Source organism: Micromonospora phaseoli (genome assembly GCF_900109115.1).
Lineage (GTDB): Bacteria > Actinomycetota > Actinomycetes > Mycobacteriales > Micromonosporaceae > Micromonospora > Micromonospora phaseoli.
In genome coordinates this window covers 174,615-289,957 of sequence record NZ_FNYV01000005.1, presented here as the reverse complement: position 1 = coordinate 289,957, position 115,343 = coordinate 174,615, and the positions used below count along the sequence as shown (strand labels likewise).

General features: G+C 71.5%; 103 protein-coding genes and 1 pseudogene (2 of these 104 cut by a window edge). 46 read left to right on the top strand and 58 right to left on the bottom strand.

The annotated features are described in order from the left end of the window. Positions 1–2,527 carry the 5' portion of a transcription-repair coupling factor gene (gene mfd / locus BMY89_RS15555; RefSeq protein ID WP_092380845.1) on the bottom strand. The gene continues 1,121 nt to the left of window position 1, outside the view, so the window shows 2,527 of its 3,648 coding nt (coding positions 1–2,527); its start codon is at positions 2,525–2,527; its stop codon lies beyond the left edge, outside the window. Positions 2,528–2,756: 229 nt separating this feature from the next. On the opposite strand from mfd, the gene BMY89_RS15550 reads away from it, so the two are divergent. After that, positions 2,757–3,707 carry a cyclase family protein gene (locus BMY89_RS15550; RefSeq protein WP_092380681.1) on the top strand — a complete coding sequence of 317 codons (951 nt, stop codon included), beginning with the start codon at positions 2,757–2,759 and terminating at the stop codon, positions 3,705–3,707. 100 nt (positions 3,708–3,807) lie between these two features. On the opposite strand, the gene BMY89_RS15545 is transcribed toward BMY89_RS15550, so the two are convergent. Next, positions 3,808–4,848 (bottom strand): S66 family peptidase, encoded by a 1,041-nt coding sequence (locus BMY89_RS15545; protein ID WP_092380680.1) that lies wholly within the window; start codon positions 4,846–4,848, stop codon positions 3,808–3,810. Between the two features lie 145 nt (positions 4,849–4,993). Here BMY89_RS15545 and ppc point away from each other — a divergent pair, with 145 nt between their 5' ends. Continuing rightward, entirely contained in the window at positions 4,994–7,780 is a 2,787-nt protein-coding gene (ppc, locus tag BMY89_RS15540) for a phosphoenolpyruvate carboxylase (protein WP_092380844.1), read from the top strand. Between the two features lie 116 nt (positions 7,781–7,896). On the opposite strand, the gene BMY89_RS15535 is transcribed toward ppc, so the two are convergent. Next, positions 7,897–8,637, bottom strand: coding sequence for a hypothetical protein (locus tag BMY89_RS15535; RefSeq protein WP_092380843.1), 741 nt, complete (start codon positions 8,635–8,637; stop codon positions 7,897–7,899). A gap of 218 nt (positions 8,638–8,855) precedes the next feature. Here BMY89_RS15535 and BMY89_RS15530 point away from each other — a divergent pair, with 218 nt between their 5' ends. Then, on the top strand, positions 8,856–10,025 hold the full coding sequence (locus tag BMY89_RS15530; RefSeq protein ID WP_092380679.1) for a DNA recombination protein RmuC: 1,170 nt from the start codon (positions 8,856–8,858) through the stop codon (positions 10,023–10,025). A gap of 158 nt (positions 10,026–10,183) precedes the next feature. Further along, on the top strand, positions 10,184–13,450 hold the full coding sequence (locus BMY89_RS15525; protein WP_092380678.1) for a S8 family serine peptidase: 3,267 nt from the start codon (positions 10,184–10,186) through the stop codon (positions 13,448–13,450). 78 nt (positions 13,451–13,528) lie between these two features. Here the strand turns inward: BMY89_RS15525 and BMY89_RS15520 are convergent, their stop codons facing one another. From BMY89_RS15520 to BMY89_RS15510, 3 genes are all read right to left on the bottom strand, one after another. Next, positions 13,529–14,380, bottom strand: coding sequence for a hypothetical protein (locus BMY89_RS15520; RefSeq protein WP_092380677.1), 852 nt, complete (start codon positions 14,378–14,380; stop codon positions 13,529–13,531). 71 nt (positions 14,381–14,451) lie between these two features. Then, complete coding sequence (locus BMY89_RS15515; RefSeq protein WP_092380676.1) at positions 14,452–14,898, bottom strand: hypothetical protein; 447 nt, start codon at positions 14,896–14,898, stop codon at positions 14,452–14,454. 46 nt (positions 14,899–14,944) lie between these two features. Beyond that, positions 14,945–15,934 carry a 4-hydroxy-3-methylbut-2-enyl diphosphate reductase gene (locus BMY89_RS15510; RefSeq protein WP_092380675.1) on the bottom strand — a complete coding sequence of 330 codons (990 nt, stop codon included), beginning with the start codon at positions 15,932–15,934 and terminating at the stop codon, positions 14,945–14,947. A 163-nt stretch (positions 15,935–16,097) separates the two neighbouring features. Here BMY89_RS15510 and xseA point away from each other — a divergent pair, with 163 nt between their 5' ends. Beyond that, entirely contained in the window at positions 16,098–17,375 is a 1,278-nt protein-coding gene (gene xseA / locus BMY89_RS15505) for an exodeoxyribonuclease VII large subunit (RefSeq protein WP_092380674.1), read from the top strand. 78 nt (positions 17,376–17,453) lie between these two features. Next, entirely contained in the window at positions 17,454–17,684 is a 231-nt protein-coding gene (locus BMY89_RS15500; protein ID WP_170147693.1) for an exodeoxyribonuclease VII small subunit, read from the top strand. A gap of 11 nt (positions 17,685–17,695) precedes the next feature. Here the strand turns inward: BMY89_RS15500 and BMY89_RS15495 are convergent, their stop codons facing one another. From BMY89_RS15495 to BMY89_RS15475, 5 genes are all read right to left on the bottom strand, one after another. Then, a complete protein-coding gene (locus BMY89_RS15495) occupies positions 17,696–17,947 on the bottom strand; it encodes a hypothetical protein (protein WP_092380673.1) in 252 nt (83 codons plus the stop codon). After that, complete coding sequence (locus BMY89_RS15490; protein ID WP_092380672.1) at positions 17,944–19,110, bottom strand: acyltransferase family protein; 1,167 nt, start codon at positions 19,108–19,110, stop codon at positions 17,944–17,946. Before BMY89_RS15490 ends, BMY89_RS15495 begins: the two co-directional genes overlap by 4 nt. Positions 19,111–19,216: 106 nt before the next feature. Further along, on the bottom strand, positions 19,217–20,032 hold the full coding sequence (locus tag BMY89_RS15485; RefSeq protein WP_232521359.1) for a hypothetical protein: 816 nt from the start codon (positions 20,030–20,032) through the stop codon (positions 19,217–19,219). Positions 20,033–20,230: 198 nt separating this feature from the next. Further along, the gene (locus BMY89_RS15480) at positions 20,231–21,034 is read right to left on the bottom strand and encodes a hypothetical protein (RefSeq protein WP_232521358.1); all 804 of its coding nucleotides are present in this window, start codon (positions 21,032–21,034) and stop codon (positions 20,231–20,233) included. Positions 21,035–21,138: 104 nt separating this feature from the next. After that, the gene (locus tag BMY89_RS15475; RefSeq protein WP_092380669.1) at positions 21,139–21,807 is read right to left on the bottom strand and encodes a DUF4245 domain-containing protein; all 669 of its coding nucleotides are present in this window, start codon (positions 21,805–21,807) and stop codon (positions 21,139–21,141) included. 143 nt (positions 21,808–21,950) lie between these two features. Here BMY89_RS15475 and glpX point away from each other — a divergent pair, with 143 nt between their 5' ends. Both glpX and BMY89_RS15465 read left to right on the top strand, forming a co-directional pair. Further along, a complete protein-coding gene (gene glpX / locus BMY89_RS15470; protein WP_092380668.1) occupies positions 21,951–22,982 on the top strand; it encodes a class II fructose-bisphosphatase in 1,032 nt (343 codons plus the stop codon). Positions 22,983–23,049: 67 nt separating this feature from the next. Then, entirely contained in the window at positions 23,050–24,048 is a 999-nt protein-coding gene (locus tag BMY89_RS15465; protein WP_232521357.1) for a DMT family transporter, read from the top strand. Here the strand turns inward: BMY89_RS15465 and BMY89_RS15460 are convergent. The 5 genes from BMY89_RS15460 to BMY89_RS15440 form a co-directional block, all read right to left on the bottom strand. Next, positions 23,978–24,634 carry a rhomboid family intramembrane serine protease gene (locus BMY89_RS15460; RefSeq protein WP_092380666.1) on the bottom strand — a complete coding sequence of 219 codons (657 nt, stop codon included), beginning with the start codon at positions 24,632–24,634 and terminating at the stop codon, positions 23,978–23,980. The two genes, BMY89_RS15465 and BMY89_RS15460, sit on opposite strands and share 71 nt — an antisense overlap. Positions 24,635–24,777: 143 nt before the next feature. Continuing rightward, on the bottom strand, positions 24,778–25,446 hold the full coding sequence (locus tag BMY89_RS15455) for an aggregation-promoting factor C-terminal-like domain-containing protein (protein ID WP_092380665.1): 669 nt from the start codon (positions 25,444–25,446) through the stop codon (positions 24,778–24,780). Positions 25,447–25,733: 287 nt separating this feature from the next. Then, positions 25,734–27,149 carry an RNA 5'-3' helicase PhoH2 gene (locus BMY89_RS15450; RefSeq protein ID WP_092380664.1) on the bottom strand — a complete coding sequence of 472 codons (1,416 nt, stop codon included), beginning with the start codon at positions 27,147–27,149 and terminating at the stop codon, positions 25,734–25,736. 370 nt (positions 27,150–27,519) lie between these two features. Then, positions 27,520–27,861, bottom strand: coding sequence for a hypothetical protein (locus BMY89_RS15445; RefSeq protein WP_092380663.1), 342 nt, complete (start codon positions 27,859–27,861; stop codon positions 27,520–27,522). A gap of 28 nt (positions 27,862–27,889) precedes the next feature. Further along, entirely contained in the window at positions 27,890–28,234 is a 345-nt protein-coding gene (locus BMY89_RS15440; RefSeq protein ID WP_092380662.1) for a hypothetical protein, read from the bottom strand. 264 nt (positions 28,235–28,498) lie between these two features. On the opposite strand from BMY89_RS15440, the gene BMY89_RS15435 reads away from it, so the two are divergent. The 3 genes from BMY89_RS15435 to otsB all read left to right on the top strand — a co-directional run bounded on the left by BMY89_RS15435 (position 28,499) and on the right by otsB (position 30,345). Next, positions 28,499–28,939: a helix-turn-helix domain-containing protein gene (locus BMY89_RS15435; protein WP_092380661.1), complete on the top strand. Its 441-nt coding sequence runs from the start codon at positions 28,499–28,501 to the stop codon at positions 28,937–28,939. 160 nt (positions 28,940–29,099) lie between these two features. Continuing rightward, the gene (locus tag BMY89_RS15430; protein ID WP_092380660.1) at positions 29,100–29,453 is read left to right on the top strand and encodes a hypothetical protein; all 354 of its coding nucleotides are present in this window, start codon (positions 29,100–29,102) and stop codon (positions 29,451–29,453) included. A 67-nt stretch (positions 29,454–29,520) separates the two neighbouring features. Further along, positions 29,521–30,345, top strand: coding sequence for a trehalose-phosphatase (gene otsB, locus BMY89_RS15425; protein ID WP_092380659.1), 825 nt, complete (start codon positions 29,521–29,523; stop codon positions 30,343–30,345). Between the two features lie 79 nt (positions 30,346–30,424). On the opposite strand, the gene BMY89_RS15420 is transcribed toward otsB, so the two are convergent. The 4 genes from BMY89_RS15420 to BMY89_RS15405 form a co-directional block, all read right to left on the bottom strand. After that, positions 30,425–31,195 carry an isoprenyl transferase gene (locus tag BMY89_RS15420; RefSeq protein ID WP_092380658.1) on the bottom strand — a complete coding sequence of 257 codons (771 nt, stop codon included), beginning with the start codon at positions 31,193–31,195 and terminating at the stop codon, positions 30,425–30,427. 31 nt (positions 31,196–31,226) lie between these two features. Then, positions 31,227–32,396, bottom strand: coding sequence for a geranylgeranyl reductase family protein (locus tag BMY89_RS15415; protein WP_092380657.1), 1,170 nt, complete (start codon positions 32,394–32,396; stop codon positions 31,227–31,229). 229 nt (positions 32,397–32,625) lie between these two features. After that, positions 32,626–33,474, bottom strand: a complete 849-nt coding sequence (locus BMY89_RS15410) for a hypothetical protein (RefSeq protein ID WP_092380656.1) — start codon at positions 33,472–33,474, stop codon at positions 32,626–32,628. Between the two features lie 31 nt (positions 33,475–33,505). Continuing rightward, the gene (locus BMY89_RS15405; protein ID WP_092380655.1) at positions 33,506–35,356 is read right to left on the bottom strand and encodes a phosphoenolpyruvate carboxykinase (GTP); all 1,851 of its coding nucleotides are present in this window, start codon (positions 35,354–35,356) and stop codon (positions 33,506–33,508) included. Between the two features lie 138 nt (positions 35,357–35,494). On the opposite strand from BMY89_RS15405, the pseudogene BMY89_RS31540 reads away from it, so the two are divergent. From BMY89_RS31540 to BMY89_RS15395, 3 genes and pseudogenes are all read left to right on the top strand, one after another. Further along, a pseudogene (locus BMY89_RS31540) lies at positions 35,495–35,591 on the top strand (GtrA family protein); the annotation flags it as partial. 182 nt (positions 35,592–35,773) lie between these two features. Further along, positions 35,774–36,301, top strand: coding sequence for a GtrA family protein (locus BMY89_RS15400; protein ID WP_092380841.1), 528 nt, complete (start codon positions 35,774–35,776; stop codon positions 36,299–36,301). A 63-nt stretch (positions 36,302–36,364) separates the two neighbouring features. Next, positions 36,365–37,063: a GtrA family protein gene (locus tag BMY89_RS15395; protein ID WP_092380654.1), complete on the top strand. Its 699-nt coding sequence runs from the start codon at positions 36,365–36,367 to the stop codon at positions 37,061–37,063. On the opposite strand, the gene BMY89_RS15390 is transcribed toward BMY89_RS15395, so the two are convergent. Both BMY89_RS15390 and BMY89_RS15385 read right to left on the bottom strand, forming a co-directional pair. Then, positions 37,060–37,617, bottom strand: coding sequence for a PH domain-containing protein (locus BMY89_RS15390; protein ID WP_092380653.1), 558 nt, complete (start codon positions 37,615–37,617; stop codon positions 37,060–37,062). The two genes, BMY89_RS15395 and BMY89_RS15390, sit on opposite strands and share 4 nt — an antisense overlap. Positions 37,618–37,697: 80 nt before the next feature. Then, entirely contained in the window at positions 37,698–38,573 is an 876-nt protein-coding gene (locus BMY89_RS15385) for a biotin--[acetyl-CoA-carboxylase] ligase (RefSeq protein WP_092380652.1), read from the bottom strand. Between the two features lie 75 nt (positions 38,574–38,648). Here BMY89_RS15385 and BMY89_RS15380 point away from each other — a divergent pair, with 75 nt between their 5' ends. Continuing rightward, positions 38,649–40,232, top strand: coding sequence for an acyl-CoA carboxylase subunit beta (locus BMY89_RS15380; protein ID WP_092380651.1), 1,584 nt, complete (start codon positions 38,649–38,651; stop codon positions 40,230–40,232). Between the two features lie 101 nt (positions 40,233–40,333). Here BMY89_RS15380 and BMY89_RS15375 read toward each other — a convergent pair whose 3' ends face one another. The 3 genes from BMY89_RS15375 to BMY89_RS15365 all read right to left on the bottom strand — a co-directional run bounded on the left by BMY89_RS15375 (position 40,334) and on the right by BMY89_RS15365 (position 42,519). Next, on the bottom strand, positions 40,334–41,215 hold the full coding sequence (locus BMY89_RS15375) for a hypothetical protein (protein ID WP_092380650.1): 882 nt from the start codon (positions 41,213–41,215) through the stop codon (positions 40,334–40,336). Beyond that, positions 41,208–41,708, bottom strand: coding sequence for an RNA polymerase sigma factor (locus BMY89_RS15370; protein ID WP_092380649.1), 501 nt, complete (start codon positions 41,706–41,708; stop codon positions 41,208–41,210). Before BMY89_RS15370 ends, BMY89_RS15375 begins: the two co-directional genes overlap by 8 nt. Before the next feature lie 64 nt (positions 41,709–41,772). Beyond that, on the bottom strand, positions 41,773–42,519 hold the full coding sequence (locus tag BMY89_RS15365; protein WP_092380648.1) for a M50 family metallopeptidase: 747 nt from the start codon (positions 42,517–42,519) through the stop codon (positions 41,773–41,775). A gap of 191 nt (positions 42,520–42,710) precedes the next feature. Here BMY89_RS15365 and BMY89_RS15360 point away from each other — a divergent pair, with 191 nt between their 5' ends. Then, positions 42,711–43,463, top strand: a complete 753-nt coding sequence (locus BMY89_RS15360; RefSeq protein ID WP_092380647.1) for a GH25 family lysozyme — start codon at positions 42,711–42,713, stop codon at positions 43,461–43,463. 20 nt (positions 43,464–43,483) lie between these two features. Here BMY89_RS15360 and BMY89_RS15355 read toward each other — a convergent pair whose 3' ends face one another. Together BMY89_RS15355 and BMY89_RS15350 are read right to left on the bottom strand one after the other, a co-directional pair. Then, entirely contained in the window at positions 43,484–43,720 is a 237-nt protein-coding gene (locus tag BMY89_RS15355) for a hypothetical protein (RefSeq protein ID WP_139217953.1), read from the bottom strand. A 64-nt stretch (positions 43,721–43,784) separates the two neighbouring features. Further along, on the bottom strand, positions 43,785–46,031 hold the full coding sequence (locus BMY89_RS15350) for a serine/threonine-protein kinase (protein ID WP_092380645.1): 2,247 nt from the start codon (positions 46,029–46,031) through the stop codon (positions 43,785–43,787). Positions 46,032–46,122: 91 nt separating this feature from the next. Between BMY89_RS15350 and BMY89_RS15345 the strand changes: the two genes are divergently transcribed. From BMY89_RS15345 to BMY89_RS15325, 5 genes are all read left to right on the top strand, one after another. Next, on the top strand, positions 46,123–46,335 hold the full coding sequence (locus BMY89_RS15345) for an acyl-CoA carboxylase subunit epsilon (protein WP_092380644.1): 213 nt from the start codon (positions 46,123–46,125) through the stop codon (positions 46,333–46,335). A 123-nt stretch (positions 46,336–46,458) separates the two neighbouring features. After that, entirely contained in the window at positions 46,459–46,920 is a 462-nt protein-coding gene (locus tag BMY89_RS15340) for a hypothetical protein (RefSeq protein ID WP_092380643.1), read from the top strand. A gap of 1,384 nt (positions 46,921–48,304) precedes the next feature. Then, a complete protein-coding gene (locus tag BMY89_RS15335; RefSeq protein ID WP_092380840.1) occupies positions 48,305–49,447 on the top strand; it encodes a S8 family serine peptidase in 1,143 nt (380 codons plus the stop codon). Positions 49,448–49,693: 246 nt separating this feature from the next. Further along, on the top strand, positions 49,694–50,350 hold the full coding sequence (locus BMY89_RS15330; protein WP_092380642.1) for a Maf family protein: 657 nt from the start codon (positions 49,694–49,696) through the stop codon (positions 50,348–50,350). 9 nt (positions 50,351–50,359) lie between these two features. Beyond that, positions 50,360–51,013, top strand: a complete 654-nt coding sequence (locus BMY89_RS15325; RefSeq protein WP_092380641.1) for an O-methyltransferase — start codon at positions 50,360–50,362, stop codon at positions 51,011–51,013. 63 nt (positions 51,014–51,076) lie between these two features. Here the strand turns inward: BMY89_RS15325 and BMY89_RS15320 are convergent, their stop codons facing one another. The 3 genes from BMY89_RS15320 to BMY89_RS15310 all read right to left on the bottom strand — a co-directional run bounded on the left by BMY89_RS15320 (position 51,077) and on the right by BMY89_RS15310 (position 54,103). After that, positions 51,077–52,288, bottom strand: coding sequence for an MFS transporter (locus BMY89_RS15320; protein ID WP_092380640.1), 1,212 nt, complete (start codon positions 52,286–52,288; stop codon positions 51,077–51,079). An 81-nt stretch (positions 52,289–52,369) separates the two neighbouring features. Then, on the bottom strand, positions 52,370–53,125 hold the full coding sequence (locus BMY89_RS15315) for an ABC transporter permease (RefSeq protein ID WP_092380639.1): 756 nt from the start codon (positions 53,123–53,125) through the stop codon (positions 52,370–52,372). 18 nt (positions 53,126–53,143) lie between these two features. Then, on the bottom strand, positions 53,144–54,103 hold the full coding sequence (locus tag BMY89_RS15310; RefSeq protein ID WP_092380638.1) for an ATP-binding cassette domain-containing protein: 960 nt from the start codon (positions 54,101–54,103) through the stop codon (positions 53,144–53,146). 220 nt (positions 54,104–54,323) lie between these two features. Here BMY89_RS15310 and BMY89_RS15305 point away from each other — a divergent pair, with 220 nt between their 5' ends. Beyond that, positions 54,324–56,075, top strand: coding sequence for an acetyl/propionyl/methylcrotonyl-CoA carboxylase subunit alpha (locus tag BMY89_RS15305; protein WP_092380637.1), 1,752 nt, complete (start codon positions 54,324–54,326; stop codon positions 56,073–56,075). A gap of 13 nt (positions 56,076–56,088) precedes the next feature. Here the strand turns inward: BMY89_RS15305 and BMY89_RS15300 are convergent, their stop codons facing one another. Then, complete coding sequence (locus tag BMY89_RS15300; RefSeq protein ID WP_092380636.1) at positions 56,089–56,985, bottom strand: LysR family transcriptional regulator ArgP; 897 nt, start codon at positions 56,983–56,985, stop codon at positions 56,089–56,091. 70 nt (positions 56,986–57,055) lie between these two features. Here BMY89_RS15300 and BMY89_RS15295 point away from each other — a divergent pair, with 70 nt between their 5' ends. Continuing rightward, complete coding sequence (locus tag BMY89_RS15295; RefSeq protein ID WP_092380635.1) at positions 57,056–57,652, top strand: LysE/ArgO family amino acid transporter; 597 nt, start codon at positions 57,056–57,058, stop codon at positions 57,650–57,652. A 14-nt stretch (positions 57,653–57,666) separates the two neighbouring features. Beyond that, on the top strand, positions 57,667–59,106 hold the full coding sequence (locus tag BMY89_RS15290; protein WP_092380634.1) for a GuaB1 family IMP dehydrogenase-related protein: 1,440 nt from the start codon (positions 57,667–57,669) through the stop codon (positions 59,104–59,106). Between the two features lie 122 nt (positions 59,107–59,228). Here the strand turns inward: BMY89_RS15290 and BMY89_RS15285 are convergent, their stop codons facing one another. Further along, on the bottom strand, positions 59,229–59,981 hold the full coding sequence (locus BMY89_RS15285) for a TetR/AcrR family transcriptional regulator (RefSeq protein ID WP_092380633.1): 753 nt from the start codon (positions 59,979–59,981) through the stop codon (positions 59,229–59,231). An 85-nt stretch (positions 59,982–60,066) separates the two neighbouring features. Here BMY89_RS15285 and BMY89_RS15280 point away from each other — a divergent pair, with 85 nt between their 5' ends. Further along, on the top strand, positions 60,067–60,510 hold the full coding sequence (locus tag BMY89_RS15280; protein WP_092380632.1) for a DoxX family protein: 444 nt from the start codon (positions 60,067–60,069) through the stop codon (positions 60,508–60,510). Positions 60,511–60,588: 78 nt separating this feature from the next. Here the strand turns inward: BMY89_RS15280 and thrS are convergent, their stop codons facing one another. Further along, positions 60,589–61,857 (bottom strand): threonine--tRNA ligase, encoded by a 1,269-nt coding sequence (thrS, locus tag BMY89_RS15275; RefSeq protein WP_307818715.1) that lies wholly within the window; start codon positions 61,855–61,857, stop codon positions 60,589–60,591. Between the two features lie 515 nt (positions 61,858–62,372). Here thrS and BMY89_RS15270 point away from each other — a divergent pair. Further along, a complete protein-coding gene (locus BMY89_RS15270; protein ID WP_092380838.1) occupies positions 62,373–62,987 on the top strand; it encodes a DedA family protein in 615 nt (204 codons plus the stop codon). Between the two features lie 128 nt (positions 62,988–63,115). Then, entirely contained in the window at positions 63,116–63,751 is a 636-nt protein-coding gene (locus BMY89_RS15265; RefSeq protein ID WP_092380631.1) for a DUF998 domain-containing protein, read from the top strand. Here the strand turns inward: BMY89_RS15265 and BMY89_RS15260 are convergent. Next, positions 63,685–65,088, bottom strand: coding sequence for an NAD(P)H-quinone dehydrogenase (locus tag BMY89_RS15260; protein ID WP_092380837.1), 1,404 nt, complete (start codon positions 65,086–65,088; stop codon positions 63,685–63,687). The genes BMY89_RS15265 and BMY89_RS15260 overlap by 67 nt on opposite strands. A gap of 106 nt (positions 65,089–65,194) precedes the next feature. Between BMY89_RS15260 and BMY89_RS15255 the strand changes: the two genes are divergently transcribed. Further along, entirely contained in the window at positions 65,195–65,650 is a 456-nt protein-coding gene (locus BMY89_RS15255) for a gamma-glutamylcyclotransferase (RefSeq protein ID WP_092380630.1), read from the top strand. A gap of 149 nt (positions 65,651–65,799) precedes the next feature. Here the strand turns inward: BMY89_RS15255 and BMY89_RS15250 are convergent, their stop codons facing one another. The 3 genes from BMY89_RS15250 to BMY89_RS15240 form a co-directional block, all read right to left on the bottom strand. Continuing rightward, positions 65,800–66,537: an SCO6745 family protein gene (locus BMY89_RS15250; protein WP_092380629.1), complete on the bottom strand. Its 738-nt coding sequence runs from the start codon at positions 66,535–66,537 to the stop codon at positions 65,800–65,802. A 101-nt stretch (positions 66,538–66,638) separates the two neighbouring features. Next, complete coding sequence (locus tag BMY89_RS15245; RefSeq protein WP_092380628.1) at positions 66,639–67,574, bottom strand: hypothetical protein; 936 nt, start codon at positions 67,572–67,574, stop codon at positions 66,639–66,641. A 4-nt stretch (positions 67,575–67,578) separates the two neighbouring features. Further along, positions 67,579–68,211, bottom strand: a complete 633-nt coding sequence (locus tag BMY89_RS15240; RefSeq protein ID WP_092380836.1) for an MBL fold metallo-hydrolase — start codon at positions 68,209–68,211, stop codon at positions 67,579–67,581. A gap of 113 nt (positions 68,212–68,324) precedes the next feature. Between BMY89_RS15240 and BMY89_RS15235 the strand changes: the two genes are divergently transcribed. Continuing rightward, positions 68,325–69,314: a DUF4349 domain-containing protein gene (locus BMY89_RS15235; protein ID WP_092380627.1), complete on the top strand. Its 990-nt coding sequence runs from the start codon at positions 68,325–68,327 to the stop codon at positions 69,312–69,314. Here BMY89_RS15235 and BMY89_RS15230 read toward each other — a convergent pair. Next, complete coding sequence (locus BMY89_RS15230; RefSeq protein ID WP_092380626.1) at positions 69,271–70,530, bottom strand: amidohydrolase; 1,260 nt, start codon at positions 70,528–70,530, stop codon at positions 69,271–69,273. The two genes, BMY89_RS15235 and BMY89_RS15230, sit on opposite strands and share 44 nt — an antisense overlap. Positions 70,531–71,004: 474 nt before the next feature. Further along, positions 71,005–72,585 (bottom strand): acyl-CoA mutase large subunit family protein, encoded by a 1,581-nt coding sequence (locus BMY89_RS15225; RefSeq protein ID WP_092380625.1) that lies wholly within the window; start codon positions 72,583–72,585, stop codon positions 71,005–71,007. A gap of 205 nt (positions 72,586–72,790) precedes the next feature. On the opposite strand from BMY89_RS15225, the gene BMY89_RS15220 reads away from it, so the two are divergent. Together BMY89_RS15220 and BMY89_RS15215 are read left to right on the top strand one after the other, a co-directional pair. Then, positions 72,791–74,884: a serine/threonine-protein kinase gene (locus BMY89_RS15220; RefSeq protein WP_092380624.1), complete on the top strand. Its 2,094-nt coding sequence runs from the start codon at positions 72,791–72,793 to the stop codon at positions 74,882–74,884. A gap of 48 nt (positions 74,885–74,932) precedes the next feature. Further along, positions 74,933–76,636, top strand: coding sequence for a phospho-sugar mutase (locus BMY89_RS15215; protein WP_092380623.1), 1,704 nt, complete (start codon positions 74,933–74,935; stop codon positions 76,634–76,636). A 218-nt stretch (positions 76,637–76,854) separates the two neighbouring features. On the opposite strand, the gene BMY89_RS15210 is transcribed toward BMY89_RS15215, so the two are convergent. Continuing rightward, the gene (locus BMY89_RS15210) at positions 76,855–77,529 is read right to left on the bottom strand and encodes a GOLPH3/VPS74 family protein (protein ID WP_092380622.1); all 675 of its coding nucleotides are present in this window, start codon (positions 77,527–77,529) and stop codon (positions 76,855–76,857) included. Positions 77,530–77,590: 61 nt separating this feature from the next. Further along, positions 77,591–78,223, bottom strand: coding sequence for a uracil phosphoribosyltransferase (upp, locus tag BMY89_RS15205; protein WP_092380621.1), 633 nt, complete (start codon positions 78,221–78,223; stop codon positions 77,591–77,593). A gap of 134 nt (positions 78,224–78,357) precedes the next feature. Here upp and deoC point away from each other — a divergent pair, with 134 nt between their 5' ends. From deoC to BMY89_RS15155, 10 genes are all read left to right on the top strand, one after another. Beyond that, positions 78,358–79,317 (top strand): deoxyribose-phosphate aldolase, encoded by a 960-nt coding sequence (deoC, locus tag BMY89_RS15200; protein ID WP_092380620.1) that lies wholly within the window; start codon positions 78,358–78,360, stop codon positions 79,315–79,317. A 5-nt stretch (positions 79,318–79,322) separates the two neighbouring features. Then, positions 79,323–80,753, top strand: a complete 1,431-nt coding sequence (locus tag BMY89_RS15195; protein WP_092380619.1) for an aldehyde dehydrogenase family protein — start codon at positions 79,323–79,325, stop codon at positions 80,751–80,753. Continuing rightward, a complete protein-coding gene (locus BMY89_RS15190; protein WP_092380618.1) occupies positions 80,746–81,570 on the top strand; it encodes an aldehyde dehydrogenase family protein in 825 nt (274 codons plus the stop codon). Before BMY89_RS15195 ends, BMY89_RS15190 begins: the two co-directional genes overlap by 8 nt. 31 nt (positions 81,571–81,601) lie before the next feature. After that, the gene (locus tag BMY89_RS15185; protein ID WP_092380617.1) at positions 81,602–82,048 is read left to right on the top strand and encodes a BlaI/MecI/CopY family transcriptional regulator; all 447 of its coding nucleotides are present in this window, start codon (positions 81,602–81,604) and stop codon (positions 82,046–82,048) included. Positions 82,049–82,058: 10 nt separating this feature from the next. Further along, complete coding sequence (locus tag BMY89_RS15180) at positions 82,059–82,964, top strand: M56 family metallopeptidase (protein WP_092380616.1); 906 nt, start codon at positions 82,059–82,061, stop codon at positions 82,962–82,964. Between the two features lie 122 nt (positions 82,965–83,086). Beyond that, positions 83,087–84,343, top strand: a complete 1,257-nt coding sequence (locus BMY89_RS15175; protein WP_092380615.1) for a cytochrome ubiquinol oxidase subunit I — start codon at positions 83,087–83,089, stop codon at positions 84,341–84,343. A 9-nt stretch (positions 84,344–84,352) separates the two neighbouring features. Continuing rightward, positions 84,353–85,360, top strand: coding sequence for a cytochrome d ubiquinol oxidase subunit II (locus tag BMY89_RS15170; RefSeq protein ID WP_092380835.1), 1,008 nt, complete (start codon positions 84,353–84,355; stop codon positions 85,358–85,360). Further along, on the top strand, positions 85,357–87,027 hold the full coding sequence (gene cydD, locus BMY89_RS15165) for a thiol reductant ABC exporter subunit CydD (RefSeq protein ID WP_092380614.1): 1,671 nt from the start codon (positions 85,357–85,359) through the stop codon (positions 87,025–87,027). The genes BMY89_RS15170 and cydD overlap by 4 nt, the downstream gene beginning before the upstream one ends. Next, positions 87,024–88,847 carry a thiol reductant ABC exporter subunit CydC gene (gene cydC, locus BMY89_RS15160; RefSeq protein ID WP_092380613.1) on the top strand — a complete coding sequence of 608 codons (1,824 nt, stop codon included), beginning with the start codon at positions 87,024–87,026 and terminating at the stop codon, positions 88,845–88,847. Before cydD ends, cydC begins: the two co-directional genes overlap by 4 nt. A 54-nt stretch (positions 88,848–88,901) precedes the next feature. Further along, the gene (locus BMY89_RS15155; RefSeq protein ID WP_092380612.1) at positions 88,902–89,573 is read left to right on the top strand and encodes a permease prefix domain 1-containing protein; all 672 of its coding nucleotides are present in this window, start codon (positions 88,902–88,904) and stop codon (positions 89,571–89,573) included. A gap of 1 nt (position 89,574) precedes the next feature. Here BMY89_RS15155 and BMY89_RS15150 read toward each other — a convergent pair whose 3' ends face one another. Continuing rightward, a complete protein-coding gene (locus BMY89_RS15150; RefSeq protein WP_092380611.1) occupies positions 89,575–89,916 on the bottom strand; it encodes a PadR family transcriptional regulator in 342 nt (113 codons plus the stop codon). A 114-nt stretch (positions 89,917–90,030) separates the two neighbouring features. Between BMY89_RS15150 and BMY89_RS15145 the strand changes: the two genes are divergently transcribed. The 3 genes from BMY89_RS15145 to BMY89_RS15135 all read left to right on the top strand — a co-directional run bounded on the left by BMY89_RS15145 (position 90,031) and on the right by BMY89_RS15135 (position 94,766). Next, positions 90,031–90,993, top strand: coding sequence for a DNA primase (locus BMY89_RS15145; protein ID WP_175510373.1), 963 nt, complete (start codon positions 90,031–90,033; stop codon positions 90,991–90,993). 40 nt (positions 90,994–91,033) lie between these two features. Beyond that, complete coding sequence (locus tag BMY89_RS15140; RefSeq protein WP_092380610.1) at positions 91,034–93,421, top strand: transposase; 2,388 nt, start codon at positions 91,034–91,036, stop codon at positions 93,419–93,421. 154 nt (positions 93,422–93,575) lie between these two features. Continuing rightward, a complete protein-coding gene (locus BMY89_RS15135) occupies positions 93,576–94,766 on the top strand; it encodes an ABC transporter substrate-binding protein (RefSeq protein WP_232521352.1) in 1,191 nt (396 codons plus the stop codon). A 108-nt stretch (positions 94,767–94,874) separates the two neighbouring features. On the opposite strand, the gene BMY89_RS15130 is transcribed toward BMY89_RS15135, so the two are convergent. The 4 genes from BMY89_RS15130 to BMY89_RS15115 form a co-directional block, all read right to left on the bottom strand. After that, positions 94,875–95,468 carry a GTP-binding protein gene (locus BMY89_RS15130; RefSeq protein ID WP_092380608.1) on the bottom strand — a complete coding sequence of 198 codons (594 nt, stop codon included), beginning with the start codon at positions 95,466–95,468 and terminating at the stop codon, positions 94,875–94,877. 1 nt (position 95,469) lies between these two features. Next, positions 95,470–95,847: a DUF742 domain-containing protein gene (locus tag BMY89_RS15125; protein ID WP_092380833.1), complete on the bottom strand. Its 378-nt coding sequence runs from the start codon at positions 95,845–95,847 to the stop codon at positions 95,470–95,472. A 99-nt stretch (positions 95,848–95,946) separates the two neighbouring features. After that, positions 95,947–96,351 carry a roadblock/LC7 domain-containing protein gene (locus tag BMY89_RS15120; protein WP_073839925.1) on the bottom strand — a complete coding sequence of 135 codons (405 nt, stop codon included), beginning with the start codon at positions 96,349–96,351 and terminating at the stop codon, positions 95,947–95,949. Beyond that, entirely contained in the window at positions 96,348–99,827 is a 3,480-nt protein-coding gene (locus BMY89_RS15115; protein WP_092380607.1) for a sensor histidine kinase, read from the bottom strand. Before BMY89_RS15115 ends, BMY89_RS15120 begins: the two co-directional genes overlap by 4 nt. A gap of 460 nt (positions 99,828–100,287) precedes the next feature. On the opposite strand from BMY89_RS15115, the gene BMY89_RS30930 reads away from it, so the two are divergent. Continuing rightward, positions 100,288–100,629, top strand: coding sequence for a hypothetical protein (locus BMY89_RS30930; RefSeq protein ID WP_232521348.1), 342 nt, complete (start codon positions 100,288–100,290; stop codon positions 100,627–100,629). 9 nt (positions 100,630–100,638) lie between these two features. Here BMY89_RS30930 and BMY89_RS15105 read toward each other — a convergent pair whose 3' ends face one another. Continuing rightward, the gene (locus tag BMY89_RS15105; protein ID WP_092380605.1) at positions 100,639–101,718 is read right to left on the bottom strand and encodes an adenosine deaminase; all 1,080 of its coding nucleotides are present in this window, start codon (positions 101,716–101,718) and stop codon (positions 100,639–100,641) included. 111 nt (positions 101,719–101,829) lie between these two features. Here BMY89_RS15105 and BMY89_RS15100 point away from each other — a divergent pair, with 111 nt between their 5' ends. Continuing rightward, positions 101,830–102,681, top strand: coding sequence for a putative RNA methyltransferase (locus BMY89_RS15100; protein ID WP_092380604.1), 852 nt, complete (start codon positions 101,830–101,832; stop codon positions 102,679–102,681). Positions 102,682–102,683: 2 nt separating this feature from the next. Here the strand turns inward: BMY89_RS15100 and BMY89_RS15095 are convergent, their stop codons facing one another. The 11 genes from BMY89_RS15095 to BMY89_RS15045 all read right to left on the bottom strand — a co-directional run. Continuing rightward, positions 102,684–103,364, bottom strand: coding sequence for a DUF4272 domain-containing protein (locus BMY89_RS15095; protein ID WP_092380603.1), 681 nt, complete (start codon positions 103,362–103,364; stop codon positions 102,684–102,686). Positions 103,365–103,470: 106 nt separating this feature from the next. Beyond that, positions 103,471–104,751 (bottom strand): thymidine phosphorylase, encoded by a 1,281-nt coding sequence (locus BMY89_RS15090; RefSeq protein ID WP_092380602.1) that lies wholly within the window; start codon positions 104,749–104,751, stop codon positions 103,471–103,473. A 213-nt stretch (positions 104,752–104,964) separates the two neighbouring features. Further along, positions 104,965–105,669, bottom strand: a complete 705-nt coding sequence (locus BMY89_RS15085) for a cytidine deaminase (protein WP_092380601.1) — start codon at positions 105,667–105,669, stop codon at positions 104,965–104,967. 15 nt (positions 105,670–105,684) lie between these two features. After that, on the bottom strand, positions 105,685–106,965 hold the full coding sequence (locus BMY89_RS15080) for an ABC transporter permease (protein ID WP_092380600.1): 1,281 nt from the start codon (positions 106,963–106,965) through the stop codon (positions 105,685–105,687). 3 nt (positions 106,966–106,968) lie between these two features. Then, positions 106,969–108,291 (bottom strand): ABC transporter permease, encoded by a 1,323-nt coding sequence (locus BMY89_RS15075; RefSeq protein ID WP_092380599.1) that lies wholly within the window; start codon positions 108,289–108,291, stop codon positions 106,969–106,971. Continuing rightward, on the bottom strand, positions 108,288–110,096 hold the full coding sequence (locus BMY89_RS15070; RefSeq protein ID WP_307818714.1) for an ABC transporter ATP-binding protein: 1,809 nt from the start codon (positions 110,094–110,096) through the stop codon (positions 108,288–108,290). Before BMY89_RS15070 ends, BMY89_RS15075 begins: the two co-directional genes overlap by 4 nt. 95 nt (positions 110,097–110,191) lie before the next feature. Beyond that, positions 110,192–111,256, bottom strand: coding sequence for a BMP family lipoprotein (locus tag BMY89_RS15065; RefSeq protein ID WP_092380598.1), 1,065 nt, complete (start codon positions 111,254–111,256; stop codon positions 110,192–110,194). Positions 111,257–111,532: 276 nt separating this feature from the next. Beyond that, positions 111,533–111,874, bottom strand: coding sequence for a hypothetical protein (locus tag BMY89_RS15060; RefSeq protein WP_092380597.1), 342 nt, complete (start codon positions 111,872–111,874; stop codon positions 111,533–111,535). A 135-nt stretch (positions 111,875–112,009) separates the two neighbouring features. Continuing rightward, on the bottom strand, positions 112,010–112,927 hold the full coding sequence (locus BMY89_RS15055; protein WP_092380596.1) for a sugar ABC transporter permease: 918 nt from the start codon (positions 112,925–112,927) through the stop codon (positions 112,010–112,012). Positions 112,928–112,929: 2 nt separating this feature from the next. After that, positions 112,930–113,943, bottom strand: a complete 1,014-nt coding sequence (locus tag BMY89_RS15050; RefSeq protein ID WP_092380595.1) for a carbohydrate ABC transporter permease — start codon at positions 113,941–113,943, stop codon at positions 112,930–112,932. 111 nt (positions 113,944–114,054) lie between these two features. Further along, on the bottom strand, positions 114,055–115,343 hold the 3' portion of the coding sequence (locus tag BMY89_RS15045) for an extracellular solute-binding protein (RefSeq protein ID WP_092380594.1). It continues 13 nt past the right edge of the window; the window shows 1,289 of its 1,302 coding nt (coding positions 14–1,302); the start codon falls outside the window, past its right edge; the stop codon is at positions 114,055–114,057.

The following is a 115,343-nucleotide window of genomic DNA, read 5'->3' as shown; positions in this document are numbered from 1 at the left end:
GCGGGGTGGCGATGGTGGACATCTCCCGGATCCCGGTGATCGCCATCTCCAGGGTGCGCGGGATCGGGGTGGCCGACATGCTCAGCACGTCGACCGCGGCCCGCATCGACTTGAGGTGCTCCTTGTGCTCGACGCCGAAGCGCTGCTCCTCGTCCACGATGACCAGACCCAGCGACTTGAACCGGGTCGCCGCCGCCAGCAGCCGGTGGGTGCCGATCACGATGTCGGCGGTGCCGTCGGCCACCGCCGCGAGCGTCTGCTCGGACTCCTTCGGCGTCTGGAACCGGGACAGCTGCCGGATGCTCACCGGGAACTGGCTCATCCGCTCGGCGAAGGTGTTGTAGTGCTGCTGCACCAGCAGCGTCGTCGGCACCAGCACGGCCACCTGCTTACCGTCCTGCACCGCCTTGAACGCCGCCCGTACCGCGATCTCGGTCTTGCCGTAGCCGACGTCGCCGCAGATCAGCCGGTCCATCGGGACGCCCTGCTCCATGTCCCGCTTGACCTCTTCGATGGCGGCGAGCTGATCGGGCGTCTCCTGCCAGGGGAAGGCGTCCTCCAGCTCCCGCTGCCACGGGGTGTCCGGGCCGAAGTTGTGGCCCTTGGACGCCTTGCGCGCGGCGTAGAGCTGGATCAGCTGGGCGGCGATCTCGCGGACCGCCTTGCGGGCCCGGGCCTTGGACTTCTGCCAGTCCGAGCCGCCCATCTTGTGCAGGGTGGGCTGCTCGCCGCCGACGTAGCGGCTCAGCTGGTCGAGCTGGTCGGTGGGGACGAAGAGACGGTCGCCCGGCTGGCCGCGCTTGCTCGGCGCGTACTCGATGACGAGGTACTCCCGGGAGGCGCCGTTCACGGTGCGCTGCACCAGCTCGACGTACCGGCCGATGCCGTGCTGCTCGTGCACCACGTGGTCACCGGCGCGCAGCTCCAGCGGGTCGATGGTGTTTCGCCGCCGGCTCGGCATCTTCCGCATGTCGCGGGTCGAGACGCCCCGGCCGCCGGTGACGTCGCTGCCGGTGAGCAGCACGAACCGGGCCGCCTCGTCGACGAAGCCGCCGGTCAGGCTGCCGCAGGTGACCAGCACCTCGCCCGGGGCGGGAGCGGCCGGCACCTCGTCGGTCATCCGGGCGCCCAGGCCGCCGTCGCGCAGCACCTCGACCGCCCGCTGGGCGGGACCGTGCCCCTCGAAGACCAGCGCGATCGACCAGCCCTCGCCCGTCCACCGCAACAGGTCGTCGACCACCCGGGCGGTCTCGCCGTGGTAGAGCGGTGCGGGCTGGGCGGCCAGGGCCACCGCGATCGCGTCGTCGGGGGTGACGTCGACCGCCTCCGGCTCGTCCTCCCACGGCTGCCGGGTGGCGGCGACGCCTGGCTCTGCCAGCCCGAACGGGGACAGCGTCCACCAGGGCTGACGCAGCGTGGCGGCGGTCGCGCGTACGTCGGCGAGGGTGCGGAAGGCGGCGGCGCCGAGGTCGATCGGGGCCTGGCCACCGACGGCGGCCGCGGCCCAGCTGGCCTGGAGGAACTCGTCCGAGGTACGCACCAGGTCGTGTGCCCGGGTGCGGATGCGTTCCGGGTCGCAGAGCAGCACGTGGGTGCCGGCCGGCATGCAGTCCAGCAGCAGCTCCATCGAGTCATCGCCGATCAGCGCCGGTGCGAGCGACTCCATCCCCTCCACCGGTACGCCGCCGGCCAGCTTGTCGAGGATCTCGGCCAACTCGGGATGCTTCTCGGCCAGCGCGGCGGCCTGTTCGCGGACCGCCGGGGTGAGCAGCAGCTCCCGGCAGGGCGGCGCCCAGAGCAGGGCGACCTGCTCGATGGTGCGCTGGTCGGCGACGGCGAAGGTGCGGATCTCCTCCACCTCGTCGCCCCAGAACTCGACCCGGGACGGGTGCTCGTCGGTGGGCGGGAAGACGTCGAGGATGCCGCCGCGCACGGCGAACTCCCCCCGCTTGGTGACCAGGTCGACCCGCGCGTACGCCATGTCGGTGAGCCGGCGCACGACCTGCTCCAGGTCGGCCTCGTCGCCGGCGGCGAGCCGCACCGGTTCGAGGTCGCCGAGCCCCTTGAGCTGGGGTTGCAGCACCGAGCGGACCGGCGCGACCACCACCCGCAGCGGGCCGGTGCGCCCGTGCGCGTCGGCCGAGTCCGGATGGGCCAGCCGGCGCAGCACGGCCAGCCGCCGACCTACCGTGTCCGAGCGGGGCGACAACCGCTCGTGCGGCAGCGTCTCCCAACTGGGGAAGACCGCCACCTGCTCGGGCGGCAGCAGGCTGCCCAGCGCGGCGACGAGATCCTCGGCCTCCCGGCTGGTGGCGGTCACCGCGAGCACCGGCCGGCCGGCGCCGCTGCCGCCATCCGGGCCGGTGGGATCTGCCGCGACGGCGGCGACCGCGAACGGGCGCAGCGCCGACGGGGCGGTCAGGTCGAGCCCGTCGACCTGGGCAGCGCCGGAGCGCGCCAGGTCACGGACGCGGGCGAGACCCGGGTCGGCCAGGGCAGCGGCGAACAGTCCGGTGAGCGCAGGCATGATCACTTCCGAGGTGGCGACACGACGATCACCCCGCGTCCGACCGGACGGGGGGTTATACCGGTCGACACTATCTCTCCGGACCGACGATCCACCGCCGCCCAGGGCCACCGCCGCCCAGGCGAGCACGGCGGCGGGCGATTACCGCGCCCGGGCGGGCCGAGCTGGATCCCTGACCGGGGGGCCGAACGAGATTGACGTCGGTGCGCGGCTGTGGTCGGCTGCCGAGATGAACGGGGAATATCGTGCGCAATTCGACGCCGAAGTTGTCTTCGCCAACGGCGGTGGCCTGAGCACCGACGGATTCCGGCTCGACATCTCCGGCAACGGGATCGACGACGCCGACCTGGCGGCGCTGTTCGTGCAGCATCTCGGACTGCTGATGGTGGCTGAGGTGCGGATCACGAACAAGACGATCGTCGAGGAGGCCCACAAGGGCGGACGTGCCGTCCCGGCGGCCAGCATCTCGGCTGCCGGCGTCCCGGCCGCCGGCCATCCGGCCCCCGGCAACGGTCGCCGGTTGGTGGAGCTGAGCCACGTGATCACCGACGGGATGAGCACGCTGCCCGGCTGGCCGGCACCCCGGATCACGCAGTGGTTGACCCGCGAGGCGTCCCGGGAGCACTACGCCGCGGGCACCGAGTTCGAGGTGGCCCGGATCGACATGATCGCCAACACCGGCACCTACCTGGACACCCCCGCCCACCGGTACGCCGACGGCGCTGACCTGGCCGGCACCGCGCTGGACCGCCTCGCCGACCTGCCCGGCCTCGTCGTACGGCTGCCCGCCGGCACCCGCGCGGTGGACCGCCTGCTGCTGGCGCCGTACGACGTGGCCGGAAAGGCCGTGCTGCTGCACACCGGTTGGGACGCGCACTTCGACACCGAGCGGTACGGCGCGCCCGAGGCGCCCTACCTGACCGGGGACGGCGCGGAGTGGCTGGTCGAGGCGGGTGCTGCCCTGGTCGGCATCGACTCGATCAACATTGACGACATGTCCCCGGCAGCGGCCGGTCAGCGCCCCGCGCACAGCGCCCTGCTGGCCGCGCGCATCCCGATCGTGGAGCACCTGACCGGGTTGGCCGGGTTGCCACCGGACGGCTTTCGGTTCACCGCCGCACCGCCGCGCGTGGCCGGCATGGGCACCTTCCCGGTCCGCGCCTTCGCCGTCGTCGGGTGAGCACGCGTGCATGGTCCACCCCGTATCGGCGGGCTGGCGGCTCCGTGCCCGCCGCAGCGCCGCCAGCCCGCCGGTACGCAGTCGACCAGACCGGCCGGCGTCAGTAGCGCACCGAGATCCGGCGGCTGACCGCGTCCACCCGCACCTCGCCGCCGTACGGGATGATCAGCTGCGGGTCGGTGTGGCCGAAGTCGACGTCGAAGACCAGGAGCGCGTCGGGGGCGTACTCGGCGAAGGCCCGGGTGACGGCGGCGCGCTGCTCCCCGGCGTACGCCGTCTTCTCCTGCGGGGTGAGCCGGCGGCTGAACTCCCACGCCTTGGCCCGGCCGACCAGCGCGGCGGGGAAGCCCGCGAGCAGGCCGCGCTCGCCCAGGTTGCGCAGCATCCGGTAGACCTCGACGGCCGGTGGCAACTCCTCCGAGGTCTCGATCAGGAAGATCGAACCGTGCAGCGACTCCGCCGGGGCCACCCGGTCGGCGGCGAGCAGCCAGTGCAGCACCTCCAGGTTGCCGCCCCAGGTGCGGCCGGTGACCACCGTGGCCGGCCCCTGCCAGTGCCAGCCCGCGCCGGGGAACATCACCGGCTCGACCGCCAGGGATCCGGGATCGTTCCAGTCGCCTGGCTCGTCGCCCCACTCGGCCGCCGGGGTCAGGTCGTACCAGTCGGAGCCGAACAGCGCGGCGCGCAGCGAGTCGGCGGTCAGCGGGTGCAGTGCGCCGGGCCGGCCGAGGTGCACCAGCACCGACCCGCCGTGGTAGCCGACGATCCCCAGCCGGTGCAGGTGGTTGAGCACGTTGGTGTTGTCGGAGTAGCCGAAGTAGGGCTTCGGGTTGGCCCGCAGCACCGCGTCGTCCAGGTGCGGGGTGACGGTGATCAGGTCGTCCCCGCCGACCGTCGCCAGCACGGCGGTGACCGTCGGGTCGGCGAAGGCGGCGGTCAGGTCCCGGGCCCGGTCGCGCGGGTCGGCCCCCATGATCCGGGTGGTCGGGTACTCCTCCGGCTCCAGGCGGTACTCCTCGCGCAGCCGGTGCAGCCCCAGCTCGTACACGTGGGGGAAGAGACCTGGCAGGCCGGCGGAGGGTGAGACGACCGCGACCCGATCACCGGGCCGGGGTTTCGGGGGGTAGCTCAGCGACGACATGTCCCGACGCTACCGACCGGGACCAGTGGTTTTCCCAGGCCGAGCCAGCCCGAATCGGGGGCCCCTCCTTACAACCCGGGTCCGCGCGGATACGATCGAGGAAGTCGGACAGCGCTGTCCTTCGTACTCACGTAAGGAGCGCATGGTGACCGACCAGCACGATCATGACGGCCCCGACGCCGCCCTGCGCGCCGACATCCGCCGCCTGGGCACGCTGCTCGGGCAGACCCTGGCCCGCCAGGAGGGGCGTCCCCTGCTCGACCTCGTCGAGGAGATCCGCGCCCAGGTCCGCACCGACGCCCCGGCCGCAGCCCGGCGGCTCGGCGGGCTCGATGTGACCACCGGCACCAAGCTGGCCCGTGCCTTCTCCACCTACTTCCACCTGGCCAACATCACCGAGCAGGTGCACCGGGCCCGTGACCTGCGTCGCCGTCGCGCGATCCAGGGCGGCTGGCTGGACCAGGCGGCCAAGATGATCGCCGAGCGTGGGGTGCCGGCCGAGGAGATCGCGTCGGTGGCCCGCCGGTTGGCGGTACGCCCGGTCTTCACCGCCCACCCGACCGAGGCGGCCCGCCGGTCGATCCTTTCCAAGCTGCGTGCGATCGCCGACGAGCTGGACGCCGAGACGGCCAACGCGATCCTCTACGGCGCCAGCGACGAGGGCCCGGCGAACCGGCGGCTGGCCGAGCTGCTCGACCTGATGTGGCAGACCGACGAGCTGCGGCTGGACCGGCCGGACCCGACCGACGAGGCCCGCAACGCCATCTACTACCTGCGCGACCTGTACGCCGAGGCCGCCCCGCAGGTGCTCGACGACCTCGCCGAGACGCTGCGTACCCTCGGCGTGGAGACCTCGCCGACCGCCCGGCCGCTGACCTTCGGCACCTGGATCGGCGGTGACCGGGACGGCAATCCGTTCGTCACCCCGACGGTGACCCGCGAGGTGCTGGCCATCCAGCACGAGCACGGGCTGACCGCCACCGAGGCGGCGATGGAAGAGCTGATCAACGAGGTGTCGGTGTCCCGCCGGCTGCGCGGCGTGTCGCTCGACCTCTCCGCCAGCCTCGCCGCCGACCTCGACGCGCTGCCCGAGGTGGCCCCCCGGTTCCGTCGGGTCAACGCCGAGGAGCCGTACCGGCTCAAGGCCCGCTGCGTACGCGCCAAGCTCGCGAACACCCGGGCCCGGCTGCGGCAGGACACCCCGCACGTGCCGGGGCGGGACTACCGCGGCTCGGCCGAGCTGATCGCCGACCTGGACCTGCTGCGCGCCTCGCTGGCCCGCAACTCCGGTCAGCTCACCGCCGTCGGCCGGCTCGCCTCGACCATCCGCACCGTCTCCGCGTTCGGCCTGCACCTGGCGACCATGGACGTCCGCGAGCACGCCGAGAAGCACCACGAGGTGCTCGCCCAGTTCTACCGGGCGGTGGGTGAGGTCGACGACTACCCCTCGTTGACCCGGCAGGAGCGCACCAAGCTGCTTGCCGACGAGCTGACCGGCCGCCGGCCGCTGTCGACGGCGGACACGCCGCTGACCGAGTCGGCCCGCAAGACGTTCGACGTGTTCAGCACCGTCCGCGAGGCGCAGGACCGGTTCGGCTCCGAGGTGATCGAGTCGTACATCATCTCGATGACCCTCGGCGTGGACGACGTGCTCGCCGCGGTGGTGCTCGCCCGCGAGGCCGGGCTGGTCGACGTGCACACCGGCCGGGCCCGGGTCGGCCTGGTGCCGCTGCTGGAGACGCCGGCCGAGCTGAAATCCGGTGGTGAGCTGCTCGACGAGCTGTTGTCGTTGCCGGCGTACCGGGCGCTGGTGGCGGCCCGGGGTGACGTGCAGGAGGTGATGCTCGGCTACTCCGATTCCAACAAGGAGGCCGGCATCACCACCAGCCAGTGGTCCATCCACCGCGCCCAGCGCGCGCTGCGGGACGTGGCCGCCCGGCACGGGGTGCACCTGCGGCTGTTCCACGGCCGGGGCGGCACGGTCGGGCGCGGCGGCGGCCCCACCCACGACGCGATCCTGGCCCAGCCGTACGGCACGCTGGACGGCGCGATCAAGGTGACCGAGCAGGGTGAGGTCATCTCCGACAAGTACACGCTGCCCGCGCTGGCCCGGGAGAACCTGGAGCTGAGCGTGGCCGCCGTGCTCCAGGCGACGCTGCTGCACACCGCGCCCCGGCAGCCCGCCGAGATGCTGGAGCGCTGGGACGCGACGATGGACGTGGTCTCCGAGTCGGCGTTCCGGTCGTACCGCTCGCTGGTGGAGGATCCGGACCTGCCGGCGTACTTCTGGGCGTCCACCCCGACGGAGCTGCTCGGCGCACTGAACATCGGCTCCCGGCCGGCTAAGCGGCCCGACACCGGGTCCGGGTTGTCCGGGCTGCGCGCCATCCCCTGGGTCTTCGGCTGGACCCAGACCCGGCAGATCGTGCCCGGTTGGTTCGGGGTGGGCGCCGGCCTGGCCGCCGCCCGGGAGGCCGGGCTGGCCGACGTGCTGGCCGAGATGCACCGCAATTGGCACTTCTTCCGCACGTTCCTGTCGAACGTGGAGATGATGCTGACCAAGACCGACCTCGGCATCGCCCGCCGGTACGTGGAGACCCTGGTGCCGAAGAAGCTGCACCCGATCTTCGACAAGATCGAGCAGGAGTACGAGCTGACCCGGCGGGAGGTCCTCGCGGTCACCGACTCGCCGGACCTGCTGGAGAACTCGCCGGTGCTGCAGCGCACCCTCGCGGTGCGCGACACCTACCTGGAGCCGCTGCACCACCTTCAGGTGGCGCTGCTGCGGCAGTACCGCGACTCCGGCGCCGCCGGCCGTGCGGTGGCGACCGCGCCCGGTGGCCGGCGCGCGCCCAGTGACGGCACCGCCCTGGAGCGCGCCCTGCTCACCACGGTCAACGGCATCGCCGCCGGCATGCGCAACACCGGCTGAGGGGCAGTAAGGAGGGGCCCCTTGTTAACGCCTCCGGTAGAGCAGGGGCCCCTTATTAACACCAGACCGTCAAGCGGCAGCCGGCGTCGCCAGACCCGGAACGGTCGGCGTTGGGGTCAGAAATCGCCGCCGCCGAAATCGCCACCGAAATCGCCGCCACCGAAATCGCCACCGAAATCGCCACCGGAGTCGGCCCCGACGTCGCCCGGGTCACCGACGCCCTGCGCAGCGGCACCGGCGTCGTAGCCCGGATCGCCGAAGGACGGCGAGAAGAGCGCGTCGGCGATCAGCAGGCCGCCCAGCACCCCGACACCGGCGCCCAGTGCCGTCTTCCACCAGGGGGTGGAGTACCAGCCGGCCGGCACCGGCCGGCCGCGCACCTGCCCGCCCGGGTAGTAGTAGGGCGTGTCCTGGCCGGGCTGCGGGCCGGCCTTGAAGGTCTGGCCCTGCACCTGCACCTGACGCGGCACGGTCAGCTGGCCGGCGCCGCTCGCCGCGGCCAGGGGCGGCAGGTCCGGCCCCGGGTCGATGCCGAGCGCGAGTCGGGCCGCCCGGATGTAGGTGAGCCCCTCCACCGCCGTCTCCCGGGCGAGCCGGTACTGAGTGACGGTCTGGGCCTGCTCCAGCTGCGAGCCGGCGGCGTGGTAGCGCTCGGCGGCGTCGGCCAGCGCCTGCCGCACCGCCGGATCCTCGCCACCGAGGTTCATCACCTGGCCACCGAGGCGCTCGTACCACCGTCGGGCGTCGGCGCGTACGTCGGCGAGGTCGCGGGCCTGGCGCGTGGCGCGCTCCCGCCGCCACCAGATCAGCGCACCGCCGAGCACCACCACGAGAAGTACGACCAGTAGAAGTTCCACCACTCCAACGTACCCACCTGCGGCCATCGGCCGACCTGTTGCCCGACCGGAGCGCGCGGCAGCCGGGCCGCGAGAGGACCGGAACGCGAGGCGACCGGGCAGGGCGACCGGAGCAAGCGGTCGGACCGGGACGGCCGGCGCGAGACGGCACCAACCGGTCGGCGAGGCGCGGGGACCCGTCGGGGCGCGAACGGCTCATCTTTGGCAAGCTCCTGAGGATGGAGCTCTCGACCCTCGCGGTTGTCGTCGTCTGCCTCGGTGCCGGCGGCGCGATCGGCTGGTTCGCCGCCCGGTCCCGCGCGGCGACCGAGATCGCCCGGTTGGACGCCACCCTGCGCGCCACCCGCGAGGGCGAGGGGCGGCTGGAGCAGTCGATGCGGGCGTTGAACTACGAGGCGACGGCCCAGTCCCAGGAGGCGGTCGCCCGGGCGGTGGCCCCGCTGCACGAGACGCTGCGCCGCTACGAGCAGCGGGTGTCCGAGCTGGAGCGTGACCGGGTCGACGCGTACGCCGAGCTGCGCGAGCAGGTGCGGTCGATGAGCGTGGTCTCCGGCGAGCTGCGTACCGAGACAAAGCAGCTGGTGGCGGCGCTACGCGCGCCGCAGGTGCGCGGCCGGTGGGGCGAGCACCAGCTGCGCCGCATCGTCGAGGCCGCCGGCATGCTGGAACACTGCGACTTCTCCGAGCAGGTCACCGCCACCATCGACGACCAGACGGTACGCCCCGACCTGGTGGTCCGGCTGCACGGCGGGCGCAGCGTGGTGGTCGACGCCAAGGCGCCGTTCGACGCGTACCTCACCGCGATGGAGGCGCGCGACGAGCGGGGCAGGGACGCCCAGCTCGACATGCACGCGAAGCACCTGCGGGCACACGTCGACGCGCTGGCCGCCAAGTCGTACTGGGCGGCGTTCGAGTCCACTCCCGAGTTCGTGGTGCTCTTCGTGCCGGCGGACACCTTCCTCGACGTCGCCCTGCAACGTGACCCGACGCTGCTGGAGCACGCGTTCGCCCGCAACGTGGTGCTGGCCACCCCGGCCACGCTGGTCGCGCTGCTGCGTACCGTCGCCTGGTCGTGGCGGCAGGAACACCTGGCCCGCAACGCGGTGGCGGTGCACTCGCTGGCCCGAGAGCTGTACGGGCGGCTGTCGACGCTCGGCGACCATGTCGGCAAGCTCGGCGCCTCGCTCGGTGGCGCGGTGACCGCGTACAACCGGGCGTTGGGGTCGCTGGAGGCGCGGGTGCTGGTGAGCGCCCGCAAGCTGGCTGAATTGGGGGTATCGGATCAGGAACTGACAACACCGGGGCAGGTGGAGCTGGCACCCCGGCAACCCCAAGCGCCAGAACTGCTGGCGGATTCCACTTCAGATGATCGAACTCGGTCGAACTGATTGGATCACTATCACCTTCGATGTGACAATGCGCGTCTCGCATATCACGAGATGGTCACAACGTACCTGCCGGTAGTGACATCGACGGTCGACACCACGAAGGATGCGCTCACGCGCGCCCTGCATCTGAGGGCCCTGTTCTCTGGAGGAAAGAGAACGTGAGTAAACCCCGAAACCTGAGCCGGCGTACCTCCGCCGCGCTCTTCGCCTCGGTCATGGCGGCCAGCGCCGTGACCGTGGCAGGCGGTGCCGCCACCGCGAGCGCCGCTCCTGCCGGATCCGACGCCGCGCAGGCCACCCCCGCCGAGGCGCTGGGCCAGCACGACGCCAAGCTGCTCGCCGAGGCGGAGGCGAAGAACGCCCCCACCGTCACGATGATCGTCGCCACCGACAAGGGGAAGGCGAAGGACGTCGCGGACGACCTCACCGACCTGGGCGCGGCGGTGACCGAACGCTACGACACCATCGGTTACGTGCTCGCCAAGGTGCCGACCAGCAAGGCGCTCAAGGCCGCCGCGCTGCCCGGTGTCGCCGTGATCGACCTGGACGAGAAGATCCAGCTGCCGGACCCGAAGCCCGAGGTCGTTCAGGGCGGCCAGAAGGGCGCCAAGCAGGGCAGCACGCTCAGCGGCCCGGGCGCCAAGACGGCCGCCGACAACCCCTACATGCCGACGGGCGAGACCGGTGCGGTCAAGTTCGTCCAGCAGAACAAGAAGTGGGACGGCCGCGGCGTCACCATCGGCATCATGGACTCCGGTGTGGACCTGGAGCACCCGGCGTTGCAGGAGACCACCACCGGCGAGCGCAAGATCGTCGACTGGGTCACCGCGACCGACCCGTTCGAGGACGCCACCTGGCGGCCGATGATCAACCAGGTGACCGGGCCGACGTTCACCCTGGCCGGTCGCACCTGGACCGCGCCCGCCGGCACCTACCGGTTCAACGTGTTCAGCGAGAACACCACCAACAACAGCGAGCCGGGCGGTGACGTCAACCGCGACGGTGACAACACCGACCAGTTCGGCATCCTCTTCGACCCGACGACGAACAACACCTGGGTCGACAGCGACCAGGACGGCGACTTCACCGACGAGGCCGTGATGCGGCCGTACAAGGAGAAGTTCGACGTCGGCTACTTCGGCACCGACAACCCGGCGACTCCGATCACCGAGCGGATGTCGTTCGTCGTCGAGTACCGCAAGAACGTCAACACCACTCCGGTCGGCGGCCCGGGCCTGGTCGACTACGTCAACATCGGCATCATCGAGGGCGCGCACGGCACGCACGTCGCCGGCATCACCGCCGCGAACGACATGCTGGGCAACAGCGCGTTCGACGGTGCGGCCCCCGGCGCCAAGATCGTTTCCTCCCGTGCCTGCTCCTGGGGCGGCGGCTGCACGGCCGCCGCGCTCACCACCGGCATGGCCGATCTGGTGATCAACCGTGGGGTCGACGTCATCAACATGTCGATCGGTGGCCTGCCGGCGCTCAACGACGGCAACAACGCCCGCGCCACCCTCTACAACAACCTGATCACCACCTACGGGGTGCAGATGTTCATCTCGGCCGGCAACTCCGGCCCGGGCGTGAACACCATCGGTGACCCGTCGGCGTCGACAAACGTGGTCAGCGTCGCCGCCAGCGTCAGCAAGGACACCTGGCTGGCCAACTACGGCTCGGTGGTCAAGAAGAAGAACGCGCTGTTCAACTTCTCCTCCCGCGGCCCGCGCGAGGACGGCGGCGCCAAGCCGAACATCGCCGCCCCCGGCTCGGCCATCTCCACCACCCCGGTCTGGCAGGCCGGCAGCCCGGTCGCCGAGGCCGGCTACGCGCTGCCGTCGGGTTACGGCATGTTCAACGGCACGTCGATGGCCTCACCGCAGGCCGCCGGCGCTGCCGCGCTGCTGCTCTCGGCCGCCAAGGCCACCGACAAGGGCATCACCCCGGAGATGCTGCGCCGGGCGATCTACACCTCGGCCAAGCCGATCGCCGACACCCCCACCCAGGGGCAGGGCTACGGCATGTTCAACGTGCCGGGTGCCTGGAAGCTGCTCAAGAAGGGTGTGCAGACCCGCTCGTACACCTCCGACGCCCCGGTCTGCACGGTGCTCTCCGACCAGTTGGCCACCCCCAACCGCGGTACCGGCGTCTACAACCGCTGCGGCTCCGCCGACGGTGGGCACAAGGTCAACCAGTCGAAGTCGTACCAGGTCAAGCTGGTCCGGACCAGCGGCCCGGCCGGCAACGTCAAGCACAACGTCGGCCTGCGCGGCAACAACGGCACCTTCTCGGCGCCGAAGACCGTCACGCTGCCGCTGAACAAGACCGTCACCATCACGGTCACCGCCAAGCCGAAGACCGCGGGCGCGCACGGCACGATCGTGACCGTCGACGACCCGGCCACCAACACGATCGACTTCGAGTTCTCCGCCGTGGTGGTGGCCTCGAACGACGTCAACAAGCCCAACTTCGCCTACTCGGCGCAGGGCTCGGTGGATCGGAACAGCACCACGTCGTACTTCGTGACGGTTCCCCCGGGCGCCGGTGCGCTGCAGGTGAACCTCTCCGGCATCGCCACCGGGTCGCAGACCCGGTTCATCGCGTTCAACCCGTGGGGCGTCCCGGTGGAGAGCACCTCCAGCCTGGCCTGCTTCACCAACCATGTCAGCACGGTCGTCTGCAACGCCTTCGAGCGTGACTACCAGAACCCGATGCCCGGTGTCTGGGAGATCGAGGTGGAGTCCCGGCGGACCTCACCGTCGCTGAACAACCCGTACCAGATCCAGGCACGGGTGCAGGGCGTTGCGGTCGAGCCGGCCGTGGTCGAGCTGCCGTCGGTCACCGCCGGCGTCGCGACCCCGGTCACCTGGACGCTGAAGAACACCTTCGGCCCGGTCTCGGTGACCGGCCAGGGCGGCCCGCTGTCCAGCACGCACTCGGAGCGGCCGACCATCGTCGAGTACGCGACGCAGGAGTTCACCGTGGATGTGCCGGCGGGCGCCACCAGCTTCACCGCCCGCATCGGTAACACCTCGAACGCCGGCGCCGACCTCGACCTGTTCGTCTACCGCGACGGCAGTCTGGTGGGCTACAACGCGGACGGCGACTCGGAGGAGTTCGTGACCCTGGCCAACCCGGTCGCGGGCACCTACACCGTCGTCGTCGAGGCGTACTCGGTCGACGGTGCCGGTGGCAGCACCGAGTACGACTACCGGGACTCGTTCTCGTCCCCGGCGTTCGGCACCCTCGCGGCGTCGGGCGGCACCCTCACCCTGGCGCACGGTGCCACCGGCACCATCTCGGGCACGGTGACCGCCCAGTCCGCCCCGGCCGCGGGCCGGGCGCTCTACGGTGAGCTGTCCGTGGTGACCACCGACGGTGCGGTCGTCGGCCGCGGTGCGGTCTCCGTCGGCGCGGTGAACTGACACCACCATCCGCACCACCAGGAAGCCCGTCTCCGGTTCTCCGGAGACGGGCTTCCGTCTGTCCATCCGCCCGGGTGGCTACTGGTGAGACCGGCTGCCCGGCTCGGCCCGTTCCGCGTGGCGGGCACACAGACCCACCACGAGCAGCAGTAACGCGGCCAACTCGACGGCAGTGACGGCGGCCGGTCCGGGTGCGGGCAGGAGCGCGGTGGCTTGGAAGGCGGCGGTGAACGGGGTGCCGCGTTCCGCGTACGGCAGCGGCAACGGCGCGAGGGCCGCGTCGAGGTGTGGCAGGGCAACCAGAGCCAGCAGGGCGGCGCCCCCGGCGGCGAACCGCCGCCCGCCGCCGGCCAGCAGAGCGGCCAGAACGATCGCGCCGAAGGCGAGCGCGAGGGGCGCCAGCACCGCCAAGCCGGCGGCGGCGATCGTCTCCATCCAGGACGGCCCGCCGGAGTCGGCCCCCGATGGTTCCCATGCGGCGAGGTGGACGTCGAGCAGGCGGGCGACGGCGTACCCGCTCACCAGCACCGCCGCCAGCACGGCCCCGCCGATGACCCGCAGACCCGGACGGGCTGCGTGCCGCCGCTCGGTCACCACCAGCACGAGGACGAGCACGAGGCACGCCCAGGTCAAGCGGAGACCGGTTGCGAAACCCGTGGTCAGGTCCACCGACCCGGGGCGAAGTACCTGCCAGCTCCGGACGGCGGGATCGGCCTGCATCGTGATCCACGCGTCCACGACCAGCACGGCGAGCGCCACCGGCACCCCCCAGGGCCGGGGGGACGGCCGGGCGGTCAGGGCGTACGCCGACAGCAGCAGCAACGCGGCCACCTCGGCCTCGCGCAGCAGGGGAAGACCGGTGAGGATGCCGACGACGTGAACGACGGCGAGCGTCCCGGCCGCCGCAGGAAGGATCGGTCGGTACCGCACCGAGGCATCCTGCCATCAACTGATCCACACCGCCGTCCCGTACTGCCGGCGACGGCGGCCCGGAACCCCGCTCAGCCGCGCTTGGCCGACGCCACCACGAACGGGGTGCCCTGCTGGCAGGTGGTCATCATGCTCGGGTCGGCGCGGCCGGTCACCGTCACCGTCGCGCCAGCGGTCAGCACGTCGCGGGGCCCGCCGAGCAGCAGGTAGCCGTCGAGCAGCAGGCAGCCGGGCTCGACCCCGGAGTCGATCCGGCCGGTCAGGGTCACCTCGCCGGTCGTCGGTGGCTTCGTCGGGCCGCTCGGCCGGACGGTCGGCCGGGTGGTCGGGGCCGTCGGGTCCACCGGGTCGGAGGGCGGGGGCGCGGATCCGGTGGGATCCGGGGTCGGCAGCTCGGTCACGGGTGACGCTCCCGTCGGGGTCGGGGTGGCGGAGCCGTCCCCCGCGTCCTGACCGCCACAGGCGGCGAGCGCCGTGCAGACGATCAGCGCGGCGGCAGCTATCCGAAGGGTTCTCATGCCCAGCTCTGACGCAGCAGGCCGGTCAACCGTTCCATCGGGCGGATCAGCCCTGGGCCGCCGCGGCGGCCTTCATGTCGCGCTTGAGCTCCTGTGGCAGCGAGAAGGTGAGCCGCTCGTTCGCGGTCACCACCTCCTCCACGTCGGTGAAACCGCGCTCGGCGAGGTGCGCCAGCACCTCCTGCACCAACTCTTCCGGCACGCTCGCGCCCGAGGTCAGGCCGACCGTACGCGCGCCGGCCAGCCAGGCGTCGTCGATCTCCCGGGCGAAGTCGACCAGGTGCCCGGCGCGGGCGCCGGCGTCCAGCGCCACCTCGACCAGGCGCACCGAGTTGGATGAGTTACGCGAACCGACGACGATCACCACGTCGCACTCCGCCGCGATCTCCTTGACCACGTGCTGGCGGTTACTGGTGGCGTAGCAGATGTCGTCGCTGGGCGGCGACTGGAGCATCGGCAGGCGCTTCTTGAGCCGGGCCACCGTCTCCATCGTCTCGTCCACCGACAGGGTCGTCTGCGACAGCCAGACCACCTTGTTCGGGTCGCGCACGGTGATCCGGTCGGCATCCTCCGGGCCGTCCACCAACTGGATGTGCTCCGGGGCCTCCCCGGCGGTGCCGATGACCTCCTCGTGGCCCTCGTGGCCGATGAGCAGGATGTCGTAGTCCTCGGCGGCGAACCGCTTCGCCTCGTGGTGCACCTTGGTCACCAGCGGGCAGGTCGCGTCGATCGCCTTGAGCGAGCGCTCCTTCGCCTGCTCGTAGACCTCGGGTGCCACACCGTGCGCGGAGAAGATCACCGTGGCGCCCTCGGGCACCTCCTCGTTCTCCTCCACGAAGATCGCACCCTGCGCCTCCAGCGTCCGCACCACGTGCTTGTTGTGCACGATCTGCTTGCGCACGTAGATCGGGGCACCGTAGAGCTTCAGCGCCTCCTCGACGGTCTGCACCGCCCGGTCGACGCCCGCGCAGTATCCGCGGGGCTTGGCCAGGATCACGCGCTTGCCGGTCCGGGAAGTCCTCTGCGCCTCAGTCACCCCTTCATCGTACGTGCCACCGCAGTACCCGGCAGCGGCCGCCAAACCGTCTCGCCCCACCCCACCCCCTCGCCCACCGCGGTGATCAAGAAGTTTTGGTCGACGAACCCGCCCACCAGGACCAAAACTTCTTGATCACGGGGGGAATCCGTAGGGTGGGTGGGTGGATTCGGGTACGGGCGGGAAGAGCAGCTCGGAGGAGCCGTGGCCGGTACGGGTGGTCAGCCAGAAGATCGGCGCCTGGGTCGCCCGGCTCGGCTGGGTGTGGGTGGACGGGCAGGTCGCACAGATCAGTCGGCGGCCCGGCGCCAGCACCGTCTTCCTGACGCTGCGTGACCCGTCGGCCGATCTGAGCCTCACCGTCACCACCAACCGGGACGTGCTCGACTCCGGCGCACCGGAGCTGCGCGAGGGCGCTCGCGTCGTGCTGCACGCCAAGCCGGAGTTCTACGCCGCCCGGGGCACGCTCAGCCTGCGCGCGGACGAGATCCGCCAGGTCGGGCTCGGCGAGCTGCTGGCCCGGCTGGAGAAGCTCAAGAAGTTGCTCGCCGCCGAGGGGTTGTTCGACCGGTCCCGCAAACGCCGACCTCCTTTCCTGCCACAGCGGATCGGGCTGATCACCGGCCGGGCCAGCGCGGCCGAACGGGACGTGCTGACCAACGCTCGCCGACGCTGGCCGGCGGTGGAGTTCCGGACGGTGAACGTGGCCGTCCAGGGTCCCGGCGCGGTCCCACAGATCGTGGACGCGCTCAAGGTGCTGGACGCCGATCCGAGCATCGACGTGATCATCCTGGCTCGCGGCGGGGGTGGCATCGAGGATCTGCTCCCCTTCTCCGACGAAGCGCTCTGCCGGGCCGTTTTCGCCTGCCGCACCCCGGTGGTCAGCGCGATCGGTCACGAGACGGATACGCCGCTGGTCGACTACGTGGCCGACGTCCGCGCGTCGACACCCACCGACGCGGCCAAGCGGGTGGTACCCGACCTGGCCGAGGAGATCCGCCTGATCAGCCAGGCCCGGCACCGCCTGCACCGGGCGGTGCGCAACCTCGTAGACCGCGAGTCACACCGCATCGACGCGCTGCGCTCCCGGCCGGTGCTGGCCCGTCCGCAGGTGATGGTCGAACAGCGGGCCACCGACCTGGCCGCCCTACGCCAACGCGCCGGGCGCTGCCTGGACCACCGACTCGATGCCGCCGACGACGACCTGCGGCACACCCTGGCCCGGCTGCGCGCGCTCTCCCCGGCCGCCACCCTCGACCGCGGGTACGCGATCGTGCAGCGCGCCGACGGCCACGTCGTACGCGCGGCCACCGAGGTGGCCCCGGGCGACGCGCTACGGGTACGCCTCGCCGACGGCGAACTGTCCGCCACCGTCGAGGATCACCCCCCACCTCCCGTCGGCCGTGAAGTTGTCGCCCAGGTCGATCTCCCTGCCGGGTAACAACCTGGTGGTCGACCCGGCAACGGCCGGTAGGCGTGGGCGGTGCGGTGGGCGGGGGTGTCGGCTGGTTGTGCTGAGATGGGTGCGATGACTGACGAGAAGACGAGCGGGTCGGACGAGCGACTCAGCTACGAACAGGCCCGTGCCGAGCTGGCGTCGGTGGTGGAGCGGCTGGAGGCCGGCGGCACGTCGCTGGAGGAGTCGCTGGCGCTCTGGGAGCGCGGCGAGGCGCTGGCGGTGATCTGCCAACGCTGGCTGGACGGTGCCCGCGCCCGCATCGACGCCGCCCGCCAGGATCCGGCGGGCTGATCAGGCCGCGATCACTCGAAGTGCTCCCACAGGTTCGGCCAGTCACGATCGGCGAGCGGGCTGGGTGCCTGCTCCACCAACCAGGCCAGCCAGTGCAGTACGGACGCCTGGCCGATCTGTAGCACCGCCGCGCCGGCCGCCGATCCCGGTTCGCTGACCAGTTGGATCTCGTCGTCGAGCCCAAGCTGCGAAACCGCCTCGGTGAACCGCTGGACCGCCTGCCTGAGTTCGGCATCCGTCTCCGGGTCGAGCCGGGGGTTCATCCGGCCCGCTCGACTACCGGCGGCTCGGTGGGCGTGCGGTCCCTGTTCGGGCGCGCCCAGCGACGCATGAGGGGATGCTCGACGAAGGTGTAGAGCACGCCGGCGATGAACAGCGACAGCAGGAACGTTCCGACCAGGAAGAGGATCCCGCCGGCGATCGTGAACTGCCGGGCATCGTAGAGGTATCCGACCCACGACTGCCCGCTGTAGGCGGCGTGTACGCCCACCAGAACGGTGAAGTGCACGAGATAGAAGCCGTAGGTCAACTCACCTGTCCAGACCAGCCACGGACGGTTCAACAGGCGGGTTCGCCCGGCCAGGTCCGCTGCCGCGCACCCGGTGACCAGCAGGGCGAGCGGAATCAGGAAGAGCGCCTGGTAGCCGCCCATCAGCTCGATGTCGAGCGTGACCACGTACATCACAATGATGATTGTCAGGGCCAGGATCGGACGGATGCGCGGCCATTGTCCAGCTATCAGGATCCGAGCCATGAGCATGCCGACCAGAAACTCGAAGAGTCGGGCGACCGGTGAGGCGTAGAGCAGCCATTGCTGGATCGCGGGCTCCGTGGTGACGGCCTGCGCGTCGTACGACCAGTACTCGTTGACGATGAGAGGCATCGCGATCGCGCCGCCGGCGATCAGCGCCGTCGCCGCCCACAGATGCCGCCGCGGAATCCGGTTGACCAGGGCCAGGGTCAGCGGGAACGCCAGGTAGAGCAGGAGTTCCACCGAGAGTGACCAGGTCGGGATGTTCACCGCATTCAGCCACAGCGTCGGGTGGGGCCACCAGGACTGAACCAGGAAGAGACTCGCCAGGGCATCCGTGGTGGCGAGCTGCCCGCCAGCGACCACAATCATGATCAGCATCGCGGCGTAGACGAGCACGTGGTTGGGGAAGATCCGCACCAGCCGTCGCCGCCAGAACCGTCCGGCGGTGTCCTCCGGACGGTGCGACCAGAGCAGCACGAAGCCGCTGAGGACGAAGAAGTAGGAAAGCCCGAGCGGGCTGGCGTTACGGGCCAGATGGAACAGGGACTGGTTGACATCCGGGTCGGCGAATATCTGAAGCACCGCCCCGTGACCGAAGAAGACCAGGCTGGCGGCGATGATTCGCAAACTCGTCAGCGATGGCAGGGCCCGCCCGGTCGATGAACTCACCATTACCTGAACATATGTTCGACACCGGTTCCGCTCATCTTTCCCGATGCGCAGACGAGCGCATGACGGCGCGGCGGGAGCCGGTGCCCTCCCGCCGCGCGGGTCGTCCTCAGTCGAACAGGTTGTACAGCTCCGGCGGCGCCTCGACGACCTGGTCGGCCGGGGGCTTGGTGGCCTCGGTCGCGTTGCCGTAGTCGCTGTACGTCACCTTGATCTCCTGCCCGGCGGCCTGGCCGCTCTGGGGCAGCTGCACGACCAGCTCGGTGAGCCGCCCCTGCGCATCGGTCGTCGCGGTGAACGGCACGGCGCTCCCCTGCGGGCCGAGCGCGGTGATCAGCGTGGGGTCGAGCGATCCGGCGTCGGCGGCCTTCGACAGGTCGATGGTGCCGGTGTAGGTACCGTCGCCGGTGCGCTGCGCCTCGGTGACGGCCTGGGTGAGCACCTCGCTGCCGGCCGGGTCGACCTGGTCGAAATCGAAGCCGAGATTCCGGTCGCCCTGGATCCGGTTCTGGTCGAGATGCTGGTACTTGCCGAGGTTGAGCCGGTCCACACCCGGCACCCTGGTCGCCGCGCTGCCCTTGAGGTCAAGCTTCACCCAGCTGTCCGGCTTGGCGTGCACGAGGTCGAGGCTGATCGCCAGGTCGTCGGTCGGCTCGCCGAGGCGTATCCGCATCTCAGCGCTCTGGCTCGGCTGGTGCACCTGCCCCTCGGCGACGGATCCGGCACCGGACATGCTGAACCGGAAGTTGCCGTTGCTGATCTCCCGAGTGGAGTCCAGCAACGCCTGCTTGGCGTCGCTGTCGACCTGGGGCGCGGCACCGGAGGCGGTGGCGGACGGTGTGGCGGTGGAGCCGGCGTCGCCGGTGGTGGTGCAGGCGGCGACTCCGGGCGTGAACAGGGCAGCGGCCACGAGGCCGGCGCTCATTCGTCGAACGGTCATCGGTGTCTCCCAGCAGGGTCACCCGACGCATCTCGCGCCGGAGGCTCCCCTTTTCTGTGCCCACTCTCCCGCCCGCGCAATCACCGGACCCCCGGCCGCACCGCCCGACGGGTGCCGCGTCACGCTGGGTACGCGAAACGGGGGTGGGCCGCAGCCCACCCCCGTTCGCAGCGCTGGTGCGACCTACTTGAACATCTCGTAGGTCTGCTCGTTCGCCTCGATGACCTGGTCCGCCGGCGGCTTCTGCACCGCGGTCGCGGCACCATAGTCGGCGTAGGTGACCTTGAAGTCCTGCGCCTTGGTCTCACCGGCAGCGGGGACGGACATGACCAACTCGGTCAGCCGGCCCTCGGTGTCCAGCTTCGCGGTGAACGGGATCGCCTTGGCCTTGTCGCCCAACTCCTTGAGCACATCCTCGTCCGCAGCGATCGAGTCCTTCACCGCGGAGAGGTCGAAGGTGCCGCTGTAGGCACCCTCGCCGGTCTTCTGCACGTCGGTGAGGCCCTCGAACATCGCCGCGGCGTTGGCCGGGTCGGTGCCCTCCTTGAACACATCCAGGCTCTTCGCCTCGCTGGCCTTCGCGGCGTCGAGGTGCTGGTACTTGTCCTTGAACGCCTCCATGCCCGGGACGCCGTCGAACAGGTCACCCAGGTCGACCTTCACCCAGGTGTCGGGCTGGATCTGGATGAGGTCGAAGTCCATGGTGAAGTCTTCGTCGCCCATGGTCATGGTCATCTGGGCGCTGTTGCTGGGCTTGTGCAGGGTGCCCTTGCCCGTTATCGAGTCGGCCGCGATGGCGAAGGTGAAGTTGCCGTCGGCCAGCCCCTTGGTGGAGGCGACCAGCGCCGCCTTGGGGTCGGCCGGGATGACCGACTCGGGCGAGGAGCCCGTGGACGACGAGTCGGTACCGCTGGAGTTGCAGGCGGCCAAGCCGGGAACGAGCAGCGTGGCGGCGATGACGCCCACGCTCCAACGTCGAATGTTCACAGATCGTTCTCTCTTCAAAAACAGGAAAGCCCGCCGGATCGGGCCGATCAGGCATCGAACCCGGGGAGCGTAGCGGATCCGGGCGACATCCTGGGGGCACCTTGTCAATCGACGGCGGTGGCGAGCGCCCGCAGTTCGTTGTCCCGGGCGTCGCCGACGACGATCACCGTACGGTCCGGCTGAAGCAGCACCAGTGCCTGCTCGTTGCCGCGCGCCGTGTACCGCTGCCAGGTGCTGGCCCCGAGATCGGTCTGCCCCTGCGGTCGCCCTTCGGCGGTCAACTCGGCCGGTAGCAGCCGTTCCGCCGGCACGTTGCTCTGCACCAGCTGCAGGCCCCGCCCCTCCGGGGTGATGTAGCCCACCCGAAGGATCGCGCCGTCCTCGGCGGTGCGGTAGGCCGCCCGTACGGTTTTCCAACCGTCACTCAGCCCGGTCGGCTCGCTCACCGGAAACGCGCCGGCCGACTTCGCCTGGTCGAAGGCCGGCGCCGGGTCGACCGTGTTCGGCTCGTCCCCGCCGAGGAACCCCCGGTAGAAGGCGAGCAGCAGGGCGATCGGGACCAGCAGCACCAGCAGCGAGATCGCCATGTCCCTGGGCGAGCGTTCTGACTTCCTGGCACCGCCTTCGCCCGGCGTCACCGGCTCTCCGGCGGTTCGTCTCAATTCCGGCCGTGGCGGGGGTGCGTCCGACCCACCGGCCCGCTCGACGGTCGGCTGGTCACCGGTCGGGGGCTCGTCTGCGGGTACGCGGTCGGCAGGCTGTGCGGGTTCCACCTCGCCATTCTCGCAGCCGCCCGACCGGCGGTATCCGGCCCATCACCGCCCCGCTCCGGCCACGCGTCCGCCATCGTGTGAGGATCAGGAACAAAGCCGGCAACGCCGGCCCGCCCCGCACCGCCGCGAGGAGGAGCCGCTTCATGACGACCACCAGGACGCGAACCCCACAGAACCTCGACCGTAACCTCGCCCTGGACCTGGTACGGGTCACCGAGGCCGCGGCTATGGCTGCCGGCCGGTGGGTCGGCCGGGGTGACAAGGAGGGCGGCGACGGCGCCGCCGTCGACGCCATGCGCAAGCTGATCAACTCGATCCCGATGACGGGCATCGTGGTGATCGGCGAGGGTGAGAAGGACAACGCCCCGATGCTCTTCAACGGTGAAGAGGTCGGTGACGGCACCGGTCCGGCGGTGGACGTCGCGGTCGACCCGATCGACGGCACCACCCTGATGGCCAAGGGGATGCCGAACGCCCTCGCGGTGCTGGCGGTGGCCGAGCGCGGGGCGATGTTCGACCCGAGTGCCGTCTTCTACATGGACAAGCTCGCCGTCGGCCCGGCCTACGCTGACGTGGTGGACATCGAGGCCGGTACCGCCGAGAACCTGCGGCGTATCGCGAAGGCCAAGGGCACCAGCGTCTCCGAGGTGACCGTCTGTGTGCTCGACCGTCCCCGGCACGAAGACCTGGTCGGTCAGATCCGCCGGACCGGAGCCGGTATCCGCTTCATCTCCGACGGCGACATCGCCGGTGCCATCGCCGCCGCCCGCGGCGAGTCGGAGGTGGACGTGCTGATGGGCATCGGCGGCACGCCGGAGGGGATCACCGCCGCCTGTGCCCTCAAGTGCATGGGCGGGATGCTGCAGGCCAAGCTCTGGCCACGGGACGAGGCCGAGCGGGAGAAGGCGATCGCGGCGGGACACGACCTGGACCGCGTCTTCACCACCGACGACCTGGTCACCGGGGACAACTGCTTCTTCGTGGCAACCGGCATCACCTCCGGTGACCTGCTGCGCGGGGTGCGGTACCGGTCCGGTGGGGCGTACACCCAGTCGATCGTGATGCGCTCCAAGAGCGGCACCATCCGGGTGATCGACTCGTACCACCGGTTGGAGAAGCTGGCGCTCTACTCGGCGGTGGACTTCGACGGCCGGCCACTGGACGAACAGGCTTGAGTGAGCGAACCATCAGGCACGGCGGGGTGGCGTGAGGGGGACGGCCGCAGCGGCGACCCGGACGACGGTGTCGACGGGTCGCCGGGCCGGCGCGGTGGGACTGGCGGCATTCGCCGGGGTCGCCGTGGCCACCCAGTCGCGGATCAACGGCGAGTTGGGCGGGCGCCTCGGTGACGGCGTCGCCGCCGCGGTCGTCTCGTTCGGTTCGGGCCTGCTGCTGCTGATCCTGCTGGTACCCGCCACCGCCGGCGGGCGGCGAGGTCTGGCCACGCTGCGCACCGCCCTGGCCCGGGGCACGTTGCGGCCCTGGCAGTGCCTCGGCGGGGCGTGCGGCGCGTTCCTGGTGTTCACCCAGGGGGCCACCGTCGGCACCCTGGGTGTGGCGGTGTTCACCGTGGCGATCGTGGCCGGCCAGTCAGCCAGCAGCCTGGCCGTCGACCGGGCGGGGATCGGCCCGAGCGGCCGGCAACCGGTGACCGCCGCCCGGCTGGCCGGGGCGGTGCTGACCGTGGCAGCGGTGCTGCTGGCCGTCGGCGACCGGCTCGGCGAGCCGGCGACCCTGGGTCTGGCCCTGCTGCCGCTGCTGGCGGGCGTCGCAGTGGCGTGGCAGCAGGCGGTGAACGGGTGGGTCCGGGTGGTCACGGGGAGCACGCTGACCGCCACCCTGGTCAACTTCGCCGTCGGTACGACGGTGCTGCTGGCCGCGTTCGCCGTCAGTCTGGCGCTGCGCGGGCTGCCTACCGGTGGCCTACCCACCGAGCCCTGGCTCTACCTGGGCGGGCCGATCGGCGTGACGTTCATCGCGGTGGCGGCGGCGGTCGTCCGTCTCACCGGCGTGCTGCTGCTCGGCCTGGCCACCGTCGCCGGCCAGGTCGTCGGCGCGCTGCTGCTGGATGTGCTGCTGCCGTCGGCGGCCTCGCAGCCCGACGTGACCACCCTGCTCGGCGCCGTTCTCACCCTGGTCGCCGTGGCGGTCGCCGCGCTCGGCGGGCGGTTCAGGGCATGGTCATCGGGGATTCGGAGCGGTACGGCCCGTCGAGGTCGGACCGGCGGCGGCGGAAGATGACCGCGGCCACGATGCCGCCGAGCAGCCCGAAGAGGTGGCCCTGCCAGGAGATTCGTTCGTCGGTGGGCAGCACGCCGACCAACTGGCCCCCGTAGAGCAGACCGACCAGCAGGAAGACGGCGAAATTCCACCAGCTCCGCTCGACGATGCCCCGGGTGAGCAGGATGCCGAGGTACCCGAAGATCACCCCGCTGGCACCGACCACGATCGTGCTGGGCGAGCCGGTGAACCACACACCCAGGCCGCTGACCAGAACGATCACCAGGGTGGACCAGAGGAACCGTCGGGCACCCGCGGCCAGCACGAAGGTGCCGAGCAGGATCAGCGGGATGCTGTTGCTGTAGAGGTGGTCGAAGCCGTGGTGCAGGAAGGGTGAGAAGAAGACCCCGTCCAGCCCGTCGATGCGCTGCGGGATGATGCCGGCGGCGGAGTCGAAGCCGGCACCGAGCCACTGGTCGAGGCCCTCGATCAGGAACAGGACCGGCACCACGGCACACATGGCGACGAAGGCCCGACCGATGGACGCGTAGAAGGCCTCGGTGCCGAACCGGTGGGGGTCACCACCACTTCCGGGGTGCAGGGTCACCTGTCAACAGCTATCAGCAAATGCCGGCAGGCGCCACTTTTCACCGCACGGGGCCTGGCCCACCGCCCGTCCCGGGCCTCGGCAAGACGGGGTACGGAAGGGGAGGTTGGTCGCGACCAACCTCCCCTCCACCGTCGTTCAGCTCAGTAGTAGCCCTTGTTCTGCGACTGCGTCCAAGCGCCGCAAGGGTTGCTGTACCGGCCCTTGATGTAGCCCAGACCCCACTTGATCTGGGTGACCGGGTTGGTCTCCCAGTCGTCGCCGACCGAGGACATCTTGTTGCCCGGGTAGGCCTGCGGGATGCCGTACGCCCCGGAGGAGGGATTGCGGGCCTTGTGGTTCCAGCCGCTCTCCTTGTTCCAGAGCTTGTCGAGGCAGGGGAACTGGTCGATCTTGAATCCTGCGTCGATCATCATCGCGCAGCCGACCTTCCGGTTGCCGCTGTACTCCTCGCAGGACTCGGGGATCGGTCCGTCGTACGGCTTCGCGATCCGGGCCGCGGCCTCCCTGGCGGCCTTCTCCTCAGCCTTCTTCCGCGCCGCCTCCTCGGCCTTGCGGGCCTTCTCCGCGGCGGCACGGGCCTGTTTCCTGACCTCGGTTGCCTGCTGCCGGGCGGCCCGGACCTGGCGGGAGACCGCCTGTTCCTGCCGATAGTCGACGTCGATCTCGGTGACACTGCCCGCTACCTGCGCGCCCGGGCCCGGGCGCTGGGACTGGCGGTCCTCGCTCAAGTAGAAACCGCCGGCTACGCCCACGGAGAGCAGCGCGATGGCTGCGGTGCGGGCGGCGAACCGGCGCCATGGCCGACTCACGAAGTGATCCCTTCGTCGGGGTCAGGGACGCGGCGTGACCGCGACCGCACAGGTCGGAGCGCGCCGCGAGCGCCCGCGACCGGCGTGCCGATCGCCGTTGACGCACCGCGTCCGCCTGCCGGCGACGTCCGCTCCCTCGTGGAGTGACGAACGATCACCAACGATGCGTCCGGTGCGTGGGCGCCCGTGGGACACCATCGCGCACAGTGAGGCTGTTGGGAAACGGCCAGCCCCAATTGTGACGTGGGTCACTCAGAAAATACGCCTAAACACGCCCTAGGCGGGCATCAGCTCGGGATGTCCTCCAGTAGATCCGTCACCATTGCGGCAATTGGCGAACGCTCTGAACGGCTGAGGGTGACGTGCGCGAAGAGCTGATGGCCCTTGAGCGCCTCGATCACTGCGGTGACCCCGTCGTGTCGCCCGACCCGCAGATTGTCCCGCTGGGCGACGTCGTGGGTCAGCACCACCCGTGAGCCCTGACCGATCCGGGAGAGCACGGTCAGCAGGACGCCGCGCTCCAGGGACTGCGCCTCGTCGACGATCACGAAGGCGTCGTGCAGACTCCGCCCGCGGATGTGGGTCAGCGGCAGCACCTCGAGCAGGCCACGCGAGGTGACCTCCTCCAGCACGTTCTCGTGCATCACCGCGCCGAGCGTGTCGAAGACCGCCTGGGCCCACGGCGACATCTTCTCCGACTCCGAGCCTGGCAGGTAGCCCAACTCCTGACCGCCGACGGCGTACAGCGGACGGAAGACGATCACCTTCTTGTGCCGGCGGCGCTCCATCACCGCCTCCAGCCCCGCGCAGAGCGCCAGGGCGGACTTCCCGGTGCCGGCCCGGCCGCCGAGCGAGACGATCCCGATCGACTCGTCGAGCAGCAGGTCGAGGGCGATCCGCTGCTCGGCGGAGCGCCCGTGTACGCCGAACGCCTCACGGTCACCACGGACGAGCCGGACGGTCTTGTCCGGCAGTACCCGGCCGAGCGCCGATCCCCGCGACGAGTGCAGCACCAGGCCGGTGTGGCAGACCAGACCGGCCGCCGCGTCGACGTCGATGGCCTCCCCGGCGTAGAGCCGGGCGATGTCGTCCTCACCCAGCTCCAGCTCGGCCATCCCGGTCCACGTCGGGTCGCTCGCCTGCCCGTGCCGGTACTCGTCCGCCCGCAGCCCCACCGAGGCGGCCTTGACCCGCAGCGGCATGTCCTTGCTGACCAGCGTCACCTCCCGCCCCTCGGCGGCGAGGTTCAGCGCGACGGAGAGGATCCGGGCGTCGTTGGACTCGTTGCGGAAACCCGGCGGCAGCACGCCGTCGTCGGTGTGGTTCAGCTCCACGCGCAGGGTGCCACCGGCGTCGTTGGCGGGAACCGGCCGGTCGAGCCGGCCATGGCGCACCCGCAACTCGTCCAGCATGCGCAGCGACTGTCGGGCGAACCAGCCCAGCTCCGGGTGCTGGCGCTTGCCCTCCAACTCGGAGATCACCACCAGCGGTAGCACCACCTCGTGCTCGGCGAAGCGGTGGAACGCCGCCGGGTCGCTGAGCAGGACGGAAGTGTCCAGGACGAAGGATTGGCCCGCTGGTCGGGGCTCCCTGGTGTCGGCCGAACCCGCGGCCGCGGTACGGCGGCTCCGGGTGCTGCGGCGGGTCGTGCCAGTCGCGGCCGGGCCCTGGTCGGCACCGGCGGTCGTACGGCGAGTCGTCACAGGCCTGCTCCGGCGGATGGGCACCCGGCCACCCGCGGTCCGCCTCCTCCGGATGCCCGACGGACACGGGGTCGGATGCGGGCCCCGTGCGCGAGGTCGCAGGCCGGGCGGGCCGGCTGGCTCGGGACAACCCCGCGCCATGCCTAGACGCTAGCTCCCCGCACCCCTCCAAGCTAGGGCCTGCGTCGAAGTCCTCGATCGAGCCGAGGCGCAGTCCGCGCGGCGGGTGTGGAACCGGCCGGGATGCATGCCCCCTGCGCGCATCCCGGCCGGTGGGACCATCGTCACCGGTCTGACGTGGCCCCGGCGACGCCGCCCGAAGGGGGTACGCGTCGCGTCTGTAGGACGGGCCGGGGGCCCGTCGACCGGTTCAGCCGGTCCGTCGGACGAGGGTGCCGGTCGGGTGCCGCCCGGTGACCGGGGCGGCCGGCTCCGCGAAGGACGATCCGGTGTACGTGGTACCCGGGCGGACCACCGTGGCGGCGACCCGGGTGGGGGTTGGGGCGGGCGCCGCGACCGCCAGCGCGGACGCGATCGCGGCCTGGGCGTCGCGGCGACGGCGGTTCCACGCGCCGCGGTCACCGTCGAAGTAGCCCTGCCGGTAGCCGAAGCGGTATCCGATCCGATAGCTGAGTTGCCCGTGCAGCCGCCCCGCGGCGTAGCTCGTCGCGGCGAGCACGAGGACGAGGAAGATCGCGAGGAACGGGCTCATCCGGCGACTCCGATCCGTCGCGCGCCCCTCATCGCTCCTCCGGTTCGATAGTGGTGGGGTCGGCCACCAGGAGACGGTCGAGGTCGTCGGTGCCGACCTCCTCGACCAGCTCGACGCTGATCCGGCAGCCGTCCATGACCACCTCGGCCACCGACGACCGGCGGATCTCGCCACCGGCGTCGTAGACCCGGACGCTCAGCTCCGGACAGCCGAGGTGGGTTCGCCAGGCGTTCCACTCGGCCCGGTCGGCGACGCTCAACGACAGGTACCGACAGCCCCGGGCGAGGTACAGGCGCCATGGTGCGCTCAGCCCGGCGGCGACCCCCTCTGCCACCAGACTGAATGCCTGGGCACGGGTGGCGAGTTCGGTCACCGCATCCCCCTCACAACGGGCGCGTGACGCAGGTGAGCACTGATCGTCTCATGCACGTGACACACCGTAGGTTGTCCCATGAACGTGACAGTATCAGCTTTTCGTTCGTTTGCCTCCGCACCTACGTACATCTATCCTTCGCAGGTGGCACCCCTCAGGAAGAGCGCCGGACCCCCCTCCGGCCGCATCGGATCGACGTCACGCAAGCGTGACAGACGCGTGGCAGGAGCCCCCACCAGGGCACAACGGCCGTACGGTCACCAGGTGACCGAGACGGCCAATGCGCGGAAGATCGCCTTCGCCACCTTCGTCCGGCGGGCTCTCGACGAGGCCCGCGCGACCCGGGCGTGGAGTGGCACCGAGGTCTCCCGGCGCACCGGCGTCTCCCGTCAGACCATCAACCGCTGGGTACGCGGCGACTGGGCCAGCGACCCGGAGGCCGAACGGGTGGTGGCGTTCTGCGAGGGCCTGGGACTCGACCCTGCGACAGCTTTCACGGCGTTGGGCTGGGACCGGACGACCTCCCGCCGGACGCCCCCGTCGCCGCCGCCGATGGACCCCGACGTGGAGGCACTGCTGCGCCGGCTGGTCGACCCGGACGTCTCGGACGCGGAGAAGTTCCACATCCGAGAAACCATTCGTTATCTCGCATATCGCCCGACGCTGCCGCTCGCTGTCCGAAAACGAGGCGACGCGGCCAGCTAGTTCCTCAGATAGCGAAAGAACGGCAGGTCAGCCTCATTCGTTTCGCTACGGGGCAGGAACGGGCGCGCTAGCGTCCGTATTCGTACTGCTTGGGCTCGTCGTCGGCGGGGGGACGGGACAAGGCCGAACCCAGCCCTGCGGGACAGAAGGGGGTCTCTCCATGACCCTGAAATGGTTTGCAGTCGTGGTCGCGACGGTCTCGGTGACGCTGTGCGTGACCGGCAACGCGGTGACCCTGGCCCTGAACGGCGGGCAGCTGCCGCTGCTCGTCAACCTCTGCACGCTCGCCACCGCCGGCACCGCGATCGTCCTGGCCGTCGTCGCCGAGCTGCACGACCGGCTCAACGACCGACTCACCGCGCTCACCGAGTTCCTGGTGGAGCGGCTGCGGGAGATCGAGACGCACACCGGCGACCGGAACTCCGGCTTCGTGGAGGGCTACCTGCTCAGCCACGGACAGGAGGCGGCCGTGGTGCCGTTCGGACGCCGGGGACGTGGGGCCGCCGAACGCTGATCACACCTGTCAACGGTCCGATTTCGCGCCAGGATTGACCCGGCGAGCCCGGGGTACGCTGTCGCGCGTGTCGCCGTTGAATCTGGGCAACCAGCAGCCGAAGACCCCCCTGAACGCCGACCGGGCCTGGCGGGCCACCGCCGACCGGGCGGCCGAGACCGTACTCTTCTTCGACTTCGACGGCACCCTCGCGCCGGTCGCCGACGATCCGACACAGGTACAACCCGCGCCGAAGGTGCTGGCCGCGATCGAGGCCCTGGCCCCGGCGGTACGACGCGTCGCCATCGTCTCCGCCCGACCGGTGGAGTTCCTGCGCGAGCACTTCGACGGGCTCACCGGCGTCGACCTGTACGGGCTCTACGGCCTGGAACACAGCCATTCCGGCGGCGCTACCGTCACCGAGCCGGCCGCGCTGCCGTGGGTACCGACGATGGCCGAACTCGCCGACCTCGGCCGCGCCGAACTACCGCCCGGCACCCTGGTCGAGTACAAGCGGCTCTCCGTTGCCCTGCACTGGCGTACCGCACCGCAGCTCGCCGCCACCGTCGAGCAGTGGGGCCGCGACCAGGCCGAGCGCCTCGGCCTACGGGTGCAGATCGGGCGGATGGTGCTGGAGATCAAGCCACCGGTCGACCGGGACAAGGGCATGGTGATCGACGAACTGGTGCAGGGGGCGCGCGGAGCCTGGTACTTCGGTGACGACGTCTCCGACATCAAGGCCTTCGCCGCGCTGCGGGCCCGCGCCGCCGCAGATCCCGACTTCCTCGGGGTCTGTGTCGCCGTCGCCAACCCGGAGACCGGTGACGAGGTTGCCGAGGCCGCCGACCTCACCATCGATTCACCGGCCGCCCTGGGCGACTTCCTCACCGAGGCCACCCACCACCTCGCCTGAGCCCGCGTCGAGCGCGGCCTGAGTCGCAGCGGACGCGGGCCGAGCCGAGCCGCGTCTCGCGCGGCCCGACCGGTCCGGTTCAGACTCCGTAGCGGCGCTGGCGGGTGGCGTACGAGCGCAGTGCCCGAAGGAAGTCGACGCGCCGGAAATCCGGCCAGTTCAACTCGCAGAAGTAGAACTCCGAGTGCGCCGACTGCCAGAGCATGAAGCCCGAGAGGCGCTGCTCCCCACTGGTCCGGATGATCAGATCCGGGTCCGGCAGCCCGCGCGTGTAGAGATGCTCCGAGATGTCGTCCACGTCGAGCGAGCCGGCCAGCTCCTCCAGCGTGCCGCCGTTGGCCGCGTGCTCCACCAGCAGCGAGCGCACCGCGTCGGCGATCTCCCGCCGGCCGCCGTAGCCGACCGCGATGTTGACCTGCGCGCCGCCGCCGCGTTCCCGGGTCCGTTCCTCCGCCGCCTTGAGCGCGGTCGCCAGGCGCGTCGGCAGCACGTCGAGCGCGCCGACCATCCGTAGCCGCCAGGGGTTGCCCTCCTCGGCCAACTCGGTGGTCAGATCCTCGATGATCTGCAGCAGCGGATCGAGCTCCGCGGCCGGGCGCGACAGGTTGTCGGTGGAGAGCAGCCACAGCGTCACGTGCCGCACACCGGCGGCCTCGCACCAGCGCAGCAGCTCCTTGATCCGCTCGGCACCCATCCGGTGCCCGTCGTTCGGATCGACGAAGCCCATCTCACGGGCCCACCTACGGTTGCCGTCGCACATCACACCCACGTGGTTGGGCACCGGACGGCCCGCGAGCTTGGCCGTCAGCCGCCGCTCGTAGACGGAGTAGAGAAGTTTCCGCAGAGTCATCACCTTGCAGGGTAGCGAGCCGTCCTGCGGATCAGTGTGCCGGTGGCCGATGCCGCGCCGACAGGCCGAGGGCGATCAGTCCGAGCGCCCGGCCGTTCAGCAGGCCGTCGCCCAGGCCCAGCTCGGCCACGGTGCCGAAGACCCGCTCGTCACGACGGGCGGCGCGCACCGTCGCGTCCACGATCCGGCGTCGGCGGGCCAGCCAGGCCGCCGCCGAGCTGTGCCTGAGGTGGCGGCCGAGCCGGTGGCGTAGCGCGTCGACGTAGCGTCGTGCGGCCTGCTCGGGCGCGCCCGTCGCGGCGGTCCCGGCCAGCGCGCCGGAGCGCAGCGCGTAGAAGATTCCCTCGCCGGTGAGCGGATTGATCAGCGAGAGCGCGTCACCGGCGAGCAGCACCCGGCCCCGCCCGGGCACCGGGCGGAACGTGGACAGCGGCAGGTGATGGGCGCGCAATCCGGTCACCGTCGCCGGATCGGTGCCGGGCAGCAGCGCAGCGAGCCGGTCGAGCAGGTGCGCGCGGGTCAACGACTCACTGCGCAGCACCTCCCCGTACCCGATGTTCGCGCGGCCGTCCCCGATCGGGAACGACCAGGCGTACGCCGGCCAGCGGGCGGCCGAGGTGACGATGTGCTGCACCGGCGGGCCGGGTTGCGCGGGCGCGTACCCCCGGATGGCCAGCGCCAGGTGGCGGTCCGGGTTGTTGCGCTGGCCCAGCGTGCGGCGGACGACGGAGCCGGCGCCGTCCGCGCCGACGACCACCCCGGCGGAGATCTCGCCGTCCAGCACCACCCGGTCGCCGCGCACCTCGACCCGGCGGACCGCCTGCCGGCCCAGCACCGCGCCGGCATCGACCGCCGCCGCCACCAGCCGGGCGTCGAAGACCTCCCGCGGCACGGTGTACGCGGGCCTCGGCAGCGCCCGCGCCACCGCGCCGCCGTCGGGTGCGACGAGCCGTAGCGCCGGGACCGGCGGATAGCCGGCCACCGCGTCGGTCACCCCCAGCTCGGCGAGTACGTCCAGGGCGTGCGCCGCGATCCCGTCACCGCAGGCCTTGTCGCGGGGGAAGTCGGCGCGGTCCAGCAGCAGCACCCCGGCCCCCGCCCGGCGGGCCGCCAGAGCGGCAGCCACCCCCGCCGGCCCCGCCCCGACCACCACCACGTCGAATTCGTCGCGCACAGCCTCTCCTCCCGCCCACGCCACCATCCCCCGGGCGTGGCCACCGCCGCCAGGGCGGCACCTCCAGGGACTGCCGCGCGCCTCCCTTGCTCTGCCTCACCCAACGCACCGCAATCGTCCCGGATTCGTCGCGCCGGGTGAAGCAGAGCAACGGGGCCAGATCGCAGTGCGGTCCCGCGGGCTGCCGTCGGGGAGCACCCGCGCCCGGATCGGCGGGGCGTAGGGCACCTCGCGGGAGAAGGGCGGCGGCAGAGAATCAGGCGGCGGGGGTGGCTCGGGCGCGTCGGATGCCGTAGACGGCGAGCACGGCGGCGGCGACCAGCGGCGCGCCGTCGCGGACCAGGCCGTCGACGCCGAGCAGCCACCAGCACAGCGGCAGGTCGACGGCGAGTACGGCGACGGTGACCACGATCAGCAGCGTGCCCGCCCAACGCCGGCCACGCATCAGGAACGCGGTGCAGAACAGCACCAGGTAGCTGGTCGCGATGCCGGCGCCCAGCCAGAACAGCACGGCGGGCACGGCGATCAGTCGCCCGTCCAGGATCGCGGCGCTGGCGACCAGCGCCGGCACCAGCATCAGCGGGCTGTACGTGAAGGCGGCGACCCGGCTGGTCAACAGCCAGACGCTCGCCTCCGGCCGGCTCGGTGGCGTCTCCCGCCAGGAGATCCCGGTGCGGTCGATGACCAGTCGGGGACGGTGCCGCACCAGATGGTCGGCGAGCGCCGGGGAGCGGTACAGCAGCCAGACCACGGCGATACAGAGCGCGGTGAGCAGGACGAAGCCGAGCACGCCGGGCAGCGACGGCACCCCTTGCCGGGGCACGATCAGCCGGCCGACCGCGAAGACCGTGGTGACGGCGAGGATCAGGCCGAGCGGACGGGCCACCGTCCGGCCACGGCGCACGTGCCCGATGAGCAGCAGGAAGCCGAACGAGCGCAGCATCGCCCAGCCGGTCCGTACCGCGAGCCCGAAACCCTGCTCCGGCGCGTACCACCAGTTGAGCACCTCGACCACGACGGTGGCCGCCGCGGTCACCGCCAGCAGCGCGGTCAGCGCCCGGACGGCGGACGGCCGCCGGACCTCGGTCTCGGCGGCCGTCCTCATGGCATCCGATGATGCCCTGATCCGGGGTGGATCACACCCCCCGTTGGGGCTGGGCCGCGTCGAGCCGGGCCCGCAGGGCGTCCAGCTCGGCCCAGAGGACACCGGGGAGCTTGTCACCGAACTTCTCGAACCACTCGGTGACCAGCGGCAGCTCGTCGCGCCACTCGTCCGGGTCGACCTTGAGCGCGATCCGGACGTCCTCCGGGGTCATGTCCAGGCCGTCGACGTCGAGGGCGTCGGGGGCCGGCACCATGCCGATCGGCGTTTCGACGGCCTCCGCCCGGCCCTCGATCCGCTCGACGATCCACTTGAGCACCCGCGAGTTCTCGCCGAAGCCCGGCCACAGGAAGTTGCCCTCCGGGTCCTTACGGAACCAGTTGACGTAGTAGATGCTGGGCAACTTCGACTCGTCGCCGTCGGCGCCCTTGGCCATCTCGATCCAGTGCCGGAAGTAGTCGCCGCCGTGGTAGCCGATGAACGGCAGCATCGCCATCGGGTCGCGGCGGACCACGCCGACCGCGCCGGAGGCGGCGGCGGTGGTCTCCGAGGAGAGCGTGGCTCCCAGGTAGACGCCGTGCACCCAGTCGCGGGCCTCGGTGACCAGTGGGACGGTGTCCCGGCGCCGGCCACCGAACAGGATGGCGTCGATCGGCACCCCGTTGGGGTCGTAGTAGTCCTCGGCGAGGATCGGGCACTGGGTGATCGGCGTGCAGAACCGGCTGTTCGCGTGCGAGGAGAGGCTGTCGCTCTCCGGCGTCCAGTCGTTGCCCTTCCAGTCCACCAGGTGGGCCGGCGGCTCACCCATGCCCTCCCACCAGATGTCACCGTCGTCGGTGAGGGCGACGTTGGTGAAGACGGAGTTGCCCCGGTCGAGCGTCCGCATGGCGTTGGCGTTGGTCTTCCAGTCGGTGCCGGGCGCGACACCGAAGAGGCCGTACTCGGGGTTGATCGCGTAGAGACGGCCGTCCGGACCGAACCGCATCCAGGCGATGTCGTCGCCGATCGTCTCGACCTTCCAGCCCGGGATGGTCGGCTCCAGCATGGCCAGGTTCGTCTTGCCGCAGGCGGACGGGAACGCCCCGGCGATGTGGTAGACCCTGCCCTCCGGAGAGGTGATCTTCAGGATCAGCATGTGCTCGGCGAGCCAGCCCTCGTCGCGCCCCATCACACTGGCGATCCGCAGCGAGTAGCACTTCTTGCCGAGCAGGGAGTTGCCGCCGTAGCCGGAGCCGAAGGACCAGATCTCCCGGCTCTCCGGGAAGTGCGAGATGTACTTGGTGTCGTTGCACGGCCAGGCCACGTCCTGCTGGCCAGGGGCCAGCGGCGCGCCGATCGAGTGCAGGGCCTGCACGAACTCCGCGTCGTTGCCCATCGCCGCCAGGATCGCCGCACCCATCCGGGTCATGATCCGCATCGAGGCGACCACGTACGGGCTGTCGGTGATCTCCACGCCGAACATCGGCTTCTCGGCCTCGACCGGACCCATGACGAACGGGATGACGTACATCGTCCGACCACGCATCGAACCGCGGTACAGCTCCGTCATGGTCCGCTTCATCTCGGCTGGGGCCATCCAGTTGTTGGTGGGCCCGGCGTCGGATTCGTCCACGGAGCAGATGAAGGTGCGCTCCTCGACCCGGGCGACGTCCGTCGGGTCGGTGCGCGCGTAGAACGAGTTGGGCTTCTTCTCCGGGTTCAACCGGATGAGGGTCCCGGCCTCGACCAGCTCGTCGGTGAGGCGACGCCATTCCTGGTCGGACCCGTCCACCCAGACGACCTGGTCAGGGTTGGTCAGTTCAGCGACCTCACGGACCCAGGCGAGGAGCTTCGGGTGGGACGTAGGGGCCTGATCGATACCCCGAACGGTGGCCGGAGCAACCATGACACATCTCCTTGTGGTCGACGCTGACCGGTCTATGGAGTGCACGAGTTTCGGCGCCGCGATGTGCGTCGCCTTCGTGGAAACCTGGGATTGGCCTCAGCGTAAACCGATGGACCTCTCCAGTCAGTGGTACTGGTTGTGAAGAACTGCACAAGGTACGGCCGCGCTGCGGCATCACGAGCCTTTACCCGCTTTCACGCGCAGTTTCACGCAAATCCTGCGGTCAACCTCCGGTCGACGGTCAGCGTGCCGGAGATTTTCGACCGTCAGCGCGGAAGCGGAAAGCGATACCCGATTGCACGGATCCGGTTACGCTCCGTTCGTGCCTGTCCGTCCCGCCGCACCGGTGCACCCAGGTGGCCGTTGCTACCCATCCACCGGGCCGCCAACCGGTAGGCTCGCACGGTGGCCGCGACGATGACCGGGGAGCCAGGCTCCCGGCAGACCCGCTCGGGTCTGGTCCACTCCCTGATGGACCGTTTCGGTCACCTCGTCAAGGAGATGAGCAAGTTCGCAACCGTGGGTGGGTTCGCCTTCCTCGTCGACTTCGCTCTGTTCAACTACCTGATCGGCCCACAGGGCGTGGAGCAGATCACCGCCAAGACCATCTCGACGGTGATCGCGGCGACCTTCGCCTTCCTGGGCAACCGGTTCTGGACGTGGCGACACCGCCAGCGCTCCAACCCGGCGCGTGAGTACGCCCTCTTCTTCTTCTTCAACACGGTGGGCCTGGGCATCGCGGTGGCCTGCCTGGCCATCAGCCACTACGGGCTCGGCAGCATCTGGCCAGCGGTCTTCCAGACCCGGCTGGCCGACAACATCGCCAGCTTCGTCGTGGGTACCGGGCTCGGCACGCTGTTCCGATTCTGGTCGTACCGACGGTTCGTCTTCGTGGATGCGGGAACCCCAACCGCTGCGGAAGCGAGCCCGGACCGCAGCGCGTGACCTGCCGCGCACTCGTTCCGATCGGAACAGTCGACCCTGACCCAAGGCCTTAAGGTGTTGCGCATGCCTCTCGTCCGTCTGCTGCCCGAGCGCTGGCAGAAGTTCATCCATGAGGCGCTCAAATTTGGCCTGGTCGGCGGCGTCAACACGGTCATCAATTACGCGGTGTTCAACGCACTCGCACTCACGGTTTTTGTCGATGGCCAACTGAAGGCGACCGTTGTCGCCACCATCGTGGCGACGATCACGTCGTATCTGATGAATCGCCACTGGACGTACCGAGATCGTCCAAAATCGGCCATGCAGCGGGAATACGCCCTGTTTTTCCTTTTCAACGGCGTGGGGCTGCTCATCGAACTCGGTGTGCTCGCCGCCGCCAAGTACGGGCTGGGCGTGACCGGCCTGCTGGCGCTGAACATCGCCAAGACCTTCGGTGTGGTGCTGGCCACCCTGTTCCGCTTCTGGTCCTACCGGACCTTCGTCTTCCAGCCCGCAGCGCCCGCGGAGGCGACCCAACGGTGGCACGGCCTGCCACGTGACGAGTGGGACACGATGGCCGAGATGGACCCGGTGGCCGAACTCGCCGAGTCCATCACGGAGCTTGAGGAAGAGGAGCCGACTGCCACCCGGCCAGTCCAGCCGAGGTCGGCACAGGTACGCCGGGAGGCCGAGCTGACGGCGGCGTTGGACGCCGAACTGGAGGCCGAGTTGGCCGCACAGCTGCAGCCGGCCCCGACCTCCCGCCGCGTCCGCCGCCGCTAGGCTCCGGCGCCCTTGTCGCGCTCGGCGAGGATCTCACGCAGTTCACCGTCGCCCAGCGAGTGCCGGTCGTGGAACGCCTCGACCAGCTCGTAGAGCTTCGTCTGGACCAGGTCGACCTTCGGCACGTCAGGCAGCACGGACTGCCCACGCTCCCCGGCCGACTCGATGGTGAGGGTGCCGTAGCCCAGCACCCGCCCGACGAACCGCTGGCTCATCGAGTGGTCGTTGACCCGGCTGAGCGGAATGTCCCGGCGCTCCCGGGAGAACACACCGTGCTGGAGCAGCACCCGCTCGTTGGTGAAAAGGTAGTGCGTGGTGCGCCAGGCGACATAGGGCCACACCGCCAACCACACCGCCGCCAGCAGCGCCAGCCCGCCGATCACGGCGAGCGTGATCGAACCGCCCCCGCCCGAAGGCAGGAACAGTACGCCGGCCGCCACCGCGGCGACGGCGAACACCAGCACCGCCACCGGGCCGATCAGGGCCTTCCAGTGCGGATGCAGGTGCAGCACGACATGCTCATCCTCGGTGAGCACGTCTTCGGGGAACGCCACGGAAACCTCCTCGCAGGAACGGACGCGCAGACCGTAACCCCCCACCGCAACCACCCACATCCGCCACGCGGCTCGTGGCGCTAGCGGAGATGGAGGAGATCTGCGGCGGCCAGGGGCCGCTCTCCGGTGGCGGTGGCGAGGATCAGTTGACCGTCGGAGTCGATGGCGGTCGCGGTGCCGGTCAGCTCCGTGCCGTCGGGCAGCAGGGCCCGCACCTGCCGCCCGATCGTGCCGCAGACCGCCAGGTACGCGTCCCGCAGGCCGCTGGCCACCGCGTCCCCGTCGGCGGAGCGCCACCGGGCGTACCAGTCGGCGACCGAACGGAGCAGGGCCCGCAGCAGCGGATCCCGGTCGGTGGCCGCCGCGCCGGCCAGTTGCAGCGAGGTGGCCGCCAGGCCGGTGGGATGCTCCGGCAGCTCGTCGGCGCGCAGCGTGACGTTCAGCCCGATACCGAGCACCACCGCGGGCGGGTCACCCAGACGCGGTCCGGGCACCCCCTCGGCGAGGATCCCGGCGCATTTGGCGCCCCCCACCAGCAGATCGTTCGGCCATTTGAGGGTGGCGTCCAGCTCGGCCAGCCGGGTCACCGCCTCGACCAGCGCCACGCCGGCCAGCAACGGCAGCCAGCCGTACCCGGCCGGAGGCGCCGGGGACCAACCCTGCTCCGGCGCGGCCTCGCCGGGCCGCAGCAGCACACTGGTCGCGATGCCGGCGCGCGGCGGTGACTGCCAGACCCGGCCACGCCGCCCGCGCCCGGCGGTCTGCCGCTCGGCGACCACCACCAGGCCCTCCGGCTCGCCCGCCCGGGCCGCCTCGGCGACGTCGGCGTTGGTGGAGCCGGTCTCCACCCGCAGTTCCAGCCGCGACCACGGACCGTACGGCGCGACCAGGGCCCGGCGCAGCCGCGCCGCCGACAGCGGCGGGCGTTCAAGATCGGTGTACGGCGAACCTGGCATTCCGCCAGCCTACGGGCGAGCCGGTGAGGCGAACTGCACAGCGGCGACCGCCTGAACCATCGTTATATTCCCAGGGTGACTACCGAGACCGGGACCAACATCCACAGCACCGCGGGCAAGCTGGCGGACCTGGCGCAACGGGTCGACGAGGCGGTGCACGCCGGATCGGCCCGCGCCGTGGAGAAGCAGCATTCACGGGGCAAGAAGACCGCCCGGGAGCGGATCGGGATGCTGCTCGACGAGGGCTCCTTCGTCGAGCTGGACGAGTTCGCCCGGCACCGGTCCACCAACTTCGGCCTGGCGAAGACCCGGCCCTACGGCGACGGCGTGATCACCGGCTACGGCACCGTCGACGGCCGGCAGGTCTGCGTCTTCGCCCAGGACTTCACCGTCTTCGGCGGCTCCCTCGGCGAGGTCTTCGGCGAGAAGATCGTCAAGGTGATGGACCTGGCCATGAAGATCGGCTGCCCGGTCATCGGCATCAACGACTCCGGCGGCGCCCGGATCCAGGAGGGCGTGGCCTCGCTCGGCCTCTACGGCGAGATCTTCTTCCGCAACGTACGGGCCAGCGGCGTCATCCCGCAGATCTCGCTCATCATGGGCCCGTGCGCGGGCGGCGCGGTCTACTCCCCCGCCGTCACCGACTTCACCGTGATGGTCGACCAGACCTCGCACATGTTCATCACCGGCCCGGACGTCATCAAGACCGTCACCGGCGAGGACGTCGGCATGGAGGAGCTGGGCGGGGCCCGCACCCACAACGCCCGCAGCGGCAACGCGCACTACCTCGCCGCCGACGAGTCCGACGCGATCGACTACGTCAAGGCGCTGCTGTCGCACCTGCCGTCGAACAACCTGGACGAGCCACCGGTCTTCCCGGCCGACGCGGACCTCACCGTCACCGACGCCGACCGGGAGCTGGACACGCTGATCCCGGACTCGGCCAACCAGCCCTACGACATGCACCAGGTGATCGAGCACGTGCTGGACGACGGGGACTTCCTGGAGGTCCAACCGCTCTACGCGCAGAACATGGTGGTCGGCTTCGGCCGGGTCGAGGGCCGACCGGTCGGCGTGGTGGCCAACCAGCCGATGCACTTCGCCGGCACCCTGGACATCGCGGCCAGCGAGAAGGCCGCCCGCTTCGTGCGCACCTGCGACGCGTTCAACATCCCGGTGCTGACCTTCGTGGACGTTCCGGGTTTCCTGCCCGGCACCGGCCAGGAGTGGGACGGCATCATCCGCCGGGGCGCCAAGCTGATCTACGCGTACGCCGAGGCCACCGTGCCGAAGGTCACCGTCATCACCCGCAAGGCATACGGTGGGGCGTACGACGTGATGGGCTCCAAGCACCTGGGGGCCGACCTCAACTTCGCCTGGCCGACCGCGCAGATCGCGGTGATGGGTGCCCAGGGCGCGGTGAACATCCTCTACCGGCAGGAGCTGGCCGCCGCGCAGGACCCGGCCGCCGTCCGCGCCGAGAAGATCGCCGAGTACGAGGACACCCTGGCCAACCCGTACGTGGCCGCCGAACGCGGGTACGTCGACGCGGTGATCCCACCGCACGAGACCCGTACCCAGCTCGTCCGGGCGCTGCGGGTGCTACGGACCAAGCGCGAGACGCTCCCGCCGAAGAAGCACGGCAACATCCCGCTCTAGGTGTAAGGAGGGGCCCCCTGTTAACGCCTGGTGCATAGCAGGGGGCCCCTCTTAACAGTCGGGCCGGTCGGCAAGGCAGGCCGGTCGGCAAGGCAGGCCGGTCAGCAGGGTGGGTTGGCGGCGAGGCACATTCGCTTCGCGGCGACCGTCGCCAGGTGCCGCAATTCCACGTCGCCTCCCCAGTTCGACAGCCTGAAGACCGTGACCAGGTCGCCGACGCGGACGACCGCGATGGTTTCCGGCTCCATCGGTCTGGCGACCACCTCGCCGTTCGCATCGTCGCGGCGGGTTTCACCCGTCGTGTGCCGGATCAACACTGACTCGTCCCCGGCGAAGCCCTCGGCAGTCACCTCCCAGCGCTGTACCGCCCAGAAGTCGGCCCACTCCTTCATCTCGATCTGGCCGACCTCCACGCTCTCCCAGGCGAGACAGGGCGTGATCCGTCGCTCGATGCCGGCGAAGAACGTCCGCTCCAGCTCAGGGCTGATCCGGTAGACCTTCTGATGGAGGCTGATCGATTTGCTCCATCTCGCATCGGTTCCGTCGGCGACCCAGGCCGGCGGATCCTGCGTCAACGACTGGGAGCGGACGTAACGCGACGTCTCCCAGAGCGGCTTGATCCGCTTCTCCTCCAGACATCTGGTCCACGCGGGATCGAGCTCGATCGGCTCGCCCACGCCGGTGTCGGTGGTCGGCGCACCCACGTTGGTCGGCATGTCCTCCGGATGCAGCAACGCCTCGGGGGCGATCTCCTCCCGAGGCGTCGGGGAAACGGTCGACCGGCCTGCGGGCGCCACGCCCTCCCGGGCGGGCATCGCGGCCACGGCCACCACCGAGGTGGAGAGTACGGCGAGAAAGACGAGAGCCATCCCCATTCGACTGCGCCGCCGCGCCACGGCCCGGATCTCGGCGGCTTCGAGCCAACGAACCCCCTGCAGGTCCCGCTGCAGGAGCTCCATCACGCGCAGATCCTCGTCAGGCACCGGAAGCCTCCTCCAGGTCGTTGGCGGTGAGCAACGCGGCGAGCGCGGCACGGCCGCGAGAGAGACGGGCCTTCACCGTCCCCACCGGCGCATCGGTCTGCCGGGCGACCTCGGCGACCGGCATGCCCATCAGGTAGTAGAGGGCGAGCGCGGTGCGTTGCTCCTCGGGCAGCCGGCGCAGGGCGGCGACCACCTCGACGGTGTCGGTGTTCGGGGCGGGCATGCTCTCGGCCGCGCCGTGCCGCAGGTAGGCCCGGGCCCGGCTGCGCAGACTGCGCCAGCGGCTGATCGCGATCCGGGCCGCCACCACCCGTACCCATGCCTCCGGATCGTCGTACCCGCCGACCGTGGACCAGCGCTGCCAGGCCCGGATGTACGCCTCCTGGACCGCGTCCTGCGCCTCGGCGCGGTCACCGGTGAGCACGTAGACGAAACCGAGCAGCCGTTGCCGGCTGCCCCGGTAGAACTCGTCGAACCCGTCGACGTCCGGCACCCGCTACCTCCCCCGTAGTTCATAGGGGACACGCAGCAGGAGTGCGCCCGGTTGCCTGGAGACCCTAGCCCGGCGTGATGCCGGCCTCGGCGAGCAGCGGGCCGGCCAGCATCAGCCCGCCCACCACCAGCGCGGCGATGTTGACCAGGCCGAAGAGGACCACCCAGAAGAACGCCGGGAGCGGGGTGATCCCCGCCAGCTGATCCGCGTCGGAGGCCGGCATCCCGCGCCGGGCGCGCAGCCGTTGCAGCTCCACCACCGGGCGTACGCCGCCGAGCAGCAGGAACCACACGCAGGTCCAGGCGAAGGCGGCCTGCACCTGCGGGGTGGCGTACCAGGAGACAGCGAGCACCACACCGCCGGTGACCAGCAGCGAGAGCATTCCGAACACGTTGCGGATCATGATCAGCATGGCCAGCAGCAGGACCACCGCGATCCAGAGCAGCAGGGTGATCCGGTTGCCGGCGAGTAGCCACGCCCCACCCAGACCGACCAGGGGCGGAGCGATGTAGCCGGCGAGCAGGGTCAGCACCATGCCCGGTCCGGTGGGGTGTCCGGCGGAGAGCGTCAGCCCCGAGGTGTCCGAGTGCAGCCGGATGCCGCGCAGCTTGCGGCCGGTGAGCACGGCGACCAGCGCGTGCCCGCCCTCGTGCGCGATGGTGATGGCGTTGCGGGCGATCCGCCACGGCAGCCGGGTGAGCACCACCAGCAGCGCGACGAGGCCGGTGAGGAGCACCAGCAGCGGGGGCGGGTCGGGCTGCGCGCCGAGCAGACGGTCCCAGAACTCGGTCATGCCCTCGATCGACACCATGGGGCGCGAGCCTACCGCCCGCCTTCCGACCTCGGCGTTCGGTGTCGGTCCACGACCGGCCACCCTGCGTTGATCGCCAGGTGGGCCCGCACCACAGTCACCACATTGAAAGTTTTCTTTGTATCCCTTGCCTTGAAGGGCACCCACCTTCAAAGATGTCTGTCTATCGACAGTCGTCTCAGGAGGACGTTATGGGTCGGACCAGAACATCGCTACGCCGGCTGACCGCCGCCGCGCTCACCGTACTCGCCACCGCCGCCGCCGGGCTCGTCGCCACCGCGACACCGGCCGCCGCGGCCACCGTGCCGGGCATCGACGTCTCGCGCTACCAGGGCACCATCAACTGGACGAGCGTCCGCAACTCCGGCATCCAGTTCGCCTTCATCAAGGCCACCGAGGGTACGAGCTACAAGGACCCGAATTTCAACACCAACTACGTCAACGCGTACAACGCGGGGGTGATCCGCGGCGCGTACCACTTCGCCCGGCCCAACATCTCCTCCGGCGCGGTGCAGGCGAACTACCTGGCCTCCAACGGCGGCGCCTGGTCGGCCGACAGCCGCACCCTACCGGCGGCGCTCGACCTGGAGGCGAACCCCTACAGCGGCGGGTACTGCTACGGCCTGAGCACCACCGGCATGCGCAGTTGGGTGCAGGACTTCCTCAACACGTACCGCTCGCGCACCGGGCGGTACGCGGTCATCTACACCACCACCAGCTTCTGGAACCAGTGCACCGGCTCCTGGAGCGGTCCGTGGAGCAACCACCCGCTGTGGGTGGCCCGCTGGTCGTCCTCGGTCGGCGCCCTGCCGGCCGGCGCGCCGTTCTGGAGCTTCTGGCAGTACACCGACTCCGGCAGCGTCTCCGGCATCAGCGGCGGAGTCGACCGCAACTACTGGAACGGTGACCGCAGCCGGCTGATCGCCCTGGCCAACAACACCTGACGTACGCCGCGGCGGCGGGCTCAGGCCCGCCGCCGCGCGGCGAGCGCGACCGGCACGGTCGTCCCCACCCCGCGCGATACCGAGCCCCGGCGGGTGAGGTGCCAGCCGGCCAGGCCCGCACCGGCGAGCGTCACCAGGCTGACCAGCGTGGCGAGTACGGCGACGCCGACGGCGGCGACCAGCAGTACGACGGTGCCGAGCACCACGGCGGTCCACAGTGCCAGCCGGGGCCGGGCATCTCTTCCTCGGTAACCCATCTCGGGCCTCCCTTCCGTCGTCGGAGATCAGATACCCCGAACGACGGAGGGCCATGCCTGCCGATCAGTCCTGACGGTCCGGCACGAACTCCCGGAAGATCATCTCGAAGTTGTCGAGATTGGCCTCCCAGTCCTTGTTCGCGACCTCCCAGCGCAGGGCGAAGCCCCGGTTGCTGGCGGGGACGAAGGCCCGGTTGCGGACCCGGATCCGGGTGTTGTCGCGGTCCTCCAGCCAGTCCCAGTCGGCGCAGGTCCGCCACTTGCAGTCCAGCGACGAGATGCGGATCAACTTGTAGTTGCGCACGAGGTTCTTCCGGGCCGGCTCGATCGATCGCCAATCAGCCTCGGCGTCCCGCTTCGGCGTGTCGGTGCGGTCGATCAGCAGCTCGCGGACGCCGTCCGGCTCCCGGTAGATGACCGAGGTGCCACTGGTGCTGCGCCGCCAGCCGTCCGGCACCGGCACCTTGAAGCCCACCGGGTCGGTACGCAGCGTCCACCCCTCCGGCACGCCACCGGCCGGCTCGGACGGGCTGAGGGAGACCGACGGGCTGGGCGAGGCCGACGGGCTGGACGGGGCGGCGGTCGGTGGCGGGGCGGCCGGTTCGGCGGTCGCCGACGCGGAGGCGCTCGTGGAGCCGGCCCCGCCCTGCGGAGTCTCGTCACCATCGTCGCCGCTGGTCAGCAGCGGCACCGCCACCACCAGACCGACGAGCAGCACCGCGACCAGGGTGCCGACGAGCACGGCGCGGCGGGTCCGCTCCGATCGGAACTGCCCGGCGGTGAAGAGTGAGCCGCGCGCCGGGCTGACCGGTGCGGCCGGCATGAGCGAAGTCGGCTGCTGGGGCGCCACGCGGGTAGCGTCGCCCGCCGACAGGCCCGCCGCCTCCGGGCTGGCCTGGTCGCCCGTCCCGGTTGCCGGCGCGGTCTGCCTGCCCAACGGCGCGCCCTGACCATCGGATGCCGCAGCCGCATCGTCCGGCGCGCTACCGACGGCCGCTCCGGCCGCAGCGTCATCCCCCTGGACCGCCGGCGAAGTGGACGAATCGGCCGGTCCGCCGCCCGACTCAGCCGTCCGGCCCGCGGACTGGGCAACCCCGGTTGACGAGCCCTCGGACGGCGCAGCCCCGGTGGTCCCGGCGCTGGACACCGTAGCCGTGGGGGCGGCGTCAGCGCCCGCGTCGGCGGCGTCGACCTTCGCCGTCGGCTCGGCATCCGCGCCGCTGGCCGGGGCGACCTTGGCAGTCGCGGCGGCCTCCGAGCCGGGCTGGGTACCGGTCGACTGGTCCGCACTGGAACCGACCGCTGCCGCGGCGGCCCCGGCTGCGGCCAGAGGTCCGGAGGTGGGCGGCGTGCGCGGTGCGGGCGGGGTGACCGGCGTCGCGGGCCGCTCACCGGACGGGCGCGGCGCCGGCACCAGCGGTGGGCGCGGTTCGCGTGGGCCGTTCGGCCCGGGCCGGCGTACGCCACCGAGCAGTGAGATCCCCCGGGCTCGACGGCCGCTGGCCTTGCGCAGCATCCGCTCGGCCGACTCGGCGGTGATCCGCTCCTGCGGGTCCTTGCGGAGCAGCCCGGCGAGCACCTGCTTGAGCGGCCCGGCGTTACGGGCCGGCGGCACCGCTTCGGTGGCGAGCGCGGCCAGGGTGCCGATAGCCGACGGCCGGGCGAACGGGGATTTGCCCTCTACGGCGGCGTAGAGCGTGGCACCCAGCGACCACAGGTCGGCCTCGGGCCCGGCGGTGCCGTCGCGGGCCCGTTCCGGCGCGATGTACGCGGGCGAGCCGAGCACCATGCCGGTGCGGGTGACGTTCGGGTCACCGGGGATAGTGGCCAGCCCGAAGTCGGTCAGCACCACCCGACCGTCGTCGCCGAGCAGCACATTGCCGGGCTTGACGTCGCGGTGCATGATGCCGGCCTTGTGGGCGGCTTTTAGCGCGTTCAGCACCCCCAGCCCGATCTCCACGGCCTGATCCGACGAGACCGGACCATCCGCGGCGAGGGCGTCCTGCAACGACCGGGACGCCACGTACTCCATGACGATCCAGGGGTCACCGTCGGTGCGGAGCACGTCGAAGATGCGTACCACGTTGACGTTGTTGAGCCGGGCGATGGCGCGTGCCTCGCGCAACGAGCGCTCGCGCATCTCGCGGCGCTCGTCGTCGGTCAGGCCCGGCGGCGGAACCAACTCCTTGATTGCGACGTCGCGGTGCAGCACCTCGTCGCGCGCCCTCCATACCCGACCCATGCCGCCCTGACCGAGCGGCGAGATGAGCCGGTACCGGTCGGCGACGAGTTGGGGGGCAGCTTCTGACATCGCTGAGACGGTACCCGGCAGGGCCGACGGTCACACCGCCGGCACGCCACTGTGCGAGGAAGGTCAAGTTCACCCGGCGTACGCTTGGGGCATGTCTGTCGAGGAGCCGCTGTTCCGGGTTGTGCGCGGTGTGCCGACCACCGAGGAGTTGGCCGCGTTGGTGGGCGCGATCGTCTTCCGGTCCCGCCCGTCGGCGGGGCCCGCACCGGTGCCGGCATCAGCGTGGGCGCGCAGCGGTCGCCCGGCGGGCGGGGCGCTGACACCCGGCGTCGGAGCGTGGCGCGCCTCCGGTCTGCCCCGCTGACAATCCGTCACGCGTCACCGCCGCCGGCCAGCGGACGACGGTGACCCGCAGGGACTGCCGGGGGCAGCATCCAGCGTCTAACCTCACTCAGGGGAACGGGTCCGTGACAGGTTGGGAGGGCCGATGATCCCTGCGGAGGATCGACCAGCGTCCTGGTTGAGCAGTTACGGCGGCGTCGAGGCGGACATCCGCCAGCTGCGGGAGTTCGCCGACAAGCTTCGTGCCGAGGTGGAGAGCAACTACGCACCGCACCTGCGGTACATCGCCGACGACATGGTCACCGAGGTGCCCAACCCGGCCGACGCGTTCGTCGAGCTGGTGCAGTTCATGCGCGCACACTGGGAGACCCAGCAGGCGGCGACCAACGCGGTCTGGGGCGTCGGCGACGCCACCGGCCACCTCGCGGAGGCCGCCAAAATCGTGGCCGAGCAGTACGGCGACGTCGACGCCTTCTCGGCGGCCCGGGTAGCCGACATCCACCAGGCGTTCGGCCAGGCCGGCGTGGTACCGGCGCAGCCCGCACCGTCGCCGTCGCTGACCGACCCGACCGACAGCGGCACGGTGGGCCCGGTGGTGCTCCCATGAGAGATCCGGGCGTCGGCCGCAGTGGCGGCCTCACCGACTGGTACCTGATGAACGTGGTCGACATGTGGGCCTGCCTCCAGGACCACGACACCGACAACCACTGGCGGCACGTCGCCGGCTGGCGCAAGGTCTGCGACCTTGCCGGGCAACACCTCGGACGGCTCAGGACCTACCGTGAAAGCCTCGCCCAGGCGTGGCCCCCCGAGACCAACGCAGCGTCCCGCGCGTACCTCGTCGAACTGGACGCGCTGATCGATCAGGCGCAGCGCACCCACGACGCCGCCGCCAGCAACCAGACCGCCCTGTCCGCGGCGACCCAGGCCCTCAGCAGCACCCGCACCCAAATCAAGAAAATCTACGACGAGTACGCGGGCAAACTACAACTGAAGCGATCCTGGGAAGAAACGGCAGCCGACCCGAAAGCCGTCGCCGGCAGCCGAGCAAGCCAACCACCAGTGACCGACTCCGACCTGGAACACCTGAACATCCAGGCGCGCGGAATAATGTACGGACTCAGCGGTGAACTCCAACAAGCCCAAGTCCTGCTCCGCCACCCCCCATCCCCGCCCCGCAGTCAACCTGCGAGGGACCAGCCTTTGTTCGATAATTCAGCTATTTCAGGGAACTCCATTCCTGTCATTCCGCCCATCATGCCAACACCGTCGCACACACCCGCCAGGTCTGCTACGACTCAACCGCCCTCGATACCCCAGTCGGTTCCCACGCCAATCTCCCCTATTGCAGGCCCGATACTCAGTGGCGCCAGTCCCGGCCCTACTCCTGCCTTCCCCAACCCCATGCCAACTACGACGCCGTCCCCTACGTCACCGATCTTGGGCACTCCGCCAACACCAATGCCTCCTTCAGGCAGACAAGTGGCTGCATCGTCAGGCCGCATACAACCCGGCCAAGTCAGTCGACCCAGCAGCGGTGGGCCGCATGCGATGCCTAGGGCGATGCCACCCGGGGGACTAATCGGCGGCATTCCAGGATCAGGACTCAGCCAGCCGACAGCAGGCGGAGGGCAGCCCCGGAGAGTCAACCCAATAGGAGGTGTCATCGGGGGCGGTGGCGCCGGGACCGGCCCGACCGGTGCCGCTGGTTCACGTCCAGGTAACGGCCGGGGGATCGGCGGCTCTTACACTCTGCCCATCGGCGGCTCTCCGTACCTAGGCTTCTCAGGCACTAGCGCAACTGGCGGCATCTCCAACGCGGACCGGCGCGGCAGCGACGAACCGCGTCGCTGGGATCCAGACGACCCATGGGAGACAGATCAAGGTGTCAATCCTGTGGTTCGCCCGCCTGATGATGATGGACCAATTGACCCAGGTCCGGCAATCGGCTTAGGCCGGTGAGATTTTGCGGCAGTCGAGCGATGGGCCGATTGTTGATTATTTCAATACTTGCCACACTCACAGTTTCACACTCCCCCGTCAAGGCGGAGGCCCCGCCGCCGGGCGTTGACTCCCGAAACATTCGCAGCAAGCAATGGCACCTTGATTATCTGTCGGCGCAACAGGCACATAATCTAAGCCAGGGTGAAGGCGTGACAGTCGCCGTGTTGGACACGGGAGTGTTTCCACACCCCGACCTCCGCGACAATCTCCTTGCGGGCACATCCGTATTGCCTGGAGACAGGAACGACGGGCAACAAGATAGAGACGGCCATGGTACAGGCATGGGTGGGCTTATTGCCGCTCACGGACGCTCTTCCGGGACGGGCGCCCTAGGGGTCGCACCCAAAGCGAGACTCTTACCAGTCCGCTTCAAGTTAGACGGCTCTCTGGGCACAGCTACAGGTCTTAGTCAGGCTATCGAATACGCGATTAGACAAAGGGCTCAGGTAATCAGCATTTCTTCCGCCGGAGCCGCTGACCTTGGCTTGCAGCAGGCAATACAGTCAGCTGCCCGCGCCGACGTGGTAGTTGTAGCGGCTGCCGGCAACAAGCCAGCCGATCAAAATGTCGGATTTCCTGCCGTGTATCCGAATGTTGTCGCCGTCGGCGGGATCGGTCGGGACGGAAGACGCACGAGGATCTCGGTCAGCGGCCCAGAGATCGACGTGGTCGCACCAGCGGTTGAGATCTACAGCACCAACTTTGATGGCGAGTACCGAGCCGGAACGGGTACGTCGGGGGCGGCGGCGATTGTGGCTGGGGCGGCGGCGTTGATTCGGGCCAAGTATCCGTATCTGCCGGCTGATGAGGTGGCGCACCGGTTGACGGCGACGGCAATCGACAAGGGACCGCCGGGGCGGGACGATCAGTACGGCTATGGGGTCATCGATTTGGTGGCGGCGCTGACGGCAGACGTACCGCCGAGGGGTTTCGAGTCGGTGCCGGCGACGCCTGGTGGCGGTGGCCCGACCACGGCGGAGGCGGACGGACCGCGAGCCGATGGGGATCGGGCGGCTACCGTGCGCGGGGTGGTCACACTCGGCGTCCTGCTGGCGGCCGGTGGCACCTGGGCGCTGCTCGTGCGCCGACGGCGTCGGTCCGACGATCCGCCGCCTCGGGTCAGTCGCTGAGGCATCGAGTGCCGGACTGCGACGTTCTCTCGGACCACGTCGGACGGTTCGGCAAGACGGTGGAGACATGTCGTCGCCCGAGCTTGATGTCGTACAGAAGTATGTATTTCTCTGTGACATCAAGCCTGCAGAACTTACCGCTGCGAGAGCGAACTGTTCACGGAAGCAGCAACGGAAACCCGGGCAGGTCCTCGATCGGGCCGGGCGTCAGGGCGTGGGGGGCGGGCAGCCGGTAACGTCGGCGGCGTGCCTGATGTCGTGCCGCTCCGTCTCGTGCTCGCCTCGGCGAGCCCTGCCCGCCGCAAGTCCCTCCAGTCTGCCGGCATCGAGCCGGACGTGCTGGTCAGCGGCGTCGATGAATCGCTGGTGGTGACCGAGCGGGCGGAGGATCTCTGCCTGGAGTTGGCCCGGCTGAAGGCGCAGGCCGTGCTGGGCCGGCTGCGGCCCACCGACGACGAGCGCACGCTCGTGCTGGGGTGCGACTCCGTGCTCGCCTTCGACGGGGAGATCCTTGGCAAGCCCGACGATTCGGCGGAGGCCGTCCGGCGGTGGGAGCGGATGCGGGGGCGCAGCGGCGTGCTGCACAGCGGCCACTGTCTTGTCGACATCGGGGCGGGGCGTCGCGCGGAGGCGGTGGCCTCCACGGTGGTCCACTTCGCCGACATCAGCGACCACGAGATCGCAACGTACGTCGCGACCGGTGAGCCGCTCGCGGTGGCTGGCGCGTTCACGATCGACGGGCTGGGCGGGCCGTTCGTGGAGCGGATCGAGGGCGACCCGGGCACGGTCATCGGGCTGTCCCTACCCCTGTTGCGACGCCTGCTCGCCGAACTGGACCTACAAATCACCGATCTGTGGACGAAGATCGCGCCCGGTAACCAGACGGTCGAACCGCTCGGCTAGTTTCCGAGCATGACGCTCAAGTCGATTCCGCTCACCGACGATCTTCACGCCTATCTCGTCGCGCATGGTGCGCCGCCCGACGAGATCGTCCGCGACCTGACCGAGGAGACGCTGTCCGTGCTGCCGGAGCACGCGTCGATGCAGGTCGCCCCGGAGCAGGCCGCCTTCCTGACGTTCCTGACCCGGCTGCTCAACGCCCGACACGCGGTGGAGGTGGGCACCTTCACCGGGCTCTCCTCGCTGGCGATCGCCCGAGGGCTGGCCGAGGACGGGCGGCTGACCTGCTTCGACATCTCCGAGGAGTACACGGGCATCGCGCGCCGCTACTGGGCACGAGCCGGCGTCGACGACCGGATCGACCTGCGCATCGGTCCGGCCGGCGAGACACTGCGGGAGTTGCCGAACAGGCGCTACCTCGACATCGCCTTCATCGACGCCGACAAGACCGGTTACCCGGTCTACTGGGCCGAACTGGTGCCCCGGATGCGGCCCGGCGGGGTGATCGCCGTCGACAACGTGCTGCGCAACGGCCGGGTGGTGGCACCGCAGAGCGCCGACGACCGGGCGATCGCGGCGTTCAACGACGACGTGCTCTCCGACGTGCGGGTGGACGCGGTGATGCTGCCCATCGCCGACGGCCTGACCCTCGCCCACGTGCACTGACCCGGACCTACCTGCACTGACCCTGGCACACCTGGACTGCACTGCCCGGGCCGGCGTGCCGCGTCAGGCCGGTGCCGGAGCCGGCCGCTCGACGGGCACCGGCGTCGGCAGGGCACGGCCGAGCCGTACCGCGAGCAGCATGGCCGCCGCGATGAAACCCGGCAGCAGCAGGAACGCCAGGTGCGGTCCGACGCCGTCGGCCACCCAGCCGAGCGCGACCGGCGCGATCCCGAAACCGACCCCCATGGAGTACGCGGACCAGCCGGCCGCCTGGTCCGTGGCGTCACCGGCGACGGCGAGGGCCAGCGAGATGGCCAGCGGGTAGTGCAGTGCGTTGCCGAGCCCCAGGATCACCAGACCGACGACCGCCAACCAGCCCACCGACGCCGCCCAGAACACCGCGAATCCTGCCAGGGACAGCCCCAGCGCGGCGAGCAGGAGCGGTACCGGCCGGAGACGTAGTGCGACGCGTCCGCCGACGAGGCGGCCGACGAACATGCCGCACACGATGGCGGCCACCGCAGCCGACGCCGCGCCGGGGGCCATCCCTGCGTGCATTCGGAGTACATCGGCGGCCCACAGCGACAGGCACACCTCGATCGAACCGGTGACCGCCATCAGCATCCACGCGATCCAGTACGCCCGGGGTAGCCGCCGGGTCGTCCGGGGCAGTGGTCCACGTGGCCGGGGAGCCGCGACAGCGGTGGCGGCCTTCGGTCCGCGCACGCGGATGGTCAGCGCGACGAGGGCGACCAACGCGATAAGGGCGACCACGACGGCCATCGCCGGCCGCCAGCCCCAGCCGGCGTTCACGCTGAGGCCGATCAGCAGCGGGGCGAGGATCCCCATTCCGGCGCAGGCGGCGTTGGCCTCGGCGAGCGCGGCCGGCGCGGCCGGCCCGTGCCGGGCGGTGAGCACCACGTTCACGCCGCTGATCACCAGCGTGCCGGCGACGGCGATGACCATGACGACGGCGATCGTGGCGGGCAGCGCCCGCAGCATGGTGAGCGCGGCCACGGCGGTCGCCACGCCGGCCAACCCGACCCAGATCGTCGGTTTCCGGCCGAGCCGTCGGGCGATCGGGGCGAACAGCGCGCCGCCGGCCAGCGCGCCGACCGCGAGGCCGGTGCTGTGCAGCCCGGCGACGGCCGCCGTGGTGCCCTGCTCGTCACGCAGCAGCGGTACCACCGGCCCGAAGCCGTAGAGGAAGAAGCCCCAGAGCCCGAGCTGGGCGTACGCCAGCCAGGTGATCCGGTCATGGGTGAGGCGGGGCACGCTCCTTACGCTACAAGCGGGTGACGGCCGCCCCGTTCACGGTGAGAGCCAGCTCTCGTTCTCCGCGAGCCGATCAGCAACTCAGCGGACGCTGCGGGCGAACTGGCGGGCCGCCCAGTAGACGCCGGCGGCCGCGAGCACCGCGATGATGGTCAGCCCCTGCCACACCCGGTCGTTGCCGATGTCCCCGTTGAACAGCGCGCGGGTGCCGTCGACCGCCCAGGAGAACGGGTTCCACTTGGCGACGCCCTGCAACCAACCGGGGGCGAAGGCGAGCGGCAGCAGGATGCCGGAGAGCAGCAGTACCGGCTGGGCAACGGTGTTCATCAGCGGGGCCAGGGCGTCCTCGCTCTTGACCTTGAGGGCGACGCCGTAGGAGACCGCCGAGGTCATCAGCGCGATCAGGGCGAGCATCAGGAACGCCAGCAGCAGGTCGCCGATGAACACGCGCAGGTCGAACAGGAGCGCGAGCAGCGTGATGATGACCGCCTGCGCCAGCAGCGACACGACGTCGCGCAGAGAGCGGCCGAGCAGCAGGGCGAGCCGGCTGACCGGGGTGACCCGGGATCGCTCGATGACCCCGGCCCGCAACTCGGCGATCAGGCCGAAGCCCTGGAACAGGCCACCGAAGATGGCCAGCAGCACCAGCAGGCCGGGCACGAAGATCTTGTACGCCTCGGCCTGGGTGGGTGCGCCCAGCGCGGGTTTGAGCAGTGGCGCGAAGAGGAGCAGGTACATCACTGGCTGGAAGACGCCGACGAAGACCCACACGGGATTGCGTAGCAGCAGGTGCAGTTGCCGCTGGAAGATCAGCCAGGTGTCGCGGGCGAGCTTCATCAGATCTCCTGGTCGGGGTCAGGACTCGCGCAGCGAGCGGCCGGTCTTGGTGAGGAAGACGTCGTCGAGACTCGGGCGGTGCAACTCGATCGACTTCAGGTCGAGCCCGGCACCGTCGATCCGGCGCAGGATCCGGGGAATGGCGGTGGCTCCGTCGTCGACGAAGAGCCGCAGGCCGCCCTCCTCCAGGGTCTCCAGCCGGTTCACGTACTCCTCGCCGTCGAGCAGCTTCTCGGCCTCACCGGTGGCGACCACGTCCAGGCCGACCTGCACCACGTCGCCGGAGATCTCCCGCTTGAGGTCGGTCGGCGTCCCCTCGGCGACCAACTCGCCGTGATCCATGATCGCGATGCGGTCGCAGAGCGCGTCGGCCTCGTCCAGGTAGTGGGTGGTGATGAAGACGGTCATCCCGTCGGCGCGCAGCCGTCGGATCTCGTCCCACATGTGTGCCCGGCTCTGCGGGTCGAGCCCGGTGGTGGGCTCGTCCAGGAAGACGATCTTCGGCTCGTGGATGATGCCGAGCGCGATCTCGACCCGGCGCCGCTGGCCGCCGGAGTAGGTCTTGCACTTGCGGTCGGCGAACTCGGTGAGCTGGAACGCCTCCAGCGCGCGGGCGGCCCGGCGGTGCGCCTCGGTTTTGCCGATGCCGTACATCCGGGCCTGGAGCACCAACTCCTCACGGGCGGTGGACTCGTCCCAGGTGCTGCCGCCCTGGGCCACGTAGCCGATTCGGCGGCGCACCTCACCCGGATCCTTGAGCAGGTCGGCGCCGGCGATGGTGGCCTGGCCGCCGTCGGGCTCGATCAGCGTGGCCAGCATCCGCAGGGTGGTGGTCTTGCCAGCGCCGTTCGGGCCGAGGAATCCGAAGATCTCGCTGGCCGGGACGTCCAGGTCGACGCCGCGTACCGCCTCGACGGTCTTCGTCTCCCGACCGGCCCGACTGCGGAACGACTTCCGCAGTCCTCTGGTCTCGATCATTGCAGCCCGCTGGTCTCGATCATTTGCCACTCCCGCTCGCGCTCCCCCGACGACGGCCTTCGTCGGCCATCATCGTCACCGGCAGTTGACCACATCGGTACGACACCACGCCGCCGTCGACCTGGCGCAACAGTGCGCCATCCCACACTGAGCGATCGTTAGGGCCGCCAGGACGGCCGATAAACTCCCGGTCAGTAACCCGCCGGGAGGAGCCACCAAGGTGCGCAAGGTACTCATCGCCAACCGGGGCGAGATCGCCGTCCGGGTCATCCGCGCCTGCCAGGACGCCGGCCTCGGCAGCGTCGCGGTGTACGCGGACTCCGACCGCGATGCCCTGCATGCCACGCTCGCCGACGAAGCGTACGCGCTGGGCGGTGACACCGCTGCGGATTCCTACCTGCGCATCGACAAGCTGATCGAGGTGGCCGCCCGCTCCGGCGCCGACGCGGTGCACCCCGGGTACGGCTTCCTCGCCGAGAACGCCGACTTCGCCCAGGCGGTCATCGACTCCGGCCTGACCTGGATCGGCCCCACCCCGCAGGCGATCCGCGACCTCGGTGACAAGGTCACCGCCCGGCACATCGCCCAGCGGGCCGGCGCTCCCCTGGTGCCCGGCACCGCCGAGCCGGTCGCCGGCCCCGACGAGGTGACGGCCTTCGCCGTCGACCACGGACTGCCGGTGGCGATCAAGGCGGCCTTCGGCGGCGGCGGGCGCGGGCTGAAGGTGGCCCGCACGATGGCGGAGATCCCGCAGCTGTTCGAGTCGGCCACCCGCGAGGCGGTCGCCGCGTTCGGCCGGGGCGAGTGCTTCGTCGAGCGGTACCTCGACCAGCCGCGTCACGTCGAGGCGCAGGTCCTGGCCGACCAGCACGGCGGTGTGATCGTGGTGGGCACCCGGGACTGCTCGTTGCAGCGCCGGCACCAGAAGCTGGTCGAGGAGGCGCCCGCGCCGTTCCTCACCGCCGCGCAGCGGGCTCAGATCCACGACAGCGCCAAGGCGATCTGCCGGGAGGCCGGCTACCACGGTGCCGGCACGGTGGAATACCTGGTGGGCAACGACGGCACCATTTCCTTCCTGGAGGTCAATACCCGGCTGCAGGTGGAGCACCCGGTCACCGAGGAGACCGCCGGCATCGACCTGGTACGCGAGCAGTTCCGCATCGCCGACGGCGAGAAGCTGCGGTTCACCGAGGACCCGACGCCGCGTGGACACTCCATCGAGTTCCGGATCAACGGTGAGGACCCGGGCCGCAACTTCCTGCCCGCCCCCGGCACGGTCACCGCGCTGCGGCTGCCCACCGGCCCCGGGGTGCGGGTGGACACCGGCATCTCGGCCGGTGACGTGATCGGCGGCAACTTCGACTCCCTGCTGGCCAAGCTGATCGTCACCGGTGAGACCCGGACCGAGGCGCTGGAGCGGGCCCGCCGGGCGCTGGACGAGATGGTGGTCGAGGGGATGGCAACCGCGCTGCCGTTCCACCGTCTGGTGGTGCGCGATCCGGCGTTCACCGCCGAGCCGTTCAGCGTGCACACCCGGTGGATCGAGACCGAGTTCGACAACACCGTGCCGCCGTTCACCGCCGTCGCCGGGGCCCTCGCGGGCCCGGCCGAGCGCGAGACCGTTGTGGTGGAGGTGGCCGGCAAGCGCCTGGAGGTCAGCCTGCCCGCCGGCCTCGGCGCCGGTACGGCCAGCGCCGCGCCGGCCGCGAGGAAACCCGTGCGGCGCGGTGGCGGTGCCACCGCCGGCGCGGCGGCGAGTGGGGACGCGCTCGCCTCCCCGATGCAGGGCACCATCGTGAAGATCGCGGTCGCCGACGGGGACACCGTCGCCGAGGGCGACCTCGTCGTGGTGCTGGAGGCCATGAAGATGGAGCAGCCGTTGTACGCGCACAAGGCGGGCACGGTCAGCGGCCTCTCGGCCGAGGTGGGCGCGGTGATCACCTCCGGCGCCGCCATCTGCACCATCGCCTGAGGGGTAGCACGGTTCAGCGGAGGGCTTCGGCGGCGACGGCGCAGACGGCGGTGGTCACCGCGGTCAGCACCGGCGAGTCGAGCCGCCAGTGCTGCCAGTAGAGCGGTACGTCCAGCACCCGGCCGGGCGCGACGTCCACGCACCGGCCGGCGGCCAGGTCGGCGTCGGCGATCTGCTCGGCCACCAGCCCCCAGCCCAGCCCGAGCCGGATCGCCTCGTTGAACGCCGGCACCGACGGCACGTAGTGCACCGGCGGGTCGAGAGCCCGTCCGGTCACCGAACGCATGAACCGGTGCTGTATCCGGTCCTTGCGGTCGAAGACGATCACCGGCGCCGCGGCGAACGCCGGCCGGGTTCCGCCGGCGGCGAACCACCGCTGCACCATCCCTGGTGCGGCCAACGCCCGGTAGCGCATCGCGCCGAGACGGCGTACCCGGCAGCCCTGCACCGCCTCGCGTTGTGCGGTCACCGCGGCCGTCACCACGCCGCCGCGCAGCAGCTCCGCGGTGTGGTCCTGGTCGTCCTGCCGGAGGTCGAAGGAGAGTTCCGGCGCTTCGGGCAGGCGGGCCAGCGCGGACGGGAACCAGGTGGCGAGCGAGTCGGCGTTGACCACGATGGCGACCCGGGTACGTCCCCGGTCACCGCCGAGCGGCCCTCGGGCGTCGGCCAGCGCCTCCCGCTCCAGCAGGGCGAACTGGCCGGCCAGGCGCAGCAACGGGCGGCCGGCCTCGGTGGCGTCGCACGGCCGGTGCCGGCGGACCAGCACCTGCCCGACGGTCTCCTCCAGCGCCTTGATCCGCTGGCTGACCGCCGAGGGCGTGACGTGCAGCAGTCGTGCCGCCGCCTCGAAGCTGCCCTCCGCGACCACCGCCGCGAGCGTACGCAGCTGGGTGGAGTCGAGACCGTTCATGCAGCTCAGCTTAACCAGGGCAAGAATCTTTAGCTGGACTGATCCATTCGGGCGCTTCTAACGTCGACACATGCTCACCTCGGCCGTTGCCGGCTTCTCACTCTCCATCGCCCTCATCGTCGCCATCGGCGCCCAGAATGCCTTCGTGCTGCGCCAGGGACTGCGCCGGGAGCACGTGGTGCCGGTCGTGCTCACCTGCGCACTCTCCGACGCGCTGCTGATCGGCGTGGGCATCGCCGGGGTCGGCTCGGTGGTGGCCGGACGGCCCGACCTGGTCACCGCGATCCGCTGGGGCGGTGCGGCCTTCCTCCTCGGGTACGCGGCACTCGCCGCCCGCCGTGCGCTGCGGCCCGCCGCGCTCACGCCGGCCGACCGACCGCCGGTCCGGCTCGGCCCGACGCTGCTGGCCTGCCTGGCCTTCACATACCTCAACCCGCACGTCTACCTCGACACCGTGCTGCTGCTCGGCGGTATCGCCCAGCAGCATCCGCACCGCTGGCTGTTCGGCCTCGGCGCGGCGGCGGCCAGCGTGCTGTGGTTCACCGCGCTCGGTGCGGGCGCGTACCGGCTCGCCCCGCTGCTCGCGCGTACCCGGGTCTGGCAGGTCCTCGACGGCGTGATCGCGGTGGTGATGGTCGCAGTGGCCGTGGCTCTGCTGCTCGGTTGAGCAATGATGGCCGGGTGCGGTTCCTCAATGGCGCGACTCCCGCGTACGACCTGACCTACAACGACGTGTTCATGGCCCCGGCCCGTTCGGAGGTGGGTTCGCGGCTCGATGTCGACCTGGCCACCGGCGACGGCACGGGCACCACCATCCCGCTGGTGGTGGCGAACATGACGGCGGTCGCCGGCCGGCGGATGGCCGAGACGGTGGCCCGGCGTGGCGGCATCGCGGTGATCCCGCAGGACATTCCGATCGACGTGGTGGCCGAGGTCGTCGCCTGGGTCAAGCAGCGGCACCTGGTGCACGACACCGCGATCGCGCTGGGCCCGACCGACACCGTCGGCGACGCCATCCACCTGCTGCCCAAGCGGGCGTACGGCGCGGTGATCGTGGTCGACGAGGCCGGCCGGCCGATGGGCGTGGTGACCGAGGCCGACACCGTCGGCGTGGACCGCTTCGCCCAGCTGCGGCACGTGATGTCGACCGAGCTGCACACCGTGCCGGTCGACGCGGACCCGCGTACCGGCTTCGACCGGCTCTCCGCCGGACGGCGCCGGTTGGCGCCCGTCGTCGACGGCGAGGGACGGCTGGTCGGCGTGCTGACCCGGCCCGGCGCGCTGCGGGCGACGCTCTACCGGCCGGCGGTGGACGACCTCGGTCGGCTGCGCATCGCGGCGGCGGTGGGCATCAACGGTGACGTCGCCGGCAAGGCGAAGGCCCTGCTCGAGGCGGGAGCGGACACCCTGGTCGTGGACACCGCGCACGGCCACCAGGAGCGGATGATCTCCGCCCTGCGGACCGTACGGGGTCTCGACCCGGCGGTGCCGGTGGCCGCCGGCAATGTGGTCACCGCCGACGGGGTACGCGACCTGGTCGAGGCGGGTGCCGACATCATCAAGGTCGGCGTCGGGCCGGGCGCGATGTGCACCACCCGGATGATGACCGGGGTGGGCCGGCCACAGTTCTCGGCGGTGCTCGACTGCGCGGCGGCCGCCCGCGAGCTGGGCCGCCACGTGTGGGCCGACGGTGGGGTACGGCATCCCCGGGACGTGGCGCTGGCGCTGGCCGCCGGGGCGTCGAACGTGATGATCGGCTCCTGGTTCGCCGGCACCTACGAGTCTCCCGGTGACCTCTACACCGACGAGGAGGGCCGACGCTACAAGGAGAGCTTCGGGATGGCCTCGGCGCGGGCGGTCAGCGCGCGGACCGCCGAGGACAGCCCCTACGACCGCGCCCGCAAGGCGATCTTCGAGGAGGGCATCTCGTCGGCCCGGATGTACCTGGACCCGACCCGACCGGGGGTGGAGGACCTGATCGACGAGATCATCTCGGGGGTGCGCAGCGCGTTCACCTACGCCGGTGCGCGCAGCCTGGACGAGTTCCACGAGCGGGTGCTGGTCGGTGTGCAGAGCACGGCCGGTTACACCGAGGGGATGCCGCTGCCGACCAGTTGGTGACGGGTCGCGGGCAGCGGCTGGCGTGATTCGACTCCCGTTCCGCCGGTCTGGCGGCGTCCCCCGGCTCGGATGCCACCGTTCCGCCGAAACGGAGGTGATCACGCGCGGGGGCGTCGCGATACTCAGTTGGGGTCCGGCGCGGGGATGAAGACGCGCCGGATCACCGTCCGGGCGGCCTCGCCCGGGTCGTCGCCCACCCCGGCGGGCAGCGCGCCGGCCAGCCAGAGCGTGGCGAAGCCGTGCACGATCGACCAGGCGGCCAGCACGTCGCCCTGCGGCCCGTCCAAGCCGCCAGGTCGGTCGGCCGCATCGCGGGGTCGGTCGGCCGCATCGCGGGGTCGGTCGGCCGCATCGCGGGGTCGGTCGGCCGCATCGCGGGGTCGGTCGGCCCCATCGGCGGACCGGTCGGCGGTGCCCGGATGAGCGGCGGTGCCCGGGCGGGATTCGGGCAGGGTCGGCTGGGCCGGCAGGGCCGGCAGGGTCGCCACCCCGGCGCGCAGGGCGGCACCGGCCCGCTCCCGGGCGGCCCTGACCTCGGCGGCGTCGGCCCGGTAGAGGTCGGGTTGGAACATCACCTCGAAGTGCGCGCGATGCCGGACGGCGAAGTCGACGTACGCCACGCCGAGATCCAGCAGCTCGCCGCCGGCCCCGTCGAGCGCCTCGGCGAGCGAGTCGAAGCCCTGCACCGCGAGCGCGGTGAACAGGCCGGCCCGATCGCCGAAGTGGTGCGCCGGTGCGGCGTGCGAGACGCCGGCCCGGCGGGCCAGTTCGCGCAGGCTCAGCGCTGCCGGGCCTGATTCCTCGATCGCCGTCACCGCCACGTCGAGCAGGGCGCGGCGCAGGTCACCGTGGTGGTAGCCGCGGGTGCCGGTCATCACCAGACCATATCTTGCCGTTGACAAGATTCGCCACCAGGGCCAATCTTGTCACTGACATGATTGGTGTTCGAGGAGGTACCCGATGGCTCCACTGATCGCTCTGGTGGCCGGCACCGTGCTCGCCCGGCTGGCTGGCCTGGCCGGGGTGACCGCACTCGACGGCTGGCACCCGGCGCTGCGGGTCGGGTTGGCCCTGATGTTCGTGCTGACCGGGACGGCGCACTTCGCCGGCCGGCGGCGGGACCTGGTCGCGATGGTCCCGCCCCGACTGCCCCGCCCGGAGCTGCTGGTCACCGTGACCGGCGTACTGGAACTCGTCGGCGCGGTCGGGCTGCTCGTGCCGGCCACCGCCCGCTGGGCCGCCGCCGGGCTGGCTGTGCTGATGCTCGCGATGTTCCCGGCCAACGTCTCCGCCGCCCGCCGCGGGCTCACCCTGGCCGGGCGCCCGGTCACCCCGCTCGGAATCCGTACCGTGCTCCAGGTCGTCTTCCTTGCCGCCGCCGTCGCGGTCGCGGTCGGACCGTGAGCCCCGCGTGACCCGGCAGCAGCCGCCTGACCAGCCACGATCGGGGCCGGCCTGGTGGACGCGACGGCGACCTCGGCCTCAGCCGGGCGGCAGCAGGTCGCCGGAGCGGGCGGCCACCACCGCGTTCACCAGGCCGATCACCTCCGCCACCGGCAGCGGCTCCAGTGCCCGTCCGTCGCGCAGCCGCAGCGCCGCCCGGCCGTCGGCCGCCTCCCGCGCACCCACCACCGCGGCGTACGGGATCCGTCGGCGGGCCGCGTCACGGACCCGGGCACCGAGCGATCCGCCATGGTCCACCTCGACCCGCAGCCCCGCCTCGGTGGCCCGCCGGGCCAGGTCGACGGCCGCGCCGGCCTGACCGTCGCCGACCGGCAGGACCACCATCTGCACGGGGGCGTACCAGGCCGGGAAGGCTCCCTGATGCACCTCGATCAGATAGGCGAGGAGTCGCTCCATGCTGCCGACGAGGCTGCGGTGCACCATCACCGGCCGCCGCCGCACCCCGCCCGAGTCGTGGTACGACAGGTCGAACCGCTCCGGCTTGTCGAAGTCGAGCTGCACGGTGGAGATGGTCAGCTCCCGCCCGGCGGCGTCCAGCACCTGAATGTCGATCTTCGGGCCGTAGAAGGCGGCCTCGCCGGGCGCATCGGTGTAGGTCACCTGATCGAGTGCGGCGCGGAGCAGCTCCTCGGCCCGGGCCCATTCCGCGTCGTCGCCCACGTACTTCTCCCCCGGGCCGCGCCGCGACAGCCGGACGCCCGCCGGACGCACCCCGAGCGCGGCGTGCGCCGCGCGGATCAGCCCGAGGATCTCCGACACCTCCTGGCCGACCTGCTCCAGGGCACAGAAGTTGTGTGCGTCGTTGAGGGTGATGGCGCGTACCCGGGACAATCCGCCGAGCACCCCCGAACGCTCCGCCCGGTACATGCCGCCGATCTCGGCCACCCGCATCGGCAGGTCCCGGTAGGAGCGCCCACGGGCGCGGTACACCAGTGCGTGGTGCGGGCAGAGCGCCGGACGCAGCACCAGCTCGTCGTCGGCCTCGCCGAGCCGCATCGGCGGGAACATCTCGGCGGCGAAGTAGCCGAGATGCCCCGAGATCTCGAACAGTTCGCGCCGGCCCAGCGGTGGGGTGCACACATGCTGGTAGCCGGCCCGGCGCTCCAGGTCACGTAGGTACTCCTCGATCGCGTGCCGGGCAGCGGCGCCAGCCGGCAGCCAGATCGGCAGGCCGGCACCGGCGAGCGGGTCGGTGGCGAAGAGGTCCAGGTCCCGGCCGAGCCGGCGGTGGTCGATCATGTCGCGCTCCTTGGCGGTACGCCCCGACGCGACCCACCCACGACGCACGACGGCCCCGGGCGGATCGCCCGGGGCCTCGGTAGACGGAAGACGTCAGTGCGGCGCGCCAGGCTTCCCCGGCGTCGTCGTCAGCACCGCACCACACATGCCGCGACCGTACCCCCACCCCATGCGCCGCCGCACCTCGTTAACCGGGCGGCCTGGACGCCGTCCGCGCCTGATGCTCAGGCAGCGACCGGTGGATTCCCGCAGGGGGTGGGTGCCGGGCCGCTGGCACGGGACCTGCCAGCGGCCCGGCGGCGGCCCGGGCATCAGGAACGGGGGACCTGACGCTCACCGGGCCGCGCGCCGACAACGGTACGCTGCCGGAAGACGATCTGGCGACCGTCCACGGCCAACCACCCTCGTCGATATCCCGTGGTCGGGTGGGTTCCCTCCGGTACTTTCGTCCCCGTCGAGGCGAGGTGTCGCTGGTCACGGCCGACCGGGGCAGGTCAGGGTGACGCCGGACACGCCGTCAGGATCGGAATGTTCCGATCGGAGAAGTCCGCGAGGTGGCGCAGGTGCCCGAACTACTCACCCAGGTGGCGTCACCGGGCCTGGCGTACCTCGCGCTGTTCGGCCTGCTGCTCGTGGACGCCTTCCTGCCGGTGGTGCCCACCCAACTGCTGATGCTCACCGGCGGTGCGCTCACCGTCTACGGCGGGTTGAGCCTGCCGTGGACCGTCGCCGCCGGAGCGCTCGGCGTGTTCGCCGGAGACCTGGCCTGCTATCTGCTCGGCCGCAGTGCACCGGGACGGCGGCCACCCCGGCCGGTGGGCGCTGGCCGTACCCGGCGGATGGCCGGCCGGGTCAGCCGGGGCCTGCGCCGATCCGGGCCGATGACGATCCTGCTCTGCCGTTTCGTGCCCGGTGGCCGGATGGCGGCCTGCTTCGCCGCCGGCCGCAGCCGGTACCCGCTGCGGTTCTTCCTGCCCTATGCCAGCGTCGCGGCGGTGGCCTGGGCGTCCTACGGCGGGCTGCTCGGGCACCTGGGCGGCGCGGCGCTGACCGGCTCCACCTGGCAGATGGTGGCGATCGCGGCGATGGCCGCCGCCGGCTTCGCGCTGACCGGCTGGGCGCTCGCCCTGCTCGCCGCCCGGCTGACCCGTACCCCCACCGGGACGCCCGCCGACTGAACGGACCGGCGGGCGCTCACCCGGACCCGGCCAGGGAAAGGCCCGATCATCGGTAGGGGTGGTCCCTGGGATTGATTTCGGTGCTCCTCCCGGATCCGCCTGGGGTGTCATCGGCGACAGGCTGGGGCATGCCTGGAAACCGGAACAGCGGCGTACTGGCCCTCGGCGGGATCGCCGTCGCGGCGTTGCTCGCGATCGTCGGACACCTGGGCGTGGACGGCCTGGACCCGGTCAGCCTGACCGTCAGCGACTACGCCGTCTCCGACTCCGGCGGGATCATCCACGTGGCCATGCTCCTGCTCGCCGCCGCCTCCGCCGTGCTCATCCCGGCCCTGCGCCAGCTCGGCCATCGGGGACGGGTTGCCGAGGGGATGCTGGCTGTCTGGGCGGGCGGGCTACTGGTGTCGGGGCTGGTGCCGACGAACCCGCCCGGCACCGAGATGGGCACCGCCGCCTACGTGCACCGGTACGCCTCGGTGGTCGCCTTCGTGGCGCTGCCGATCGCCGGCTGGCTGCTCGCCGCCCGGCTTCCCACCGACGCCCGCGTCCGCCTCGGCCTACGCGCCCTGACCCTGGCCAGCCTGCTGCTGGCCGCCGCCATGGTCTGGTCCGCCTACCCCGGGGACCGCGCCTTCTACGGCCTGATCGAGCGCGCCCTCATCCTCACCGAGGTAGCCCTCCTGACCCTCATCGCCGCTTACTCGAGTTCGTGGAGCATCAGTTGGCGGGCGGCTTCGCTGATGGAGCCGGAGAGGCTCGGGTAGATGGTGATGGTCTGGGCCAGCTCGTTGACGGTGAGGTTGTTCTCGACCGCCATGGTGATCGGCAGGATCAGCTCGCTGGCCTTGGGGGCCACCACCACGCCGCCGATCACCTGGCCGCTGGCCGGGCGGCAGAACAGCTTGACGAAACCGTCGGCGATCTCGTCCATCTTCGCCCGGGCGTTGCCGCCCAGCGGCAGCATCACCTGCCGCGCCGGCACCTTACCCGCGTCCACCTCGTCCTGCGAGACGCCGACGGTGGCCAGCTCCGGGTCGGTGAAGACGTTGGCCGCGACGGTACGCAGCCGCAGCGGCCGGACCGCCTCGCCGAGCGCGTGCCACATCGCGATCCGGCCCTGCATGGCGGCGACGCTGGCCAGCGGCAGCACTCCCGTGCAGTCGCCGGCCGCGTAGATGCCGGACACGTTGGTCCGGGAGACCCGGTCCACCGTCACGTACCCGCCCCGGGCCAGCTCGACGCCGTACTCGGCCAGGCCCAGCTCGGCGGTGTTGGGGATCGAGCCGACCGCGATCAGCGCGTGCGAGCCGTACGCCTTGCGGCCGTCGGAGAGCTCGACCTCGACGCCCCTGTCGGTGCGGCGGACGCTCTCGGCGCGGGAGTTGTTCAGGATGCTCATGCCCCGGGCCCGGAAGACCCGTTCGATCGACTGGGCGGCGTCGGCGTCCTCGTGCGGCATCACCCGGTCCCGGCTGGAGACCAGGGTCACCTCGACCCCCATCGCCAGGTACGCGCTGGCGAACTCGGCGCCGGTCACACCGGAGCCGACGACGATCAGATGCTCCGGCAGTTCGGGCAGGTCGTACACCTGCCGCCAGGTCAGGATGCGCTCGCCGTCGGGTACGGCGGTGGGCAGCTGGCGGGGGGTGGCGCCGGTGGCGATCAACACCGTGCCGGCGTCGATCGCGTAGGCCGCCTCCTCGCCGTCCGGCGTGACGATCACGCGGTGGGTGTGACCGAGCGCGTCCTCGCCGAGTCGGGCCCGACCCGCGACGAAGGTGACCCCGGCCTTGAGCAGCTTGGCGTGGATGTCGGCGGACTGCGCCAGGGCGAGCCGCTTGACCCGCTCGTTGACCGTGCGGGCGTCGACCGTGACGGCCTCCAGGCCGTCGGAGTGCACCCCGAACACCTCGGTGTCGCGGTACCCGGTCACCACCTCGGAACTGGCGATGAACGTCTTGGACGGTACGCAGTCGGACAGTACGCAGGCACCGCCGGCGCCGTCGGTCTCCACGACGGTGACGTCGGCGCCCAACTGGGCGGCCACCAGCGCCGCCTCGTAGCCCGCCGGCCCTCCGCCGATGATCACGATCCGGCTCACCACGACCGCCCTTCGTCCATGCTCACAGTGACTTTCTTCTCCCCGACGCGTCCGACACGCACCGTCGTATTCTCCCCCACCCACCGGCCGGGCTATCGTCATCGCCGTGCGTCACTACGCCGCCTACGGCTCGAACCTGGACCCCGCTCGGATGCGGGCCTACTGCCCGCACTCCCCGATGGTCGGCATCGGCTGGCTGGAGGGCTGGCGGCTCACCTTCGCCGGTGAGGACGTGATCGGCTGGGAGGGCGCGGTCAGCACCGTGGTCGAGTCTCCCGGCGACCGGGTGTTCGTGGCGCTCTACGACATCCACCCGTACGACGCGGCCCAGCTGGACGAGATCGAGGGCGTCACCGCCGGCACGTACCGGAAGCTGACCGTCCGCATCTCGACGCTGGACGGCGAGGTGACCGCCTGGGTCTACGTCTTCGACGGCTACGAGGGTGGCCTGCCCACCTCGTGGTACCTGTCGGAGATCGCGAACGCCGCCGAGAAGGCGGGCGCGCCCGACGACTACGTCACCGAACTGCGGTCCCGCCCCACCGGCACCGCATCGGCGTAGCGCGTCTCCCACGCCCCCAGTCTGCTACCGGCCGCCATCGCGGCAGGCGGCGACCCCGGCCCTGAGGGGTTCCATCACAGCTCGGCCCCTCCTCAGGCCGCACCGACGCCCCGCGCCGACGGCCACCGGACGCCCCTGCGCTGGCCGTCTCAGCGCTGGGTGTGCGCCCGCGCGACGGCCAGCAGCTCGACCAGTTCGGCTCCGTCGACCGGGCCGAGCGCCACGAACGCGGGCGCGACGAGACGGTCGGTCACCGCTTCGGCCCACAGCCGCCGCCGCACCAGCGGCCCGACCGCCGGGTACGGCGGCGGCCAGCCACAGGCCATCGCGCCGTTCGCACCCTCCGGGCCGGCCAGCACCGCCTCCAGCGGAGTCATCCCGCTGGCCCGTACGGCGACCAGGTGGGCGCCGGTGAAGTGTTCCCGCATCAGGCGCAGCCCGACGGCGACCCGGGCACCGGGGCTGCCGGCGTCCGACGGCATGGCCCGCCAGGCCGCGAAGAGTGGCATGGCGCTGGCGTCGGCGGCCGCGACGGCCTGTTCCACCAGCGCCGCGAGCCGGTCGACGCGGGGCAGGTCGGCCAGGGTCTCCTCGCCCCACCGAACGCACTCGGCCAGGCTGGCGGCGGCCACCTCGGAGGGTCGTACCGTGCGGGTGGCGGCGTCCCAGCCGTCGGCCACGGCCTCGGGGGCGATGAACCCGAGGGCGGCGGCCACCGTCTCGGCCCGTACGTCACCCAGCGCGCCGGCCCGCCCCGTGATGTAGAACGCCCAGCCGGAGATGCCGAGCAGCCGCGCCCGACGCAGCGTGGTGGGGCACCGGTTGTACTCCTCGCCGAGCGCGAGCACCGCCGGTTTGCTGGCCGTGGCGACCTGCTCCGGCGTCATCCCTCGCCGTCCGTGCGGGATCCGACCGAAGGTCTGGCCGTGCGGGATCCGACCGAAGGTCCGGCCGTGCGGGATCCGACCGAAGGTCCGTCCATGAGGGATCAGTCTGCCGGGCTGTCGCTCTCCTCGGCATCCCCCTGTTCGGCGTCCAACGCCTCCATCGCGGCCTCGACCTCGCCGCTGCGGCGTCGGGCGACGCTGGCGGCGCGCTCGGCGGCACGACGGGCCAGCCGGGAGCGGCTGAGTTCCTGCTCGGCGATGGCCCGACGGCGTTCCAGCTCGGCCAGCTCCGTCTCGACGGCGTCCAGGGCGGCAGCTCCGTCGCGTTCGGCCGCCACCGCGTCGGCCAGCTCCGTCTCGGCCCGCTCCTGGTCGGTACGCGCCCGCGCCAGCTCCTTCGCCACCGCCTTACGGCGCCGGGCCCGATCGGCTCGGGCGGCCCGCTCGGCCTGCTCGGCACGGAGCGCGCCCCGATCCGGCACCCGTTGTCGGGCCGGCGCGGCGGCCGGCGGCTCCTCCCCACCGGTGACCAGGCGCAGTTGTGGCCGGGGCACCTCGCCGAACCCGGCGTAGTGGACCGACCGCAGCAGCCGCCCCGAGCGCACCTGTTCGGCCACATCCACGTCGGAGAGGGCGGCGTTGAGGGTCGCCTCGACCTCGGCCAGCGGCAGCTTCCCGCCCGACGGGCCACCCTCGGCGTCGGCGGCGAGCCGGCGTACCTCGGCGACGAGCGCGCCCACGACGGCCCGCCGCTGCGCGGACAGCTCCCGTAGGCGGGGACCGCGCAGCTCGCGCTGGGCCTCGCGGAGGGATTCGGCCAGCTGCGTCAGGTCGGCCACCAGCTCCGGTCGTTCGAGGGCGAGCAGGTTGACCAGCCAGGCGGCCACGGTGGGCCGGCGAAGCCGGGCGATCTCGCGGGCGGTACGCGGGTCGCCGGCACGGCGGGCCTGCGCGGCTGCGGTGTCCCGGACGGTGACGAACTTATCCGGTGGCGTGCGGTAGAGCTGCTCGACGAGATCGGACGGTGGGCCGGACATCGGCTCAGCCGTCGATCCGGCTGCCCGGCTCCAGGCGCTGGTACTCGCTGCCGGACAGGGCGGCGTACTGCCGGTCGAGCACCCCGTAGCCGTTGCCGTTGAGCAGAGCGTCGTGCAGCGCGAAGACCCGGCGCGGGGCCACCGCCCGGATGAAGTCGACCACTTCGGAGAACTTCGACCAGGGCGCGTGTATCGGGGCGAACAGCGTGTCTACCTGGACGTCGTCCGGAACGAACAGGGCGTCGCCCGGGTGGTAGACGACGTCGTTCAGGAGGTAGCCGAGGTTGTCGATCACCGGAATGTCAGGGTGGATCACCGCGTGCCGGCCCCCGTGGGCGCGTACCGGGACACCGGCGGCGGTGAACGACTCCCCCGGGGTCACCGGACGCAGCGCCTGCGCCGCGTCGCCGAGAGTACCGGCCAGTGCCGCCGGGCCGTGGATGACGAACGGGCGTCGCTCCAGTTGGCGGTTGACCACCTCGACATCGAGGTGGTCCGGGTGCTCGTGGGTGATCAGCACCGCGTCGGCGCCGTCCAGCGCCACCGCCGACTCGCTGAACACCCCGGGATCGACGACCAGCACTCCACCGTCGTGCTCGACCCGCAAACACGAGTGGGCGTACTTGGTGAGCCGCATCGTGATGCCTCCCATATCGAATCGTGACGTCCTGAGCGCAGTCTGCCGGAACCCGTGTGGTGGCGCGTGACGTCCGAGCTATCGCCCACCCGGGCTGAGGAAGGGGAACGGGGATGACGAAGGACAGAGCCAGCCGTCGCGGATCCGCGGCGGTGGCCGCGCTGGTGGCGCTGCTGGTGCTCGCCGGCTGCGGGAGTGGCCGCGGCGGAGACGACTCGGGGGCGGCGGGCACAGCGGCCGACGCCGTTGCCCCGGCCCAGGAGGGTGCCGCCGCAGCGCCCGGCGAGGTCGCCGCGCCCGGCAAGGCCCAGGCTGGTGCCGGTGCGGCGACGGACACCCGGGTCGACCAACGGGCCATCATCTACACCGGATCGATCCGGGTGAAGGTGGACGATGTGGAGACCGCCGCACGGGACGCCGTCGCCGCGGCCACCCGGGCCGGCGGCTTCGTCGGCGGGGACCAGCGCCGCAGTGCCGACGCCGACGCGGTCGCCGAGTTGCAGCTACGGGTGCCGGCGGACCGCTTCTACGCGGTCGTGGAGGATCTGGCCGGCCTCGGCCGCCAGGAGCGCCGCGAGATCGACACCCAGGACGTCACCGAGGAGACCATCGACCTCGACGCCCGGATCACCAGCCAGCGGGCCCGGGTGGAGAGCGCACGGCGGCTGCTCGCCCAGGCCACGTCGATCAGTGACCTGGTGTCGGTGGAGAACGAGCTGGCCCGCCGGGAGGCCGACCTCGCCTCGTTGGAGGCGAAGAAGCGCCGGCTGGGCGACCTGACCGCACTGTCCACCATCACCGTCACCCTGGTGGGGCCGGACGCGAGCACCGCCGACGAGGAGAACCAGATCGGCTTCATGGTCGGGCTCAGTGGCGGCTGGAAGGTCTTCCTGGCCTCGATGACCGTGCTGTTCACCGTGCTCGGGGCGGTCCTGCCGTGGCTGCTGGTGTTCGGCGTACCGCTGGGGGCCCTGTGGTGGCTGAGCCGTCGGCGCCGCCGCAGCCGGCCCGTGGAGCCGGCCCTCGTCGCGCCGGCCGGCACGCCGCCACCGCCGGGTGTCAGCGCACCGCCGCCAGTGCCTGGAGCGCGGTCTGCACCATGAGCCGTACGCCCGCCGGGATGGCGCGTTCGTCCACGTCGAACGATGCCCGGTGCAGGTCCACGTTCGGCCCGGAGCGGCCGACCCCGAGCCGGGCCAGGGCACCGGGGACGTACTCCAGATACCAGGAGAAGTCCTCGCCGCCCATGCTCTGCGGGGTCTCCGCGACGCCCTCCGGGCCGAGCGCGGCGGTGGTGGCCGCGGTCAGTACCCCGATCGCCCGCGCGTCGTTGCAGACCGGCGGGCGCCCGCGCAGGTACTCCAGGTCGACCGTGGCCCCGGTCGGGGCGATGACGTCCCGGACGACCTGAGAGACGATCTTCGGGGCCGATTCCCAGGCGTCGCGGTCCATCACCCGCAGCGTGCCGGAGGCGGACGCCTCGGACGGGATGACGTTGTACCGGGTGCCGGCGGAGGCGTGGCCGAAGACGAGCAGCAGCCCGCTGTTCGCCGGTACCCGGCGGCTGACCAGGGCGGGCACCTCGGTGATCAGCCGGCCGAGCGCGTCGACCAGGTCGACGGTCAGGTGCGGGCGGGCGGTGTGGCCACCCGGCCCGGTGAGCCGGACGGTGACGTTGTCGGCGGCGGCGGTGATCGGCCCGACCCGCAGGCCCACCTGTCCGACGGGCAGGTTGGGGTCGCAGTGCAGCGCGAAGATCTGCGTGACGTCGTCGAGACCGCCGGCCTCGATCACCTCCAGCGAGCCGCAGGGCAGGATCTCCTCGGCGGGCTGGAAGATCAGTCGGACCCGGCCGGGCAGCTCACCCAGGTCGGCGAGCTGCGCGAGCAGCATGCCGACGCCCAGCATGACCGTGGTGTGCACGTCGTGGCCGCAGGCGTGGCAGACCCCGTCGACCGTGGAGCGGTACGGCACGTCCTTGACGTCGGTAAGCGGCAGCGCGTCGATGTCGGCGCGTAGCGCGATCACCGGCCCGTCCGGGCGGCCGTTGATGTCGCAGATGACCCCGTTGCCCTTGGGCAGCAGTCGTGGGTGCAGCCCGGCCAGGGTGAGTTCCCGGGCGACCAGGGCGGCCGTCTCGAACTCCGCGCCGGACAGTTCCGGATGCGAGTGGATGTGACGGCGCGTGGCGATCAGGCCGGGTACCCGGAGGGCGAGCAAATGATCCAGCTCGAAGGGTAGGGGCAGGGAACCGGACGGCCCCGCCGGCCAGGACGGCGCCAGCTGGTTGCCGGTAGGCATCGTCAACGCACTCGTCACGTCGAATTCTCTTCGATCACTAGAAATGGATGGATCATCGGGAACAGCAGACAGCGTAGACCCCCGACGGTGACTCTGCGCAACCTCGTTCCGGTGATGGTCGGACCGCACAGCGTCACGTATGCCCTGCTGAGAGCGCCCGTAGGTGTGCGGGACAGCAGGTAGATCGCGTTCGAACGCCACCATCCGCCCCTCACCTCCTACAACGCGTAATCGTGTCTCGGGCGCGAGAATCTCTTCGAAACCCATCGCCGTCGTTCCGAATTGTCGCATTAGTCGCGCCAATGAACTGACGGTACGACAATTACCCGACGACGCTCGGCGACAGACACCCGAGGACGTTCACATGTTCGGACGTCATCCGACCGCACAACATGTGCGTCCGTGTGATCACGGGAAGCGGAATACCCGGGGACCGGCCGGTCGACACGCTGCGCGACCGGTGGGCGTGAACGGGCAGGCGCGACGGCGGCCTCAGAAGCGGTCGGTGGGGCGGTACCGGCCCCAGACCTCGCGCAGCGCGCCGCACACCTCACCCACGGTGGCCCGCTCGCGCAGGGCCGCCTTCATCGGGTGGAGCACGTTGGAGGTGCCCGAGGCGGCCGTACGCAACTCGGCCAGGGCCCGCTGCACGGCGGCCGTGTCCCGCTCGGCCCGCAGCTTGGCCAGCCGCTCGGCCTGCGCCGCCTCGATGGTCGGGTCCACCCGCAGCGGCTCGTAGGGCTCCTCCGCGTCGATGGTGAACCGGTTGAGCCCGACCACCACCCGCTCCCCCGAGTCGATCTCCTGCGCGATGCCGTACGCGGACTGCTCGATCTCCCGCTTCTGGAAGCCGGCCTCGATCGCGTCCACCGCCGATCCGTGCTCGAAGACCCGGGCCATCAGCGCGTCCGCCGCCGCCTCGATCTCGGCGGTCATCGCCTCCACCACGTAGGACCCGGCGAACGGGTCCACCGTGGCGGTCAGGTCCGTCTCGTACGCCAGCACCTGCTGGGTACGCAGCGCCAGCCGGGCCGCCTTCTCGGTGGGCAGGGCGATCGCCTCGTCGAAGCTGTTGGTGTGCAGCGACTGGGTGCCACCGAGCACCGCGCCGAGCCCCTGCACCGCGACCCGGACCAGGTTCACCTCGGGCTGCTGGGCGGTCAACTGCACGCCCGCGGTCTGGGTGTGGAAGCGCAGCATCAGCGACTTGGGGTTGCGCGCCCCGAACTCGTCGCGCATCAGCCGGGCCCAGATCCGCCGGGCGGCCCGGAACTTCGCCACCTCCTCCAGCAGGGTGGTGCGGGCGACGAAGAAGAACGACAGCCGGGGGGCGAAGTCGTCCACGGCCAGCCCGGCGGCGATCGCGGCCCGGACGTACTCCACGCCGTTGGCCAGCGTGAACGCGATCTCCTGCACCGGCGTGGCCCCGGCCTCGGCCATGTGGTACCCGGAAATGGAGATCGTGTTCCACTTCGGCACCTCGCTCCGGCAGTAGCCGAACGTGTCGGCGACCAGCCGCAGCGAGGGCTTCGGCGGAAAGATGTACGTGCCCCGGGCGATGTACTCCTTGAGGATGTCGTTCTGGATGGTGCCGTTGAGCGCCGAGCCCGGCACCCCGTTCTCCTCGGCGACGAGCTGGTAGAGCAGCAGCAGCACGGAGCCGGGCGCGTTGATCGTCATCGAGGTGGAGACCTTGTCCAGCGGGATGCCGGCGAAGAGCAGCCGCATGTCCTCGATGGAGTCGATGGCCACGCCGACCTTGCCCACCTCGCCGTGCGCGATCGGGTCGTCGGAGTCGTACCCCATCTGGGTCGGCAGGTCGAAGGCGACCGAGAGACCCATCGTGCCGGCCCGCAACAACTGGTGGTAACGCGCGTTGGACTCGGTGGCGGTGCCGAATCCGGCGTACTGGCGCATGGTCCACGGTCGGGAGGTGTACATGGTGGGATAGACCCCGCGGGTGTACGGGAACTCTCCCGGCGAGCCCAGCCGGGAATCCAGGTCTCCGGGGAGGTCGGCCGCCGTGTAGACGCCCTTGATCGGGAAACCGGATTCGCTTGACCGTTCGCTCATTACCGGATGGTAGGACGGCCAGGGCGGGTTCCGGGTGAGGGATACCGCACACCACGCCGCCAAGCAGCGACAAGAGGTGAGTACCCGCACACGTACCGTCGAGTAACGGAAACGTCCGCCGCGCCGGCTTTCGCATCGGGCGTCTGAACCAGCAAGATAGGGGGGTTGTGTCCCAGCCCTCTCGACTTCCCCCGGTGGCATTTCTGTGACTCAGATCCCGACGTGGAGCGGCGGACCAGTCAGCATCCCCACCAACGGACGCGCGACGATCGGCACCGTCATCGGTGACCGCTACTCGCTGCGCTCCACGGTGGGCAACGGTGGCATGGGCACGGTGTGGCGGGCCACAGACACACTGCTGCGCCGTGACGTGGCGGTCAAGGAGGTCGTCCTCCCGCCGGGCCTGGCCCCGAGCGACCGCGACGCGATGTACGAACGCACCCTGCGCGAGGCCCGCGCCGCCGCCGCCATCGCCCACCCGGCCGTCGTGCAGGTGTACGACGTGGTCACCGAGGGCGGCCGGCCGTGGATCGTGATGGAGCTGCTCGACGCCCGCAGCCTCGCGGACATGGTGATCGAGGACGGGCCGGTCGCCCAGCGGGTCGTCGCCAAGATCGGCATCGCGCTGCTCGGCGCGCTCGAGGTGGCGCACGCGATCGGGGTGCTGCACCGCGACGTCAAGCCCGCCAACGTGCTGATCTGCTCGGACGGCCGCTGCGTGCTGACCGACTTCGGCGTCGCCCGGATGCCCACCGACGTGCAGCTCACCACCCCGGGCATGGTGCTCGGCTCGCCGCACTTCATCTCGCCCGAACGCGCCATGGGGCAGGAGTTCGGCCCGCCCAGCGACCTGTTCTCCCTCGGTGTGACCCTCTACACGGCGGTAGAGGGCCGGCCGCCCTTCGACCGGGGCGATCCGATCGAGACGATGCACGCGGTGGTCGAGGACCCACCGGCCCCGCCGCAGCGCAGTGGCGCGCTGACCCGGGTGCTGATGGGCCTGCTGGAGAAGGACCCGGCCCGCCGGCTGGACGTGCACACCGCCCGCGCCATGCTGCGCGAGCTGCTGGCCGGCCCGCTGAGCAATGCCGCCGCCGGGGTCAACTCGATGACCGACCAGTACTCGGTGATGCCGGTGCCGCAGCCCGCGCCGATCAGCGCGCCGGCCGCGCCGCCGAAGGCCAACCTCTCCGGACAGATCGGCGGCCGGGCGATGCTCGGCCCCGGCGAGTCGCTGACCGACCGGCTGGCCGCGCTGCGCCGTGGCGAGCGCCCCGGTCAGGGCGCGGTGGCCGGCGCCAGCGCGATGGAGGACACCAGCGCCCACGCGCTGGCCCGGCCCCAACGGCAGGGTGCCGCGATGTCCCCGCCCGGTGGCCGCACCTACGGCGGCGGTGGCGAGGCCACCCAGCGCATCGGGGCCGACGCCAACGCCACCCAGCGGATCGGCGCGGACGCCACCCAGCACATCGGCGGCGCGGACGCCACCCAGCGGATCGGCGGCGCCGACGCCACCCAGCGGGTCAGTGCCGGGGCGTACGGCTTCGGCGGTCAGCCGGACGCGACCCAGCAGCTCGGCGGCTACGGCGCCGCACAGTGGCCGGCCGCGCCCAGCCAGCCGTACGGCACCCGGCCCGCAGAGTCCGGCGGCAGCAGCCCACTCGACCGGGCGAAGGCCGCCGGCACCCGGGCGGTCGGCACGGTGAAGGGCTGGCCGCGCAAGATGCAGCTGGCCGCGGCCGGTGGCCTGGCGGTGCTGCTGCTGATCAGCATCGTGGCGCTCTCCGGTGGCGACGACTCGCCGCCGGCCACCCCGGTAGCCGACCCGTCCAACTCCGCCGACGCGGGCCCGGCCATCGAGATGCAGGAACACTCGGCGCGCGGGGTGCAATTGCTGGTGCCCAAGGGTTGGAAGCGGGCAACTGGCGGCGTCTACATCGACTACACCGACCCGGAGGACAGCGGCCGTCGGGTGCGCATCCTCAACGAGAAGTGGAGCGGCTCCTCGACCCGCTGGGCGGAGGTCGCCGAAAACGGTCTCAAGACCCGGTCGACGTCGTGCGTCAAGCCGTACACCCAGATCTCCATGGCGGAGAAGGAGTTGGCCGGCAAGCCGTCGGCCGAGTTCGAGTACACCTGCGGCGAGGGCGACACCATGCGGCACGGCGTGTGGCACGGGGTGGCCCACGACGGCCGGATCTACTCGTTCTACCTCACCTCGAACGACTCCCGCTTCGACGAGAGCAAGCCGATCTACGACGAGATGTTGAAGTCGTTCCAGCTCACCTCCGCCGGCTGAGCCAGGGGACACGTCCGCGGTGATCCGCCGTCGTGCTATCAAGAGGCAATGGCGGCGCAGACCACTGACATCGACACCATCCGCGAGCGGGCCGAACGCTGGCTCGCCGACGACCCTGACCCGGCCGGTCGGGCGGAGCTGCGGGCGGTGCTCGACCAGCTGCCGGGCAGCGCGGCGGAGCTGGCCGACCGCTTCGCCGGGCCGCTGACCTTCGGCACCGCCGGGCTGCGCGGGCCGCTGCGGGCCGGCCCCAACGGGATGAACCTCGCGGTGGTCACCCAGGCCGCCGCCGGGCTGGTCGGCTGGCTCGCGGCCCAGGGCGGCACCGGCCCGCTGGTGATCGGGTACGACGCCCGGCGCGGCTCGCACGAGTTCGCCCAGCAGACCGCCCGGGTGGCCACCGGCGCGGGACGCCCCGCGCTGCTGCTGCCCCGCCCGCTGCCCACCCCGGTGCTCGCGTACGCGGTGCGACAGCTGGGCGCGGTCGCCGGGGTGATGGTGACCGCCAGCCACAACCCGCCGCAGGACAACGGCTACAAGGTGTACCTCGGTGCCGAGCTGGGCGGGGAACTGGGCGCCGGCGCGCAGATCGTGCCGCCGGCCGACGCCGGCATCGAGGCGGCCATCCGCGCGGTCGGCCCGCTGGCGCAGGTGCCGCTCGGCCCCGCCGGTCAGGTGCTCGGCGACGACATCGTCGCCGGATACGTGGCGCGGGCGATCGAGGTCATCTCGCCGGGCGGCCCCCGGGACCTGGCCGTGGCGTACACCCCGCTGCACGGCGTCGGCGCGGCGGTGCTCACCGCAGCCTTCGTCGCCGCCGGCTTCCCCATGCCCGGCGTGGTGCCGGACCAGGCCGAGCCGGACCCGGACTTCCCGACCGTCAGCTTCCCCAACCCGGAGGAGCCGGGCGCGGTGGACCGGCTGGTCGCGCTCGCCGACCGCACCGCCGCCGACCTGGCCATCGCCAACGACCCCGACGCCGACCGCTGCGCGGTGGCGGTCCGGACCGCGCCCACCGGGCCGGACGGCGCCGCGGGAGCGGACGGGCGCCCGGGCTGGCGGATGTTGCGCGGGGACGAGGTGGGTGTGCTGCTCGCCGACCACCTGATGCGGCGCGGGGTGACCGGCCTCTACGCCACCACCATCGTCTCCTCGTCGCTGCTGCGGGCCATGTGTGCCGCCCGGGGTCTGCCGTACGACGAGACGTTGACCGGGTTCAAGTGGATCGTGCGGGCCGGCGGTGGGGCCGAGCCGCTGGTGTTCGGCTACGAGGAGGCGCTCGGCTACTGCGTCGCCCCGGACCACGTCCGGGACAAGGACGGCATCACCGCCGCGCTGACCGTCGCCGAGCTGGCCGCCGACCTCAAGACCCAGGGCCGCACCCTCACCGACCGGCTGGACGAGTTGGCCGCCGAATTCGGCGTGCACCACACCGACCAGCTCTCGGTACGCGTGGACGACCTGCGGCTGATCACCGACGCGATGGCCCGGATCCGGGCGGCCACCCCGAGCACGCTGCTCGGTCAGCCGGTCACCGAGGCACAGGATCTGCTGCCGGACGCCGACGTGGTGATCCTGCGTACCGACGCTGCCCGGGTGGTGATCCGCCCCTCCGGCACCGAACCGAAGCTCAAGGCGTACCTCGAAGTGATGGAGCCGGTCACCGGCGGGGACGTCGCGGCGGCGCGTGCCCGCGCGGCGAGCGCCGTAGCCGCCTTGCGCGCCGAAGTAGCGCACGCCCTGGGCATGTAAGGGGGGCCGAGCGCACGCCGGCATCGCGGGCCCGCCGCGTACGGGGCCCGAGACTCCGCGCGATGCGATCGGGCCCACTCACCCGACCACCCGGAGGATGTTCCGTACCGAGGCGTGATCTCACACAGACATAGATATGTCCCTGTGACATCACGCATCGAAAGACGATGGCGCCCCGGGCCGGTCCGCCGAGCGATACGCAAGGGGCAGGCCGGCCGTCAGCGGCGGGGGCCGAGGGCGGCTTCGACGGCGCGGCCGAGGGCGGCCACCACCAGGCCGACCGAAGGGCGGACCACCGAGTCTTCCAGGCTGACCTCGCCGGAGAAGCCGGCCCCGGTGGCGATCGCCGCCAACCGGCGGCGGGCGTCGGCGGCGGCCTCGCCGCTGACGCCCAGCGCGGATTCCATCCGGAGTACGGCGACCAGGGTCGCGAGCGCGGCGGTCCGCTCGTCCGGGGCGGCGCCGGTGAGCGCCTCGGCCAGCCGCTGCCGGGTCTCCGCCTCCACCGACGGGTCCACCACCGGGTAGCGGTGCACGTGGATGAAGCCCAACTCCGTCTCGTCCACGTCCCGGACGACACCCTGGGCGCAGAGGTCGCCGAGGATCCGGTCGCGGAGGCCGTGGCGCAGCCGCTGCACCCAGGAGGCGGGGCTGTGCGGCGTGTCCGCCGCGATCTTGGCCAGCACGGCGTCGGTGACCGGTTCGCCCGTCGGCGTCGGGTCCACGACGGTCAACGACCCGTCGGCGTACGCGAGCCGCCCGGCCAGGGCCAGCTCGATCAGCACGGCGGCGGCCATCCCCAGGTCGAGGCTGATCCGCGGCAGGGTGGCCTTGCCGGTCTCGTCGTCGTACGCGAGGAGGAGCAACTCCTCGGCGAGCGGCACACCAGTCATGGCCCGAGAGGCTAGCCGCTGAACGCCACCACCCGCAGGACAACACCCGCCGCAGGGTGGATCAGAACCGGGGCATGCCACCGAACTGGCGGTCGCCGGCGTCGCCGAGGCCCGGCACGATGAACATGCTGTCGTTGAGGCCGTCGTCGATGGCGGCGGTGACCAGTCGCAGCGGCAGGCCGGACCGCTCCAGCCGGGCGATGCCCGCCGGGGCGGCGAGCACGCAGAGCACGGTGATCTCGGTGCAGCCGCGCTCGGCCAGCAGTCGGCAGCAGTGCTCCAGCGACCCACCGGTGGCGAGCATCGGGTCGAGAACCAGCACCGGCAGGCCGGCGAGGTCCCGGGGCAGGGACTCCATGTAGGCGCGCGGCTCGAACGTCTCCTCGTCGCGGGCCAGGCCGACGAAGCCCATCGAGGACTCGGGCAGCAGTCCGAGCGCGGCGTCGGCCATCCCGAGGCCGGCCCGCAGCACCGGCACCAGCAGCGGCGGGTTGGCCAGCCGGGTGCCCTCGGTGGCGGTCACCGGGGTCTGCACCGGGTACTTCTCCACCGGGAAGGAACGCGCCGCCTCGTACACCAGCATGGTGGTGAGTTCGTGCAGCGCCGCCCGGAACGAGGAGGAATCGGTGCGTTCGTCCCGCAGGGCGGTCAGCCGCGACTGGGCGAGCGGGTGGTCAATGACGAGTACGTCCACGATCGCTCAACCTACCCGGCTCGGCTGCCGGCGCGCGGACCCCGGCCCGGACCAGCGACATCGCTCACCCGCGAGCGCTCCGACCGCGCCAGTGACCAAGATCACTCGCCGTTCGTCTGCGTAGACTTCGGGTCATGACGGCGACAACGACGTCGGCCCGGTCGGACCTCTCCGAGCTGGGACGATCCGAGACCGCTCTGCGGACCTTCCTGCACGGCCTACCGGGCGTGGACCAGGTCGGCGCGGAGCAGCGGGCGGCCCAACTCGGCACCCGATCCATCAAGACCAGCGCCAAGGCCCAGGCGATCGACCTCGCGATCCGGATGGTCGACCTGACGACGCTGGAGGGCGCGGACACCCCCGGCAAGGTGCGGGCGCTCGCCGCCAAGGCGCTGCGGCCGGATCCGGCCGACCCGTCCTGCCCGCACGTGGGCGCGGTCTGCGTCTACCCCCTGATGGTTCCGCACGTGGCCGAGGTGCTGCGCGGCAGCGGCGTACACCTGGCCAGCGTGGCAACCTCGTTTCCGGCGGGCCAGGCGCCGCTGGAGATCAAGCTCGCCGACGTCCGCGCGGCCGTCGCGGCCGGCGCCGACGAGATCGACATGGTGATCAACCGCGGCGCGTTCCTGGCCGGCCGTTACTCCGAGGTGTACGACGAGATCGTCGCCACCAAGGAAGCCTCCGGTGACGCCCATCTGAAGGTGATCCTGGAGACCGGCGAACTGGCCACCTACGACAACGTGCGCCGCGCCTCCTGGCTGGCGATGCTGGCCGGCGGCGACTTCATCAAGACCTCCACCGGCAAGGTGCCGGTCGCGGCCACCCTGCCGGTGACCCTGGTGATGCTGGAGGCGGTCCGCGACTTCCGGGCCGCCACCGGGCGACAGGTCGGCGTGAAGCCGGCCGGCGGCATCAAGACCACCAAGGACGCGATCAAGTACCTGGTCATGGTCAACGAGACCGTCGGGCCGGACTGGCTGGACCCGGACTGGTTCCGTTTCGGCGCCTCCAGCCTCCTCAACGACCTGCTGATGCAGCGCACCAAGCTGACGACCGGCGTCTACGCCGGCCCCGACTACTTCACCCTGGACTGAACACGATGTTCGAATACGCACCCGCACCCGAGTCACGCTCGGTGGTGGACCTCAAGCCCTCGTACGGGCTGTTCATCGACGGAAGGTTCGTCGACCCCACCGACGGCGGCAGCTTCAAGTCGATCAACCCGGCCTCCGAGGAGGTACTGGCCGAGATCGCCGAGGGCGGCCCGCAGGACGTCGACCGTGCCGTCCGGGCCGCGCGTAAGGCGTACGAGAAGGTCTGGGGTCCGATGGCGGGCCGGGACCGGGCGAAGTACCTGTTCCGGATCGCCCGGATCATCCAGGAGCGCTCGCGCGAGTTGGCGGTGCTGGAGTCGCTGGACAACGGCAAGCCGATCCGGGAGTCCCGGGACGTCGACCTGCCACTGGTCGCCGCGCACTTCTTCTACTACGCCGGCTGGGCCGACAAGCTGCCGCACGCCGGCTTCGGGTCCAACCCGCAGCCGCTCGGGGTGGCCGCGCAGGTCATCCCGTGGAACTTCCCGCTGCTGATGCTGGCCTGGAAGATCGCCCCGGCTCTCGCGGCCGGCAACACGGTGGTGCTGAAGCCGGCCGAGACCACCCCGCTGACCGCGTTGCTCTTCGCCGAGATCTGCCAGCAGGCCGACCTGCCGGCCGGTGTGGTCAACATCGTCACCGGGGCCGGCGAGACCGGCCGCGCGCTGGTCGAGCACGAGGGTGTGGACAAGGTCGCCTTCACCGGCTCCACCGACGTCGGCCGGGCCATCGCCCGCGCGGTCGCCGGCAGCCGTAAGAAGCTCACCCTGGAGTTGGGCGGCAAGGCCGCCAACATCGTCTTCGACGACGCCCCGGTCGACCAGGCGGTCGAGGGCATCGTCAACGGCATCTTCTTCAACCAGGGGCACGTCTGCTGCGCCGGCTCCCGGCTGCTGGTCCAGGAATCCGTCGCCGAGCAGGTGCTCGAATCGCTCAAGCGCCGGATGGCCCTGCTGCGGCTCGGCGACCCGCTGGACAAGAACACCGACATCGGGGCCATCAACTCGGCCGAACAGCTCGCCCGGATCCGGGAGCTGACCGAAGCCGGCGCCGCCGAGGGCGCGCAGCAGTGGTCACCGCCGTGCGAACTGCCGGAGCGCGGCTTCTGGTTCGCGCCGACCATCTTCACCGGGGTCACCCAGGCACACCGGATCGCCCGGGACGAGATCTTCGGCCCGGTGCTCTCCGTGCTGACCTTCCGCACCCCGGCCGAGGCCGTGGAAAAGGCGAACAACACTCCGTACGGGCTGTCGGCGGGCATCTGGAGCGACAAGGGTTCCCGGATTCTGTGGATGGCCGACCGGCTGCGTGCCGGGGTGGTCTGGGCCAACACGTTCAACAAGTTCGACCCGACCTCGCCGTTCGGTGGCTACAAGGAGTCGGGTTACGGTCGCGAGGGCGGCCGGCACGGGCTGGAGGCGTACCTCAATGTCTGAGCGGGTCGCGGTACGCAAGACGTACAAGCTCTTCGTCGGCGGGAAGTTCCCGCGCAGCGAGTCGGGACGGTCGTATCTCGTGCAGGACTCCAACGTGTCGCTGGCCTCCCGCAAGGACGCGCGGGACGCCGTGGTGGCCGCCCGCGCGGCCGTCAAGGGATGGGCCGGCGCGACCGCGTACAACCGGGGTCAGATCCTCTACCGGGTCGCCGAGATGCTGGAGGGCCGTCGCGAACAGTTCGTCGCCCTCGGCGTACCCGGCGACGAGGTCGACGCCGCGACCGACCGTTGGGTCTGGTACGCCGGGTGGTCCGACAAGCTGCCGCAGGTGTACGGCGGCGCGAACCCGGTGGCCGGCCCATACTTCAACCTGTCGGCGCCCGAGCCGACCGGCGTGGTGGCCGTGGTGGCCCCCGAGGCGCCGGCGCTGCTCGGCCTGGTCAGCGTGATCGCCCCGGCGATCGTCACCGGCAACACGGTGGTGGTGGCCGCCTCGCCGGCGGCCCCGCTGGCCGCGGTGACCCTGGCCGAGGTGCTGGCCACCTCCGACCTGCCCGGCGGGGTGGTCAACATCCTGACCGGCCGGCTGTCGGAGACCGTGCCGACCCTCGCCGCGCACATGGACGTCAACGCCGTCGATCTGACCGGGGTGACCGATCCGGAGTTGGCGGCCGACCTTGAGGTCAAGGCGGCGGAGAACCTCAAGCGGGTGCTCCGGCCGGTGCCGCCGGATCACGACTGGTCGGCCGACCCCGGTCTGCGCCGGATGACGGCGCTGCTGGAGACGAAGACCGTCTGGCACCCGAAGGGGGTCTGAGTCGGTCTACTACGGGGGGTAGGATTGTGGGGTGACTCGGCTGGGGGATCTTGAGCGTGCGGTGATGGACGTGCTGTGGGACACGGTCCCCGCCACGTCGGACGGTGTCACGGTGCGCGAGGTGGCCGACGCCCTGGCCGGTCGCGAACTGGCGTACACCACGGTGATGACGGTGCTCGATCGGCTCGCCGGCAAGGGCATGGTGCAGCGTGAACGCGAGGGCCGCGCCTGGCGTTACCGGGCGGCGGCCAGCCGGGAGGCACACATCGCCCGGCTGATGCTCGACGCGCTCGATTTGGGCGGCAGCCGGGACGCGGCGCTGGTCCGGTTCGCCCGCTCGGTCACCGGCACCGAGGCCGACGTGCTGCGCGCCGCCCTCGCCGCGGAGGCCGGGATGGCACCGGCCGAGCGCATCGAGACACCCACGGCCGACCGGGCATCGCGCCCGGACCGGGCCGGCGAGGCCGCGGAGCGGTAGGGACGACGCCGTGGCCCACCCGCTGCACTTCGCCGCCTCGATGCTGGCGTGCTGGCTGATCGCGCAGGTGCTGGCCCGCTCCACCTGGACGTGGCGCAGCCCTCGGGTGGCGATCCTCTGCTGGCAGGCGGTCGGGCTGGGCGCCGGTCTCTCCGCGATGGGCCTGCCGATCTCGCTCGGCCTGATCCCCTACCAGCGGGGCACCGGAAGCGCGCTGCTCACGCTCGCGGGCGACCTGCGCGACGGCTCCCTGCCGGCCGGTCTCGGCGCCGTGCACCTGGGGCTGGTCGGCATCGGTCTCGGCATCGGGGCGGTGCTGCTGGCCACGACGGTACGCAGCATCCACGGGGCGGTACGCGCCCAGCGTCGACACCGGGACCTGCTCACGTTGGTGGCTCGGCGGGATCCCACCGTCCCCGGGGCCCTGGTGCTCGACCACCCGGGTGCCGCCGCGTACTGCCTGCCGGGGGTGCGGCCCCGGGTGGTGGTCAGCGCCGGCACGGTCAGCCTGCTCGACCGGGCCGAACTGGAGGCGGTGCTGACCCACGAGCGGGCGCACGCCCAGGAACGGCACGACCTGGTGCTGCTGCCGTTCACCGCGCTCTGCCACGCACTGCCCTGGTTCCGTTGGGTCCGCGAGGCGCACGAGCGAGTCTCCCTGCTGGTCGAGATGCGCGCCGACGACAAGGCCCGCGAGGTGCACGCCGAGGCCCCGCTGGCCGGCGCGCTGCGCCGGTTCGCCGCCGCCGGCAACCGGATCACCCCGGCCGGCACGCTCGGCCTGGGCGACCGGGACCTGGACGTACGGGTGCAGCGGCTGCTGGTCGCCGAGCGTCCGCCCCGGTTGCTCGGTGCCGTCGCGCTCGCGATGACCACCACCGCCGCCGCCCTTCCGGTCTCCCTCTTCCTGAGCTGACCACCCTGACCACCCTGAACTAACCCTGATCTTGCCGGCTCGACCCGCGCGGGACCCGATAAGTAGCTTCGCTACGGGTAGGCTCCCTATCCTCATCGACCCCCGCCTCAGGAGAGCCGGCCATGGACACCCTGCTCCTCGCGCGCCTGCAGTTCGCCGCCACCGCCTCGGTCCACTTCCTCTTCGTGGCCGTCACGCTCGGCCTGGTCACGCTGCTGGTCGGCCTACAGACGGCGTGGGTGGTCACCGGCAACCCGCGATACGAGCGGCTCACCCGGTTCTGGGGCCAGCTCTACGTGATCAACTACGTGCTCGGCATCGCCACCGGCATCGTCATGGAGTTCCAGTTCGGGCTGAACTGGAGCGGGCTGTCGCGCTACGTCGGCAACGTCTTCGGTGCCCCGCTGGCGATCGAGACCCTGGTCGCCTTCTTCCTGGAGTCGACCTTCCTCGGCATGTGGATCTTCGGCTGGCACCGGCTGCGCCGCGGCGTGCACCTCGCGCTGCTGTACGGGGTCATGCTCACCGCGTACGCCTCGGCCTTCTGGATCATGGTGGCCAACTCCTGGCTACAGAACCCGGTCGGCTACGAGGTACGCGACGGCGTCGCCCACCTCACCGACTTCTCCGCGCTGCTGAGCAACCCGGCCCTGTGGATGGCGCTCGGGCACGTGGTGTCGGCGGCGCTGCTCACCGGCGGCCTGCTGATGGCCGCGATCAGCGCCTGGCACCTGAGCCGGCGCACCCCCGACCACGCGCTGTTCCGTACCTCGCTGCGGCTCGGGCTGGTCACCGCCGCGCTGGCGATCAGCCTCGTGCAGGGGTTCGGCTTCGCCCAGTTCGGGCCGGTGGGCGCCCTGCAACCCACCAAGTTCGACGGCAACCCGGAGGCCGACGCGCTGATCGCCGACTGGACCGCCCGATTCGGCGCCGGCGACTACCTGCCGCCGGTGCTGGCCAACGTCGGGCTCGGCTTCATGATCCTCATCGGCTTCGCTCTCGGCCTGCTCTGGCTGCTGGTGCCGCTGCTCTGGCGGGACTGGATCATCCGGCTCCGGTTTCCGCTCTGGCTGATCATGCTCAGTCTGCCGCTGCCGTTCGTGGCCCTGATCCTCGGCTGGATCGCCCGCGAGGTAGGCCGCCAGCCCTGGGTGGCGTACGGGCTGCTGCCGGTGGAGCAGGCCGTCTCACCAATCAGCCCCTGGCTGATGGCCACCTCGCTGATCGGCTTCACCCTGCTGCTCGGCACGCTCGCCGTCACCAACTGGGTGCTGCTGGCCCGACACGCCGCCCGGGGCGCCGCCGACCCCGCCCTCGGCCGCCCGCCGGCCCAACCGCCGGCCGACGACGACACCCGACCCGAGCCCGCCTTCGCCTAGGAGACCGTGATGGAGTTCGCCTGGTACGCCCTGCTCGGCCTCTTCTTCGCCGGCTACCTGGTGCTCGGCGGCTACGACTACGGCGTCGGTCTGCTGCTGGCCCGGGGCACCGACCCGGCCTACCGCCGCGCCGCACTGGCCGCCGTCGGGCCGTTCTTCCTCGGCAACGAGGTGTGGCTGGTAGCCGCCGTCGGCATCCTGTTCGGCGCGTTCCCGATGCTGGAGGGAGAACTGCTCGCCGGCAGCTACCCGGCCGTGGCCACCGCGCTGACCGGGGTGATCCTGGTGACCGCCGGGGTGCAGCTGCGCAGCCGCCCGGACAGCGGACGGGCCCGGGCCCGTTGGGATCGGGTGATCGTGGTGGGCAGCCTGCTCGCCGCGCTCGGCTGGGGCGTGGTGCTCGCCGGGCTGCTGCAGGGCGTACCGCTGGGCCCCGACGGGCACGTGGCCGGCGTGACGCACCTGTTCACCCCGTTCGCCGCCGCCACCGGGCTGGCCCTGGTCACGCTGGTCGCGGCGCACGGTGCGACCTTCCTCACGCTCCGGATGCCGGCCGCCGAGGGCGACCGGCTACGCCCACTGGCCCGCCGGCTGATCGCCTCCGCGATCGTGGCGGTCACCGCGGCCACCGTCGTCGGCCTGCTCTCCGACCGGGTACGCGCCGCCGCACAGCGCCCCCTGGTCGGCGTACTGCTGACGGTGTTGCTGATCGGTGCCCTGCTGGCGGCGCGGGCGGCGCTCGGGCGACGACGGCCCGGCGTGGCCTTCACCGCCACCGCCGTCGCGCTCGCACTGCCGGTGCTGCTGGTCGGGGCGACCCTCTGGCCCTACGTGCTGGTGTCGACCATCGAGCCGGCGGCGTCACTGACGGTAACCGATGCGGCGGCCAGCGCAGCGACCCTGCGGCTGCTGGGCTGGCTGGCGGTGCCGCTCCTGCCGGCCCTACTAGGCTTCCAGGCGATGTGCTGGTGGATTTTCCGCGGACGGACTGACGGCAGGGCCCTGGTGTACTGGTGAACCGCCGCCCATTCGACCCACGGCTGCTGCGCCGGGTCCCTGCGGCCCGACGCGACCTCGCCCTGCTCGCGCTGCTCGGCGTGCTCGCCGCCGGACTGGTCGTGGCACAGGCCACGGCGCTGGCCGTGCTGTTGGCCACGGCGTTCACCGGGCAACTGGACCGGGTCGCGCTGGCCGGTTTCGTGGCCGCCGTCGCGGCCCGCGCGCTGGTGGTGTGGGCGCAGGGCGTCGCGGCGGCCCGGGTGGCCGCCACGGTCAAGGCGGCGCTGCGGGCCGACCTGCTCGGTGCGGTGGCCCGGCACGGACCGGGCTGGGTCGCCGGGCAGCGGGCCGGGCAACTGGCCACCCTCGCCGGTCGCGGGCTGGACGCGCTGGACGCCTACTTCACCGGATACCTGCCGCAGCTGGTGCTGAGCGTCACCGTGCCGGTCGCGGTGCTGGGTCGGGTCTTCCTCGCCGACTGGAGTTCGGCGGTGATCATCGCGCTGACCCTGCCGCTCATCCCGATCTTCGGTGCGCTGCTCGGCTGGCAGGCCCAGGCCGCCACCGAGCGCCAGTGGCGGCGGCTGTCCCTGCTCGGCGGACACTTCCTCGACATGGTGGCCGGGCTGCCCACGCTTCGCGCGTTCGGCCGGGCCCGGGCACAGACCGACGCGGTGCGGCGGATGGCCGACGGTCACCGGTTGGCCACCATGAAGACGCTGCGCATCGCCTTCCTCTCCGCGCTGGTGCTGGAGCTGGTCGCCACCCTGTCGGTGGCGCTGGTCGCGGTCCCGGTCGGCATCCGGCTGCTCGACGGCGGTCTGGCCCTGCAGACCGCGCTGCTGGTGCTGCTACTCACCCCGGAGGCCTACCTGCCGCTGCGGACGGCCGGCAGCCGGTTCCACGCCAGCATGGAGGGGCTCACCGCGCTGGACGAGGCGCTCACCCTCTCCGGCTCCGCGCCGGACCCGACGACCCGGGTGGGGGCCCTGCCGGACGGTCGCGGCGAGATCCGGTTCGAGTCCGTGACCGTCGCGTACGAGCGCACCACCGCGCTGCGGGACGTCACCCTGACCATCCGGCCCGGCGAACGGATAGCGGTCATCGGCCCGAGTGGCGCCGGCAAGAGCACCCTGCTCGGCCTGCTGCTCGGCTTCGTGACGCCCACCGCCGGACGGGTCACCGTCGGCGGGATCGACCTCGCCGACGCCGACCTCGACGGCTGGCGCCGGCAGGTGGCCTGGGTACCGCAGCGGGCCCATCTGTTCGCCGCGTCGCTGGCCGACAACATCCGGCTCGGTACCCCCGACGCGCCACCCGCCGAGGTCGCCACCGCCGTCCACGCCGCCGCCCTCGACGACGTGGTCGCCGCGCTGCCCGATGGACTCGACACGCTGCTCGGCGAGCGCGGACACGGCCTGTCCAGCGGGCAGCGGCAGCGGGTGGCGCTGGCCCGCGCGTTTCTGCGGGACGCCCCGGTGGTCCTGCTCGACGAGCCGACCGCGCGTCTCGACGCCGCCGCCGAGACGGCGGTGCTGTCGGCCACCCGAAGACTGGTCGCCGGGCGCACGGCGCTGCTGGTCGCCCACCGACCCGCGCTGTTGCGCGACGCCGACCGCATCCTGCGGATCTCCGACGGCCGGGTCACCGAGCTGACGCCGGTGCGGGCCGGGGAGGCCCGATGAACGCCGGCGCCGCCCGTTCCCCCGAGCTGACCGTGCTGCGCCTCGCCCGGCCGTACCTGAAGCGGCTGGTCGGCGCCGGGCTGCTCGCCGCGGCGACCGAACTCGCCGGGCTGGCCCTGATGGCCACCGCGACCTGGCTGCTGATGACCGCCGCCGGCCAGCCGCCGCTGGATCGGCTCACCGTGGCGATCGTCGCGGTACGGGCCCTCGCGGTCAGCCGGGGCGTGCTGCGCTATACCGAGCGGCTCGCCGGTCACGACGCGGTGCTGCGCCTCATCACCGACGTCCGGGCGCGGGTCTTCGGCGCCCTGGCCGTCCGGCGCGGCGCCCCGCCGCGCAGCGGAGACGCGCTGAGCCGGCTGGTCTCCGACGTGGAGGCGGTGCAGGACCTGCTGCTTCGGGTGGTCGTACCGGCCGCCGCCGCCGGGCTGGTGAGCGTGCTGGCCGTCGGCCTGACCGTGCTCATCTCGCCGCCGGCGGCGCTCGCGCTCGCCGCCGGTCTGCTGGTGGCCGGCGTGGCCCTGCCGGCGCTGGCCACCGCCCTGACCCGGCGGGCCGCTGCCGAGGTGGCACCGCTACGGGGCGCGCTCGCCGTCGACGCGGTCGATCTCACCCACGGCGCCGCCGACCTGGCTGCCTTCGGGGCCACCGCGAGCGCGCTGGCCACCGCCCGGCAGCGGGCCCAGCGGCTGGCCCGGCTGGAACGGCGACTCGCCGCGCTCGGCTTCGCCATCGACGCCGCCGGGGTGCTGGTCGCCGGGGCCACCGCCGGTGCGGTGGTGTTCGTGGCGTTGGGCGCGGGCGTGCACGGCGTGCTGGTCGGCGTCCTGGCGGTCGGCGCGCTGGCTGCGGTGGAGATCGCCCTCGCACTGGTCGGCGCCGCCCGGCAGTGGACCGGGCTACGTTCCGGTCTGACCCGGGTCGCCCAGCTCCTGGAAGCCGTCCCGGACACCGACCCCGGCACCGAGCCCGCCGCACCGGCCGGCCGGGAAGCCGACACCGGGCCCGCCGGGGGCGTGGTTCCGGCGGAGACCCGCGACGCCCGCGAGGCCGTTGCCGCATGCGCCGTCCGGTTCGACGGGGTGACCGTCCGCTACCGGCCCGGCGCGCCCGCCGCTCTCGACGAGTTCGATCTCGACGTGCCGGCCGGCCGTCGGGTCGCGGTGGTCGGCCCGAGCGGCGCGGGCAAGAGCACACTGGCCGCCGTCCTGACCGGCGCGGTGCCTCCCGACGCCGGGCGGGTCATCCTGGACGGGCGGGACGTGTCGGGGTACCCGCCGGACGAGCTGCCCCGGTTGGTCGGCGGGCTGCTCGCCGAGGCGTACGTCTTCCACGCCACCGTCCGCGACAACGTGCTGCTCGGCCGCCCAGGGGCCGACGAGGACGCGCTGGCCGCTGCCGTCACCGCGGCCGGCCTGGCCGACTGGATCGCTGCCCAGCCGGACGGCTGGAACACGGTGGTCGGCGAGGAGGGCGGGCAGCTCTCCGGCGGTCAACGACAGCGGCTGGCACTGGCCCGCGCCCTGCTCGCCGCGCCCGGCGTGCTGGTGCTGGACGAACCGACCGAGGGCCTGGACCCGAGCGCCGCCGACGAGGTGCTCGCCTCGACGCTGGCCGCGACCCCCGCCACGCACTCGGTGCTGCTGATCACACACCGGCTCAACGGCCTCGCCGAGTTCGACGAGGTCGTGGTGGTGGACGCCGGCCGGGTCGTCCAGCGCGGCCGGCACGCGGAGCTGATCGCGGCGCCCGGCTGGTACCGCGACCAGTGGGTGTTGCAGGAGGCGGCCGAGCACGGCTACCTCGCCCTGTCGGGCTGACCCCTGCGGGATCTCCCCGAGGCCGGACACCGCTGCGCATGGCAGGGTGGAGCCATGCGGGTCGGTGCTGACGTGTTGGTCGAGGAACATCTGCGGCAACTCGCCAGTCGGCTCCGCGGGCCGCGCCGGCTGCGGGCCGACCTGTTGACCGAGGCACGACACGGGCTGCTGGACGCCGTCGAGGCGTACCGGGAGAACGGCCTGTCCAGCCGCGAGGCGTCCCGGCAGGCGGTGCTCGAATTCGGTACGCCCGAGCAGTTGGCCCCGGCCTACCAGGCCGAACTGGCGGTGGCGGCACTGCGCGGGCTGTCCCTACGGGTCGTCGCCTTCGCCTCGGCCGCCGCGATCGCCGGCGACCTCACCTGGCGCGGATCGAGTTGGAGTGACGGTCCCCGACCGCCGGCCGGATACCTGCTGCTGTCACAGTCGGTGAACTGGATCTGGGCCGGCGCGTTCCTGCTCGGCCTGGCCGGGCTGGTGCTGGTCACGGCCACCGCCCGCTCGGCGCGCCCGGGTCTCACCAGCCTGGCCCGCGCGGTGGGTGCCACGCTGACCGGTGCCGCCGCAGCGGGCGCGCTGGCCGGTGCGGGGCTGTTCACCTGGTCGATCCTGCTGTGGGACGCCGCACTCACCTGGCCGCCGATGATCATCGGCATGCTCGTCGGCGGTGCGGCGCACGTGTGGCTGGGCCGGTCGGCCCGCACCTGGCTGCTGGCGACCCGCTGACTCAGCCGGCCGGGGTCGGCGTGGTGCCCGGGTCCAGGAAGCGCCCCACCGTCGCGCTGAATTCGCGCCACCCCGACCGCTGGTCGGCCAACGCGCGCCGGCCGGAGTCGGTGAGTTCGTACGTCCGCCGTTCCCGCCCGTTGACGGTGCTCCAGGCGCTGGCGACATGCCCGGCCCGTTCCAGTCGCCGCAGCGCCGGGTAGACCGTGCCGGTGGGTAGATCGAGGCGGCCGTCGCTGCGCCCACGCAGTGCCTCGATGATGGCGTAGCCGTGCAGAGCGCCCCGTTCCAGCACGGCCAGCAGCAGGGCGTCGAGGTGTCCGTGCAGCGACTGGGCGTTCATACGTAGAGACGCTACTTGTTGGTGTGGTGACGGCGCCACCGGGGTGCGGGCATCCGTTACCCAGCGCAGCCAACTAGGGTATGTGCCCAGAGTCACCCACCGGCATCAGCACCGGTGGGCGGTAGCCCGACGCACCCGGAGGTCACCGTGGCCCGCCAGTCGCCCCAACGGCCGGACGCCGACGAGCCCGAGCTCGATGACACGACCGGCATCGCCGAGCCGGAGGTAGCCGAGCCGGACGCCGACGCGCCGACCGGCGCCGACCGCGCGCTCTGGGACGAGCTGCGGATCGAACCGGTGGAGATCGCCCTGCCCGCCGGCACCGGCTTCACCCTGCGGGCGTACCGGCCGGCGAGCGAGCTGACCCCGACCGACGTCGCCGAGCGCGACGCCGACGACCCGTTCCTCGCCCGCCGCCAGGTCGTGGAGACCGACGAGGACGAGGACGAGGGTGACGTCGTCATCCTCGACGAGGACGTCGCCCGGGACTTCGCCGAGAGCGACGACGAGGAGAAGCGGGCCAAGCGCGACGACGCCACCGGCGACGACAAAGATGCCGACGACGAGGCAGCGGCCGACGAGGACAGCGACGAGGAGGTGCCGGTCTTCCTGAGCCACCAGGGTCGGCTGCTGCTGTTCAAGACGCCCGAGTCGCTTGTGAGTTTCGTCCGGTCCGGCGCTCCCAACGACATGTCCCAGCTGGACAGTTGGCATGAACTGTCCGAACGGGTGGAACCCGCCGACATCGCACCGCTCGACGAGAACGTCTACGAGCTCGACCTCGTCGTGGAGAACCTCCGCGGTGGCCACGACACGTGGGATTCGACGCTGCTCATCGAGGCCGGCGAGGTCGCCCGCGACCTGGCATACGCCCTTCGCCTGCCTGCCGTGCTCGACATGCTCCGCAGCGGCTCCAGCCTCGACGACCTGGACGAGGCGCTGCGCTCCTCGGTCAACGGCGGGATCGGCGGTTTCATGGGTCGGCGTAGGCTGAAGAAAATCGGGGCACAAACCGCAAGTCTGGGTTGGCGCACCATCGTCGGGAAGATCTCTGCGATCGTGGACTGGCGCGACTGACCCGCACCAGGGAGCATCAGTCTCTGGCAGAGAAACCCCTGTGTCCCGGGAGGAGGACGACGCCGTGGCGCTCGTGCGCGTGTACTGCGGTCTGGCCTCGGCGGACCCGGCCGACCGACCGGTCTCGGCCGGATCGGCGCTGACGTCCGCGGTGGTCGACGACGCAGGCCGCCTGCTGCATGTCTGCGACATCAGCGACGACCCGGAGGGCTATGCCCGACTGGTCACGCTGCTCGTGGAACGCTCAGGCGGGCCGAGCGGTGCGGCCATCGCCGCCGACAGCGACGACCACATCGTCACCTCGCTGCTCAGCGCGGCCGGTCGGCCGCTGGCGATCGCCGACGACGACTCGGTCGACGACTTCGCAGAGCGGTTCGCCGACGACGACTCGCTGGAGGAGATGCAGGCACCGCCGGCCGTACGGCGGGCCGTCGGCCTCGCCCGCTCCCTGCAGGCCGGTGCACTCTCGGCCGTCACGCTGCCCGCTCCCCGGGACCTCGCCGGCTACAAGCAGGTCCTCGCCGCCCACGCCGCGTTGGCCACCGGGCGACACTCCGCCGCCGCCGCACTGCGTGAGGTGCTGCGCGAGCTCTACCCGGCGGCGTTGCGCGCCTACCCCGATCCCGCCGAGCCGATCCCGCTGGCTGTGCTGGACGCGCTGCCCGAGCCCGGCATGCTCACCGACGCGGCCGGCCGTGGCCGCGACGCGGCGGTGACCGCCGATGCCGTCACCGCTCAACTCGCGGCAGACGGCGCGGGTGACGCCGAGGCAATCGACGAGGCGGTCACCGCGCTGCGGGTCGCCATCTCCGAGACGCCGCGGCGGGCCACGGTCAATCGGGCCCTCACCTCCGCCGCCGCGGAGACCATCCGGCAGGCGGTCGCCTCCGTGCGGGCCTGCGACGCCGGCTGCGACGCGCTGGTCGGCGCGCTGCGCGCCCGCTCCGTCGGACCGCCGCAGGCGTCCGGCCGGAGGGCTGCGGCACGACGCGGCGAAACGGTCGGCGAGCTCTCGGCCGCCAGCGCGGCACCGGGCCTGCGTGCGGTCCGCCCCACCGGGCCGGAGCCGGCCGGCGGACGCCGTGGCCGGCCCGAGCCGATGCCGGGCACCGCTCCGCCGCCGTCGCCGCGGCCACTCGGACCGCCACCGGTGGCTCCCTCCCCCGTTGCCCCGCCGCCGGTCGCGCCCGCACCGATGACGCCGGCCGCCGTCGCTGGTCCGCCCGTCCCGGCGGCACCGGCGTACGGCGTCGACTCCCGCCCGACGCGCACCGACTCCCGCCCGAGGCGCACCGATTCCCGCCCGCTGCGGACCGACGGGCCGGCCAACCGGCCGGTCTCCGCACCACCCCCGCCGCCGCCCGGGATCACCCCGATCGCGCCGGCACAGCGCGGGCCGATCCCGCCCGCCGAGGCTGGTGAGCCGTTCCGCCCGACTCTCACCACCGCGGCCATCAACAGCGCGCGGGCCGAGCGTCAGCGCACCGTCATCCCGCCCCGGCCGAAGACCAACGGGGAGCCACCGGCGCCCACGGGCGGCTTCAGCGCCACCGACCTCAGTGTCCCGGTGCCGGCGCGCCGGCCCGAGGAGGAGAACGCGGCCCCGGGTTCCCGCGCCAACTGGCCGCTGGTCAACAACCCGGAGAGCCCGGCCGACGGTCCGACGCGCGCCGCCGCCCACGGCCCCTACGACGACCGGGGTCGGCGCGGCGCCGCCGAGCCCTCTCCCGAACTCGGTGCCGACCGTCGGGTGACCCCGCCGTGGCTCGCCGACGACCTGCCGCCGGAGCCACCGGTGTTGCGGCTGGTCGAGCCGCCGCCGCTGGCCGACCGGGCGCTGCGCAGCGGTGCCGACCCGCAGTCGGAGACCCCGCCGCTGCGGCTCGTCGACCGGGAGGCCGCGGAGCGCGGCAACCGGACGGTGGAGCGACTTGACCTTCCGCCGGCGCGCCGGCCGGAGCCATCGGTCGAGCACCGCACGCCGCCGATTCCCGACGAGGGTGACGGCGACCTGCTGATCTTCGCCCAGGCCAGGTCCGCCTGGTTCGTCGGGCACGGCGAGGAAGCCGACCTGGAATGGTCGACCACGGCCGACACCGGATGGCAGGCAGCCGAGCAGGCGGCCCGCCCGGCCGTCGGTGCCGAGACGACGGCCGGGTTGCCCAAGCGGGTACCGCAGGCCAACCTCGTGCCGGGCTCCCCGCTGCGTGAGGAGCGGCCGCTGCGGATCGTGCGGGACGCCGCCAGCCTCGCCGAGAACACCACCGGCTACTTCCGCGGCTGGCGCCGGGGACAGGAGATCGGCGGGTTCGCGGTCGGCGGGCGCCCGGGGCGGGAGGCCGCCGGCGGCTGGGACTTCAGCCGGGACACGGGCGACCGCGAGGACGACCGGGAATACGAGTACCGCTCCGCCGGGTACCGCTCCTGACCTTCGCCACATGGCCGTTGACCTGCGTGTTTCTGCCCACACCCGGATAATTTGACGCCGAGTCGGCAGGGCCGGAAGCATACCCGCGGAACAGCCGGCGGCAGGTCGCCGGGCGGGAAGGCGACTCATGGCGAAACCGGTAACCGGCCCATCTGTGATCACCCGTCGCGGCGTGCTGGCCGCGGCGGCGGGCACGCTGCTGCTGAGCGCCTGCGGGCGTGAGGACGAGCGCGACGCTGCCGTGACCCGGCCCACCCCCGGGCACGAACTGGTCATCGGCGCCACTCTGGAGCTGAGCGGGTCGGGCGCGGCGCTGGGGGTGGCCCAGGAGCGGGCGCTCGCCATCAGTGCGGCGACCCTCAACGAGAAGGGCGTGGCGGTCGGCAACCTCCGCCGGCAGGTACGCCTTGAGGTGCTGGACAACCGTAGTGATCCTCGGCTCGCCGCCCGGCAGGCCACCGAGCTGGGCCGACGCGACGACGTGCACGCCCTGCTCGGGACCACGCTGGCGGAGACCGCCATGTCGGTCATCGGGGCGGCACAGAAACTGCGGTTGCCGTTCGTGTCGCTGGCGTTCGGAGACTCGATCGCCGTACCGCTCGCCCAGCGTGCCTTCATCTACAAGGTCACCCCGGACGCCGGGGACGTGGCCCGCCGGCTGGCCCAGCTGGTCGCCGCCGAAGGGCTGCGCCGGGTGGTGCTGCTGGCCGAGACCGGGCTGCACGGCGACTCCGGCGTACGGGCCATGACCGGGGCGTTGCGTACCGCCGAGGTCGGCCTGGCCCGCACCGTACGGCTGCCCGCCTCGGAAGGTGGCGCGGCCGGCGCCGCTGAACAGGCCGTGGCGGCCCAGGCGGACGGTGTGGTGGTGTGGGCCACCGCGCCGCGCTCCGGTGCCGCTGCGCGGGCACTACGCGAGGCCGGACACCGCGGCGAGCTGTTCTTCGACGCCGGCGCGGTCGCCGAGGAGACCCTGGAGAGCCACAACCTGCGCGCCGTGGAGGGTTCCTACGCCGTACACCCGTCCTCGCTGGGCGGCTCCACGATCGCCAACAGCAGCGCCACCGGACGCGCCCACCGCAATCTCGTCTCGGAGTACATCCGCCGGCACGGCGCCTACAGCGGCTTCGCGCCGTACGCCTCGGACGCCCTGCTGCTGATCACCACGGCGGCTCGGCTGGCCGACAGCGTGGACCGTGGGCGGCTGCGGGCGTACCTGCAGAACCAGGTCACCGACGGCATGGCGGGGATGTACTCGTTCACGCCGATCCGGCACAGCGGCATGGAGCGCCATTCCCTCGGCGTGTACCGCGTCGACGGCGGTGTCTGGAACCGGCTCAGCTGACGGCGGCGGTGCCCCGGCGGTCCGCCGGACACCGCCCGAACCTGGTCACGGACAGCAACCAGCGCCCGGTGTCGACGTAAGCCGTCACCGGGCGCTGGAACGCGCTCGTCAGGCCGGGGCGACGGCGCGCGTACGGCGCATCGTCAGCACGTACTCGACCAGCGAGATCAGCACGTGCTTCGTCGACTCCCGGTTCCGGGCGTCGCAGGCCACCACGGGAACGTGCGAGGAGATCGCGAGCGCATCCCGGACGTCCTGCGGGTCGTGGTACTGCATCCCGTCGAAGCAGTTGATGGCCACCAGGTACGGCAGCCGCCGGTGCTCGAAGAAGTCGATCGCCGCGAAGCAGTCGGCCAGCCGGCGGGTATCCACCAGCACCACCGCGCCGATCGCGCCCCGGACCAGTTCATCCCACATGAACCAGAAACGGGTCTGACCCGGCGTACCGAACAGGTACAGGATCAGGTCACGATCGATCGAGATGCGACCGAAGTCCATGGCCACCGTGGTCGTCGTCTTGCCCGGCACCTGCCGGGTGTCGTCGACGCCGACCCCGGCGGAGGTCATGATGGCCTCGGTGGTCAGCGGCGTGATCTCCGAGACCGAGCCGACCAGCGTCGTCTTGCCGACGCCGAAGCCACCGGCAATAACGATCTTCGCCGACGTCACGCGACCGCTCGGGGTCGGCGGGCGGTGCGACATGTCAGAGCCTGCGAAGTCCACTCAGCACCCTCTCCAGCAATTCAGTGCCCACCGCGTCGTCCGAGTCGTCCAGGATGGTCGGCTCGTGGACTGCGACCAGGCCGTCCGTCGCCATGTCGGCGATGAGCACTCGGGCCACGCCGAGCGGAAGCTGCATTCTCGCCGCGATCTCGGCGAGTGACTGCACGCGTCCGTCACAGAGCGCGGCGATGTACTGGTGCTCACGGCCTTGGCCACCATTGCCAGTGGCAGCGGCCCGACCGCGCACCGTCGTCTCGACCAGCGCCTCCAGGGCGATGTCGAGGCGGGGACGGGTACGACCGCGGGTTACGGCGTATGGACGGACCAATGCGCCGGTCGGCTCGTCACGATCGGTCATGTCGCCGCTCACCTCCTTCGTACCCGGCACCGGCTCGCACCGGTGCTACCCGTCGTATGCAGTGTTTCTGTCCAGCCTGCAAACCGGCCGGCGTGACGATCAGCCCATCATTCCCACAGCCGTACGGGGCTGCGGGGTCAGGGCGTCGCCCACCCGGTCGACGAGCAGGGCCATCTCGTAACCGACCTGTCCCACGTCGCTGCTTCGCGCGGCGAGCACCGCGAACGACGAGCCGTCGGAAATCGACATCAGGAACAGGAAGCCATTGTCCATTTCGACCACGGTCTGTAGCACGGCGCCTCCCTCGAAGCACCGGGCCGCGCCCTGGGTCAGGCTGACCAGACCGGAGGCGATCGCCGCCAACTGGTCTGCCCGGTCCCGAGGAAGGTCTCGTGACGACGCCAGGAGCAGGCCGTCCGCGGAGACGGCTACCGCATGCGCGACACCGGGCACCCGATCGGCGAAGTTGGCCAGCAGCCAACCGAGGTCCTGCGTACTAGTCATCCTTCTTGCTCCTTCTGCCCGCTCCCGGCCACCGGGCCTGAGCCAGACTGCGAGGATTGCTGCCCGCCCGAAGTTCCCTCCGGGCCGGTCGGGTTGCTGTCCGAGGGGCTGGTACGGCCCCGCTGGACACCCCGGTGGTAAGCGGAGAGCAGGCCGCGCACCGACTCCGGGTTGCGTCGCTGCACAGAGGTGGTCGGCTTCTCCACCGCACCCGGTACGAGCTGCGCCATCGGCGTACGCTTCGGCAGCCCGGTCTCGGTGGTGCCGCTGGGCGGCACCTGACTGGCCTTGGAGGCCGCCCGCCAGCCGTCATCGGCAGCAGTCTGCCAGATGCTCTCCTGCGACGTCGGACGGTGCGGGGGCTTGCTCTCGGCGGCGCCGGGACGACGTCCGCCGCCCGCCGCGCCGTTTCCGCCCGCGGCCGTCGGAGTCTCTGCCATCGGTGCGTTACCTGTCGTCCCAGTTGAGGTCTGCTGTGCGGGTCGACCCGCGACGTCGACCGTCGAGATCTGCTGGGTCACCGCACCGGTCGTCGCCGGCTTCCGGTTGGCCGCCGACTCCTCCGCGCCCGTACGACGGGTGCGGAACCAGGCCGACTCCAGCTCCCGGAAGATCGGCAGCTCCATCGTCTCGTCCGCGTACCGCTGCCGGTTCTGGCCCTGCGGCGCGGGCGTTGCCGGCTGCGTCGGCCTGGCCGCCGGTGACGCCTGACGCTGCACCCGGGGCAGCTCGGTGGTCATGTCCAGCGCGGCGGCCAGCCGCTCGGGCACGGGCGGAGCGGCCGGCTCCGCGGCCACCGGCGGCCATGCCGGCGGCGCGGAAGGTCCGCCGGCGGCGGGTGCCGCCGAGACGGGTCGCTGGGGCAGCGGTCCGCCGGGCGGCGTCGACACCGGCGAGTTGTAGTTCGGCGAGGCCGAGACCGGGGACGACGACACGGGCTGACCGGATACCGGAGCGGCCGAGACCGGCGGGGCGGAGTAGGGCGTGCCCGACACCGGCGGCGCCGAGACCGGCGGCACCGGAGGGGCCGACACCGCCGGCGGGGCGTACGGACCGGCCTCGGGGCTGCTGGGCAGCTGGCGCGGGATGTGCGGCTGCTGGCCGGTGACGGCCGGATCGTCGTTGGAGCGGCGCTGCGGCAGCGGGTCGACCGGGTGGCCGTTCGACGTACGGGACGCGAAGTTGTCGCCGCCGGTGGCACCGGTCAGGTCCGACCAGGCGGGCAGGTTGCCCACGGTGGCCGGCGTGCCGGAGCCGTTGCGGCTGGCCGGGTCGAAGGGCCGGCCACCGAGGGTGACCTGGTTGCCCGAGCCGCCGGACGGGCGAGCGGCGGGCACATTGGCACCGTTGCCGAGCGCGGGCAGCGCGCCGAACGTCGGTGTCGGCCCGGACGGGCCGAACGACGAGCTCTGCGGCAACGCGGGGCCGGCCGAGGCGGGCAACGCGGGAGGCTGCTGCCCCCGGCCGGACAACGCCCGGGGCACCAGCACGGTCGGCGGCAGCGTGACCTCGGCGACGGCGCCCCGGTCGCTACCGGGACGCAGCTCGACCTTCACGCCGTGCCGGGACGCCAGGCGGGCCACCACGACCAGACCCATCATCCGCGAGACGGCGACGTCCACCTGCGGGGGCGTGGCCAGGCGCTCGTTGAGGTCGGCCAACTGCTCGGCACTCATGCCGATACCCCGGTCCTCCACGTACAGGGAGGCGCGGTCACCGACCCGGCGGGCCTCGACCAGCACCTGCGAGTCCGGCGGCGAGAACGCGGTGGCGTTGTCGAACAGCTCGGCGACGAGGTGCACCAGGTCGTTGACGGCGTGCGCGGAGACCTCGATGTCCCGGTCGATCACCCCGAACTCGATCCGGGTGTAGTGCTCGACCTCGGACTGGGCGGCCCGCAGCACGTCGATCAGCGCGGCCGGCTCCCGCTGCACGCGGGTCGAGTCGGCACCGGCGAGCACCAGGAGGTTCTCGTCGTTGCGGCGCATCCGGGTGGCGAGGTGGTCCAGCTGGAACAGCTCGGCCAGCCGATCCGGGTCCTCCTCGCCGCGCTCGAGCCGGTCGAGGTGGCCGATCAGGCGGTCGACCAGGATCTGGGACCGACGGGCCAGGTTGACGAACATGGTCGCGACGGACGCCCGCAGTGCGGCCTGCTCGGCGGCGGTGCGGACCGCCTCCAGGTGGACCGCGTTGAACGCCTCGGTCACCTGGCCGAACTCGTCCTTGCTGCGCACCGGCAGCGGTTCGGCGATCTGGTTGGCCAGCTGGACCGGGGAGAGCTGCCCGGTGACCTGCGGGTCGCGCAGCCGGGCCACCGCCTGGGGCAGTCCGTACTGGGCGATGGAGAGCGCGCCCTGGCGCAGCTCGCGCAGTGAACGGGCCATCGAGCGGGCCAGCAGGTAGGCCAGGAAGATCGCCAGCAGCAGCATCGTCAGCAGCAGGCCGGTCTCCAGGAACACCGTGCGCTGCACGTCCGAGCGGAGTTGGCCGGCCTCGGTCACCACGTCGGAGTCGAACTTCGACTCCACCGAGCGGATCAGCTTGCCGTTGGCGACCAGCGCCGCGTCCCACTGCTCGGGGGTGAAGGAGATGCCCGCGAGGTTCTGGGAGGTGTCGGCGTTGACCTGGCTGATGTAGATCGTCGCCTGCCGGCGGTCACCACCACCGATGGTCTGGGCGTGGAACTCCGCGTCCGCCTCGGTGGCGACCGCGTTGAAGCTCTGCTGCGCCTGCTGCTGACCGGTCTCGCTGGAGATGTAGTCGGTACGCAGGGTCGCGCTCATGCCGTTCAGGATCAGGGCCCGGTGCACGACCACCCGGCGGACCGAGAGCCATTCCTTCTCCCGGGCCACGGCGGCTGCGGTCCGCATCCGGTCGCTCAGGTCGTTGTCGCCGGCCAGCTGGCTGGCCGAGTCCCGGATGGTGAGCAGCTGGTTGATCAGCTCGTCGTAGGACTGGAGCGCGTCAGTGATCTTGAACTTGCCGTTGAGCACCTGACTGCGGGTGCCCGGCAGGTCACCGAGGCCGTCGTCGATCTGACCGAGCAGGCCCTGCAGGCTGACGGGCAGGTCGGTGAGGTCGGACCGCTGCTGGGAGTAGGGGCCCTTGACCTCGTCGACCCGGGAGGCGACCTCGTTGTAGAGGGCGGTGTTCTGCTTCTTCTCCGCCGACTCGCCCTGACTCGCCTGCTGCGGCGCCACGCCCAGCAGCAGCACGGCGGCGGTCCGTTCGTCCTGCAGGCCGTCCACCAGCTCACCAGAGTGACCGATCAGCTCGGCGAGGTCGCCGGCCCGGTTCGCGTCGCTCAGGGCATCCAGGTGGTCTACCAGACCGCTGGTGCCCACGACGACCGTGGCAATGGTCGGCACGATCATGATGAGACCGAGCTTGGACCAGATCGGCATGTCGCGGAGCCGGCCTGCCGGCCGGCTCAGACGCGACAGGAAGGAACCTGCCGTCTTCGGCCGTTTGCTCACGTCACCGCCCTCGTGATTGCAGCGTCCGCGTTGCCCTCGGGCAACGCCCAGCAGCCGACCCGGCGGGTCAGACCATCCGAGATTCCATCACGTGACTCCGGAAAGAGAAAGCCCAGGTTGGCCGCAGCCGGAGGTGTGATGAGATGTTGATGCAATTTGATCGCGGTCCGTCTGTCCGGAGTCACTAAAAGTAATGAAAACCCCGCACCGAGTTGTCCTTCTTGCCGGCCCTTCGGGCTCAGGAAAGTCGTACATAGCGCAACAGACCGGGCTCCCGGTGCTCTGTTTGGACGATTTTTACAAGAATGGTGATGACCCAACGTTACCGCGCCAGAACGGCCAGATCGACTGGGAGTCGCCCGGTTCGTGGGACGCCAAAGCGGCTGTCGAGGTCATAGACCAACTGGCTCGGCACGGTCGGGCGGACGTGCCCGTCTACGCGATCAATGAGGATCGCCGGGTGGCCACTCGGCGCTTCGAGCTGACCACTTCGCCACTTTTCGTGGCCGAAGGGATCTTCGCCGCCGAGATCGTCGAGGAGTGCCGACGACGCGGTCTGCTCGCCGGGGCGTACGCCCTGCGCCGGCCGCGCGGCGCGACCTTCCTCCGCCGGCTCGCCCGGGACCTCACCCAACAGCGCAAGGGCCCGCAGGTGCTGCTGCGGCGGGGTGTGGCACTGCTGCGAGCCGAGCCGGCGGTGCTGCGCCGACAGACCGGGCTCGGTGCGGAGGCCGCCCGTGGCCGGGACGTGCTGCGCCGGGTGGCCGGCCTGCTCGCCGCCGGGCACCCGCCCGCCCGCTGAGCCGTCGGCTCAGGCGAGCAGCTTCGCGTACGCCGGCTTGATCACCTCGTCGATGATGCGCAGCCGCTCGTCGAACGGGATGAAGGCGCTCTTCATCGCGTTGATGGTGAACCACTGCAACTCCCGCCAGCCGTAGCCGAACGCGTCGACCAGCAGAGCCATCTCCCGGGACATCGACGTGCCGCTCATCAGCCGGTTGTCGGTGTTGACGGTGACCCGGAACCGCAGATCCCGCAGCAGCCCGATCGGGTGCTCCGCGATCGACGGGGCGGCGCCGGTCTGCACGTTCGACGACGGGCACAACTCCAGCGGGATCCGCTTGTCCCGCACGTACGCGGCCAGCCGGCCGAGCCGCGGCTCGGCACCGGTGGTGATGTCGTCGACGATGCGTACGCCGTGGCCGAGGCGGTCCGCGCCGCACCACTGGATCGCCTGCCAGATCGAGGGCAGCCCGAACGCCTCGCCCGCGTGGATGGTGAAGTGGAAGTTCTCCCGCTGGAGGTACTCGAAGGCGTCCAGGTGACGGGTGGGCGGGAAGCCCGCCTCCGCGCCGGCGATGTCGAAGCCCACCACCCCCTGGTCGCGGTGCCGTACGGCCAACTCGGCGATCTCCTGCGAGCGGGCCGCGTGCCGCATCGCGGTCAACAGCGTGCCGACCCGGATCGGGGTACCGGCCTCGGCGGCGAGGGCACTGCCCTCGACAAAGCCGGCCAGCACCGCCTCGACCACCTCGTCGAGGGTCAGGTCCTGCTCCAGGTGCTGCTCCGGGGCGAACCGAACCTCGGCGTAGACCACCCCGTCGGCGGCCAGGTCGAGAGCGCACTCCCGAGCCACCCGACGCAACGCGGAGGCCGTCTGCATCACCGCGACCGTGTGGGCGAACGTCTCCAGGTAGCGCTCCAACGAACCCGAGTCGGCCGCCGCCGCGAACCATCGTCCCAACTCGGCCGAGTCCGTCGTGGGTAGGTCGTGACCGACCTCCGCGGCCAGGTCGACGATCGTCTCGGGCCGCAGTCCGCCATCCAGGTGATCGTGCAGCAGCGCCTTCGGTGCCCTGACGATGTTCTCGTATCCGATACTCGCGCTCATCGCCGCTCACCCCGCTCGCAACCCATGCCCAGACCCTAGTCCGCGCCGCCCGGCCGCCGGCCGTGGACCCGGCCGGACACCTGCCTAGACTCGACGCGTGAGGCAGCCGTGATGGACCCCAGCGTCGTCGACCGGCTGCGCTGCCCCGTCTGCGGCGAACCGCTCGCCGAGGCCGCCACCGGCGACTCCCGGGCGTTGCGGTGCCCACGCCGGCACAGCTTCGACATCGCCCGGCAGGGCTACGTCAACCTGCTCGCCGGCCGCAGCCCGCACAGCGGGGACAGCACCGAGATGGTCACCGCTCGGGCGGACTTCCTGGCCGCCGGGCACTACGACGTCATCTCCACCGCGCTCGCCGACGCCGCCCACGACGCCGCTCCCGCCGGGGCGTACCCGCTGGTGGTGGAGCCCGGCGCGGGCACCGGGCGGCACCTCGCGGCGGTGCTGGCGGCGCTGCCGGCGACGCACGGTCTCGCCCTGGACGTCTCCAAGCCGGCCCTGCGCCGGGCCGCCCGCGCCCACCCCCGCGTCACCGCGGCGCTCGCCGACACCTGGCAGCGGCTGCCGCTGGCGGACGCCTCCACGGCGCTGCTGCTGAACGTCTTCGCGCCGCGCAACGGCACCGAGTTCCACCGGGTGCTCGACCCGGCCGGGCGGCTGCTGGTGGTGACGCCGGCCGCCGACCATCTCGCCGAGCTGGTCGGCGCCCTCGGCCTGCTCCGGGTCGACCCGGCCAAGGCGGACCGGGTCGCGGCCAGCCTGGGCGGGCACTTCACCGAGGAGTCGACCGCCGTGCACCGGCGGGTGCTGACGTTGACCGGCCCGGAGGTGACCACCCTGGTCGGCATGGGCCCGAGCGCCTGGCACACCGACCCGGCCGGGCTGGCGGCCCGGATCGCCGCCCTGGGCGAGCCGGTCCGGGTGACCGTGGCCGTCCGGCTCGGCGTCCACCGGCCGCGCTGACCCTAGGTGGAGAGGTCGACCTCTTCCCAGCCCGGCGGCTCCTCGTGGTAAGGCCCCCGCAGGATCACCGCCCATTCCAGCGCCCACCGCCGCTGACCGATCGCGTGGGCGTCCACCAGGCCCGGCATCGACCGACCGACCCGGTCCACCTCCAGGTACGCCCAGTCCAGGCAGTAGTAGAGGTCGAGCAGGGCCGCCGTGTCCGCCGGGTGCTGCGGCGCGGTGAGGATCCGGGAACGCCACTGCCGGAAGGTCTCCCCCTCGGCGATGTTCGGCAGCCGCTCCACCAGCCGCTCGTCGGCCGGCATGGTGGGATCGAGCTGCTTGGTCAGGCCGAGCACCCAGGCCAGCGAGAACAACGCGTCGTGGTGCAGGACGAAGGAACGGTGGTCGCCCTTGGCGCCGGTGACGAACTGGAACTCCGGCGGCGTGACCATCTCCACCAGGTGGGAGGCGAGCAGCCAGCTCATCGCGGCCTGCGGCGGCAGGCCGAAACAGCGGGCCAGGATCAGGTGCAGCACCGCGATCCGCGCCTCGATCTCCGCCGTCGGCCGCAGCTCTATCTCGTCACCCGGCTCCCAGACCAGCGGGAACTGTCGCGGTGGCAGGGGCAGCCGCAGCCGGGACAACTCCTCCAGGCTCGCCTCACGCACCTCGCGGGGATCGGGGGCAGGCACGATCACGGCAACATCCCTGTCTGCTCACGACGTCTCGGCGCCGACGGTCCCCCTGGCCTGCGAGAATAGCGGTCCCGAAGGCCGGGCACCATGGGGTCTGGCCAGGGTTTCGTTACTCGACGCGTTCGATCACCAACGGCACACCGACCGGCGGTCGGGCCGCGATGGTCACCGCCCGGGCCGCCTCCGCCAGCGCCGGCGGGATCCGCTCCGCCTGCTCGGCCCGCAGCTCGTAGAGGGGTTCTCCGGCCCGGACCGGATCACCGGGGCGCTTGTGCAGCAGCACACCGGCCGGCACGCTGACCGGGTCCTCCTTGCGGGCCCGTCCCGCGCCGAGTCGCCACGCGGCCACCCCCATGGCGTACGCGTCGACCGCCGCGACGTAACCGTCCGCGTCCGCGCGTACCACCTCGACTTCGGCCGCCTCGGGCATCGGCGCGTCCGGGTCCCCGCCCTGGGCCCGGATCATCGACCGCCAGGCGTCCATCGCGCGCCCGTCGAGTAGCGCGGCGGCGGGGTCGGCGTCGGGCAGCCCCGCCGCGTCGAGCATCTCCCGGGCCAGCGCCAGGGTCAGCTCCACCACGTCGGCCGGTCCACCACCGGCCAGCACCTCGACGGACTCGGTGACCTCGATTCCGTTGCCGATGGCCCGTCCGAGCGGGGTGGACATGTCGGTGAGCAGGGCGACGGTCCGCACGCCGTGCGCGCCGCCCAGCTCCACCATCGTCCGGGCCAGCTCGCGGGCGTCGTCGACCGACTTCATGAACGCACCGGAGCCGACCTTCACGTCCAGCACCAGCGCTTCGGTGCCCTCGGCGATCTTCTTGCTCATGATCGAGCTGGCGATCAGCGGGATCGCCTCGACGGTGCCGGTGACATCGCGCAGCGCGTACAGCTTGCGGTCCGCCGGAGCCAGCCCGGACCCGGCGGCGCAGATCACCGCGCCGATGTCCCGCAGCTGGGCGGTGAACTCCTCGTTGCCCAACGCCGCCCGCCAGCCCGGGATCGACTCCAGCTTGTCCAGCGTGCCGCCGGTGTGCCCGAGCCCGCGTCCGGACAGCTGCGGAACCGCCGCCCCACAGGCCGCCACCAGCGGGGTGAGCGGCAGAGTGATCTTGTCGCCGACCCCGCCGGTCGAGTGCTTGTCGACGGTCGGCCGGGTCACCGACGACAGGTCGAGCCGCTCGCCGCTGGCGATCATCGCGGCCGTCCAGCGGGCGATCTCCGGGCCGGTCATCCCGTTCAGCAGGATCGCCATGGCCAGCGCCGACATCTGCTCGTCGGCCACCACCCCCCGGGTGTACGCGTCCACCACCCAGTCGATCTGCGCGTCGGACAGCACCCCCCCGTCCCGCTTGACCCGAATAACATCAACAGCCGTAAACCCACTCATCTTTGAGTCCAATCAGTCATTTCACGTCGGCAGGACGCCCACCCCGGTAAACAGCCAGGGGTAATCTCCCGCCCGACCGACAACTCGTCCGAACCGACGCGACGCCGGTGACCCCGACGGGCCGGGGCCGACCGTGCCCGGCGGAGGGATCAAGCCTGACCGCCCGGAGCCGGGTACGGTCGGCCCCGGCCCCGGCGCTACCACCGACAACGATCAATCGCCCCAGCGGACCGGAATCTCCAACGGCGGCTCGCCATCGCCCGCCCAGAAGATCGTGCCGGACGCGTCCACCACCACCACCCGGGGCGTACGCGCCAACCCCCAGCCGATCGCCTCGGCCGGATCGTCCCAGCTCGGCCCCTCTTCCAGCACCCCGGTCTCGGCGCCGGCGTCGTCACCGGCCGAGCGCTCCCAGTAGGCCGTCCAGACCTGCTGGCCGGCCGACAGGTCGGGGTGCACGAAGACGGTGCCGCGTCCCCGCCAGGCGGCCAGCCGGTCGGGCACCACCGGCACCGGCCGCTCGCCGGTGACCGCCTCGATGTCGGCCACGTCGAAGGCGTGCGGCAGCAGTTCGGCCATCCGCAGCGGGCCGCTCTTCGCCTCGATGAGGCATTCCGGTCCGCCCTGCTCCCAGAGCAGCTGCCGGCAACGCCCGCACGGCATCAGCGGCTCGCCGGTGGCGTCGACGCAGGACAGCGCCACGATCCGGCCCCCGCCGGTGGCGTGCAGCGAGGAGACCACGCCACACTCGGCGCAGAGCACCACGCCGTACGCGGCGTTCTCCACGTTGCAGCCGACCACGACCCGGCCGTCGTCGACGAGTGCCGCCGCCCCCACCGGAAACTTGGAGTACGGCACGTACGCGTGCCGCATCACCTCGGTCGCGGCGCTCCGCAGCCGTTCCCAGTCGATCTCCATGGTCCGCTCCCTGGGTCAGCCCTTGATGTACGGCTTGCCGTCGGCGGCCGGTGCCCGCACCCGGCCGACCAGCCCGGCCACGGCCAGGATCGTCGCCAGGTACGGCAGCATGGCCAGGAACTGGCCGGGGATCACACTGTTGATCGCACCGAGGTAGGTGGCCAGCTGGTCGGCGAAGCCGAAGAAGAGCGCGGCGAGCAGCGCTCCGGTGGGGCTCCACCGGCCGAAGATCAGTGCGGCCAGGGCGATGAAGCCCTTGCCGCCGATCATGTTCTTGGTGAACGAGTAGAGCGCCAGCGTGTACGAGGCACCACCGATACCGGCGACCGCTCCGGCCAGGATCACGTTGCGATAGCGCAGCCCGAGCACCTTGACGCCCAGGGTGTCCGCCGCCGTCGGGTGCTCACCGACCGACCGGGTGCGCAGACCCCACCGGGTACGGAACAGCGCGATGTGGATCACGAGCACCAGCAGCAGGGCCAGGTAGAGGAAGATGTTGCCCCGGAACAGCGCCGGCCCGAGCACCGGGATGTCCGACAGCAGCGGGATCTCCCAGTTGCTGAACCGCGGCGCGCTGTTGTAGCGGGCAGCGTCGGTCTGCATCAGCCGCTCGTAGAGGAAGCCGGTGATGCCGAGCGCCAGCAGGTTGAGCACGATGCCCATGACCACCTGGTCGACCAGGTAGCGGATGCTGAACACGGCCAGCAGCAGCGAGATGAACGACCCACCGAGCGCGGCGGCGAGCAGCCCCACCCAGACGCTGCCGGAGATGCTGCCGAACAGCGCACCGCTGAAGGCGCCCATCAGCAGCTGCCCCTCGATGGCCACGTTGACCACACCGGAGCGCTCGCAGAGCACGCCGGCCAGCGCACCGAAGATCAGCGGCAGGGCGAGCAGGAAGGTGCCCCGCACGATGTTGACCAGCGGCATGAAGTTCTGCCCGGTCGGTGCGGCGGAGACCTGCCAGCACAGGAAGGACAGCACGAAGGCGACCAGACCGACGGCGAGCGCCGGGATGAACCAGCGTTTCGGCAGGCCGACGAGCATCGCCGCACCGGCGGCCAGCGTGACCAGGCCGAAGATGATCGCCCCGACCGTGCCGTTGACCTCCAGCGCAGCGCCGGCGGCGTCCTCGCTGAGCGTGAAGCGGGCCTGCTCACCGGTGGCCAGTGCCCCGAACAGCACCGTGGCCAGCAGGCCGAGGGCCAGCAACACCAGGCCCACCTTGCGGGTACGGGTCCAGAAGCCCTCGTCGACGGGCGCGACCGCGACGTCGGGAACAGCCATGGTGGACATGCCTCACCAGCCCTTCGCGAGGCTCGTCTGCAGCCGGGCGGCCCGCGCGGCCCGGAGTTGGAAGATCGCCTTCACCAGGGCCGGCGCGGCGATGAAGATGACGATCAGCGCCTGAAGCACGGTGACCAGCTCCAGCGAGATCCCGGAGTACGACTGCATCCGGTTGCCGCCGGCCTGCAACGCGCCGAACAGCAGCGCGGCCAGCGCCACGCCCCAGGGTTTCACCCGGCCGAGCAGGGCGACGAGGATGCCGTCGAAGCCGATCTGGGCGACGACCAGGGGGGTGAGGGCGGCGGCGGTGGTGCCCAGCACCATCTGCGAGCCGCCGAGCCCGGCCAGGGCCCCGGCGAAGACCATGATCAGCACGTAGGTCCGGGTGACGCTGATGCCCGCGGTCCGGGCGGCGTCCGGGTTGGCCCCCACCGCCCGCAGCTCGAAGCCGAGCGTGGAGCGGTTGAGCAGCCAGGCGACCGCCCAGGTGGCCAGCACGGCCAGGAGGATGCCGGCGTGTGCCCGCAGCCCGTCACCGAACAGTCGCGGCAGCTGGGCGGAGGTGTCCACCGACCGGCTGATCGCGTCGGTACGGTTTGGGTCCTGCACCCCGCTCTGCACGATCAACCAGGTCAGGAAGTAGACCGCGATGTAGTTGAGCATGATCGTGTTGATCACCTCGTGCGCGCCGGTCCGCGCCTTGAGGATGCCCGGGATGAAGCCCCAGATGGCACCGCCGAGCGCGCCGGCCAGCACCGCGACCAGCAGGTGCAGCCCGGGTGGCAACGGCAGCAGGAAGCCGGCCAGCGCGGCCAGGATGACACCCATGGTGGCCTGCCCCTGGGCGCCGATGTTGAACAGGCCGCCCCGGAAGGCCAGCGCCACCGACAGGCCGGTGAAGACCAGCGGCGCGGTGTAGGTGAGGGTCTCCGAGATCGGGCTCAGCGCCGAGTTGAAGCTGTTCGCGGCCGGGTCGAAGACGGAGCCCTTGAACAGGTTCGCGTACGCCTCGCTGACCAGCGTCCAACTGGCGTTGATCGCGTCCGACGGTCGGGCGGTGATGTACGCGTAGGTGGCCAGCACGTCCGGATCAGAAACGATCATCAGGATCGCGCCGACGATCATCGCCAGCACCAGCGAGAGCAGGGTCACCGTGAACGTGTTGGCGGCCCACAGGTTCTCCAGGAACAGCCGCCCGAGGGTGGGGCGCTGCTCGTGCCCGCCTGGCGTGGTGGCCGACTCGGCGCGCTCGGTGTTGCCGAGCGCGGTCCGGCCGGCCTGCTCCTCACTCGCCGGTTCCTTGTCCGGGGAACTCGACTGTGGCTCGTCGGTCATGCTTTCTCGTCCTCGCTACCTGGACCCTCGGGGGCCGCGGCCACGCCGTCGGTGGTGGCTGTCGTGTCGCGGTCGGTGGTCGCGGCCGTGCCGCCGCCGGACACGGCGTCGGCGTCGGTGGTCGCCGCCTCGCCCCGGTCGGTGGTCGCCACGTCGCCGCCCTCGGCAACCGACGCGCGGTCCGGGGAACCGCCCGTCGCGTCGGGGCTGATGCCCGCCATCAGCAGACCGATCTCCTCGCGGGGGGTGTCCGGGCCGACGACGCCGATGATCCGCCCGCGATACATCACCGCGATCCGGTCGGCCAGTCCGATCACCTCGTCCAGCTCGCTGGAGACCACCAGCACGGCGGTGCCGATGTCGCGCTCGCGGATGACCCGGCTGTGGATGAACTCGATCGAGCCGACGTCGACGCCCCGGGTGGGCTGGGCGGCGATGAAGAGCTTCAGCGGCCGGGACAGCTCCCGGGCCACGATCACCTTCTGCTGGTTTCCGCCGGACAGGGTGCCGACCAACGCCTCGGCCGAGGAGGTGCGTACGTCGAACTGCTCGATCCGCTCCCGCGCCGACTTCGTGATCGCGTCCGGCCGCAGGGACAGGCCCCGACCGAACGGCGGCCGGTCGTACATGTCCAGCACCAGGTTCTCGGCGACGCTGAACTCCTTGACCAGACCGTCGACGCTGCGGTCCTCCGGCACGTAGCCGACGCCCGCCTGGAGCACCTTCTTGGTCGACCAGCCGTCGACCCGCTGGCCGGCGAGGCTGACCGTGCCGGCGAGCACCGGGCGCAGACCCATGATCGCCTCGATCAGCTCGGTCTGGCCGTTGCCCTGCACGCCCGCGACGCCGAGCACCTCTCCCGCGCGTACGGTCAGGTCGACGCCGTCCACCGCGCGGACCTGCCGGTCGTCGTCGACGACCAGGCCGGAGACCTCCAGGACGGGCTCGCCCGGGGTGGCCGGGGTCTTGTCCACGGTGAGCCGGACGGTACGGCCGACCATCAGCGCGGCCAGCTCGTCGCGGCTGGCCTCCGGCGACGCCGTGCCCACGGTCTTGCCGCGCCGGATCACGGTGATCCGGTCGGCGATGGCCTTGACCTCGCCGAGCTTGTGGGTGATGAAGACGATCGACTTGCCGGCGGCCTTGAGTGACCGCATCACGGCGAGCAGTTCCTCGGTCTCCTGCGGGGTGAGCACCGCCGTGGGCTCGTCCAGGATGAGCAGGTCGACGTCGCGGGTGAGCGCCTTGACGATCTCCACCCGCTGCTGCACGCCGACCGGCAGGTCCTCGATCACCGCGTCCGGGTCGACCCGCAGGTTGTAACGCTCGGACACCTCGGCGACCTCGCGCCGGGCCCGGCGCCGGTCCAGGAACCCGGCGATGCCGCCGCGCACCTGTTCCGCACCGAGCATGATGTTCTCGGTGACGGTGAAGACCGGCACGAGCATGAAGTGCTGGTGCACCATGCCGATGCCAGCCGTGATCGCGTCGGAGGGGCCGCGCAGCTTGAGCGGCTTCCCGTCGACCAGGATCTCGCCCTCGTCGGGCTGGTAGAGCCCGTACAGCACGTTCATCAGGGTCGACTTGCCCGCGCCGTTCTCGCCGAGCAGTGCGTGAATCTCTCCAGGCTCCACCGTCAGGTCGATGTGGTCGTTGGCGACCAGATCACCGAACCGCTTGGTGATGCCGCGCAGTTCGAGTCTCAGCGCAACCTCCTGAAGTGCGAAGCGATGGTGCAGCGTAGCTGCTGGCGACCGAGGCGCGACGTCGGCCGGACCGGTGGCGCGGACCGGCCGCTGCGGCACGGCGGATCTCCCCGCGCCGTAGCGGCCGGATCAGGTGTGGCGTGGCTCGCCGGCCGCTCTCGGTGATCGTCCCACCGGGAGCGGCCGGCGGCGGGTCACTTCGGCTGGGCGGCCGACTCGACCTTGACGCTGCCGGCGGCGATGTCCGCCTTCAGCTTGTCGACCTCGGCCTTGAGCTCGGCCGGAACCTTGCTCTCGAAGTCGTGGTACGGAGCGATCGAGACACCCTCGTTGGCCAGGGTGCCGATGAAGCCCGGGGTCGCCTGGAGCTGCTCGCCGCCGGCGGCCTTGAGTACGGCCTCCTTGACCGCGCCCGGGATGTTCTTCACCACGGTGGTGATGATCGCCGGACAGTCCGGGGTGCTCTCGCAGCCGTCGACGTCCACCCAGATGGTGTTGTACTTACCGCCGGAGGCCTTGGCCGCACCGGTGGTGCCGAGGCCGGCGCCGCCGGCGACCGGCATGATGATGTCCGCGCCCTGGGCGACCAGTGCGTCGCTGACCTTCTTGCCCTCGTCCTGCTTGACGAAGTCGTTGGTGAAGGAGCCGTTCTGGGTCTCCTTGTTCCACCCCAGGACCTGGACGTTCGCGCTCTTGGCCTGGTTGTAGTAGGCGACGCCGTCGGCGTACCCGTCCATGAAGATGGTCACCGGCGGGATCTTCAGGCCGCCGTAGGTGCCGACCTTGCCGCTCTCGCTCATGCCGGCGGCGACGTAGCCGGCGAGGAAGCCGGCCTGGGCGGTGTCGAACTGCATCGGGTAGACGTTGGCCACGCCCGGCGCCGCGTCGACGATGCCGAACTGCTGGTCCGGGTTCGCCTCGGCGATCTTCTTGGTGGCGTCGCCCATCAGGCCGCCGACGGCCAGGATGAAGTCGCAGTCCTGGTTGACGTACTGGGTGAGGTTCGGCTCGTAGTCCGCCTCGGCCTTGGAAGCGACGTACTTGATGTCGATGTTGCTGTTCTCCGCCTTGGCGTCCTCCAGGCCCTTCCAGGCGGAGGCGTTGAACGACTTGTCGTCGATGCCGCCGACGTCGGTCACCATGCAGGCGCTGAACTGCTCGCCGCCGGAGCCGGCGTTGTTGTCCTCATCCGGGGCCTCGCCACAGGCGGCGGCGCTCAGTACGAGCCCACCCGCCGCGATGATCGAGGCGATCCGCATCCCACGCACCGAGCGCAAGACGTCTCCTTCCCATTGCACACCGCGTTGTACGCGGTGGCAGCCATTGAGCCGGCCTGCGCTTGCCGCCGGCGTCCCACGTTACGGGAGCAGAGCGTACGCCCCCGCCCACCTGCCGACCGAGAATCGTGCAGGACTGTTGGAGGCCTGTTACCGCCACGTAATGCTTGGGTGGGGCAGGTCACTCCGGATGCCGACAGATGGGCGGACAGATGCCGTCAAAGTCCCATTTTGGCCGGCCGGTGAGCGGCCCGGCGGTCACCGCCAGAAGACCGCCACGGCCGCGTTGACCAGGGTCAATCCCACGATGGCGAGGAAGTGCCCACGGTTGACCTCGGCCCGCTTCCGGGAGAAGAAGACCATGACGAAGATCAGCAGCGCGAGGACCAGCTTCGTCACAATCTTCGCCGGCGCCGGCTCGTCGCCGTCACGTAGTGGCGCACTCAGGCCGATGCCGGTCAGCAGACCGATCACCGAGCCCCAGAGCATGGCCAGGTTGATCCGGATCTTGCCGGTGATGTATTGGGCGATCGCGCCGCCGAGCAGCAGCGCGAAGCCGATCAGGTGGACATAGAGGAGGATGAGTCGAAGTGCTTCCACGCCCCCCATCCTGCCCTACCAACGACACTTCGTAGTAGAGCCCACCCCCACGCCCGCGTCCACGCCCGCGTCGATCTAGGGCTTATCGTCGCGAGTTGATCTCCAACGGCGACGATAAGCCCTAGATCGACGAGGTCAGCCCTTGGTGCCGCCGGCGGTGAGGCCGGAGACGAGGTGCTTCTGGGCGAAGAAGAAGACCAGGCCGGCGGGGATGGTGACCAGGACGGCCGCCGCCGTCAGGTACTCCCACTGGGGGTTGAACTGCGGCACGAACTGCTGGAGCCCGTACGCCAGGGTGAACTTGTTGTCGGTCTGGATGAAGGCCGACGCGTACGCCACCTCGCCCCACGCGGTGAGGAAGGTGTAGAAGGCGGTCACCGCCACGGCCGGCCGGGCCAGCGGCAGCACCACCCGCCAGAAGGTGGCGAACGGCCCGCACCCGTCCAGCGCCGCCGCCTCGTCCAGCGAGGTCGGGATGGAGTCGAAGTAGCCCTTCAACATCCAGGCGCAGAACGGCACCGCGATGGTCAGGTACGCGATAATCAGTGCGGGCATCGTGTTGATCAGCCCCAACCGGGCCATGATCGTGTAGATCGGCACGATCAGGATGGCCACCGGGAACATCTGGGTGACCAGGAAGACCATCATCAGCGGCCGGCGCCCCGGGAAGTTGAACCGGGACACCGCGTACCCGGTGGTGGCCGAGAGGAAGATGCCGATGCTCATGGTGAAGGCCGCGACGATCACCGAGTTGAGGAACCACCTCGGGAAGTTCGTCTCGGTCAGCACGTAGCTGTAGTTGGCCAGGGTGGTGTCCCGGAACAGCGTCAGCTCGCTGCTCTGGATCGCGTACCCGGGCTTCAGCGAGGAGAGCAGCACCCAGGCGATCGGGCCGATCGCGATCAGCGAGGCCAGGATCAGCGTGCCGTGCAGCAGGACGGACATGGCTGGGCTGCGCCGGCTGCGCCCGGTCCGCCTCACCGCCCGGGTCTTCGCCAGGGCCGGCCCGGCGACGGCGGTCACCGTCGGCGGGGTGGCGGTCTTCTCGGTCATGTTCACCACACCTCGCCTTGCTTGCGCAGGGCCCGCCGGTAGAAGACCGAGAACACCAGCAGGATCGACAGGATCAGTACGCCGTACGTCGAGGCCAGCGAGTAGTTGCGGATGCCCTCGAACGCCGCCCGGTAGGCGCCGGTCACCAGGATCTCGCTCTGCCCGGCCGGCTGCCCCTCGGTAACCAGGAAGATGATCGGGAACATGTTGAACGTCCAGATGGTGCCGAGCAGCACCACGGTCATGCTGACCGGCCGCAGGCCGGGCAGGGTGATGTTCTTGAACCGCTGCCAGGCCGAGGCCCCGTCGATCTCGGCCGCCTCGTACAACTCGCCCGGGATGGTCTGCATGCCGCCGAGCAGCGCCACCATCATGAACGGCACGCCGAGCCAGATGTTGGTGACGATGGCGGTGAGCAACGCGGTCCACCGGTCGGAGAACCAGGAGACCGGGTCGATGCCGACGGCGGTGAGCAGGGCGTTGGCCAGGCCGAAACGCTCGTTGAAGATGAACTTCCAGGCGAACGCGCTGACGAAGGCCGGCACCGCCCAGGGCAGGATCAGCAGCACGCGGTAGAGACTCCGGAACCGCATCGGCCGGTTGATCATGGTGGCCAGACCGAGACCGAGGCCGAAGTGGAAGGCCACACAGACGAACGTCCAGATCAGCGTCGTGCCGGTCCACTGCCAGAAGTCGCCGACCTCGCCGGTGAGCACCCGGACGTAGTTGTCGAGGCCGACGAACTCCCACTTGTTGGGGTTGTCCGCGCAGACCTCGCCACCGGTGATCGACCTGGTGCAGATCTCGGCGGCCTGGTTGGCCTCGGTGAGACTGGTGAAGGAGAGCCAGATCCCGCGGAACAGCGGGTAGAAGATCAGAACTGCCAGGACGATGACGACGGGCAGCACCATCGCCCAGGCGTACCAGTGCTTGTCCCAGCTGCGGCGCAGCCGGGAGGGTCGAGCGGATCGGCCGGGCGGCGTCGACGGCGCCGGATCGGCTGTCACGGTGGTCATCAGCTGCGCTCCATGAGGGGAGGTCCGGCAGGGCCGCGCGACCGGAGACGGTCACGCGACCCTGCCGGGTGCCGAGAGGTCACCGGCCGAGGCCGGCGCCGACGGGTGAGGTCACTTCTCGTACGCGGGGACGACCTCGGCCTTGTACTTGTCCGCGACGGTGTCCAGCGCGGCCTTCGGGTCCTTGTTCTGGATCAGGACCTCGGTGGCCATCTGGTCGAGCGGGCCGAAGAACTGGCCGGCCTCGGGGATCCACGGGCGGCCCACACCGGCCTCCACGACCGGCTGGAACGCGGCGACGGTGGCGTTGTTCTTCACCGCGTCGAGCTGGTAGGCGGAGGTGCGGGTCGGCAGCAGGCCGAGCTTCTCCGACAGGAAGGCCTGCGACTCGGCGGAGCTCATGAACTTGACGAACGCGACGGCGGCGTCGACCTTCTCCTGCGGCATGCCGGACCAGATCACGTAGTTGTGGCCGCCGACGGGGCCACCGGCCTTGGCCGAGCCGGCCGGCACCGGGGCGACGCCCAGGTTCTCCAGGCCACCGAAGTCCGGCGCCTGCTGGACGTTGTTGACCTCCCACGGGCCGTTGATGATCATGGCGACCTTCTTCTCCTTGAAGAGGGTCATCATGGTGCCGTAGGAGTCGTTGGCGGAGGGCTTGACGGCCGCACCGCTGTCGATCAGGTCCTTGGCGATCGCCAGCCCGGCCGCGTTCTGCTCCGAGTTGATCACGATCTTCTTGTTGGCGGTGTCGACCAGGTCGCCGCCCTCGCCGTACATGAACGGCAGCAGGAAGTAGCCGGCCGGGTTGACGTAGACGCCCTCGGCGTCGGTCTTCTCCTTGATGGCCTGCGAGGCGGTCTTCAGCTCGGCCCAGGTCTTCGGGGCCTCGCTGATGCCGGCCTGGCTCAGCAGCTCCTTGTTGTACATCAGCGCGAGGCTGTCGGTGACCTGCGGAACGCCGTAGGTCTTGCCGTCGTACTTGTTGGAGGCGAGCGGGGTCTCCAGGAAGTCTGCCTCGTCGGCGAGCAGCTCGGAGCCGTCCAGCGCGTAGAGGTAGCCCAGCGAGGCGAACTCGGGCACCCAGGCGACCTCGGCCCGCAGGATGTCCGGGGCACCGCTCTTGGCCTGCGCCGCGGTCTTGAACTTGTTCTGCGCCTCACCGAACGGGACCGACTGGTAGTTGATCTTGACGTTCGGGTAGGTCTGGTTGAACTTGGCGATCAGCTCCTGGAACGCCGGGCCCTCGTTCTTCGGGTCCGAGGTGTCCCACCAGGTGAGTTCTGCGGTAAGGGATGCGGGGTCAACCGTGGGCTGCTCGTTGGCCGCCTTGTCCTCGCCGCCGCACGCGGCGACGGAGAGGGCGAGTGTGGCAGAGGCGAGTACGGCGATCCCCTTGG

Coding starts and splice junctions, on each gene's coding strand:
- BMY89_RS15410 (WP_092380656.1), bottom strand. CDS start 33,474: ATGAGGACGGCCGCCGAGACCGAGGTCCGGCGGCCGTCCGCCGTCCGG.
- BMY89_RS15250 (WP_092380629.1), bottom strand. CDS start 66,537: ATGACGCCGGAGCAGGTCGCCACGGCCAGCAAACCGGCGGTGCTCGCG.
- BMY89_RS15240 (WP_092380836.1), bottom strand. CDS start 68,211: ATGCGGCTCACCAAGTACGCCCACTCGTGTTTGCGGGTCGAGCACGAC.
- BMY89_RS15195 (WP_092380619.1), top strand. CDS start 79,323: ATGTTCGAATACGCACCCGCACCCGAGTCACGCTCGGTGGTGGACCTC.
- BMY89_RS15365 (WP_092380648.1), bottom strand. CDS start 42,519: ATGGTGTCGATCGAGGGCATGACCGAGTTCTGGGACCGTCTGCTCGGC.
- BMY89_RS15120 (WP_073839925.1), bottom strand. CDS start 96,351: ATGACTAGTACGCAGGACCTCGGTTGGCTGCTGGCCAACTTCGCCGAT.
- BMY89_RS15130 (WP_092380608.1), bottom strand. CDS start 95,468: ATGTCGCACCGCCCGCCGACCCCGAGCGGTCGCGTGACGTCGGCGAAG.
- BMY89_RS15150 (WP_092380611.1), bottom strand. CDS start 89,916: ATGAACGCCCAGTCGCTGCACGGACACCTCGACGCCCTGCTGCTGGCC.
- BMY89_RS15225 (WP_092380625.1), bottom strand. CDS start 72,585: ATGAGCGAACGGTCAAGCGAATCCGGTTTCCCGATCAAGGGCGTCTAC.
- BMY89_RS15490 (WP_092380672.1), bottom strand. CDS start 19,110: ATGGTGAGTTCATCGACCGGGCGGGCCCTGCCATCGCTGACGAGTTTG.
- BMY89_RS15445 (WP_092380663.1), bottom strand. CDS start 27,861: ATGAGCCCGTTCCTCGCGATCTTCCTCGTCCTCGTGCTCGCCGCGACG.
- BMY89_RS15340 (WP_092380643.1), top strand. CDS start 46,459: ATGATCCCTGCGGAGGATCGACCAGCGTCCTGGTTGAGCAGTTACGGC.
- BMY89_RS15090 (WP_092380602.1), bottom strand. CDS start 104,751: ATGAGTGGGTTTACGGCTGTTGATGTTATTCGGGTCAAGCGGGACGGG.
- BMY89_RS15385 (WP_092380652.1), bottom strand. CDS start 38,573: ATGCCAGGTTCGCCGTACACCGATCTTGAACGCCCGCCGCTGTCGGCG.
- BMY89_RS15430 (WP_092380660.1), top strand. CDS start 29,100: ATGACCCTGAAATGGTTTGCAGTCGTGGTCGCGACGGTCTCGGTGACG.
- cydC (WP_092380613.1), top strand. CDS start 87,024: ATGAACGCCGGCGCCGCCCGTTCCCCCGAGCTGACCGTGCTGCGCCTC.
- BMY89_RS15495 (WP_092380673.1), bottom strand. CDS start 17,947: ATGAACCCCCGGCTCGACCCGGAGACGGATGCCGAACTCAGGCAGGCG.
- BMY89_RS15550 (WP_092380681.1), top strand. CDS start 2,757: ATGAACGGGGAATATCGTGCGCAATTCGACGCCGAAGTTGTCTTCGCC.
- BMY89_RS15500 (WP_170147693.1), top strand. CDS start 17,454: ATGGGTGCGATGACTGACGAGAAGACGAGCGGGTCGGACGAGCGACTC.
- BMY89_RS15215 (WP_092380623.1), top strand. CDS start 74,933: ATGGCGGCGCAGACCACTGACATCGACACCATCCGCGAGCGGGCCGAA.
- glpX (WP_092380668.1), top strand. CDS start 21,951: ATGACGACCACCAGGACGCGAACCCCACAGAACCTCGACCGTAACCTC.
- BMY89_RS15235 (WP_092380627.1), top strand. CDS start 68,325: ATGACGAAGGACAGAGCCAGCCGTCGCGGATCCGCGGCGGTGGCCGCG.
- BMY89_RS15295 (WP_092380635.1), top strand. CDS start 57,056: ATGCTCACCTCGGCCGTTGCCGGCTTCTCACTCTCCATCGCCCTCATC.
- BMY89_RS15245 (WP_092380628.1), bottom strand. CDS start 67,574: ATGTCCGGCCCACCGTCCGATCTCGTCGAGCAGCTCTACCGCACGCCA.
- BMY89_RS15125 (WP_092380833.1), bottom strand. CDS start 95,847: ATGACCGATCGTGACGAGCCGACCGGCGCATTGGTCCGTCCATACGCC.
- BMY89_RS15350 (WP_092380645.1), bottom strand. CDS start 46,031: ATGTCAGAAGCTGCCCCCCAACTCGTCGCCGACCGGTACCGGCTCATC.
- BMY89_RS15545 (WP_092380680.1), bottom strand. CDS start 4,848: ATGTCGTCGCTGAGCTACCCCCCGAAACCCCGGCCCGGTGATCGGGTC.
- BMY89_RS15080 (WP_092380600.1), bottom strand. CDS start 106,965: ATGTCCACCATGGCTGTTCCCGACGTCGCGGTCGCGCCCGTCGACGAG.
- BMY89_RS15315 (WP_092380639.1), bottom strand. CDS start 53,125: ATGAAGCTCGCCCGCGACACCTGGCTGATCTTCCAGCGGCAACTGCAC.
- BMY89_RS15155 (WP_092380612.1), top strand. CDS start 88,902: ATGCGGGTCGGTGCTGACGTGTTGGTCGAGGAACATCTGCGGCAACTC.
- BMY89_RS15085 (WP_092380601.1), bottom strand. CDS start 105,669: ATGGAGATCGACTGGGAACGGCTGCGGAGCGCCGCGACCGAGGTGATG.
- BMY89_RS15400 (WP_092380841.1), top strand. CDS start 35,774: ATGACCGGGGAGCCAGGCTCCCGGCAGACCCGCTCGGGTCTGGTCCAC.
- BMY89_RS15530 (WP_092380679.1), top strand. CDS start 8,856: ATGGAGCTCTCGACCCTCGCGGTTGTCGTCGTCTGCCTCGGTGCCGGC.
- BMY89_RS15395 (WP_092380654.1), top strand. CDS start 36,365: ATGCCTCTCGTCCGTCTGCTGCCCGAGCGCTGGCAGAAGTTCATCCAT.
- BMY89_RS15345 (WP_092380644.1), top strand. CDS start 46,123: ATGTCTGTCGAGGAGCCGCTGTTCCGGGTTGTGCGCGGTGTGCCGACC.
- BMY89_RS15265 (WP_092380631.1), top strand. CDS start 63,116: ATGCCTGGAAACCGGAACAGCGGCGTACTGGCCCTCGGCGGGATCGCC.
- BMY89_RS15285 (WP_092380633.1), bottom strand. CDS start 59,981: ATGACCGGCACCCGCGGCTACCACCACGGTGACCTGCGCCGCGCCCTG.
- BMY89_RS15100 (WP_092380604.1), top strand. CDS start 101,830: ATGGACCCCAGCGTCGTCGACCGGCTGCGCTGCCCCGTCTGCGGCGAA.
- BMY89_RS15050 (WP_092380595.1), bottom strand. CDS start 113,943: ATGACCACCGTGACAGCCGATCCGGCGCCGTCGACGCCGCCCGGCCGA.
- BMY89_RS15420 (WP_092380658.1), bottom strand. CDS start 31,195: ATGACTCTGCGGAAACTTCTCTACTCCGTCTACGAGCGGCGGCTGACG.
- BMY89_RS15175 (WP_092380615.1), top strand. CDS start 83,087: ATGGACACCCTGCTCCTCGCGCGCCTGCAGTTCGCCGCCACCGCCTCG.
- BMY89_RS15310 (WP_092380638.1), bottom strand. CDS start 54,103: ATGATCGAGACCAGAGGACTGCGGAAGTCGTTCCGCAGTCGGGCCGGT.
- BMY89_RS15300 (WP_092380636.1), bottom strand. CDS start 56,985: ATGAACGGTCTCGACTCCACCCAGCTGCGTACGCTCGCGGCGGTGGTC.
- BMY89_RS15515 (WP_092380676.1), bottom strand. CDS start 14,898: ATGAGAACCCTTCGGATAGCTGCCGCCGCGCTGATCGTCTGCACGGCG.
- BMY89_RS15170 (WP_092380835.1), top strand. CDS start 84,353: ATGGAGTTCGCCTGGTACGCCCTGCTCGGCCTCTTCTTCGCCGGCTAC.
- BMY89_RS15190 (WP_092380618.1), top strand. CDS start 80,746: ATGTCTGAGCGGGTCGCGGTACGCAAGACGTACAAGCTCTTCGTCGGC.
- BMY89_RS15415 (WP_092380657.1), bottom strand. CDS start 32,396: ATGGTGGCGTGGGCGGGAGGAGAGGCTGTGCGCGACGAATTCGACGTG.
- BMY89_RS15075 (WP_092380599.1), bottom strand. CDS start 108,291: ATGACCGACGAGCCACAGTCGAGTTCCCCGGACAAGGAACCGGCGAGT.
- BMY89_RS15055 (WP_092380596.1), bottom strand. CDS start 112,927: ATGACCGAGAAGACCGCCACCCCGCCGACGGTGACCGCCGTCGCCGGG.
- BMY89_RS15210 (WP_092380622.1), bottom strand. CDS start 77,529: ATGACTGGTGTGCCGCTCGCCGAGGAGTTGCTCCTCCTCGCGTACGAC.
- BMY89_RS15065 (WP_092380598.1), bottom strand. CDS start 111,256: ATGCGGATCGCCTCGATCATCGCGGCGGGTGGGCTCGTACTGAGCGCC.
- BMY89_RS15485 (WP_232521359.1), bottom strand. CDS start 20,032: ATGAGCGCCGGCCTCGTGGCCGCTGCCCTGTTCACGCCCGGAGTCGCC.
- BMY89_RS15405 (WP_092380655.1), bottom strand. CDS start 35,356: ATGGTTGCTCCGGCCACCGTTCGGGGTATCGATCAGGCCCCTACGTCC.
- BMY89_RS15325 (WP_092380641.1), top strand. CDS start 50,360: ATGACGCTCAAGTCGATTCCGCTCACCGACGATCTTCACGCCTATCTC.
- deoC (WP_092380620.1), top strand. CDS start 78,358: ATGACGGCGACAACGACGTCGGCCCGGTCGGACCTCTCCGAGCTGGGA.
- BMY89_RS15105 (WP_092380605.1), bottom strand. CDS start 101,718: ATGAGCGCGAGTATCGGATACGAGAACATCGTCAGGGCACCGAAGGCG.
- BMY89_RS15360 (WP_092380647.1), top strand. CDS start 42,711: ATGGGTCGGACCAGAACATCGCTACGCCGGCTGACCGCCGCCGCGCTC.
- BMY89_RS15355 (WP_139217953.1), bottom strand. CDS start 43,720: ATGGGTTACCGAGGAAGAGATGCCCGGCCCCGGCTGGCACTGTGGACC.
- BMY89_RS15280 (WP_092380632.1), top strand. CDS start 60,067: ATGGCTCCACTGATCGCTCTGGTGGCCGGCACCGTGCTCGCCCGGCTG.